This is a genomic window from Paenibacillus sp. HJGM_3, from assembly GCF_045062745.1.
Taxonomy (GTDB): domain Bacteria; phylum Bacillota; class Bacilli; order Paenibacillales; family NBRC-103111; genus Paenibacillus_AA.
This window is the reverse complement of sequence record NZ_JBJGED010000010.1, coordinates 1-115343: the sequence shown is the minus strand read 5'-3', so window position 1 is coordinate 115343 and position 115343 is coordinate 1. Positions and strand designations below refer to the sequence as shown.

94 protein-coding genes and 1 riboswitch are annotated in these 115343 nt (G+C 56.5%); of the genes, 28 read left to right on the top strand and 66 right to left on the bottom strand.

All coding sequences use genetic code 11. The annotated features are described in order from the left end of the window. The first annotated feature begins 238 nt into the window (after nt 1-238). From ACI5FR_RS13385 to ACI5FR_RS13375, 3 genes are all read left to right on the top strand, one after another. Nucleotides 239-826: a TetR/AcrR family transcriptional regulator gene (locus ACI5FR_RS13385; protein WP_405455024.1), complete on the top strand. Its 588-nt coding sequence runs from the start codon at nt 239-241 to the stop codon at nt 824-826. A 48-nt stretch (nt 827-874) separates the two neighbouring features. After that, complete coding sequence (locus tag ACI5FR_RS13380; RefSeq protein ID WP_405455023.1) at nt 875-2233, top strand: MATE family efflux transporter; 1359 nt, start codon at nt 875-877, stop codon at nt 2231-2233. 192 nt (nt 2234-2425) lie between these two features. Beyond that, nucleotides 2426-2592: riboswitch (cyclic di-AMP (ydaO/yuaA leader) on the top strand. A gap of 124 nt (nt 2593-2716) precedes the next feature. Further along, nucleotides 2717-3163 carry a hypothetical protein gene (locus ACI5FR_RS13375; protein ID WP_405455022.1) on the top strand — a complete coding sequence of 149 codons (447 nt, stop codon included), beginning with the start codon at nt 2717-2719 and terminating at the stop codon, nt 3161-3163. Here ACI5FR_RS13375 and ACI5FR_RS13370 read toward each other — a convergent pair. Next, nucleotides 3158-4015 carry an AraC family transcriptional regulator gene (locus tag ACI5FR_RS13370; protein ID WP_405455021.1) on the bottom strand — a complete coding sequence of 286 codons (858 nt, stop codon included), beginning with the start codon at nt 4013-4015 and terminating at the stop codon, nt 3158-3160. The two genes, ACI5FR_RS13375 and ACI5FR_RS13370, sit on opposite strands and share 6 nt — an antisense overlap. A 138-nt stretch (nt 4016-4153) precedes the next feature. On the opposite strand from ACI5FR_RS13370, the gene ACI5FR_RS13365 reads away from it, so the two are divergent. Then, on the top strand, nt 4154-7186 hold the full coding sequence (locus ACI5FR_RS13365) for a glycoside hydrolase family 2 TIM barrel-domain containing protein (protein ID WP_405455020.1): 3033 nt from the start codon (nt 4154-4156) through the stop codon (nt 7184-7186). A 78-nt stretch (nt 7187-7264) separates the two neighbouring features. Here the strand turns inward: ACI5FR_RS13365 and ACI5FR_RS13360 are convergent, their stop codons facing one another. The 3 genes from ACI5FR_RS13360 to ACI5FR_RS13350 all read right to left on the bottom strand — a co-directional run bounded on the left by ACI5FR_RS13360 (nt 7265) and on the right by ACI5FR_RS13350 (nt 13654). Continuing rightward, nucleotides 7265-8242, bottom strand: coding sequence for an ROK family protein (locus tag ACI5FR_RS13360; RefSeq protein WP_405455019.1), 978 nt, complete (start codon nt 8240-8242; stop codon nt 7265-7267). Nucleotides 8243-8284: 42 nt separating this feature from the next. Then, nucleotides 8285-10267, bottom strand: a complete 1983-nt coding sequence (locus tag ACI5FR_RS13355) for a heparin lyase I family protein (RefSeq protein WP_405455018.1) — start codon at nt 10265-10267, stop codon at nt 8285-8287. 300 nt (nt 10268-10567) lie between these two features. Beyond that, nucleotides 10568-13654 (bottom strand): phospholipid carrier-dependent glycosyltransferase, encoded by a 3087-nt coding sequence (locus ACI5FR_RS13350; protein WP_405455017.1) that lies wholly within the window; start codon nt 13652-13654, stop codon nt 10568-10570. A gap of 195 nt (nt 13655-13849) precedes the next feature. Between ACI5FR_RS13350 and ACI5FR_RS13345 the strand changes: the two genes are divergently transcribed. Both ACI5FR_RS13345 and ACI5FR_RS13340 read left to right on the top strand, forming a co-directional pair. Further along, nucleotides 13850-14767, top strand: coding sequence for a prenyltransferase (locus ACI5FR_RS13345; protein ID WP_405455016.1), 918 nt, complete (start codon nt 13850-13852; stop codon nt 14765-14767). Nucleotides 14768-14796: 29 nt separating this feature from the next. After that, nucleotides 14797-15546, top strand: a complete 750-nt coding sequence (locus ACI5FR_RS13340) for a DUF6081 family protein (RefSeq protein ID WP_405455015.1) — start codon at nt 14797-14799, stop codon at nt 15544-15546. 122 nt (nt 15547-15668) lie between these two features. Here the strand turns inward: ACI5FR_RS13340 and ACI5FR_RS13335 are convergent, their stop codons facing one another. Next, nucleotides 15669-16928: an S-layer homology domain-containing protein gene (locus ACI5FR_RS13335; protein ID WP_405455014.1), complete on the bottom strand. Its 1260-nt coding sequence runs from the start codon at nt 16926-16928 to the stop codon at nt 15669-15671. 194 nt (nt 16929-17122) lie between these two features. Here ACI5FR_RS13335 and ACI5FR_RS13330 point away from each other — a divergent pair, with 194 nt between their 5' ends. Further along, nucleotides 17123-18874 (top strand): FAD-dependent oxidoreductase, encoded by a 1752-nt coding sequence (locus ACI5FR_RS13330; RefSeq protein ID WP_405455013.1) that lies wholly within the window; start codon nt 17123-17125, stop codon nt 18872-18874. A 73-nt stretch (nt 18875-18947) separates the two neighbouring features. Here the strand turns inward: ACI5FR_RS13330 and ACI5FR_RS13325 are convergent, their stop codons facing one another. From ACI5FR_RS13325 to ACI5FR_RS13305, 5 genes are all read right to left on the bottom strand, one after another. Then, the gene (locus ACI5FR_RS13325) at nt 18948-23243 is read right to left on the bottom strand and encodes a cadherin domain-containing protein (protein WP_405455012.1); all 4296 of its coding nucleotides are present in this window, start codon (nt 23241-23243) and stop codon (nt 18948-18950) included. Nucleotides 23244-23421: 178 nt separating this feature from the next. Further along, nucleotides 23422-24906, bottom strand: a complete 1485-nt coding sequence (locus ACI5FR_RS13320; protein ID WP_405455011.1) for an extracellular solute-binding protein — start codon at nt 24904-24906, stop codon at nt 23422-23424. Between the two features lie 95 nt (nt 24907-25001). Continuing rightward, nucleotides 25002-26204, bottom strand: coding sequence for a DegT/DnrJ/EryC1/StrS family aminotransferase (locus ACI5FR_RS13315; RefSeq protein WP_405455010.1), 1203 nt, complete (start codon nt 26202-26204; stop codon nt 25002-25004). A gap of 677 nt (nt 26205-26881) precedes the next feature. After that, nucleotides 26882-27868, bottom strand: coding sequence for an ROK family protein (locus ACI5FR_RS13310; RefSeq protein WP_405455009.1), 987 nt, complete (start codon nt 27866-27868; stop codon nt 26882-26884). Nucleotides 27869-27913: 45 nt separating this feature from the next. After that, complete coding sequence (locus ACI5FR_RS13305) at nt 27914-28699, bottom strand: DeoR/GlpR family DNA-binding transcription regulator (protein ID WP_405455008.1); 786 nt, start codon at nt 28697-28699, stop codon at nt 27914-27916. A gap of 228 nt (nt 28700-28927) precedes the next feature. Between ACI5FR_RS13305 and acsA the strand changes: the two genes are divergently transcribed. Then, nucleotides 28928-30655: an acetate--CoA ligase gene (gene acsA / locus ACI5FR_RS13300; RefSeq protein ID WP_405455007.1), complete on the top strand. Its 1728-nt coding sequence runs from the start codon at nt 28928-28930 to the stop codon at nt 30653-30655. A gap of 244 nt (nt 30656-30899) precedes the next feature. Here acsA and ACI5FR_RS13295 read toward each other — a convergent pair whose 3' ends face one another. Together ACI5FR_RS13295 and ACI5FR_RS13290 are read right to left on the bottom strand one after the other, a co-directional pair. Further along, nucleotides 30900-31775: a radical SAM/SPASM domain-containing protein gene (locus tag ACI5FR_RS13295; RefSeq protein ID WP_405455006.1), complete on the bottom strand. Its 876-nt coding sequence runs from the start codon at nt 31773-31775 to the stop codon at nt 30900-30902. Between the two features lie 79 nt (nt 31776-31854). Beyond that, a complete protein-coding gene (locus ACI5FR_RS13290; protein ID WP_405455005.1) occupies nt 31855-32358 on the bottom strand; it encodes a DinB family protein in 504 nt (167 codons plus the stop codon). Between the two features lie 199 nt (nt 32359-32557). Between ACI5FR_RS13290 and ACI5FR_RS13285 the strand changes: the two genes are divergently transcribed. Beyond that, nucleotides 32558-33484, top strand: coding sequence for a CAP domain-containing protein (locus ACI5FR_RS13285; RefSeq protein WP_405455004.1), 927 nt, complete (start codon nt 32558-32560; stop codon nt 33482-33484). A 70-nt stretch (nt 33485-33554) separates the two neighbouring features. Here the strand turns inward: ACI5FR_RS13285 and ACI5FR_RS13280 are convergent, their stop codons facing one another. The 10 genes from ACI5FR_RS13280 to ACI5FR_RS13235 form a co-directional block, all read right to left on the bottom strand. Further along, complete coding sequence (locus ACI5FR_RS13280) at nt 33555-34097, bottom strand: GNAT family N-acetyltransferase (protein ID WP_405455003.1); 543 nt, start codon at nt 34095-34097, stop codon at nt 33555-33557. An 18-nt stretch (nt 34098-34115) separates the two neighbouring features. Then, on the bottom strand, nt 34116-35021 hold the full coding sequence (locus ACI5FR_RS13275) for a Gfo/Idh/MocA family protein (protein WP_405455002.1): 906 nt from the start codon (nt 35019-35021) through the stop codon (nt 34116-34118). A 31-nt stretch (nt 35022-35052) separates the two neighbouring features. Then, nucleotides 35053-36402, bottom strand: coding sequence for a helix-turn-helix domain-containing protein (locus tag ACI5FR_RS13270; RefSeq protein ID WP_405455001.1), 1350 nt, complete (start codon nt 36400-36402; stop codon nt 35053-35055). 85 nt (nt 36403-36487) lie between these two features. Then, nucleotides 36488-37696, bottom strand: a complete 1209-nt coding sequence (locus tag ACI5FR_RS13265; RefSeq protein WP_405455000.1) for a M20 metallopeptidase family protein — start codon at nt 37694-37696, stop codon at nt 36488-36490. Between the two features lie 38 nt (nt 37697-37734). Then, complete coding sequence (sdaAA, locus tag ACI5FR_RS13260; RefSeq protein ID WP_405454999.1) at nt 37735-38655, bottom strand: L-serine ammonia-lyase, iron-sulfur-dependent, subunit alpha; 921 nt, start codon at nt 38653-38655, stop codon at nt 37735-37737. Then, entirely contained in the window at nt 38652-39332 is a 681-nt protein-coding gene (sdaAB, locus tag ACI5FR_RS13255; RefSeq protein WP_405454998.1) for an L-serine ammonia-lyase, iron-sulfur-dependent subunit beta, read from the bottom strand. The genes sdaAA and sdaAB overlap by 4 nt, the downstream gene beginning before the upstream one ends. A 160-nt stretch (nt 39333-39492) precedes the next feature. After that, on the bottom strand, nt 39493-40557 hold the full coding sequence (locus tag ACI5FR_RS13250) for a dihydrodipicolinate synthase family protein (protein ID WP_405454997.1): 1065 nt from the start codon (nt 40555-40557) through the stop codon (nt 39493-39495). A gap of 3 nt (nt 40558-40560) precedes the next feature. Beyond that, nucleotides 40561-41577, bottom strand: a complete 1017-nt coding sequence (locus ACI5FR_RS13245; protein WP_405454996.1) for an NAD-dependent epimerase/dehydratase family protein — start codon at nt 41575-41577, stop codon at nt 40561-40563. A 156-nt stretch (nt 41578-41733) separates the two neighbouring features. Next, nucleotides 41734-42891 (bottom strand): serine hydrolase domain-containing protein, encoded by a 1158-nt coding sequence (locus ACI5FR_RS13240; protein WP_405454995.1) that lies wholly within the window; start codon nt 42889-42891, stop codon nt 41734-41736. A 658-nt stretch (nt 42892-43549) separates the two neighbouring features. Further along, complete coding sequence (locus ACI5FR_RS13235; RefSeq protein WP_405454994.1) at nt 43550-44404, bottom strand: helix-turn-helix domain-containing protein; 855 nt, start codon at nt 44402-44404, stop codon at nt 43550-43552. 156 nt (nt 44405-44560) lie between these two features. Here ACI5FR_RS13235 and ACI5FR_RS13230 point away from each other — a divergent pair, with 156 nt between their 5' ends. Further along, complete coding sequence (locus ACI5FR_RS13230; protein WP_405454993.1) at nt 44561-45865, top strand: Gfo/Idh/MocA family protein; 1305 nt, start codon at nt 44561-44563, stop codon at nt 45863-45865. A 75-nt stretch (nt 45866-45940) separates the two neighbouring features. On the opposite strand, the gene fosB is transcribed toward ACI5FR_RS13230, so the two are convergent. The 6 genes from fosB to ACI5FR_RS13200 form a co-directional block, all read right to left on the bottom strand. Continuing rightward, nucleotides 45941-46366, bottom strand: a complete 426-nt coding sequence (gene fosB / locus ACI5FR_RS13225) for a metallothiol transferase FosB (protein ID WP_405454992.1) — start codon at nt 46364-46366, stop codon at nt 45941-45943. A 2-nt stretch (nt 46367-46368) separates the two neighbouring features. Next, complete coding sequence (locus ACI5FR_RS13220; RefSeq protein WP_405454991.1) at nt 46369-47430, bottom strand: M20/M25/M40 family metallo-hydrolase; 1062 nt, start codon at nt 47428-47430, stop codon at nt 46369-46371. 26 nt (nt 47431-47456) lie between these two features. Then, nucleotides 47457-47777: a hypothetical protein gene (locus ACI5FR_RS13215; protein WP_405454990.1), complete on the bottom strand. Its 321-nt coding sequence runs from the start codon at nt 47775-47777 to the stop codon at nt 47457-47459. 132 nt (nt 47778-47909) lie between these two features. Beyond that, the gene (locus tag ACI5FR_RS13210) at nt 47910-48074 is read right to left on the bottom strand and encodes a GapA-binding peptide SR1P (protein WP_405454989.1); all 165 of its coding nucleotides are present in this window, start codon (nt 48072-48074) and stop codon (nt 47910-47912) included. A 328-nt stretch (nt 48075-48402) separates the two neighbouring features. Next, nucleotides 48403-49056 carry a response regulator transcription factor gene (locus ACI5FR_RS13205; protein ID WP_405454988.1) on the bottom strand — a complete coding sequence of 218 codons (654 nt, stop codon included), beginning with the start codon at nt 49054-49056 and terminating at the stop codon, nt 48403-48405. After that, nucleotides 49053-50174, bottom strand: coding sequence for a sensor histidine kinase (locus tag ACI5FR_RS13200; RefSeq protein ID WP_405454987.1), 1122 nt, complete (start codon nt 50172-50174; stop codon nt 49053-49055). Before ACI5FR_RS13200 ends, ACI5FR_RS13205 begins: the two co-directional genes overlap by 4 nt. 1285 nt (nt 50175-51459) lie before the next feature. Here ACI5FR_RS13200 and ACI5FR_RS13195 point away from each other — a divergent pair. Together ACI5FR_RS13195 and ACI5FR_RS13190 are read left to right on the top strand one after the other, a co-directional pair. After that, the gene (locus tag ACI5FR_RS13195; RefSeq protein ID WP_405454986.1) at nt 51460-51651 is read left to right on the top strand and encodes a hypothetical protein; all 192 of its coding nucleotides are present in this window, start codon (nt 51460-51462) and stop codon (nt 51649-51651) included. A gap of 242 nt (nt 51652-51893) precedes the next feature. After that, nucleotides 51894-52142: a hypothetical protein gene (locus tag ACI5FR_RS13190; RefSeq protein WP_405454985.1), complete on the top strand. Its 249-nt coding sequence runs from the start codon at nt 51894-51896 to the stop codon at nt 52140-52142. A gap of 508 nt (nt 52143-52650) precedes the next feature. On the opposite strand, the gene ACI5FR_RS13185 is transcribed toward ACI5FR_RS13190, so the two are convergent. The 8 genes from ACI5FR_RS13185 to ACI5FR_RS13150 all read right to left on the bottom strand — a co-directional run bounded on the left by ACI5FR_RS13185 (nt 52651) and on the right by ACI5FR_RS13150 (nt 65442). Further along, on the bottom strand, nt 52651-54624 hold the full coding sequence (locus ACI5FR_RS13185; RefSeq protein WP_405454984.1) for a heparinase II/III family protein: 1974 nt from the start codon (nt 54622-54624) through the stop codon (nt 52651-52653). A gap of 12 nt (nt 54625-54636) precedes the next feature. Next, entirely contained in the window at nt 54637-56655 is a 2019-nt protein-coding gene (locus ACI5FR_RS13180; RefSeq protein ID WP_405454983.1) for a beta-galactosidase, read from the bottom strand. Then, nucleotides 56652-58454 carry a glycoside hydrolase family 2 protein gene (locus tag ACI5FR_RS13175; RefSeq protein WP_405454982.1) on the bottom strand — a complete coding sequence of 601 codons (1803 nt, stop codon included), beginning with the start codon at nt 58452-58454 and terminating at the stop codon, nt 56652-56654. Before ACI5FR_RS13175 ends, ACI5FR_RS13180 begins: the two co-directional genes overlap by 4 nt. Before the next feature lie 114 nt (nt 58455-58568). Next, entirely contained in the window at nt 58569-60191 is a 1623-nt protein-coding gene (locus ACI5FR_RS13170; protein WP_405454981.1) for a response regulator transcription factor, read from the bottom strand. Next, nucleotides 60184-62001 carry a sensor histidine kinase gene (locus ACI5FR_RS13165; RefSeq protein ID WP_405454980.1) on the bottom strand — a complete coding sequence of 606 codons (1818 nt, stop codon included), beginning with the start codon at nt 61999-62001 and terminating at the stop codon, nt 60184-60186. The genes ACI5FR_RS13170 and ACI5FR_RS13165 overlap by 8 nt, the downstream gene beginning before the upstream one ends. 112 nt (nt 62002-62113) lie before the next feature. Further along, nucleotides 62114-63493 carry an ABC transporter substrate-binding protein gene (locus ACI5FR_RS13160; protein WP_405454979.1) on the bottom strand — a complete coding sequence of 460 codons (1380 nt, stop codon included), beginning with the start codon at nt 63491-63493 and terminating at the stop codon, nt 62114-62116. A gap of 169 nt (nt 63494-63662) precedes the next feature. Beyond that, nucleotides 63663-64496 carry a carbohydrate ABC transporter permease gene (locus ACI5FR_RS13155; protein ID WP_405454978.1) on the bottom strand — a complete coding sequence of 278 codons (834 nt, stop codon included), beginning with the start codon at nt 64494-64496 and terminating at the stop codon, nt 63663-63665. Nucleotides 64497-64509: 13 nt separating this feature from the next. Further along, nucleotides 64510-65442 (bottom strand): carbohydrate ABC transporter permease, encoded by a 933-nt coding sequence (locus ACI5FR_RS13150; RefSeq protein ID WP_405454977.1) that lies wholly within the window; start codon nt 65440-65442, stop codon nt 64510-64512. Nucleotides 65443-65708: 266 nt separating this feature from the next. On the opposite strand from ACI5FR_RS13150, the gene ACI5FR_RS13145 reads away from it, so the two are divergent. Beyond that, on the top strand, nt 65709-66359 hold the full coding sequence (locus ACI5FR_RS13145) for a hypothetical protein (protein WP_405454976.1): 651 nt from the start codon (nt 65709-65711) through the stop codon (nt 66357-66359). Here ACI5FR_RS13145 and ACI5FR_RS13140 read toward each other — a convergent pair. The 5 genes from ACI5FR_RS13140 to ACI5FR_RS13120 form a co-directional block, all read right to left on the bottom strand. Beyond that, the gene (locus ACI5FR_RS13140) at nt 66352-66681 is read right to left on the bottom strand and encodes a histidine phosphatase family protein (RefSeq protein WP_405454975.1); all 330 of its coding nucleotides are present in this window, start codon (nt 66679-66681) and stop codon (nt 66352-66354) included. The genes ACI5FR_RS13145 and ACI5FR_RS13140 overlap by 8 nt on opposite strands. A 2-nt stretch (nt 66682-66683) precedes the next feature. Next, nucleotides 66684-66938 carry a histidine phosphatase family protein gene (locus ACI5FR_RS13135; protein WP_405455109.1) on the bottom strand — a complete coding sequence of 85 codons (255 nt, stop codon included), beginning with the start codon at nt 66936-66938 and terminating at the stop codon, nt 66684-66686. Nucleotides 66939-67065: 127 nt separating this feature from the next. Beyond that, nucleotides 67066-67887 (bottom strand): class I SAM-dependent methyltransferase, encoded by an 822-nt coding sequence (locus tag ACI5FR_RS13130; RefSeq protein WP_405454974.1) that lies wholly within the window; start codon nt 67885-67887, stop codon nt 67066-67068. Between the two features lie 748 nt (nt 67888-68635). Beyond that, nucleotides 68636-68929, bottom strand: coding sequence for a Rieske (2Fe-2S) protein (locus ACI5FR_RS13125; RefSeq protein ID WP_405454973.1), 294 nt, complete (start codon nt 68927-68929; stop codon nt 68636-68638). Between the two features lie 75 nt (nt 68930-69004). Beyond that, nucleotides 69005-69841: an alpha/beta hydrolase family protein gene (locus tag ACI5FR_RS13120; protein ID WP_405454972.1), complete on the bottom strand. Its 837-nt coding sequence runs from the start codon at nt 69839-69841 to the stop codon at nt 69005-69007. 95 nt (nt 69842-69936) lie between these two features. Between ACI5FR_RS13120 and ACI5FR_RS13115 the strand changes: the two genes are divergently transcribed. From ACI5FR_RS13115 to rsgA, 3 genes are all read left to right on the top strand, one after another. Next, the gene (locus tag ACI5FR_RS13115) at nt 69937-70230 is read left to right on the top strand and encodes a YusU family protein (RefSeq protein WP_405454971.1); all 294 of its coding nucleotides are present in this window, start codon (nt 69937-69939) and stop codon (nt 70228-70230) included. A gap of 26 nt (nt 70231-70256) precedes the next feature. Next, nucleotides 70257-71513 carry an aminopeptidase gene (locus ACI5FR_RS13110; RefSeq protein WP_405454970.1) on the top strand — a complete coding sequence of 419 codons (1257 nt, stop codon included), beginning with the start codon at nt 70257-70259 and terminating at the stop codon, nt 71511-71513. Nucleotides 71514-71801: 288 nt separating this feature from the next. After that, complete coding sequence (rsgA, locus tag ACI5FR_RS13105; protein ID WP_405454969.1) at nt 71802-72872, top strand: ribosome small subunit-dependent GTPase A; 1071 nt, start codon at nt 71802-71804, stop codon at nt 72870-72872. Nucleotides 72873-72937: 65 nt separating this feature from the next. Here the strand turns inward: rsgA and ACI5FR_RS13100 are convergent, their stop codons facing one another. The 3 genes from ACI5FR_RS13100 to ACI5FR_RS13090 all read right to left on the bottom strand — a co-directional run bounded on the left by ACI5FR_RS13100 (nt 72938) and on the right by ACI5FR_RS13090 (nt 75197). Beyond that, on the bottom strand, nt 72938-73426 hold the full coding sequence (locus tag ACI5FR_RS13100) for a DUF1572 family protein (RefSeq protein ID WP_405454968.1): 489 nt from the start codon (nt 73424-73426) through the stop codon (nt 72938-72940). Nucleotides 73427-73456: 30 nt separating this feature from the next. Next, nucleotides 73457-74356, bottom strand: coding sequence for an ROK family protein (locus ACI5FR_RS13095; protein WP_405454967.1), 900 nt, complete (start codon nt 74354-74356; stop codon nt 73457-73459). A 64-nt stretch (nt 74357-74420) separates the two neighbouring features. Continuing rightward, the gene (locus ACI5FR_RS13090) at nt 74421-75197 is read right to left on the bottom strand and encodes an SDR family NAD(P)-dependent oxidoreductase (RefSeq protein ID WP_405454966.1); all 777 of its coding nucleotides are present in this window, start codon (nt 75195-75197) and stop codon (nt 74421-74423) included. Nucleotides 75198-75386: 189 nt separating this feature from the next. Here ACI5FR_RS13090 and ACI5FR_RS13085 point away from each other — a divergent pair, with 189 nt between their 5' ends. Together ACI5FR_RS13085 and ACI5FR_RS13080 are read left to right on the top strand one after the other, a co-directional pair. After that, the gene (locus ACI5FR_RS13085) at nt 75387-75998 is read left to right on the top strand and encodes a TetR/AcrR family transcriptional regulator (RefSeq protein WP_405454965.1); all 612 of its coding nucleotides are present in this window, start codon (nt 75387-75389) and stop codon (nt 75996-75998) included. Continuing rightward, nucleotides 75995-76456, top strand: coding sequence for a DUF2269 family protein (locus ACI5FR_RS13080; RefSeq protein ID WP_405454964.1), 462 nt, complete (start codon nt 75995-75997; stop codon nt 76454-76456). The genes ACI5FR_RS13085 and ACI5FR_RS13080 overlap by 4 nt, the downstream gene beginning before the upstream one ends. A 62-nt stretch (nt 76457-76518) precedes the next feature. Here ACI5FR_RS13080 and ACI5FR_RS13075 read toward each other — a convergent pair whose 3' ends face one another. Continuing rightward, nucleotides 76519-76977, bottom strand: coding sequence for a chemotaxis protein CheX (locus ACI5FR_RS13075; RefSeq protein WP_405454963.1), 459 nt, complete (start codon nt 76975-76977; stop codon nt 76519-76521). Nucleotides 76978-77251: 274 nt separating this feature from the next. Between ACI5FR_RS13075 and ACI5FR_RS13070 the strand changes: the two genes are divergently transcribed. Continuing rightward, nucleotides 77252-77947, top strand: coding sequence for a response regulator transcription factor (locus tag ACI5FR_RS13070; RefSeq protein ID WP_405454962.1), 696 nt, complete (start codon nt 77252-77254; stop codon nt 77945-77947). After that, nucleotides 77937-79511, top strand: coding sequence for a sensor histidine kinase (locus tag ACI5FR_RS13065; RefSeq protein ID WP_405454961.1), 1575 nt, complete (start codon nt 77937-77939; stop codon nt 79509-79511). The genes ACI5FR_RS13070 and ACI5FR_RS13065 overlap by 11 nt, the downstream gene beginning before the upstream one ends. An 82-nt stretch (nt 79512-79593) precedes the next feature. Here ACI5FR_RS13065 and ACI5FR_RS13060 read toward each other — a convergent pair whose 3' ends face one another. Further along, entirely contained in the window at nt 79594-80202 is a 609-nt protein-coding gene (locus tag ACI5FR_RS13060; RefSeq protein ID WP_405454960.1) for a Uma2 family endonuclease, read from the bottom strand. A gap of 169 nt (nt 80203-80371) precedes the next feature. On the opposite strand from ACI5FR_RS13060, the gene ACI5FR_RS13055 reads away from it, so the two are divergent. The 4 genes from ACI5FR_RS13055 (at nt 80372) to ACI5FR_RS13040 (ending at nt 83281) form a co-directional block, all read left to right on the top strand. Continuing rightward, the gene (locus tag ACI5FR_RS13055) at nt 80372-80758 is read left to right on the top strand and encodes a VOC family protein (protein ID WP_405454959.1); all 387 of its coding nucleotides are present in this window, start codon (nt 80372-80374) and stop codon (nt 80756-80758) included. A 115-nt stretch (nt 80759-80873) separates the two neighbouring features. After that, nucleotides 80874-81776 (top strand): LysR family transcriptional regulator, encoded by a 903-nt coding sequence (locus ACI5FR_RS13050; RefSeq protein ID WP_405454958.1) that lies wholly within the window; start codon nt 80874-80876, stop codon nt 81774-81776. Nucleotides 81777-81784: 8 nt separating this feature from the next. Further along, nucleotides 81785-82591 (top strand): histidinol-phosphatase, encoded by an 807-nt coding sequence (locus tag ACI5FR_RS13045; RefSeq protein WP_405455108.1) that lies wholly within the window; start codon nt 81785-81787, stop codon nt 82589-82591. A gap of 111 nt (nt 82592-82702) precedes the next feature. Continuing rightward, nucleotides 82703-83281, top strand: a complete 579-nt coding sequence (locus tag ACI5FR_RS13040) for a hypothetical protein (RefSeq protein WP_405454957.1) — start codon at nt 82703-82705, stop codon at nt 83279-83281. An 84-nt stretch (nt 83282-83365) separates the two neighbouring features. Here the strand turns inward: ACI5FR_RS13040 and ACI5FR_RS13035 are convergent, their stop codons facing one another. From ACI5FR_RS13035 to ACI5FR_RS13020, 4 genes are all read right to left on the bottom strand, one after another. After that, nucleotides 83366-84232: an ATP-dependent DNA ligase gene (locus tag ACI5FR_RS13035; protein WP_405454956.1), complete on the bottom strand. Its 867-nt coding sequence runs from the start codon at nt 84230-84232 to the stop codon at nt 83366-83368. Between the two features lie 71 nt (nt 84233-84303). Next, nucleotides 84304-84633, bottom strand: coding sequence for a DUF3024 domain-containing protein (locus tag ACI5FR_RS13030; RefSeq protein ID WP_405454955.1), 330 nt, complete (start codon nt 84631-84633; stop codon nt 84304-84306). A 189-nt stretch (nt 84634-84822) separates the two neighbouring features. Then, nucleotides 84823-87300: an NHL repeat-containing protein gene (locus ACI5FR_RS13025; RefSeq protein WP_405454954.1), complete on the bottom strand. Its 2478-nt coding sequence runs from the start codon at nt 87298-87300 to the stop codon at nt 84823-84825. 185 nt (nt 87301-87485) lie between these two features. Beyond that, nucleotides 87486-87716 (bottom strand): hypothetical protein, encoded by a 231-nt coding sequence (locus tag ACI5FR_RS13020; RefSeq protein ID WP_405454953.1) that lies wholly within the window; start codon nt 87714-87716, stop codon nt 87486-87488. Nucleotides 87717-88141: 425 nt separating this feature from the next. Here ACI5FR_RS13020 and ACI5FR_RS13015 point away from each other — a divergent pair, with 425 nt between their 5' ends. Continuing rightward, entirely contained in the window at nt 88142-89983 is a 1842-nt protein-coding gene (locus tag ACI5FR_RS13015) for an FAD-dependent oxidoreductase (RefSeq protein ID WP_405454952.1), read from the top strand. Between the two features lie 102 nt (nt 89984-90085). On the opposite strand, the gene ACI5FR_RS13010 is transcribed toward ACI5FR_RS13015, so the two are convergent. The 5 genes from ACI5FR_RS13010 to ACI5FR_RS12990 form a co-directional block, all read right to left on the bottom strand. Continuing rightward, a complete protein-coding gene (locus tag ACI5FR_RS13010; RefSeq protein WP_405454951.1) occupies nt 90086-92485 on the bottom strand; it encodes a DUF4838 domain-containing protein in 2400 nt (799 codons plus the stop codon). A gap of 79 nt (nt 92486-92564) precedes the next feature. Continuing rightward, nucleotides 92565-94106 (bottom strand): extracellular solute-binding protein, encoded by a 1542-nt coding sequence (locus ACI5FR_RS13005; RefSeq protein ID WP_405454950.1) that lies wholly within the window; start codon nt 94104-94106, stop codon nt 92565-92567. A 52-nt stretch (nt 94107-94158) separates the two neighbouring features. After that, nucleotides 94159-95034: a carbohydrate ABC transporter permease gene (locus ACI5FR_RS13000; protein WP_405454949.1), complete on the bottom strand. Its 876-nt coding sequence runs from the start codon at nt 95032-95034 to the stop codon at nt 94159-94161. Between the two features lie 15 nt (nt 95035-95049). Then, nucleotides 95050-95967 carry an ABC transporter permease gene (locus ACI5FR_RS12995; protein ID WP_405454948.1) on the bottom strand — a complete coding sequence of 306 codons (918 nt, stop codon included), beginning with the start codon at nt 95965-95967 and terminating at the stop codon, nt 95050-95052. Between the two features lie 35 nt (nt 95968-96002). Continuing rightward, the gene (locus tag ACI5FR_RS12990) at nt 96003-97817 is read right to left on the bottom strand and encodes an FAD-dependent oxidoreductase (RefSeq protein ID WP_405454947.1); all 1815 of its coding nucleotides are present in this window, start codon (nt 97815-97817) and stop codon (nt 96003-96005) included. Nucleotides 97818-97946: 129 nt separating this feature from the next. Here ACI5FR_RS12990 and ACI5FR_RS12985 point away from each other — a divergent pair, with 129 nt between their 5' ends. Together ACI5FR_RS12985 and ACI5FR_RS12980 are read left to right on the top strand one after the other, a co-directional pair. Beyond that, nucleotides 97947-98741: a helix-turn-helix domain-containing protein gene (locus tag ACI5FR_RS12985; RefSeq protein ID WP_405454946.1), complete on the top strand. Its 795-nt coding sequence runs from the start codon at nt 97947-97949 to the stop codon at nt 98739-98741. Nucleotides 98742-98972: 231 nt separating this feature from the next. Next, nucleotides 98973-99950 carry a cation diffusion facilitator family transporter gene (locus tag ACI5FR_RS12980; RefSeq protein ID WP_405454945.1) on the top strand — a complete coding sequence of 326 codons (978 nt, stop codon included), beginning with the start codon at nt 98973-98975 and terminating at the stop codon, nt 99948-99950. Nucleotides 99951-100195: 245 nt separating this feature from the next. Here ACI5FR_RS12980 and ACI5FR_RS12975 read toward each other — a convergent pair whose 3' ends face one another. The 11 genes from ACI5FR_RS12975 to ACI5FR_RS12925 form a co-directional block, all read right to left on the bottom strand. Further along, entirely contained in the window at nt 100196-100963 is a 768-nt protein-coding gene (locus tag ACI5FR_RS12975; protein WP_405454944.1) for a response regulator, read from the bottom strand. Between the two features lie 57 nt (nt 100964-101020). Then, nucleotides 101021-104131 (bottom strand): ATP-binding protein, encoded by a 3111-nt coding sequence (locus ACI5FR_RS12970; protein WP_405454943.1) that lies wholly within the window; start codon nt 104129-104131, stop codon nt 101021-101023. A gap of 178 nt (nt 104132-104309) precedes the next feature. Continuing rightward, a complete protein-coding gene (locus tag ACI5FR_RS12965; RefSeq protein WP_405454942.1) occupies nt 104310-104675 on the bottom strand; it encodes a DUF4180 domain-containing protein in 366 nt (121 codons plus the stop codon). A gap of 19 nt (nt 104676-104694) precedes the next feature. Beyond that, nucleotides 104695-105237, bottom strand: a complete 543-nt coding sequence (locus tag ACI5FR_RS12960) for a GNAT family N-acetyltransferase (protein ID WP_405454941.1) — start codon at nt 105235-105237, stop codon at nt 104695-104697. A gap of 150 nt (nt 105238-105387) precedes the next feature. Further along, a complete protein-coding gene (locus tag ACI5FR_RS12955; protein ID WP_405454940.1) occupies nt 105388-107175 on the bottom strand; it encodes an NHL repeat-containing protein in 1788 nt (595 codons plus the stop codon). Between the two features lie 83 nt (nt 107176-107258). Further along, on the bottom strand, nt 107259-108134 hold the full coding sequence (locus tag ACI5FR_RS12950; protein ID WP_405454939.1) for a carbohydrate ABC transporter permease: 876 nt from the start codon (nt 108132-108134) through the stop codon (nt 107259-107261). Between the two features lie 38 nt (nt 108135-108172). After that, the gene (locus tag ACI5FR_RS12945) at nt 108173-109063 is read right to left on the bottom strand and encodes an ABC transporter permease (protein WP_405454938.1); all 891 of its coding nucleotides are present in this window, start codon (nt 109061-109063) and stop codon (nt 108173-108175) included. A 90-nt stretch (nt 109064-109153) separates the two neighbouring features. Continuing rightward, nucleotides 109154-110794: a type 2 periplasmic-binding domain-containing protein gene (locus ACI5FR_RS12940; protein WP_405454937.1), complete on the bottom strand. Its 1641-nt coding sequence runs from the start codon at nt 110792-110794 to the stop codon at nt 109154-109156. A gap of 348 nt (nt 110795-111142) precedes the next feature. After that, nucleotides 111143-111895 (bottom strand): succinate dehydrogenase iron-sulfur subunit, encoded by a 753-nt coding sequence (sdhB, locus tag ACI5FR_RS12935; protein WP_405454936.1) that lies wholly within the window; start codon nt 111893-111895, stop codon nt 111143-111145. A gap of 2 nt (nt 111896-111897) precedes the next feature. Further along, the gene (sdhA, locus tag ACI5FR_RS12930) at nt 111898-113658 is read right to left on the bottom strand and encodes a succinate dehydrogenase flavoprotein subunit (protein ID WP_405454935.1); all 1761 of its coding nucleotides are present in this window, start codon (nt 113656-113658) and stop codon (nt 111898-111900) included. Nucleotides 113659-113675: 17 nt separating this feature from the next. Next, nucleotides 113676-114344, bottom strand: coding sequence for a succinate dehydrogenase cytochrome b558 subunit (locus ACI5FR_RS12925; RefSeq protein WP_405454934.1), 669 nt, complete (start codon nt 114342-114344; stop codon nt 113676-113678). A gap of 338 nt (nt 114345-114682) precedes the next feature. Here ACI5FR_RS12925 and ACI5FR_RS12920 point away from each other — a divergent pair. After that, a partial coding sequence (locus ACI5FR_RS12920; protein WP_405454933.1) for a LysR family transcriptional regulator occupies nt 114683-115343 on the top strand: 661 nt, incomplete at its 3' end.

Sequence of the window (115343 nt, the reverse complement as noted above, 5' to 3'; positions counted from 1 at the left end):
GTGGGAGCACGAGTTAAGGTGGGAGTACAGACAAGTAATCATATGCTAACGTGGGTGAGCAGACATTCGAGGGATGGGTCTCGCAGCTGACCTCATGGAATTCATACGCTTGCACTTAATTAACTGACGATAGTCAGTTTTTTTGTTGATTTCAGGCAAACATCCGTGTTATCATACCCTACATACTAACCTGACCGTAGTCAGGTAAAATAAAGACTTCCGAAGGGGGGCGCGCGGGATGAACCGAAGAGATGAGATCAAGAAAGTCGCGGTCAGCCATTTGCTGCAGTACGGATTCGAAGGGACGAAGCTGGCGGAAATCGCCGACGAGGTCGGCATCAAAAAGCAGTCGATGTACGCTCACTTCGCGAGCAAAAAAGAGCTCGTCATCGAGATTCACGAGGAAGCGACCAAGCAGGAAATCGCCTTCCTGACCCTGTTCTTCGACGAGCATAGGGGCGTGCCGCTACGGAAGCTGCTCGATCGATTCGTGATCGAGATGCGAGACCGCTATTCGGACAATCAGAACGTAAAGCTCATGTTCCTCATGGCCTTCATGCCGCCCGAGCAGCTGCAGGAGCTGTTCCTGACGATGTACGAGCTCTACTCCCACCATCTGCTCCATCTGCTGGAGCTCGCTTCACGGGGAGATTCGACCCTTCGCGTCGATCCCAAGGAATGCGCCTTGGCGGTGCACACCATTTATGAAGGGTTGTCCGCCAAGCTTATTTTCGGCAACGCCGATTATTTCATTCAAGCGTCGACTACGACCTTTACCTTGCTGTGGCAAGGGCTGCTTCATCCCGGCGAATCGGTGGTGAGCTGAACCCCCAGCCGTTATCGCGGTTAAGTCTATATCATCTAGAGGTGCACCATGCAAGCGACCAACAACAATATCAACGACAACAATAAACTACTATCCCTCGAAACCGATTCCGTGGGCAAAGTGTTCGTCCGCTACCTAATCCCGTCCTTGATCGGCATGTTCATGATGTCCGTGAACGTAGTGGTAGACGGAATCTTCGTCGGACAACGGCTGGGCGAGGTGGCGCTGGCCGGCGTCAACGTCGCGGTTCCGGTGTTCTCGATCTACATCGCCATCTCGCTTTGGATCGGCATAGGGGGCGCGGCCCTCTATTCCAGACACTTGGGCGCGAGGGAGATTCGAGAGGCACGGGCCGTCTTCACGCACTCCCTGACGCTCATCTTCAGCCTGACCTTGCTGCTAGCCGCGATCACCTATGCCTTCCGCCAGCCGGTGGCTGTCTTCCTCGGCGCCAACGACGACACCATGCCGTATGTCATGGAGTATATGCACGTGATGCTGATCGGCGGCTTCGCCATCACCGTACAGAATGCGTTCAGCATCTTCGTCCGCAACGACGGCAATCCGAACTTGTCCATGGCTTCATTGATCGTAACCGCCGGCATCAATATTGTCCTGAACTATATCTTCTTGTTCGTGCTCGATTTCGGCGTGGGCGGCTCGGCGCTCGCTCTCGTGATCGGGGCGGCTGTCGGGGCGGGCGTCCTGTTCCTTCATTTCGGGCGCGCGAACAGCACCTTGCGCTTCGCCCTCCCCCGCCCCTCGTGGAGGCTGGCGAAGCTGACGTTCACGATCGGCTTCCCCAGCTTTATCGCCGAGGTCGGGATCGCCGTCTTCACGGCGGGCTACAACATGGCGATGGTGCGCTGGGCGGGTACGGTCGGCGTCTCCGCCTTCTCGATTCTGAACTATGTCCACAGCGTGATGCTCATGCTGTTCATCGGGATGGGATCGGCCGTTCAGCCGCTCGTCAGCTATTATCGCGGGGCTCAGCTGGTGGACCGGCAGCGGTCGACGATCCGCATCGCCGTGCGGACCGCGTTCGGCACCGGACTCGCCGTGCTGCTCATCGGTCTTACGTTCGCGGGCGGCATCGTCTCCCTGTTCGGATCGTTCCCCGCGGAAGTACGGGATTTGGCGGTTACCGGCATCCGGCTCTTTTTCATCGGCTACTTGTTCATGGGCGTCAACTTCGTCATGATGACCTATTTCCAAGCGACCGATCAGGTGAAGATGGCTACATGGATTACGGTGGCCCGTGAAATGCTGCTGATGGTGGCGATTTTATTCACCCTGCCTTACTGGATCGGGACGACCGGGATTTGGCTCGCGATTCCGCTGTCGGAGCTGATCGTACTGCTGACGGTGTATGCCTATCTGCGCCGCCGTTACAGCCGCCCGACTTAACGTTATTCCACATTCTGTAAATCATGACACAGCAAGGTTACGATAATGGATGATAAACGTTGCAATGCCGCAATAAGAGACGAAACCTTCTGCTGTTTCCGTTACCCTCGTCAATAAAGTCCAAAACCCGCCTTAACTCTCTGCCACTCGGGTTTACTTTGTTAGCGGAACCACGTATGATGTGTTCAACAACTTCATATTCCGTTGAATTCCCGAACAGGGAAACGGGGGAACCAACCGAGATCATCCGTGAGGATGGTTTCATGGGGTGAATCCTTTCACAAGCTTCACTGTGAATGGTAGGACACTCTCAAGTCCGAATCCGTCAGCTAACCTCGTAAACGTGATTGAGAGAGAACCTTGATCGCGCCTTGCAGCAACCGACTCGAACGTTATGCAAGAAGCCCGAGAGTAGAGTTTCTCTGCTCCGGGCTTCTTTTTGCTGCGCGTGAATCGATCCAATCACGAAGGGGGTGGTCCATCATGGATGAGCGATGTCGTCCATTCGCGCAACCATATCGTATAAAAAGAAAGGAAATCGGCATGAATATCCTTTATCCGATTATCGTGTTAATTTTGTTCGTACAATGGCTCGTGTGGCTTTCAGGGAAGCACAAGGAGCTTTGGATCATAAGAGGGAACAAGCGGCGGGTTAAGCCGGTTTATGCGCTCATGCTCCTGGCGGCAGCGGTGCTCGGTGTCGCGGGAATAACGGTTGGACTCGCTAGGGTCGCCGCCTCGTCTACGCCTGAGATTTTATGGCCTGTTCTTATCACTCTGCTGTTGATCGGCCTGATCTTTTTGTTGTGCTTAAAAGTGTTCTTGATGGACAGCCGCCCCACCTTTAAAGCGGTCTTGTATCCGAGTTTAACCTTCTCGTGCTTTTTGCTCGGCATTCAGTTGGTTTGTTTATTCATTTTGCAGCTATAGGGAGCCTTTCATCGGCTCTCCCGCAAACTTGGAGGGAACGACTCCATACGCTCGGCGAAAAAGGCGCGCGAAATAGATCGGCTCCATCCCTACATACCCGGCCACTTGCGCCACGGTCAGCCCGCCCTGCTGCCTCAGCAATTCCGCAGCCGTCTGCAGCCGAATCCGCTGCAAATCCTGCAAGGGAGTCGTGCCATGCACCTCCTTGAACAGCCGGATGACCTGCTTGGGCGAATACCCGACGTAGGAGGCCAGCTCCTTCAGCGAAAATCGCAAATGCATGTGGTCGTACATAAATTGAGTCGCCCGGTCCACCACCTGGTCCCGATACCGTCTTGGCGTTACATCCCGGGTAGAATTTGCAGCGCGGTCCGGCTTGGCGGCTTGCTTGCGGATCTCGACCAGCAAGGCGAACAGCCTCTCGCTGCAGGCCCACACGTCGTAGTCCGGTCCGGAGTGCAGCCATAGCTCGCGCAACAGGTCGGCGATCCGATCCATCTCCTTCAGCATCACTTGGAAGGGCGCCCGGTCGTAGCCCATCATTGGACTGAAGCCGGGTTGCTTTTCGAGGAACGTGGCGTACCCGACATGCCAGGGCTGCCCCGGGTTCGGCCTGTACTCATGGGGGAAATGATCGGGAATGTACAGCATGGTCCCCGGTCGTAGAATGTCCCAATCGTCTTGGCCGATCGGACGGAATGTCCCGGTACCGGACAGGGTGAAGAACAGCTGTCGCGCGGAGAACCCGGCAAGCCGGGACATGGGCTGTTGATGCTCGGTTCCTACAGTATAAAGGCTGATCGGGATTCCGTTGTCCTCGGCGGTGATCAAATTCGTTCTTAGGGCAAGCACGCTCGTAGTCTCCTCTCTCCTTCAGGATGTCCTTTTTGTGCGGATGAATGTCTCTTTTGAGCCATAGGCGAGTCCAGTATACCACAACTATAATCAGAAGGGATTGGACCCAACTTCAAGTTGAAGGAGAGATTCGCATTGAACCCCATCGCCGCTTATTGGGAAAATCTTAACGTACTCGAGGTCAACCGGGAACCGGCACGCGCCCACTACATTCCATATGGCAGTATCGCGGAAGCCAAGAACGCCAAACGGGGTACATCGCCCTATTATCAAACATTGAATGGGGCCTGGAAATTCGCTTACCGCGAGAGCGTTCGCCAAGTGACCGAACCGTTCTACGACTCGGACTACGATCACGCGTCTTGGGAAGAGCTGCTCGTCCCGTCCTGCTGGCAGACGAACGGCTACGATCAGCTCCATTACACGAATATCAACTATCCGTTCCCCTGCGACCCTCCTTATGTCCCCGACCGGAATCCGGCCGGCTTGTACATTCGCGAGTTTCAAGTGAGGGCCGATTGGGCCGGCAAAACCAAATACGTCGTGTTCGAAGGGGTCAATGCCTGCTTCTATCTGTGGGTCAATGGAACGTTTGTGGGCTACAGTCAAGGCAGCCGCGTGCCGGCGGAGTTTGACTTGACTCCCTATCTGAGAGAGGGCCGCAACCGGATGGCCGTCATGGTGTTGAAATGGTGCGACGGCACTTACCTGGAGGACCAGGATTTATGGAGATACTCCGGCATTTTCCGCGACGTCTACATGCTGGCCCGCGATCCGGTGCATGTCCGCGACGTGGAAGTGAAGCAGCAGCTTACCTCCGATCTGTCGCAGGCGGAATTGACGATCGCCCTCCGGCTGAATGGCTCCCAGGAAGTCAGAACGGAGCTGTACGATGCCAAAGGAGCTAAGGTCGCAGCCGGAGTGATCCAAGCCGACGGGGACGGAGCCGTCCGTCTGACTGTCGATCGCCCGACGCTGTGGAATGCGGAGCAGCCCGTCTTGTACCGGCTGTACGTATGTTCGGGGACGGAAGTCCTCTCCTTCGCCGTCGGCTTCCGAATCGTGGAGATTACGGACGGCGTATTCCGCGTCAACGGCCGCGCCGTGAAGCTCAAGGGCGTGAACCGGCACGATTCTCATCCGTCGCTCGGCCAGACCATTCCAATCGCCCATATGGTCCAGGATCTGAAGCTGATGAAACGGCATAACATCAACACGATCCGGACCTCCCATTATCCGAACGATCCGCGCTTCCTCGAGCTGTGCGACGAGTACGGCTTCTATGTGATCGACGAAGCGGATCTGGAATGCCATGGCATCGGCAAGGCGGGCAATTGGGAAGGGGATGCTTTCCACCGGCTGTCTAACGATCCGGCGTGGCGGGAAGCTTTCGTGGAGCGAGCCGTGCGGATGGTGGAGCGGGACAAAAACCACCCTTGCGTGATCCTGTGGTCGATGGGCAATGAATCCGGGTACGGGGACAATCATATCGCTATGGCGGAGTGGACGCGCCGCCGCGATCCGTCTCGCCCCGTGCACTATGAGGGAGCCGCTCCGCGTTACCGCGGCAACCCGAACGTGGACTGCCTCGATGTGGAGAGCCGGATGTACGCCTCGGTCGGCGAGATCATCCAATACGCGGCGGACGACACACAGACGAAGCCATTGTTCCTGTGCGAATACAGCCATGCGATGGGCAACGGCCCCGGCGATCTGGCCGACTATTGGGATGCGATCTATCGGTATCCGAAGCTGATGGGAGGCTGCGTGTGGGAATGGTGCGACCACGGCATCGCCGCCCGAACGGCGGACGGCCGCGCGTACTATGCTTACGGAGGAGACTTCGGCGATTATCCGAACGACGGCAACTTCTGCATAGACGGGCTGGTGACACCCGACCGGAAGCCCCACACCGGCCTCTTGGAACTGAAGCAGATCATCGCTCCGGTGAGGATCGACGCGGCGGATGCGGCGTCAGGGCGATTCATAGTGCGGAATCTGTACGATTTCAGCGATTTGTCGCATCTCTCCTTGTACTGGAAGCTCGAGGAAGAGGGAGAGCTGATCGATCAAGGCTCGGTAGCGGCGCTGGATGCAGCTCCCCAGACCAAAGCCGAGTTGACCCTGAACGTCGATGCGTCCGGGACTTCAGCCGGTTCGCGCGAGCTCACGTTGTCGCTCCGGTTGAACCGTGAGACGAAATGGGCCGAGCCCGGCTATGAGCTGAGCTTCGCGCAGTTCGTCTTGCCAGCCGTGGCTGTAGAGGAGCCGCAATCTGACGCCGAGAATATCTCGCATCATGCAATACGCGTTCAAGCTCACGGGGGGTCGCTGCTCTTGGAAGGCTTTGACTTTGCCTATGCCTTCGACTTGCAGGCCGGGATGTTCACGCAGCTCGCCAAGCACGGGGTTCGGATGCTGGCTGCGCCGATGCAGCTGCAGATCTGGCGGGCGCCGACCGACAACGACATGTATGTGAAGCGCAAATGGATGGAAGCCGGGTACGATCGCGCCGAGATGAAGGTGTACGGCTGCGACTGGCGGCAAACGTCCCCTTCCCGAGTCGAAGTGACGATGTCCTACTCGATGTCCGGCTGCAGCCGCTACCCGCTGCTGCGCGGCACCGCCGTCTGGACCATCGACGGAAGCGGCGCGATCACCTTCGCGACGGACGTGCAGCCGCGCGAGGAACTGGTCTATTGGCCGCGCTTCGGCCTGCAGGTGACGATGCCGCCAGGCAACGAAGCCGTCGAGTATGCCGGGTACGGCCCGCACGAGAGCTACATCGACAAGCGGCACAGCGTAAGGCGAGGACGCTATTCGTCCACGGTGGACGCCTTGTTCGAGCCTTATATCCGGCCCCAGGAGAACGGCTCCCGCTACGGAACCGAGTGGGCCCTCGTCTCCAATGAGCAGGGCATGGGTCTTCGCTTCGCGTCGAACGCCCCGTTCTCGTTCAACGCCTCCCACTATACACCGGGTGACCTCACCAAGGCCGCCCACGACTTCGAGCTCGTCCGCCGCGAGGAGACGATCGTCATCCTCGATTACGCGATGAGCGGGGTGGGCTCGAATTCATGCGGGCCCGAGCTGATGGAGCCCTATCGGTTTCCGATGAAGCCGTTCCGTTACGAATTAAGCATCTTGCCCGTGTTCAAAGAAGATTAGACGGCGCACACGCGCACCCTAACCAAAACGCGCCTACCACGATCGTGGTAGGCGCGTTTTGTGCGTTGCCGCCGCCTCTCAGCCCCCGGCGCCCGCGGCATCCCGCCGCATCCGCGCCGCGTGCGCGGCGGCGCCGAGCACCCCGGCGCGGTCGCCGAGCTCGGTCGCCTTCAGCGCCAGCCCCTCCGTGTACATGCCCAGTGCACGGAGGGCCAGCTCCTCGCGGGCGGGTGCGAGCAGCCGCTCGCCCGCCTGCGCCACTCCGCCCCCGACGACGATGACGTCGGGGTTGTAGAGCGTGACGGCGTACGACAGCGCCCGCCCGAGCAAGCGCCCGGTGTGGCGCATGAGCTCCACCGCCACCGCGTCGCCCCGGTCGTACGCCTCCGTGATATGCGCCGCCGTGATCGCTTCCGGCGTCAGCGCGAGCGCCGCCAGCAGGCTCGGACGGCCAGCAGCGAGCTGCTCGCGCGCCTGCCGCGTCAGGCCGGTGGCCGACGCGACCGTCTCCAGGCAGCCGGTCCGGCCGCAGCCGCACACGCCGAGCTCGCCCTCCATGTAGATGTGGCCGAGCTCGCCGGCGATCATCCGGGCGCCGTAATACGGGCGCCCCTCCATAATAAGCGCCGAAGCGATCCCGGTGCCGAGCGTCACGCCGAGCACGACCCGGTGCCCGCGTCCGGCCCCGAACAGCGCCTCGCCCAGCACATAGGCGCGCACGTCGTTGTCGATGAACACCGGCAGCCCTAGCAGCTCCGACAAGCGGGCGGCGGCCGGGACATCACGCCATTGCAGGTTGGCAGCCCCGATGCAGACGCCCTCGAGCGGGTTCACCAGCCCCGGGATGCCGGCCCCCACCGCCTCGATCGCCGCCCGCGGGATGCGGTGCGTCTCGATCAGCCCTTCGACGAGCTCCGCCATTCGGCGTAGGACCGACTCGCTGCCCCGAGCTGCCTCCGTCGGCACCTTCTCAAGCCCTACGACCTCGTCGTGTTCATTCACCAGGCCGCCTACGATATTCGTGCCGCCCAGATCCAGCCCTACTCGATAGTGCATCGGCAACCCCAACCTTTCTCTCTAGGATATATTTTTCTTACCTTACGGATTCGTTACGGTATAATCGTCCCAGCGCACATCGCCGTATGTCTGAATGACCCCGGCCTTGCCGGTCGTAAGGGCACTGTCCGTGGCGGACAACTCTAGCGTCCCGTCTACGTACAACTGCAGGCTCGAGCCGTTCAGCTGCGCCTTGAACGTGTGCCAGACGCCGGTCGACAGCGTATAGCCGGTCTTCGTGGCGAGCCGCGTGAACGTACCGGCGACCTGCTTCGTAATGCGAAGCTCGCCGGCCGTGGCGTTGTAATTCAGGATGTAATAATTGCTCGTATTCTGATACCTCGCGAGCAAGCCGACCGACTTGTCCCCCGTTCCCCACGAGGCCACTTTGACTTTCGCCTCCGCCGAGTAATTGCTCCAAGAGCTGCTGCCGCCTACGGCACGGGCCATCGCATCCGTAGCGGGTGTCCGGTAGGCGATCGAGCCGTCGGTCACGAAGCTCCATGTCCCGTCAACGACGGTCCACCCGTTCGCGGTGCTGTCTTCGAACGTTTCACTGAGCAGCAGCGGTCTCGCGTCGAACGTATCGTAGCGGATATCCTCATACGTCTGAATCAAGCCGGATGCACCGTTGGTCAAGCTCGAATCCGTCGCCGTCAGTTGAAGCGTCCCGTCCACGTACAAATTCAAGGCGGAGCCGACCGCATCCGCCCGGAACGTATGCCACGATCCCGTCGAAAGCGTGACGCCCGTCTTGGTCGCCAGCCGTGTGAACGTCCCGTTCACTTGCTTCGTGATCCGATACTCGCCGGCCGTCGCATTGTAATTCAGAATGTAATAGTTGCTCGCATTCTGGTACCTGGCCAGCAAGCCTACGGAACGGTCGCCGGAAGACGCCCACGAGTTGATTTTCACCGTCGCCTCGGCCTTGTAGTCCGTCCAGCTGCTGCCGCCTACGATCGAGCGTGCGATCGCATCCGTCGACGGGGCGCGGTAAGCTTTGACCGAACCGTCCGTAACGATCGACCAGGTGCCGTCCACAGCAGCCCAATCCGTCGCCGTGCCGTCTTCGAACGTCTCATTGTAAGGCAGCGCCGCGCCCGAGGAAGCCACGCTCGCCGGCGGGGCAATCTCGTTCACGATCGTGGAGATCGTGGCGCCCGGCGTATTGCTGAACTTCACCTCGTCATGGTACACGACGCGATGGTTGACCGTGGACGCGCTCGGATTCGTCGCCCAGATCCATTTGTAGATGCCCATCTTGAACTGGGCCGTTTCATTTGAATAGTTGTTGGGCTGCGTATAAGTCATCACGTTCGTGTAGCTGACGCTCTCGGACGGAATTCGTTTGTATACTTCGAGCAGCGGGTTCCCGCCGGAAGAGGACGCCCAGCGCACGTGGAAAATCCAATCCGTCCACACGCCCTTATCGATCGTCCCTACATCCTGTATAAACCCGTTCGCCTGAGTGGCGTCATTGCGCACATCCACCTTCCACGTATTCCCTTCGGTCATGAGCGCGAGCGGAGGCGACCCGCCCCCCATATGGTGCCATTGGGCCAGAATCTCGCGCTGTGTGTCGGGGCAATAGTTCTCCCCGGCGTCCGAACAGGTGCCGCCCCCGTCCCCCGTCCCCGGAAGGAAAATACTGAACGCATACCACCGCTCCGTACCAAGCGGCTCTTCGGTCGCGTGTACCAGCTCGGTCCGCTTGCTGCCCACTACGTTCAGCGGATCCGTCTTGAACAGCTCGAACCGCATCGACTTGCTCCCCGCGCGAACAGGTGCGGTCGGATAAGCGGCCGAGGGGACCACGTTGCCCCAGTAATCCGGTCCGTCGCAATTCGTGCCGCCGCACGTGCCGGCCTGGTAGTCGACTTGACGGGTGATCCAGCCGCTCATGTCCCCGGATTCGAAATTGCCGGTGAAGTAGACGGCGGCCGAGGCAGTCGGGGCGAACCCGATCATAGCGAGCACGACGAGCATGACCGCTGCCATGAGTGGATAAGCTTGGCGTTTCATCATCATTCACTCCTCCTGATTACATGATTGGAAACCATCGTAAGCAGATCTGAGTTGTGAAAGCCCACGCAGCCCTCCTTTCTCCCAGCGTGCTTTTATATTACCGGACACCATCCCGTGCGCCTAGTGCCACTATTGCAGGTGTTTGCGCCTTTTTCCGGTTACTCGTAATATCAAGACAGTTTCGTAAAAGCGACATATAACAAGTGACGTAGGCCTTCGGAGTTTATTCCTATTACTTTGCGGGGACCCCGGATTAAAAAAAGGAGCTCTCCCGACAAAGGAAAGCCCCAATTCGACCAACTAGAAAATCCAGCTCGGGAACCAGCGAAGCACATGGTCCACGTACCATTTGTCCGCCACCATGCCCGACAGCACCGGATAGAACATTGCAAACAGCACGCCCGCCAGTACGAGGTAACCGATGCTCACCTGCCGCCCGAGCCGCGTACGTTCGGTCAACGACTTCATCGCATACACGACGAACAGGATGAGGAACGGCATCATCGGGAAAAAGTGGTACAGGAACGTGAGCCGAGGCACGAGCACCCACGGCAAGTAGAGGGACACGAACGCCACGACCGGGACAAGCATCACCATGGCCCGGTGGCGGAATAGCATGTAAACCGCATAAACGAAAGCGCCGATGCCGGCCCACCAGAGAGCCGGATTACCCATGGCGACGATGCTCGACACTTTGCCCTGCGCGAGCTGCGAGCCCGAGAAGTACCAGACCGGCTTCACCATCGGCATCCATGCCCACCAAGGGGATGAGAACGGATGCGTCGCCACCAGCTTGCTGTGGTAGTCGTACATGAATTTCTGGAACCGGACGACGTCCATCAACCCATGCCCGGGTCCCGGAATCATAAGGAACGGGATGTAAGACGCCACATAGACGATCAAGGGAACGACGGTGAAAAAGAGGCCGGCACACACGACGGTGACGATCGTATGGCGCGGATACAGCCGGACGACTCGTTCCCAGCGCCCGATCGATTCCGATTCGTCGGTTGCCTCCGGCTGCCCGAGTTGCTGCTTGGCATACCGGTATTCCATGAAACGGATATACAAGTAATAGGCGAGCAAAGCGGCGAGCCCAAGTCCGCCATAGACGGCGTTCCATTTGCACGCAATCCCGAACCCGAAGAACAAACCCGACAGGAACAAGGGGACGATCGCTTTCGACAGCTTGTTCTCCGCCATATCGACCTGGCTGAACCGGTGCATAAAGTAGTACATCAGGATGACGAACAATACGGTATACATGTCGACGGTTCCGATCCTAGTCTGCACGAAATGCATGAAGTCCAAGACGAGCAGCAGGGTCGCCCAAGTCGCATACATCGTACTCCGGAACAGCCGGAAAGCGAATATGTACATAAGCGGCACCATGAGCACCCCGACGAGCGTACCGACGACCCGCCACCCGAATGGGGTCATCCCGAAGCCCATGAGGCCGAACATCATGATGTCCTTGCCCATTGGGGGATGCGTCGTCTCGTAGGGCTCCATCAGATGCAGATGCTCGTAGGCGGTGCGGCCGTGATAAATCTCGTCGAAATACATGCTGTTCATATATGTAGGGCGGAACGGAACCAGGTGTTGTTCATCGATCAGCCGCTCCGGCCCTCCGGCGGCATCCATACGGGTGACGCTGCGGAACGAGCCGAAGTCCTCTCGCGACACCTCCGACGAAACGGGCAGCGTCGAGGAAACTGTCATTAGCTTCAACGAGGCAGGCTTTTCGCTGTCATTCGCGAACACCCCCAGCTCCAGCATCCGCACGTCCGAGCTCTCCGCCGTCACCCGCACATAACGTCCCGTATGCGGCTCGATAACCGAGTTCCAGGTGAACACACTCCCATACATCGTATCCGGGACGGTCACCGGTTCCCATTGCTGACCGTCACGCGACGTTTCCAGCTTGTATCGGCCGCCTCCGATGCCGGAATAGACGTTGATTTTCTGAATCGTCTCGGTCTGGCCCAGATCCAGGACCACACTATCGCCGGGCGTCGGCTTCCAATACGTTTCCGGGGCCGAGGTGTCCCCCAGCCGATAAAACGCGATAATCGCATACAACAGCGTTATCACGGCGATGAGGATCCAATCTTTGCGCTGCAACGGTTGTTTCTCTGCATACAGGCTAACCAAGCCATGCTGTTGAACGGGTTTCACTTCAGGTACCTTCCCTATTCCCCGGGCAATAAACACCAAATACCCGGCCAAAATCACATTCGCCGCCGATGTCAGCAGCAGCACCTTGTCGAACCGGTACAGGTGATATTGCTCCTGTACGTTGAACGAGAGCACGTAGGCGACGTTGACGAATTGCGTCAAGCTCAGCCCGATGTACGTGTAGAGCAGCCGTCGGTCCTTCGTATGAAGATACGCCAGTACCGCGAGCAGCAGCGCCGGATACATATAGCGTTCATGCATCTTCGCTGTGAGGACGAACACGAGCACGATGATGACCAGGCTGATGACGAGCAGAATCGCCGGCTGCTTCCGGCCGCGTATATAGATGTACACGCTGTACGCTACAGTGAGCACGATGAAGACGGTGCCCCAAGTCTCATAGCTGAGCAGGAACCGGTTCGTTACCGGCTGCCAGTTGCCTCCCAGCAGGGCGAACAGGTTGAACGCATTGAGCGAAGCGTATGGGTAGGAGCCGAGCGTGCTGGTATACAAGTGCACGATCCAGAACAGCCCCTTGCTCGTCCCGAAAGGCAGGATCATGACCAGGAAAGCGGCCAGCCCGTAGGTAACGCTCCAGGCCAAAGATCTCCAACTGAAGCTCCGATATAGGGCGAACAAGAGCACCGGCGTGAAAATAAGCCCTTGCGGCTTGATCAGCACCGCCATGACGAAGACGATCGACGCTAGAGGCAGCTTCCCCCGCATAGCCAGCAGCACGAACGCGACGATGAAGAGGGTGAAAATCGAGTCCACTTGCCCCCAAGCCGCTGAGTTGACGAGAATGGCCGGATTGAACGCATAAATCGTCGTCAGGGCGATCGCCGCCCCTGCGCCGACACGCTTGGCGGCCGTTATGTATATAAGCCAGGCTGCGATCAGGTCGGCGAGGAGCGCCGGCATTTTGACCAACAGCAGGAACGTTCGGCTATGGAAATCCAGTTCGAACAGATGCTTGATTTTCCCCAGTACATACAGCACATAGATGTAGCCGGGCGGATAATCGGCGAATATTTCCCCGGAATAAAACTTGGCCAGCCCGTTCGTGGCGGCATAGTCCGCCCAAGCCCGGAACGTCGTCATATCGGTCGGATGACCGACGATGAGTACGGCCACGAGCATTCTTACAAGTAATGCGCCCAGCAAAATCGCCCAGACGACTGCCGGAACGCGCCATAGCTGCTTCTTCATGCCTAACCCCCACAGAGTGATTCGCTTCCTTTCTACTAGTTCTGCAACAGGCGGGCACATTCCTCTACGGCAACCAATCCGAGGCTGGATTAGAATCATTTTTACATTTACAAGTATCCGGGACGGGCATATAATGGGCAGGAATAAACCGTGTCCTGAACACAAAGTAATGTCTATGAAAGGAAGTTCGATACGATGGGAAAACTAAGCGTGTTTAAACGGGCTTCCCGGTTTCAAGTCATTCCCGTAATGATCGTTCCCGTGATGATCGGTTCCGTAGGCGCCTATGCTTGGACGGGCGAGTTTCATTGGTCCCTCTTCCTCATCACGCTAATTGGCGCGGGGGCCGCTCATTTATTTTCCAATATGATCAACGATTTGTGGGATTACCGCAGCGGCGTGGACATCGCGGCCCGGGAAACGGCGGCGACGATCTCCACCAATTCCGGCTTTCTCGCCACCGGTACGATGTCGGTTCGGACTTTTGCATCGATCACATGGGGCTTGTTCGCCTTGGCGGCGGTGATGGGCGTGCTGCTCACGATCCTGAGCGGGCCCGAAGTGCTCGTGTTCGCCGGGCTCGGCGCGCTGATCGCTTACTTCTATGTAGCGCCTCCGATCCGGTTCGGCTACCGAGGCAAAGGCTACAGCGAGCTCGCCATCCTGATCGCCTTCGGCGTGCTGCCTGTGATGGGCAGCTTCTTCGTACAGACGTCCGAGCTGGACGTTCGATCGCTGCTAGCCTCGCTGCCGATCGGGCTCTTGACGACGCTCATTTTGTTCAATCATCATTTTCTGCATTGGCAGTCGGACAAGGCTTCCGGCAAGAAAACACTTGTCGTCGTCTGGGGCGAACGCCGGGCTCTTCAATTCTCCAAGCTCCTGCTGGCGCTCGCTTACTTGGCTCTGATCGCGGCCGTTGTGTTCCAAGCGCTTCCTTATTATGCGCTGATCGGCCTCGTTACAATCGTCCCGTTCGCCGGCGTCTATCGCTCGCTTCAGGCTACGAATCCGTCGCCGGCGTATTTGCCGCTGATGGGCGCTTCGCTGAAAGCGACGGTTCGGTGCGGCAGCATCATGATCCTTTCGTTGTTAATAGACGGTTTGATTTAAGAAAAAGTTCCTGAAGGAGGTAATTGAAGATGGCCCAACCAAAACAACCCGCCACCCATACCGTCACCTTGGGTGACTTTCATACCATTCTGGATGAAGGGGCCGTATGGAAAATCGGAGGCTTCCCGCTGCAAGACGGGTCGTTCTGGCAATACCGCGAACCGAACGCGGTCGTCATCGTCCGGAACGGCATTCTGTACGTACGGGCGCCGCTCAGCCGCAGTCACGATCAGGTGCAGATTCTCGATAATGCCAAGCACATGTACTATTCGGCCGAGCCCGTGAAGCTGCCGGAATCCGGGGAGATCAGCTTCGAGCTGAGCATTCGCGCCCGCAGTACAGGCACCGCGCCGAATGATCTGTATGACGGTTACGTATCGCTCAACCTACTCGATTTTACGACGGGAGCCGCGATTGACTTCTTCGTCGGCAACGATACGTACGCCACCGTGTACGCCGTGCTCCCGTTCCCGGGCGTTACCGTGCCGGATACGGAGAAGACGAAATATTTCTGTATTTTCCGGGAAAGCCAAGAGTTCGCCGCTCGCGAGTTCAACACGTACAAAATCAATTACAACCGTGGGCAGGACGAGCTCGTCTTCTATGTGAACGGGCAGGAAGTGCGGCGGGAACGCGGGATTCCTGTGAAGTTCAACCAATTCACGGTGGCGCTCGGCATTATGACGGAGAAGGATTTGACTCCGGAAGGCAGCGTCTCCGTACACGGGCAAACCGTTATCGGGGAATGGTCGCCGATTACGATTACCGTGAAGGAATGAATTTCGCGGGACGAACGCATCATATAATGAAGAAAGCCTCGAACCCGATGAGGGGACGAGGCTTTCTCTATGGATTGCTCTAACCTTCTTATGTCTCTTCTGGATGTCTAATGGTTTTGTTCTTATTTTACTTCAATATAGTTGACGATGCTGCCGACGCCTTTCAGCAACAGCGTTTGACCCTGAAGCAGTTGGGCTCCGGTCGGCTTCAACTCATACGTATCGGCAACCGCATACGTGCGCCGTTCGTATGTAGAGCCTGTCACGGTGCTAGGTACGTCAACCGTAAGCAAAGCAAGCTTGTAGTTGTTGTTGTTCGCCCAGGAGACGAGCGTCCCTTGTACGTTCAAATCCTGTACCGGCGTGCCGGACTTCGTGATATCCACGAAATAAGCGTAGGTTACGTTGTTCACGGTGAATACCTTTACGACCACTTCGTCACCAACCGTAATTTCCGAGAGCGGTACTCGTGCGCCACCCGCGAAGACGAATGCATTCGGATCCAGCGTGATCGATTGCGTCGATCCGTCTGCCTTCTGTACGGAGATGTTCGTGCCCACTACCGTAGTCACTTTACCTTTGATCGAATCCTTATCCGGCATTTGAGAGTCCGCACGGTCGACCAGGGCTGCCATTTGCGCACGGGTTACCGGCGTGTTCGGACGGAACGTGTTGTTCTCGAAGCCGTCGATCAAGCCTTTCTCCACGGCTACCGCTACATAACCTACGGAACCGGCCGGGATTTCCTTCGCGTCCTTGAACTGCAGCTGCGTGTTCATCTTTGCTTTCGCTTCAGCGTCCAGCTTCAGCGCTTTCACGAGCAGCGTAGTGGCCCACAGGCGATCGGCTGCCTTGTTCGGTTGGACCATGTTCTCGGTTTCGCCGAACAGGTCGTTCTCCAATGCCACCGCGACGTACCCTACTGCCCAAGATGGGATTTGGTCCGCATCCTTGAAGTTCAGCTTCGTGCTCATCTCGGCTTGCGATTTCGCTTGATCCTCCAAGCCCAGCAGGCGAACGGCCGCTGTGATCGCTTCTACGCGGGAGATCGTGTTTCTCGGCTTGAAGGAACCGTCTTCATACCCTTCGAAAACCTTTTTGAACGAAAGGCTTGTAATGTTCTTGATGGCCCACTCTACGTCGGCGCCTTGGATGTCGTTGAAGTTCACCACGATGTTGACCGTACCGTTGTTGACGAATTTGACGCCCTCGTTGTCTTTCCAGCTGTTTTTCCAAGTGTTGTCTTTTTGTTCGACGCGGCCGCGATCGTCTTTATCGTTGCCTTTGCCTTTGTTGTTGTCCGCGAATGCTGCCGTCGAACCGCCTACTACCATTGCCAAAGTCAATCCGGTTACTGTCAATTGCTTGAATACTTTTTTCATAAACCTCTCCCTCTCTTTGTTTGAGAAATTTGTAAAATGATCAAGCCTGCTCTTCCTTGTCCAGATGACCTTCGCGAAGTGTTCCCTGGTAACGCTAAATGGTTTCGGCCCTTCAAAAACAATTGAGGGGGTGGACGCAACATGATAGACTAGAATAGCACATACGAACTAGAATACGAAGGAGCGACCCGGTTATGCGAACTAGACGACCCAAAGCCCCCAAACCGGTGGTTTGGCTGATTATATTCGCGGTTGTCGCGGCTGTTGGCGGAACCGTTTTCTTCTGGACATCGAAGGCGGAGGAAGATGCCGACTCGCGGTCCCATACACAATTGGGTCCTAATACCCACGCAACCGTGAGCCCGAATGCGACACCGGCGGCAACCGATTCCCCTCAGCTGAACCCGTCGGCGACCGTTACACCCTCGCACACGTCAGACCCGAACGGGACCGTATCGACACCGCCCCCAACCTCAGCGACACCTGGGAACACCCCGAACGTCGCTCCGACCCCCTCGACCGACCGGGCGGATGTCGTCATAGTAGGGACGGAGATGGAAGGCATGTATTTGGCGAGGGCTGCGGCGGATGAAGGCTTGAAAGTCGTCGTGCTCGATCCGCGCGAGGCGGTCGGTGGCCAGCTGCTCGAGGCGGAGATGCTGTTCCTGGACGAGACGAAGGACGATCAAGGCAAATCGCTGGTGCAAGGCCGGATCAAGCAGCTATTCGATGGCTTCAAGAGCGCGAAGATTCGCAAAAAATCGGAATACGTCCGCTACTTCGACACCCTCGTGCATGGCATCCCGGTCGAGTCGGGCGTCACGCTGACGAAGGTGAACGCCGGCATCGGCAAGTTGACGTCGCAAGCCGTGCAGTCCGTGTCCTATCAGACGAAGGACAAGACGACGAAAACGATCGAAGCGCAATATTGGGTGGAGAATACGGACAACGGCACGCTGGCGGGGAAGCTCAATGTGACCCGGATGCCCGGCCTCGAGGCGTTCTACGGCCAGCACAACATCGAATTTATGAGCGCCGGCATCATGATGAAGTTCAAGGGCGTCGATTGGGCCCGGTTCTCGAGCAGCTTCAACGCCTTGACGGCGGAGGAGCGGAGCAAGAAGTACGGCGGCGGGTATGTGAACGACAGCTTCGCCATCGGCCTGGTCGGCATGACGAACGCTTATAAGGCTACGAATCCGCGTCTCTTCCTGCGCGGCCTGAATGCAGTGAACCAGCGAGATGGCGAGGTGCTGATCAACGCCCTGCTCGTCTACACGATTGACCCGGCCGATCCAAAATCGGTGGCCGAAGGGCTGGAGCTCGGGAAGAAGGAGCTTCCGCTCATTCGCGATCATTTCCGCAAGAGCATCGTCGGCTGGGAGCATGCGGAGCTGAACGGGTTCCCGGACTACCTGTACATACGCGAGTACAACCATTATGAGACCGACTATGTGCTGAAGCCGTCCGACATGCTCGGGGCCAGCATGTTCTGGGACAATGTCAGCATCGCCGGCTATCCGCTTGACTTGCAGGGTACGAGCGCCAACAAGTGGGGCATCGAGATGGGCCGCCCGGACAAGTACGGCATGCCGCTGCGCAGCTTCCTGCTGCGGAATTACGACAACGTGATCCTGGCCGGCAAGAACGTCGGCTCGTCCGCCATCGCCTACGGCAGCGCGCGCATCCAGCCGAACACGGGCCTCGCGGCGGAGTCGATCGGCGTCATCCTCGGGCAAATTCAGGGCAAGAAGAAGCTGCGCGAGCTGAAGGAAGACGATATGAAGCCGCTGCATGCGTACCTGGAGAGCAAGTATCAGATCCGGCTTACCGGCATCAAGGGCAACAACAAAATCGCCGGCTGGACGCCGGACGAGATTCACAAGCTGGATACCGGGGAGATCGTGTATCCGCAGTATATCAAAGTGCGCAAGCCGCCTAAGTAAGCCGCGGGTTGCGGTAAGGCAAAAAGCGCCCCGCAGATCACAGATCTGGGGGCGCTTTTGGTGATGGCTCGATTTATCTAAGTTCGTTAATTAACTTTGCCTTTACTAACAGCTGGTACACGAGCATTGCCGTCTCCGCACGGGTAATCGTCTCCTTCGGAGCGAGCCCCGACGTCCGTCCGCTCACTAATCCGGCCTGAACCGCGGCGGCGACACTTGGCTTTGCCCATGCGGATACTTGATCGCGATCCGCGAATGCCTGCAGGCTGCGGTCCGGATCGGCGACATCAGCCGTGAGCCCGGCGAGACTCATTGCCTTGTTCAGCATCGTCATCGCCTGCTCGCGGGTCACCATCTGCTCCGGACGGAAAGTTCCGTCCTCGTAGCCTTGCACGATGCCGTATTCGCGAGCTTGGGCTACCGCTCCGTAATACCAGTCGGTCTTCTTCACATCCGAGAAGGATGCGGTTCCCCCGTTCTCGGCCAGCCCGAGAGCCCGAACGAGAATCGAAGCCAATTCGGCCCGCGTAATGGAGCGATCCGGATCAAAGTGAACCGCGTCGGTTCCATTGACGATTTTCCGCGAGGCCATATTGTTGATTTGTGCTTGTGCCCAGTGACCTGCCGCATCAGGGAACGATTGCGGATTCCAGATGACCGAGTAAGCGCTGTTCGTCAAGCTGTTGATTCTCGCATAATAACGTCCGTCTCTGGCGGAGATGAAGGTAGGCACATGTGTGACCGTACCGTCCGGTTGCAGGATAATGCCGGTCGTGATTTTGTTCGGGTCCACCCCTTCAGGAAGCGCGATTTCCCTCTCGACATAAGATTGGAACTTGTCGATGTCCACCGTCTGTCCGTTATACGACGCCTGAATGGTGAAATTCAGCGGATCTGTAACCGCGACGAACGATTGCTGGTTTGCAGTCAACTGCAGTTGTTCCGTCTGGGCCTGGCCCCCCGTTGCGATTTGTACCTGGACCGTGATATCGGACAGCGACACTTCCCGACCCAGCTTCGCGGATACGGTATCGATGCTGATCTGCGCAGCCGGCAGCACGTAGCTGGCTGCTCCAGTCTCAATGACGAGTGTGGCTTGCTTGCCCTCCATCAGTTTGACCGTCTGGCCGTTCAGCTCGCCTACGACCTTATCGGCACCTGTCGTAACCGGGATCGTGATCACCGAGCGTTCTCCCTCTTGAGCTAAGCGATCCGCGAGCTTATCCGGGAGGAGCGACACCGTAATCGTCGTTTGACCATCCTTGCTGTCCACGGCTGCCTGAGCCAATTGGTTCTCCCGGTCGCCGTTCACGATCACCTCTACTTCCGGCTTCTGTGCAGGCGGAGCTGTCGGCGGACTTTGTGGGGTTGCCGGATCCGGGGTGTTGTCAGGTTCAACCTGCTCGTTCACGTCGGATACACGGATTACAAACGACTTCTCGTAACGGTTGGCCTCATACACCGCATCCGTAACGGCGATTCGAATTCGGTATTCACCCTTAGCTTCGAAGTCGAATGCGCCACCGGTACGTAGAACTGCCCCGTCAATTGTGAAGCTGCCATTGTCCTCGCTGCCGTCTCCGGCGACGAGCTGATATTGATACGTCTCACCCTGATCTGGATCTACCGCGCTCAGCGTGCCTACCGCGGTGCCGGCTGGAAGGTTCTCAGCGATAGTGTCCTTAGAAAGCAAGAGATTGGTTGTCGGTTCGTTTAAATTCAGGACCGTGATCGTGAACGATTTTGAATACGAATATACCGCTCTGTAGACGGAATCCGCGACGGTCACCCGGATGCTGTATACGTCTTTGCTCTCGTAATCGAATGGCCAATTCGTTAACAGCTGATTGCCGCTGATTGTGAAGCTGCCGTTATCGGCATCTCCCACGCCCGGATCTAGTGTGTAGATGTTCGTGCTGTTCGCATTCGGGACGGACGAGTCGAATGTGCCCACGATCGTGCCGTTTGGCGAATTCTCCGGCACTTTGGACTGGGACAGCATCAGTTCGTTCGGCGACTCCAGCAAATCCCTAACAAAGATGGTGAACGTTTGTTCTTTGGCATACACCGAATCGCTTACGCTCGCGCGGATGTTGTACTCGTTTTTCACTTCATAGTTGAATATTCCGTTGGTGACAAGGGCGTTGCCGTTCAACGAGAAGCTGGCGTTATGAGTATCTCCCGTACCGGGCACCAGCTGGTAAGTCAGCATCGCGCCCGCATCCGGATCCGTCCCGGAAAGCGTTCCTACTACCGTACCGACCGCCGCGTTCTCACTCACCGTGTCTCCAGTCAAAATCAAGGCGGTTGGGGCTTCATTCACATCCGTTACCGTTATTGTTAACGCTTGAGCCGCCGTGGCTCCCTTTGAATCGGCTACTTGGATCCGAACGGAGTATGATGCCTTCGTCTCGAAATCAAAAGCTTCGGCCGTCTTCAGCAGCGCCCCGTCGATGGTGAACTTCCCATTGTCTTCGTCCCCAGAACCGCTCACCAAGGTATAGGTGAACGTTTCATTGTCGTCCGGATCGACCGCGTTTAATGTGCCTACCTTAGTACCTGTCGGCTGATTTTCCACCACTGTGCTGCCGAGGAGTGAAGGGTTCGAAGGCGGTGTGTTCGGAATCGCCCAGCGTAGCTTTGGATAGCTGTTCGGGTGCATCACCCATACCGTGGTGAAGTCCCAATCTGTGTAGGTGACTTGCTCCTTCATCTTAGCAGTCTTAAAGCCGAAATAAATTCCACCTATTCCTGTGCTATCATTCTGACCAGTCGTCTCAGTATCCCAATAGGAGTTTATCCACTCCGCGAACAATGCACTTCCGCTTAAACCGCCATTTGAAGTTCCGGACACGGCACCGGCAGCAAAAGTATTTCTTATGATCACAGGAGGACTACTGGAAGGAACCTGCCCGATCAGTCCGCCGATAGTGGTCGAGGCGAAACCAGTCACACTCCCCGTCGAGTAGCTGTCGGTTAGAGAACCGGAGACCAAATACCCTAACAAGCCTCCCACTTGGCTGATTCCGTTCACGGAACCGGTCGAATAGGCTTCTGAGATCGTGGCCGAATTGACGTAACCCGCCAGTCCTCCGACTGCAGTAGTCGGACTTGATGTGTAGGTAACCGATCCTGTCGCGCACACTTTGGACAAGTTATTGCTATTATTCACATGACCTATCAATCCACCTATATTGATCGATCCAGTCACATTGACCGCAGCGCAAACATTCATAACCGTTCCGGAGTTCAGCACGCCAATCGCTCCACCTACGTCGTTAGTCCCGGCTACGTTACCTTCCGCATTACTATTTGTCAGCGATTCACTAGACATCGTAAGACTTCCGATTAATCCTCCTGTGTTCTGCTTCCCTTGCACGTTCCCAATAAAAGTTAATTTGTTTAAAGCAGTTCCATTGCTGACGCCAATGACTCCTCCAACCTGTGGAGTAGACGAATTTGATGCATCCAGATACACATTGCCTGTTACGGAGATATTGGTGATCGTACCACCGTCGGTCGATCCCGCCAGCCCCCCGACATACGAAATGCCTGTGATCCCTCTCGGCGCCAGCTCAATATTCAGATTCTTGATCGTGGCGCCACCCACTATACCGAACAATCCGTTGTAAGTGTTATCTGACGGTCTGCTTGGGACTAAGGAACGATTGATCCACAGTCCCCGTATCGTCTTATTGTTCCCGTCAAATTTCCCGTAAAAATTGAACGGCTTCCAACCTTGATTATTGTCGTTTCCGATGGAAGAGTTCAAATACCCCGTCATATCGATGTCGTTCATGAGCTTGAACCAAGCGAAACCATTGTATTGGAAAACCCCGACATCCGTTGTCCCGTTTATGCGCGATAGTTGATCCGCCGTCACGATTTGGTAAGGATTTGCTTCCGTTCCCGCCCCCCTCATCGAGAGCCAGAGCTTAATGCTGTATGTATTGAGTACCGTGTTAGAGCTGTTCAATACTTCAACTTTGATGAGCTTATGGTGACTGTAGGGCGGAATATCCACCCTTACATTATCCGCCGCGGATGTCGCCGTTGCCACCACTTGGTCATCGAATTTGACTCTCACCGAATACGACGCATACGTCGCAGCTGCATTCAGCCGTATAAACGGCGTGTCATCGTAATACAGTAGATCATAACTGATAACGCCGGGATAAAAGGTTTGGCTGTTCGCTAGATCTAGGTTGCCTCCATTCGCATCCTTAAACGAGAGCGAAGCCAAAGTAGCATCTGGGGCCGCCTGCACGAGCCCCGGGCTCAACCCAATCACGCCCCCCATTCCTACGGCCGCCAACAAGAAAAGCAAGGCCACCTTTTTGAAAAAAACGTAATAATTCCTACGCAACACTCATCATCCTCCACTAGAAGCAGTAATAAAGACCTAATCTCCTATGAGTATAACAAGCGAAACTGAAAAATTTCTTACAAACCTGACAAATATCGACACGTATCGACACCGATACCAAAAAGGCTGTGCCACGGTTTTGCACCGTAACACAGCCTAGAAGCGAACACTGTCTATTTGATTATCCATTCACCGACGTCTGTTGCCCGGTCGGTTTCGCGGCTGCCTTCGATTGCACATATGCCTGCTCGAGCAGCACGTTCACCCGCTTGCACGCCGACTCCGGCGTCTCCATGTTCGCCCAGAGCTCATGCAGCTCCGTATTCAGCACGTACAGCTGCTCAGCGGTTATCCCGAGCCCTTGGAGCGACTGCGTGAACGGGATCATCGCCTTGAACGCATTGTAGTTCGCCGGATGAATCACCGGATCGAGCAGCCCGTCATTCTCCGCGATCGTACGCCGGACGGGGATCGTACAGCCATGCCGCTTCAGCAGCGACTGCGCCTCGGAGCCGATCATGAACTCCACGAAGCTCTCCGCGACTTTCGTCTTGTCCCCATGTTTGTTGATCGCAAGCGCGCCGCAGACGAGCAGCGTTCCCTGCTCGGTACGACCCGGCAGCGGGGCAACGTCCCAGAGCACATGCGAATCCGAGCCCCGGAATTCGTTCATGAAATAATACGTGGACATAATCATCGCCACGCGGCCTTTCTTGAACAACGTCTCGGCCAGGAAGCTGCTGCCATGGGAATAGATCGGAGACACATGATGCTTGTACATCAAGTCGAGGCAGAACTGCAGCGTCTCCCAATTGCGGGGATCGGCGAACTCGCCCTTCCTGCCCCCCTCCGATACGAAGCGTCCGCCATTCTGCATAATAAACGCCGGCCACCGGTTCGTCGAGGAAGAGAAGCAAAAGCCATACTGCTCCATCACGCCGTCTTCCCGTGCTTCCTCCGTACATTGCTTGGCAATCCGCAGCAGATCGTCCCAAGAGCCCATCGTATTCACGTCTTGTTCCGATACCCCGGCTCGTTCTAGCGCTTCCTTGTTGTAGCATATAACCACGGGCGAGAAATGAACGGGAACCGCCAACAACTGGTCCTCCGGCGTGAACGTGTCGAACAGGATCGGATAACTGTCTTGGAGCGGGTCGAGCGTCTTAGGCGTGTACGGCTCGATCAGATGCAGCTTGTCCAGATAGACGAAGTCGCGCATATGTGCGTCGGACACAAACAACAGATCGGGCCCTTTGCCCTCCTCCATCATTTGCGTCACGTGGTGCACATACTGCTCCGCAGGCAGGATCACGAGCTCCACTCTCACATACGGGTGAGCCTTCTCATATCGATCTATAATCATCCGCACGATGTCGGTCTCGTACGAGCCCGAGAACCAAGTGAGCGTGATCGTCTGCCGGGGAATCTCTTCCTCAGGAGGCTTGACCCGGTTGCCTTTGCCGGCGATTTTCTCGATCAGCCCTTCCTCCACCAGCTGCGCGAGCACCTTCCGCACGGACACGCGACTGATCTTGTACTTCTCGCTAAGCGTATTCTCCGGCAAGATGAACTCGCCCGGTTTCAGGCTGCCGCTCAAGATCTCGTTCTTAAGCTCCTTCAAAAAGCTGTCGTACCGCTCCTGGAACAAATTCCTTCTTTTTAACAAAATAGTCCGCTCCAATACATGTTTATTACCCTCTATCTTACCTTACACAGAGCGGTTTTGTAAAATAGATAGCCTCCAGAATATTACAAATGCGGTTAGCGATAGGAACGCATCACTTTGCTGACGGCTTCCGCAATATCGTCGATGTCAGTTGCATCCCCCAGCAGCATGTTCTGATGGAGCCACAGCACCTCCTTCTCGCACGCCCGTTCGCTGATCGGGCAGCTATAGAAGCGATCTTCGCCGGTCCATTTCTTCGTTTCGCTCAGCACCGCTTTGTTCGTATTGAGAGAGACGTAGCCGGGCGCCGCCGGAATGCCTTCTGCCACCAGCCTTTGAATAACCTCATTCTTATCGATACGGTCCGCCCAGACGGGATCCAATTTGAACATGTACAAATGATACGCATGACGGGTAATGCCGGGATCTCGGCGCAGCACCTGAATGCCCTCGATCTGGCTGAGCAGCTCGGTCAACCGTTTGCCGTTCCTTTCACGCGCCGCCATCTGCTCTACCAGCCGCGTCATCTGGCCGATGAGAATCGCCGCCTGGAACTCGGTCATGCGCAGATTCCAGCCGATGTGCTCGTGCTGATACCAGCCGCCATTGCGGATCCGACCTACGTTCGTGAGCGACCAAGCCATATCGGCCAACCGCTCGTCGTTCGTGAGGATCATCCCGCCCTCGCCGGAGTTGATATTTTTGCTTGATTGGAAGCTGAATGTGCCGAAATCGCCTTGCGCGCCTACGCCCGTCCCGTTCCATTGGGCGCCGACTGCTTGAGCGGAATCCTCGATGAGGCGCAGGTTATGCTTAGCCGCTATCGCTTTCAAGCGGGTCAAGTTCGCCGGGGCTCCGCCGATATGGACGGCAATAATCGCTTTGGTCTTCGGCGTGATCGCCGCTTCGACTTTGTCGGGATCGAGGAGCAGCGTATCGGCCTCGACGTCGACGAACACGGGAATGGCACCGAAGAGCAGCGCCGAGCTTGCGGTCGCGATGAACGTATAGGGCGGCATGATCACTTCGTCGCCGGGTTGGACCCCAGCCGCTTGAAGGGCAATTGTAATCGCAACGGTCCCGTTGACGATGGATACGGCGTACTTGGCGTCATGGGCCGCCGCGAACTGCTCTTCGATCCGAGGCAGCATAATCCGGCCGGTGCCGCCCCATTTGCCCGAACGTACGACCTCCAGAATCAACTGCTCCTCCACTTCATTATGAATCGGCCACTCCGGGAATGGTTTCGTCCGTACGGGAGTCCCGCCGTCAATCGCAAGTTTTTGTAAGGTGGTCATAGCTGCACGCTCCTATTAAAAAGTATAATGGTATCATACTTGTATTATAATTGGTGTGCGTGGGATTTGGCTACCCCTAGTTGCTGCAGCGGGCGTTGGCATCCTGATGAGTCCGAACAGCGGATTGCCTTCTTGCCTCCCATCTTGTAAGGCAAAACTTACAAATAAGCCTAGTCGCCTACCAAGTTTTGACCTGTTTGTGCCGAAATGAGTTGTATTGTTAACCTAACCTTCGTTAATAGTTAAGTGCACTGTTTCTATTAACGTAGGTTTGCCTTACAAACGGGCGAAATCCGTTAAATATCGAGTTACGGGTCGGGAAGAAGGGCCAATAGAGTCAATCGGCAGAGCTCTAGAGTAAAAAAGTTACTTTGGAGCGCGGCAAAAGTCAAGCGGCAGAGTTGTAGAGTAAAAAAGTTACTTTGGAGTGCGGCAAAGTCGTGAGGCAGAGCTGTAGTTTAAAAAAGTTACTTTGGGAGCTCCAATAAGCGGGAATAAGTCGGAAATGTTACGGGCCGGAAAGCGGGGCCGATAGCGGGATAAGTCGGAAATATCGTGTTATAGGTCGCGAAAGCGAGGCTGAAATGCAGTCGGCAGCAAAGCAAAAGCGGAGCGGAGCAGAACTGTTCTACTCTACTCCGCCACCCAATACCCCATCGAGCCCCGGCACAAGCGCCTTACGCCAGCACGAGCTGGCCGTTCGCCCGCGCCTGTGCGAATGCCGCACTGCCGATGACGCCGGCGTCGTCGTTCATCTCCGCCAGACGGATGTCCATCCGATCCAGATACATCGGATGGACGATCCCGTGCAGCCCGCGGCGCAGCGGCGCGAGCAAGCGCTCGCCGGCATTGGCGGCCCCTCCGCCAATAACGATCACATCGGGGCTCCACAGCGGAATCGCGTAGCTGAGCCCCTTCGCCAGCATGTAGCCGACGAAGTTCATCACTTCGACGGCCAACTCGTCCCCCGCGTCATACGCGCGGGAGATATCGGCGGCCGTGAGGGCCGCCCGCTGCTCGGCGTCGGGGAACCACTCGCCGAGCAGGCTGGCCCGGTCGGCCTCGAGATGTTCGCGGGCGATCCGTGCCATGCCCGTCGCCGACGCGATCGTCTCCAGGCAGCCGTGCAGCCCGCAGCCGCAAGGGGCGCTCTCGCCCTCCATCACGATATGGCCGATCTCGCCGGCCTGGAAGCCGCCTCCATAATATTGGCGGCCATTGTTGATCATCGCCGCCGCGATGCCGGTGCCGAGCGTGATGCCCATGACGTGGGCATAGCCTCGCCCCGCACCGCGTACCGCTTCGCCGTAGATGTACATCTTCACATCGTTGTCGATGTATACCGGAATGCCGCCCAGAAGCCCGCTTAGGTGTTCGGTGACCGGCACGTTATGCCACTTCAAGTTCCCCGCGAAGATCGCCACGCCCCGCACCGGATCCACGATACCGGGATTGCCCATTCCGACGGCGGTCAATTGCTCGCGACCTGCGCCCTCCGCCTGGAGCAGCTCATCGATCATCGCGGTAATATGCGATAACACGTAATCGGAGCCATTCGCGGCTCCCGTAGGCTTCTTGACCTTGCGAAGCAGCTCCAGCTCTTCATTCAGCAGCCCGCATACAATATTCGTCCCGCCGATATCGACCCCGACGACATAACTCATTTTCCGGCCCCTCTCCATGACAATGGTTGTATAAGTAATGAAGCTTCAGTCCGCTACATGGACGCGAATGTGGAGACGATCCAGCTCTTGTTGAAATTCCGCATGGAGCGGCGCATCCGTGATACAGGCGTGAGCGGCTGACAGAGGCGCAATCGAGAAGAGCGAAACCCGGCCGACCTTCGTCCGATCGAATACCGCGAATGTCTGGTCCGCGCGCTTGATCAGCATTTTAGCGATTTGAGCTTCCGACTCGGAATACGTGGTCATCCCTTTCCCGGCCGCGACTCCGTCAATGCCAAGGAACATTTTGCCGATATTCAAGCTCGAGATCACTTGCTCGGCAAGAGGCCCGCACAGCTCGAAGCTCTTATGGCGCAGCACGCCGCCCGCCACCACCACCTGGATATCGTCGCTGTCCGCCAGCTCCATCGCGATGTTGATCGCGTTCGTCACGACCGTTATCCCTTTGCGGTTCTTGATCGCCCGCGCAATATGGTACGTCGTCGTTCCGCCGGAGAGACCGATCACATCGCCTTCCACGATGAGCGAAGCCGCCTTCAGGGCGATACGTTCCTTTTCGAGCCACGAGATCGTCGTCTTCTCCTGGAACGACACCTCCCGAGCCGGATGGTGCCCGTCGTAGATCGCTCCGCCGATCGTGCGAATGATCGATTCCGTCTTCTCCAGCACGTCCAGATCGCGCCGCGCCGTCGCTTCCGAGCAATGCAGCTTGTCCACCAGCTCCTGGACCGTCACTCTCCCGTTCTGCTTCAGCATCGCCACGATTTGCTCCCGGCGTTGATCGCCTTTGGACGGCAATTGTGCGCCCATCTTCCGTTCCTCCATCCTGCGCTTGCAATCCTGCTCTCTTCAGTATATGAAAAAGGATTGATCCTTTCAATCACAATTGTGATCGTATCGCTCAAATAGAATAATGGACATGTTATAGAAATTCAAAACGCTATCATCCTATGTTACAATAATGGGGTTGCTTAATAACAGGATAAAGACAAGTGGAGACAAACCGGAGTATAGACTAATGTAGGGAGGGCTTTATTCATGTTGGAACAACAAAACGATATCATCCCGGCAAGCGCTGCCAATCCGAATTTAAAAAACTACGAGGACGCGCGCGCTTCCTTTGATTGGACCGAAGTGGAAAAGCAGTTCAGCTGGTACACGACGGGCAAGGTGAACATGGCTTATGAGGCGATCGACCGTCACGCCGAATCGAGCCGGGCGAACAAGGTGGCGCTCTACTACAGCGACGCGTCCCGCGACGAGAAGTATACGTTCGCCGATATGAAAGCGAATTCGAACAAGTTCGGCAACGTGCTGCGCAAGATCGGCGTAGGCAAGGGCGACCGGATATTCATCTTCATGCCGCGTACGCCGGAGCTGTACTTCGCTCTGCTCGGCTCGCTCAAGGTAGGCGCGATCGTAGGCCCCTTGTTCGAAGCGTTCATGGAAACCGCCGTCCGCGACCGTCTGGAGGACAGCGAAGCGGTCGCGATCATCACGACGCCTTCGCAATTGTCGCGCGTCCCGGTGAGCCAGCTCCCGCACTTGAAGCATGTGATCCTCGTCGGCTCGGATATCGACACGTCCGTCGCGGGCCAAGTGGACTACCATAAAGAGATGGCCGGCGCTTCCGACCAGCTCGACATCGAGTGGCTGGACCGCGAGGACGGCCTCATCCTGCATTACACCTCCGGTTCCACCGGCAAGCCGAAGGGCGTGTTCCACGCCCAGAACGCCATGATCCAGCACTATTACACCGGCCGTATCGTCCTGGACCTGCAGGAGGACGACGTGTACTGGTGTACGGCCGACCCGGGCTGGGTCACGGGGACGTCGTACGGAATCTTCGCCCCATGGCTGAACGGTGCGACGAACGTCATCCGCGGCGGACGCTTCAGCCCGCAGGACTGGTACAACACGCTGCAGCGTTATGGCGTCACGGTCTGGTACAGCGCGCCGACCGCATTCCGCATGCTGATGGGCGCGGGCGACGACGTCGTGAAGCAGTATGACTTGTCCAAGGTGCGCCACGTGCTCAGCGTCGGCGAGCCGCTCAATCCGGAAGTCGTCCGCTGGGGGATGAAGGTGTACAACCAACGTATCCACGATACATGGTGGATGACCGAGACCGGCGGCCAGCTCATCTGCAACTACCCGGCGATGGCGATCAAGCCGGGCTCCATGGGCCGTCCGATCCCGGGCGTGGAAGCCGCCATCGTCGACGACGAAGGCAACGTGCTGCCGCCGTACCGGATGGGCAACCTGGCGATCAAGACGCCATGGCCGTCGATGATGCGCAAGATCTGGAACAACCCTTCGAAGTACGCGGAGTACTTCCGCTTGACCGGCTGGTACGTGTCCGGCGACTCGGCCTACATGGACGAGGACGGCTACTTCTGGTTCCAGGGCCGCGTCGACGACGTAATCAACACGTCCGGCGAGCGCGTAGGGCCGTTCGAGGTCGAGAGCAAGCTCGTCGAGCATCCGGCCGTCGCCGAAGCCGGCGTCATCGGCAAGCCGGACCCGCTGCGCGGAGAAGTGATCAAGGCGTTCATCTCGCTGCGCGAAGGGTTCCAGCCGTCCGACGAGTTGAAGGCCGACATCGCGAAGTTCGTCAAGGAAGGGCTGTCCGCCCATGCCTCGCCGCGCGAGATCGAGTTCAAGGATAAGCTGCCGAAGACGCGCAGCGGCAAGATCATGCGCCGCGTGCTGAAGGCCTGGGAGCTCGGCCTGCCGACCGGCGACCTGTCGACGATTGAAGATTAATTCCATATTCGCACAAAAAAAAGGCGTATTCCCATTAAATGGATTTACGCCTTTTTTTTATGAAGGTCCTAAGTGATTCAGGATTCGCTCCTTTATTCCATTATCCCTTTCGCTCAGAACGACGTTACTGCCTAAACGATTGCCACTCGGCAGGCGCTCAGACGATCCTGAGCAGAAGGGATAGTGGCTATAAGAGTGAAACTACAAGCAACTCCGGGTCTTTTGGCGGGAAGCGAGGTAACGCTCAAGCCCCGAACCGCTGGCGGTACCCGCACCGCCGGCACATCTCCTCCACCGCCTCGCGCCGCGAGAAGCCTTCGACGAGCCGGGTCGCACGTTCGCCCTCTACGATGACCGAGAACGGGGTCTCGTGCACGTTGCCGAGCTTGATGACACCTTCCCCATCGAGGCAGCAGGGAACGACGGTTCCGTCCGAGAGAACGGCCGCATGGCTGCGCAGAGCGTGACAGAAGCCCTTGCCGTCGTCCTCCGGCGCCTGCAGGCTGGGCCATTGGAACTCGATGTCTTGGTTCAAGTACACATGTTCCGCGATTTTAACCCCATGACCCGGCAGCACCTTCTCCTCGATCCGATAATCGAGACCGAATTCCTTCTCCAGCAGCGCGAGCGTCTCCCGATTGCGCTGTTTTTCGGCGTTCGTGGCATTATTCGGAGCCAAGTTCCACAACCGGAAGGAGAAAAGCACGTTATACACCGAAGCCTCCCGAACGAAAGCGAAAATATTCGCCAGGTACCCTTCCCGATTTTCCGAACCGATATGGCCGTCGAAGCTGTGCAGCGAGAAATTCATTTGCCGCAAAGCGGGCTTGCCGAGAATTTTGGGCCCGGCTTTGTGGATAAGGGTTCCGTTCGTCGTGATGTTGACTTTGAACCCTTTGTCGTGGCTGATGTCGAGCAGCTCGTCAATCCGCGGATGAAGCAGCGGCTCCCCTTTCACATGCAAATAAATATGGTTCGTATGCGGCTTGATCTCATCCAGGACATGCGCGAAATCGTCCGGCTTGATGAAGGTGGCCTTCCGCTCCGTAGGCGGACAGAAGGTGCAAGCCAAGTTGCATACGCTTGTAATTTCGATGTAGACTTTTTTGAACGTTCTCAAGTGCGGTTCAATCCTTCCTGCCAGGCTCCCTGGGGAGCTTACCTCCTCGTATTATACCAGACTGGCGCCGGGACGGCCATTAAGCCGAGTACCAATAGAGCGCATATTCCGTCATGACGGAAGGCAGCTCCATCTGGCGCAGCATGGCGGTAATATTCCCGCGATGATACGTCGAATGATTGACCACCTGCAGCACCATCTCCGCGAGCTTCGTTTCACGTATTCTGGTATACGGATTATCCAGGGTGACAGTCGCCTCCAGATCAGGCAGCTCCTCAAGCCGCGCTTTGAAGACTTGGAACAGGCGGTGGAACTTCTCCTCCAGCTCTTCCAATGACATAGACTCCAATTCCGCCTGCATAGCTCTTGCCGCAGCCATCGCTTCTTGCATCGTTTGTCCCTCAATAATCCGGAACCAGGTCCATTCCACCATATAAATGTGGGCAAGCGCATGGGATACGGATGGGAATACGCTGGTAAGCGGCTGCCGGTACACGGAGTCCGAAAGCTCCTTCAAGCGGTTGATCAACGTCTGAGTGGCCCAGCAATTGAAATCGTACATTTGGATCGCGTAATGGGACATAGGTTCATTCCTCCGATACAGTTTGGTTCCCTACGCGGGGATACAATCAGCATAGCAGAGGTCCCATGACAACGGCTGTCAGTCAAGTTCAAACTTGTCATTTGCGACCACTCATGGGGGCAGAGCTGGATGGGAAAGCTACTTCTTGTGCACCTTATGCTTTCGATTCCCATTCCACATGAACCCAGAGGGGGAGAACATGAAAAGATTTTTCGCAATCGCAGCCGCCTTCGTTATCGGTACGATGGTGATGCTCAATTACAACAAGCCCGCAAAACGGGCGGTCCCCGGTCCGAGCCCAAGTCCGCACGTCATGTCGAGTCCGGGCCCGCACATCCTGTCGACTCCGGCTCCGCATATCGATGACAAGCCTCGGGCATCCTCGATCGCTCTTTCGGATACCGGAACCATCAAGAAGCTGGACACGACGGGCGCCATGCCTTGGATGCCGGGCACAGGGAATCCATTGCAGGGCTTGATCCCCGGAGGTGGGGCATCGCCGAACATGCCGACGGCTCCAGGGACACCTGGCACGACGCCAATAGCTCCGGCTCCGGGCACGAACGTGCCGACCGCTCCGGGGGTACCGGGCTACCCGGCGATCCCGGGCGTTCCGTATCCAGGATTCACCACCCCGATCGGCGGGAATTATCCAGGCGGGACGGCGCCCACTACACCAGCGAGACCGACTACGCCGACTACACCGGTTGCGACGCCGGCTCCTACGGCCAGTCCGCCTGCGTCCGATCGAACCTCGACGGGTGACTTTGAGCAGCAGGTGCTGCAATTGGTCAACTCCGAGCGTGCGAAGGCCGGCATGGGCGCACTCGCCATGGACGCCGCCCTCAGCCGTGTAGCCAAGGCGAAGGCCGAAGACATGTACAACAACAATTATTTCGACCACAATTCCCCGACGTACGGGTCGCCGTTTGATATGATGAAGAAGTTCGGAATATCGTTCCGTTCCGCTGGGGAGAATATCGCCAAAGGGCAGACAAGCCCTCAGCAAGTCATGAATGATTGGATGAACAGCCCCGGGCACCGGGCCAACATTCTCAATACCAGCTACACGAAGATCGGCATTGCCTTTTACAACGGGGAATGGGTCCAGGAATTTACGGGGTAAGCCGCACGAACAAAAAGAAAGACCTCTGAAGGGCGATCCCCTCAGAGGTCCTTGGTGCGTTGACCGAGTTTTAGTCGTTTCGGCCTAGCTGCTGCTCGATGAGCGTCCAGCCTTCGTCACAGGAAGGACTGTTCCGATGCGGCACGAAGCCGTAGTTCAAATACAGATTCACTGCCCGCCAGCTCGTCGTCTGGGTCGTCAGGTAGGCGCTCGTGTGCCCCAGCTCCGCCAGCACGCGCAAGGCGGCCGAGAGAAGCGGCTTCGCGAGCTTCCTGCCCTGCGCCTCGGGTACGATGCCGACCCAGTGAATACGGCCCTGGGGCTCGCCGAACGTATCGCCGCGCCACGCCGTAGCAGTCCCTATGGCGTTGCCCTCGGGGTCGAACAGGAACAGACAGCGCTGCTTCACTTCGTCTATGTGCGGGCCATACTCGCGCTGGAAATGCTCCAGGGCGGCTTCCCGTTCACGGAACTCGCCCGCCCGCGTCTCGATATCGGCCCAGAAGTGCTCGTCGCCAGGCTGGTACAGACTTATCCGGTAGCCTTCCGGCAAAGCCGCTTCAGGAATATCGTGCAAATGCTCGCGCTGCATGGCTAGCGAGATGTGTTTCATCAGGGTCCCCTACGCTCCCTACAGCTTCACGGTAGCGCCGGTCTCCCGGCTCTCGTTCGCCGCTTCGATGAAGCGCACGAGCTCCAGCGTCTCGGAGAAGTCGATCGCCGCCTTCCGCTCGCCGAACAGCACCATGATGCGCTCGAGCAAGCTCGCGTAGTACGGCTTCGGATTGGAGTATACGTCGACGTATTGCGTGGCCTTCTCGCGGTGCACCATCGCTCCGAACTTGTTGTTGCCTCTGCGGTTGCCGCGAACCGTCCCGAGCCGTCCGTCCGCCCAGCGGCCGACGATAATATCGTGGTCGTCGTTCGTGGTCACCGTGACGCTCTCGCAGCCTTTGCCGAAGGCCGCATACAGCATCTCCACGGAATGGATACCGTACCAGAAAAAGCCGCGCTGCGTAGGCTGGATCGCCATCGGCCCGAACGTATCCACGCCGAGGATGCCGCCATTCTCCGTATCCGCGAGCACCTCCAGCAGCCCTTCCGCATAGCGGAGCGCCGACGTGCTCATGACCGGGACGTTGTGCTTAGCGGCGAGTGCCGCGATCTGACGCGCGTCTTCGGACGTAATCGCGAGCGGCTTGTCGATGTACACCGGCTTGCCGAACGGAGCGATCTTGGCGAACTGCTCCAGATGCACGCGACCGTCTACGGATTCCAGCAAAATAGCGTCGGACAATTCCGCAACCGCTTCCACAGAATCGACGATTTGCGCGCCGTAAGTGTCGCGCAGCGTGTTCGTGAATCCTTCCACCCGCGAGATGCTCAGTTCGAAGTCCGGCGAGCCTCCGGGATAAGCGACGACCACTTTCCCTCCAGGCACATGGTACTGATGACTGGCATCGTTCAGCAGCTGGGTAAACGCCGTGACATGGGAAGTATCCAGCCCGATAATCCCGATTTTGATCGTGTTCGACATTTTAAACTCCTCCTCCGCGTTTCGAAACGTTTTATCGTACCAGTTCGTTCAGGAATGACAGGCGGTAAATTTGCTTCGGCCTGCCCTTGGACTTGCCCTTCTCTTCCCCGATAATCTCGATCAGCCCGCTGTCGAGCCAGGCGAGCAGGAACCGGTGCGTGCTCCGCACCGTCACGCCCAGTACGGACGCCAAGTCCTGCGCCGTATAGTCGATCTTGCCGAAGCGCGTAACATGGGCGACGAGCTTGCTCATGTAGCCGGACGTAAGCCCCGCCTCCTCGGCCCGCTTCAGCAGCGTCGCGTCGATGAGCGACAGGTCGTACTCGTGCGGATGGGTCATCTCCAGCGGCCCGATCACACTCTTGTCCTCGCGGACGATGAAGCAGATGTCGCCGCCCGTCTCCTTCGAATTGCGCAGCGCGAGCCGCGCATGCGTCCCCGCCTCGTTGGCCGACCGGCCGAAGCCGATGCCGATGCTGAGGCTCAGGCCGTAATACTTCTCGACGATACGGGCGAGCGGGATCGACTTGTAGCCGTACGTCTCACGCTCGAAGATGCCGCGCGTCGTAATGAACAAATACTCGTTCCCGCCCAGGTGGGTGAGATGCCCGTCCAGCGACTCCACATAACCGAGCAGCATCCGATGAATGTCCAGCTTCAGCCGCTGCACCTCGTGCTCGGAAGAGCGCTTGTTCGCGACGCGCTCGAAATCGTCCACATGGATGAAGCCGACGACGATCTGCGATTCCTTGCTGCGGCGTGTCTCGGTCGACAGAAGCGAGCGCTCCAGCGAGACGATGATGTCCTGCTCGGTCGGCTGCATCCACTCGTTCGGGATACCCAGCTCCGTCAAGGCGGCGGCGATTGAGCCTACACCGGTCAGCACCGCTTGGGTCTTGCCGCTGCGAAACAGCTCCTCGTGGAAGGCGAGCAGACTTTGCCAGCTCACGAATTCCGCCCCGTTCGAATATTCCAGCATGCCCGGGGTCTCTCCCAGTTCCCGATAAGCGCGCTCTACGACTTGCCGGGAGATCGTGTCGACCGACATGTTCTGTAGACCATGCCGCTTCTCCATGCGGAACAACGCCCGATAGAGCCCTGAGCCGGTGAGCGGCACGTAGTGAGCCGGGATGCGGAAATTGACCTTCTCCACGGCCAGCCGGTACGGCACCGGGCCGGAGAAGAGCAGCACCTCGACTTGCTCCTGATCCATCAGCTCGCGAGCCAGCTCGGGCGCTTCCTCCTCCTGCCGGTACACCCTGGAGACCGGATCGAACGAAGGGAATCCCTTGAGACAATGATTCATTTTTTCCACAAGCTCTTCGGGACCGATAATGCCTATCGCGATCCCTTTCGTTTCTGAGTTGTTCGAATCCGGCATGGTCCGCCTCCAAGAGTGAGTGTGATCGCCATCTCGCCGCCCGTACGCAGGCTTGCTCGGCGCAAGCTCGCTGAGCGTCCCTCGCTTAACCGGCGCTCAACCGCTTCAGCGCCACGGCAGCGAGCAGGGAGGCGCCGAGCGGCAAGCATTCCTCATGCAGCGTGAACTTCGGATGGTGCAGCCCGAACGCTTGCTCCGCGCCCTCCTGCGGACCCGAGCCGAGCCAGAAGAAGCAGCCCGGCACTTGCTGCAGGTAGATTGCGAAGTCTTCGCCGGCGAGCGTCGGAGCCGCCTCCACCCGGTTGTCCCGGCCGATCAGGGCATCCGTCACCTGCTCCACATGCGCGACGCACGCATCGGTGCTGACCAGCACCGGAGACATCTCGGTATACGTGACCTTCGCCTTGCAACGGTACGCCTCAGCGATGGAACCGGCCAGCCGCTCGATTCGCTCTTGCATCGTGCGTTGGACATCCGGGTGGAACGTCCGGATCGTGCCCGTCAGCTCCGCCCGATGCGGGATGACGTTGTACGCATCCCCGGCGTGCAGCTTGCCGATCGTGACGACGACCGGCGAGAACGGGGAGATCTCCCGGCTCACCGCCGTCTGCAGGCCCATGACGATCGCGGAGCCCGCGACGACCGGGTCGATCGTCTGGTCCGGGATGGCGCCGTGACCGCCCTTGCCTTCCAGCGCGATGTCGATCCGATCGACCGAGCCCATCAGCGAGCCGAAGCGGGTGGCGACCTTGCCGGCGGCGAGCGTAGGGAGGTTATGCAGGCCGTAGATCTCGTCCACGCCGTCCAGCACGCCGGCCTCCACCATCAGCCGTGCGCCGGCATTGATCTCCTCGGCAGACTGAAAGATGAAACGCACGCGGCCGCGGAGCTTGTCCTTCTGCTCCGCGAGCAGACGCGCCGCACCGAGCAGCATCGTCGTGTGCGCGTCATGCCCGCAGGCGTGCATCACGCCGGCCTTCTCCGAGGCGAACGGCAAGCCCGTCTCCTCTTGGATCGGCAGCGCATCCATATCGGCCCTCAGCGCGACGGTAGGTCCGGCGACAGGGCCGATCAGGTCGGCGATCATCCCATGCGCGCCCATGCCGGTGCGCACCTCGTAGCCGAGCGCCCGGAGCTCCGCCGCCACCTTGGCTGCGGTCTCGGATTCCTGAAGGCTAAGCTCCGGATTACGGTGCAGATCGCGGCGAAAGGCGACCAATTCTGACTCCAATTGCCGGCCCGCGTCCAACAAGCCTTCGAATACGGCGGAAGAACTGGAACTTGCTGCAGACATACGTCTCACCTACCTTCGTGTTCTTGCTAATTATCATTCTAAGCCGATGGCGTCGGTTCCTGCCCGCTCGCCGATTTACTTTTGCCTTTGCGATACAGCTGATTCATAATTTCCTTGCCGGTCGGAGTTTGCGCCAAGCCGCCCTTCGCCGTCTCCCGGTGGGATTCCGGCATCGCGCTGCCGACCTCGAGCATCACCTGGATCACCTCGTCGGAAGGGATCACGCTGCGGACGCCTGCGAGCGCCATATCCGCCGCCGCCAGGGCGTTCACCGCGCCGAAGCCGTTGCGGACGATGCAAGGAATCTCGACGAGCCCGCCGACCGGGTCGCAAATGAGGCCGAGCGTGTTCTTCAGCGCCAGGCCGACGGCATGCGCCGCCTGTCCCGGCGTTCCGCCGCGCAGCTCGACCATCGCGCCGGCCGCCATGCCGATCGCCGAACCGACCTCCGCCTGGCAGCCGCCTTCCGCGCCGGACACGAACGAATTGTTGGCAATGACATAGCCGATCGCGCCGGCCGCGAACAGCCCCATCACGAGCTTGTCGTCGTCCCAGCCGAACCGCTTCTGGCTGCTGACGAACACGCCGGGGATGATGCCGCATGAGCCGGCGGTCGGGGTGGCGATGACGCGGCCCATCGAGGCGTTGACCTCCGACACCGCCAGCGCGTTCGCCATCGCTTCACACGCCACTTCGCCTACAGCGGCCTCATTCGCTTCCATGTAGCTCATAACCCGCTGAGCGTCCCGGCCGGTCAGCCCGCTGCGCGAGGTCGTATCCTCAGTCAGCCCTTTGCGGACCGCTTCCTTCATAATCTGGTAATAATCCGCCATCTTGGCGAATTCCTGCGCCTCCGACCGGCCCGACTCCCGGGCTTGTTCCGCCAGCATCATCTGGCCAATCGACTTGCCTTCCTGCTCGCATAGCTGCACCAGCTGCTTCAGTGTACGAAACCTCATGGCGTGCTCCCTTCCGTGAGATCGACTTTCCTCACTTCGCGGACGGTCGGCAGCTGCTCGATCTCGGCGATCAGCTGGCCGGTGATCGTCCCGTCCACATCGATTACCGTAACCGCTTCACCGCTGCGGCCTTTGCGGTCGACGGACATATGTCCGATATTGACGCTGTCCCGGCTCAGCAGCCTCGTAAATTCTGCGATCATGCCCGGACGGTCCTCGTGGAAGATCACGAGCGTCGGGTACATCGCGGTGAATTTCACGTCAAAATCGTTGACGCCCAGCACCTCGATATTGCCTCCTCCGATCGAGGCGCCGACGACGGCGGCTTCCCGCTCTCCGGCCCGTACGATAAGCTTCGCCGTATTCGGGTGGGGAAACTGGCCTTTGCCTGGACGGAACTCGATGGAGACGCCGAGCGACTCGGCAATGCCGATCGAGTTCGGAATACGCGGATCGTCTGTGTCGAAATCGAGCAGCCCGCCTACGATCGCCAGGTCCGTCCCATGGCCTTGATACGTATCGGCGAACGAACCGTACAACAGGATTTGCGCTTCCTCCGGCAGCTCGCCCAGTACGTGCCGGGCCACCCGGCCGATGCGGACGGCGCCCGCCGTATGCGAGCTGGAAGGACCGACCATAGCCGGGCCGATAATCGAAAACACATCTTTGAAACGCATCCGTGATCCCCTCGTCTTCTCTTGCTCTCACATTGTATAGTATGCCAATCATTCCCGATTGGATTAATCTAGCGGCAGCTAGTGCGGCTGGAGCCCGGCACTGGACGCGATAAACGGACAGCATGAATCGTTCACTGTCCGTCTGCTACCGCTCAGGCCTCTACTTCAGCCATTCGCTCAAGTTCGCTTTTACGAAATCGTCGTCGTTCAGGTGAGGATAATCGGCGTACATCCGGTCGATCTCCTCGGATTGTCCCGGCGACAGCACCTCGTGCGGATTGAGGCACCAAGTGCCCAGCATGAGCCCTTGACGGCGCAGCACCTCGTGAATGCCCGGGATGCAGCCCGCGAAATTATGGGCCGGATCGAAGAACGCCGCATTCGTCTCGGTCACTTCGATGTTGCGGGTCAGCCACTCGGCAGACAGCGTAGCGTCATTCCGGACTTGCTTCACTTCTTCCAGCAGCTCGACCGCCTTCTTCGTCCAGACGCACCAGTGGCCGAGCAGACCGCCTACGATCTTCTTCTCCACGGTCTTGCCGTCCACTTGGAACCGGTAAGTCGTGAGCAGGTCATTGACGATATTGTCGTCATTGCCCGTATACAAAGCGATCTCTTCGCGACGGCTCGAGTAGCATACCGCACGGACGACGTCGATCGTCTGGTAGCGGTTGAACGGCGCGATCTTGATCGCGACCACGCCCTCGATCTCGGCGAGCTGGCGCCAGAAGTTGAAGCTGAAGATCCGGCCGCCTACCGAAGGCTGCAGGTAGAAGCCGACGACGTTGATCACTTCGGCAACGGCGCGGATGCGCTCCAGGTGCTGCTCTTCCGTCCATTCCTTCAGCCCGCCCATGCTGACGAGACCGGCATCATAGCCGAGGCGCACGGCGGTGGCCGCTTCCTTGAGCGCTTGCTCGGTCGGCCCGCAAATCCCGGCGATTTTCAGAAAAGGACGATCCAGGTTCGCCCGATCCACCTCTTCGGCGGCGAGCTTCAGCACCGGCTCATACAGATTGAATTGAGGCTCGCGGATCTCGAACTGCGTCGAGTGCACCCCTACTGCGACACCGCCGGCGCCGGCGGCGATATAGTAGCGGGTCAGCGCCCGTTGGTGACGCTCATCCAGCTTGCGGTCTTCGGTCAGGGCGAGCGGCTGGGCCGGAATGACGAGCCCGTCGTGCAGCGCCTTCACTTGCTCGGAGCTCAAAGGTTTGCGTGCCATGGCTTAATATTTCCCCTCTCTTTCCTGGAAGTGAGTCGGCTTGTTCCAAGTCTTGCCGTCGATGAGCACCCACTCGGCGATCCAGTCGATCATCTGAAGCAGGCTGACGCGAGGATAACCGAACGTTTTGTGTGCCTTCGAGCAGTTGCTGAGCAGCGCGGTGTCGGCTTCCTGGCCGACGATATTCGCTTCCACGCCGAAACGCTTCGCGAACTCTTGGGCCACCCAACGAAGCGAGACCGTCTCCGGACCGGACATATTGAATACCGCCGGAGGCGTGCTGCACACATTCAAGCAGCGGATCGCCCACTCGTTGGCGTCGCCTTGCCACACGACATTCGCATGCCCCATCGTGACGTCGATCGGCTGGCCGCTCTTGACGGATCTCGCCATCTCGAGCAAGACCCCGTACCGCAGGTCAATCGCATAATTCAACCGATAGATGGCCATCGGGATTTGATATTTGTGGGAAAAGCTTTCGAACACGCGCTCCCGGCCGAGGCAAGACATGCCGTACTCGCCGTTCGCCCCCGGAGGCGTGCTCTCCGTCGCCCCGCCCGAATAAACCGGGGTCAGCGGGTAAACATTACCAGTAGAGAAAACGACGATGCGCGAATTGCGATATTTCTCGGCTACGCGGCCGGGCAGGTACGAATTCATCGCCCATGTGAAATGCTCGTTGCCCGTCGTGCCGAACTTGTTGCCGGCCATATAAATCACGTTCTTCACGTCAGGGAGCTGCTGGAGCTGGTTGTCGTTCAGCAGGTCCACTGCGATCGTCTCGATCCCGTCCGCTTCCAATTCGGCTTTCAGCTCTTTGTCGGAGAAGCGGGACGCGCCGTAAATCTTCTTGCTAACGCCGGCTTGCTTCAGCGCGTTCTGAGCGAGACGAGCAAGGCTCGGGCCCATCTTTCCGCCGATGCCCAGCAGCATGATATCCCCATCAATTGCGGCAATGTCCCGGACGAGCGCCTCTGAGGGCTCCGCCAATTTGGCTTCCAGTTCACTAATCGTTTTCATAAGTGCTCCCTTCAAAACGTGAAATTTTCGTGTTCCTGTCTCTATCTTAAAGGATGGGTGAAATTAGAGACAAGTCTATAAAGGGTCCATAAATCCGGGCGTAAAATGTCTCAAAATGGTCTGTAAATCCGGCGGAAATTCCGCCATAATTCCAGTCTAGATCAAGCTTCCCGCGACCGCGTTGTGGAAGCGGGCGCGCAGACTCGCGACGGATTTCTCGCGTCCATAATGGACCCGGTTCGTCAGCAGCACGATGGTGAGCTCGAGCTCCGGATCAACATACAGGCTCGTGCCGGTGAAGCCGGTGTGTCCGTAGGCGGCACGGGAGAGCAGGTCGCCGGAGGCGTCGAACGGATCGCCCGCCAGCACCCAGCCGAGGCCGCGATGGCCGGGGCTGAGCGCGCCCGTGTGGCTGCGCACGGCGGCCCGCACTGTGGCGGGCGCCAGCACGCGCGTGCCGTCCGGCGCGGCGCCCGCGCCCAGCCACATCGCGGCGTAGCGCGATAGGTCGTCCGCCGTGGCGAACAGCCCCGCATGGCCGCTTACACCGCCCATGGCGTAGGCGTTCTCATCGTGCACCGCGCCGATGCGGAACGCTTGCGCCGCCGCGTCCCACTCGGTGGGCGCGATCAGGCTTGGCGCAGCCGCCGGCGCTGGGGCGCCTGCAGGCGGCAGCGGGCGGTAGCCGCTCGCGCGCATGCCGAGCGGCTGCAGGATGTGCCGCTGGGCGGCTTCCGCCAGCGGCAGGCCGTGCGCGCGCGCGGCCAGCTCGCCGAGCACGATGTAGCCCAAGTCGCTGTAGACGACTTGGGCGCCGGGCTCGTGCTGGAGCGGCTCGGCGAGGACGCGCGCGACGATCTCGTCGCGCGTCCAGCCGTGCGCGTGCAGGTTCATATACGGCCGCAGTCCGGCCGTATGGGTGAGCAGGTGGCGGATCGTCACCGCCGCCTTCTGCGGCTCCGCCTCGGCGAAGGCGGGGAAGGTCGCCGCCACCGGATCGTCCAGCCGCAGCCGGCCTTGCTCGAGCAGCTGCAGGACGAGCGGCAGCGTGACGACGACCTTCGTCAGCGAAGCGCAATCGTACAGCGTGTCCGGCTGTACGGGCACCGGCGGCCGGTCGCTCGTCCCCGCGCTCCCGGCCATGTACGTGATCGTGCGGCCACGGCGCCCGATCACGGCGATCCCGCCAGGCGTGATGCCGGCCTCGATGTCGCGGTCCAGGCAGGCGAACGCCCGATGCAGCCGGTGTGGGTCGAGGCCCATCGCCTCGGCGTGTTCGAGTCCCTCCGAGCGGGTGTATTCAGGCTTGGTCATAAGTTCGTTCTCCTCTACTTTTATACTTGCTTTAGTCTAGTACCTTAAGTCTAGTATAACCGCAAACTGGCAGGCATCGCGCCACAACATTTTCTACCTTTTCTAAGTCCATTCCACTGCCACGGCAAACAAAAAAGTCACCTACAAAGTGACCTGTGGTAAAATATGACTTGTACAACTGAGCTTGGGTGGGATAGGCTGCCTCCGGAAGGAGGTGAGGCCTATGTCGTTTTCGACATCGGAAGTAATCATGCTAGGAATGTTTCTCCTCGCTTTGCTTACTTACCTGAAACGAAAATAACCCGCCTAGGTTAGCGCCAGGGACACGGGTTATTTTCATGAGGCATTATTTTGGAGGTTGCCCATCCAAGTGTTGTGCGGGAACCGAGTGGCGACTCGGTTCTTACTCTCTATTCTTATGTTACCTCATCCGCTTTATACATAGCAAGGTTCAACCAAGGAACTTTGCTAGAATTTTGATGACGGAGGTTCAATTCTGCATGAACCCCATGACTTTGATCCAATATATGTATTTCCTGGGCTTAGGGGCTATCGCCTCAGGCCTCTATCTTATGGTCGTCTACGCCATTCTGGGCGATGCCGTCGAGATAATCCCCATAAACCTCCGCTCGCACCAGCCTCCACCATTTATCTAGCTTCAATCCACCAAGGCGGCCGGCCGCTTCACCATCTTCCGGTATTCCAACGGGGACATGCCGGTTACCTCTTTGAATTTCCGGTTGAAGTGAGACACGTTCGCGAAGCCGACGAGCCCGGCGACCTGAATGATTTTGTGACGCGTCTCCCGAATGAGCCGCTGCGCCTCCCGAATCCGGACCGTATTCAAGTATTCCGTGAAGGTGAAGCCGGTCTTCTTCTTGAACAAACGCGCGAAATGATAGGGGCTGATATAAAAACGGCTCGCGATCGTGTCCAACCGCAAAGGTTTGTCGTATTGCTCATTGCAATAGGCGATAATCTCGGCGAATTTGGCGTCTCCCGCCCCGCCCGGGCTCGGCCTCGCCGGCTGCTCCGCCATTCTCCGCGCGGCGAAGACCAGCAGCTGCACCAGCAACGCCCCGATGCTCGCATCTCGACCGGGCCGGTCCGCTTCGGCGTACTCCTGCTCCAGCTGGAACAGCAGCTGCTCCACATAGCTCTGCTCCGCCATCGGAAGCTCCAGCATTTTGGTCGTTCCGTGAAACGGCGTCATAAGAAACGCATACTGATCCGCCCCGCCGCATGCTTCCACGTAGCTGTCCTTTACGTACACCAGCATCCGCTCATGCTCCGGTCCAGCTCTGTCTACGGTTTTGTGGATGTCGTTTTTGCTGATGAACAGCAGACAGCCCTTCTTCAAATCATAGCTTCGATTTTCGATATAATACGTACGTTCTCCACCGAGCAAATAGTAGATTTCATAGTCCTCATGATAGTGATACTTCGCCATCGTGGAGGGCTTCGTTCGCTTGACGCGCTCGATGATAAAATCCTCCTCCGTCACCCGCTTCATCCGTTCCCGCCCCCTATTTACTATCCCCTTCACCACATCTTAGAGGATTCAGAGCAAGATATGCAAACTTTTTCGGAAAGTAGCAAGAATGCAGTAGAATCCTGACACTTTTATGGAATACGATAGAGGCAAATCTTCCAATTGCGAGGTGCCCCGATGAGAAAACGATACGCCGTGTGCGGAGTGAGCAACCGGGCGATCCACATGTTCCTGAAGCCGATGCTGACGACCTTCTCCGAGCAGGCCGAGCTGGTCGCGCTGCTGGACGTCGATCCCGCCCGGTTCGAGGTGTTCCGTCAGAAACACCCGGATCATGGACACATCCCAGGCTACGCCCCGGACGACTTCGACCGCATGGTCGCCGAGACACGCCCGGACGTCATTCTGGTTGCGAGCCGCGACGATACGCACGCTCGCTATATTATTCAGGCTCTGGAGCACGACCTGGACGCCGTCTGCGAGAAGCCGATGGCCACGACTGGCGCGGATTGCCGGGCGATCCTCGACGCGGAAGCGAACAGCAAAGGCAAAGTGACGGTCACATTCAACTACCGGTACACGCCTGTCCATACCCGAATCAAGGAATTGATCCTGGAAGGACGGATCGGCCGCATCACGTCCATCGACTTGAATTGGTACATCGACACATTCCATGGATCGAGCTATTTCCAGCGATGGAACCGCATGCGCCAGTATTCCGGCGGGCTGTCGATTCACAAGAGCTCGCACCATTTCGACCTGGTCAACTGGTGGACCGGTCAGAAGCCGGTCGAAGCTTTCGCCTATGGCGCGTTGAATTATTACGGGGCGGAGGGCGAGCTGAATCCGAAGAAGGAAGACGGCCGGCACTGCCAAACATGCGATGTGAAGCGAGACTGTACGTACTATTCCCGCTGGCATAGCCGCAGCCGGGACCTGCAGGTGAAGGACGACCATATCGGCATCATGGACAACGTCAGCAAGGTGAAGCCGTACACGAACTACAGTCCAGATATGTGTATCTACGATTCGAAGATCGACATCGAGGATACGTATACGGCCACCGTGCGGTACGATCAGGGCGCGCTGCTCAGCTATTCGGTCAATTTCTCCCTGCCGTACGAGGGCTACCGGTTGGCAATCAACGGCACGAAGGGGCGGATCGAAACACAAGAATACCATGCCCCGGAACGGATTCCGTTCCCGACGCCGATCCAGACTATCGACTACATCCCGTTGTTCGGCTCCAAGGAAACGATTCACGTCGTGCAGCGTGAAGGCGGCCATGGCGGCGGCGACCCGGTACTGCTAGAAGACGTGTTCCTCGGACCGGATCCATACCGGACATATCCGATTTTGTCCGGCTCTTCGGACGGCGCGTACTCGATCTCGACGGGCGAAGCGGTATGGCGGTCGGTGAAGGAGAATCGGCCGATCCGGATCGACGAGGTGCTGGGGGCTCCGACCTTGGTGCGCGGTTAAGGCGTTAGAAAGAAGAAGCGGCGATATTGGAGTTGGGGCTCAAAACCCATATCCATACCGCCGCTTGTTTATTATTTAATCGTCGTAAAACACCATGTGCGTCTTCTCCGACTTGTAGTACTCGAGCCGATCCCTCAGGGTGCCCGTATGGAGCTCGAATTTGTGGCCGTCCGGATCCGTGAAGTAGACGGATCGCCGGTCGCGCTCCTCTCTCGCTCGGCCTTCGAGGATCGCGGCGCCGCACTCTTCCAGCCTCTGCACCCATCGGTAGAACTCCTCATCTAGGACAGAGAACGCGATATGCGTATAGGACCGGTGAATTTCCGTTCGCGGAATGTCCTTCTCCGTGTTCAAGGCCAGCCAGATTCCGTTCAAATCGAAGTAGGCCAAGCTCCTCCCCTTCACCAAAAGCTTCGCTCCCAGCACCGTTTCATAGAACTGTATGGAAGCCTCGAGATCCGATACGGAGAACAGCAAATGATTGAGGCCTTGGATTTGCATGCTTACAGCTCGTCGTCCAGCGGACTCAAGTTCTCGTTCCCCGTCAGATGCACGAGGAAGTCGACGAGCAGCTCGATCTCGAGCTCGATGTCCCGCAGGCTCACGGTCTCCACCGGTGCATGCATGTAGCGCAGCGGCAGCGAGACGAGCGAGATCGGCACCCCGGCGCCCGTATAGCGCATCTTGTCCGCATCCGTGCCCGTGTTGCGCGGGGTCAGCTCGTACTGCAGCGGGATGCTCCGACGCGCCGCGGCCTGCTCCAGCAGCCGATTCAGCTTGCGGTTGATCGGCGCGCCCTTGGCGAGCACCGGTCCTCCGTCCAGGCGGACGACCTCGTGCTTCGTCGTCGCGCCCGGATAATCGGTCGCGAACGTCACGTCCATCGCCAGCGCGATCGTCGGCGCGAGGCCGGCCGCGGCGAAATAAGCGCCGCCCATGTTCGTCTCCTCGTTGACGGTGCTGGCAGCATAGACGCCCACCGTCACGCCCCGCTCGGCGGCGCGCCGCAGCGTCTCCGCCACGATGAACGCGCCGGTGCGGTTATCGAGCCCCCGACCGCTTAGCCGGTCGTTCCGCAGCAGTTCGGGCTCGCGCTTGTACACGGCGAGATCGCCGACCTGGATGAGATCAGCCAGCTCCTCCTTGCTCGTAGCCCCGCAGTCAATGCAGATGTCGGAGAACTCGAAATTCTCCTTCAGCCCGCCATGGTGCTGCGCATTCGCGCCGATGACGCCGGTGACGGTGCCGCCGTAGCCCAGAATCGTCACCTTCATGCCGACGGCCAGCTTCGGGCTGATCCCGCCCAGCGCATCGATGTAGACGAAGCCTTGGTCGTCGATCCGGCTGACGATCAAGCCGATCTCGTCGCAGTGGCCGGCGAGAAGCACCTTGAAGGGCGCATCCGGATTCAGGATCCCGATGACGTTGCCCGCCAGATCGGTCCGCACTTCATGAGCATAGGGGGTTATGTAGTCCTTCCACTTGCGCTGCAGCATCCATTCCTGCCCCGAGGGCGAAGGGGTGCTCAACAGGTCGAGCAGCCATTGTTTGGGTTTAGGGTCCATGGGTTTGCCTTCCTTTCGCTGACCGTTCATTCCCCTCCATCATAGCGGTTTTGCGGCTGCTTTTCCAACCCGTCCTTCATCATTACGCGGTGGTCGAGCCTCAGGGATCGCCCGCAGCAGCCGCACCGGAGATGTGCGGCAATCTCCTCGCGCCAGCTGTCGGGAATATAAAACTGCTCCAGCACATTGTATACGCGCGGCAGAGCAAAATCATGACCGGTCACCGCCAGGAACGTGAATTCCCGCTCGTTGCACTTCTCGCACTCCGCGATTTGCTTGGAAATGTAGGCGGCCAACCGGTGCAGAATCGTCTCCTTCCCGCTGACGGTTTCATCCGCAATCACCATGTACATCACCTCGATAATAGGAACATTTGTTCCTATTATAACAGTATGGCATGCCGAAGTAAACCGGCTGCATAAATAGAAAAAGCCGCACAGCATCCGCTATGCAGCAACCATTCTATAGAGGCTTCACCGTCAATCCCAATCCGGCTGCTCCTTCTTGGTAGCCTCGGTGCAAGACGGATCTTGACAGACCGAGTAGTAGGTAACGACGTTATCCGAATCAACCGTATCGATGATTGCCGAACAATGCTTGCATAAGATGACACCTAAATTCAATTTCATCGTCGTCTTCTCCATGCTGGATCCCACCTCAATCGAATGATTTGAATCGCGACCTCACATATAGTGTACATTATTCAGTATATATTACGCAATATTTATTTTTCTAGAACGTCATAAATGGCCCGACATCTACTTCATTTTATTCGTCTCCCGCCCAATAAAGTATAACTAAATGATGAAAACACCCGACGAGATCAGCTCACCGGTGAATCCCAGCACTCGATTGCAAGCAAAAAGGAGACTAAAACGATTCAAATCGGCTTCGAACCGCTAAAGTCTCCTGAATTGTATGTTTTCCTTTGTCGTGGAAATGGTTGCAGTAGAATATGCCCTGATGCGCTATCTATCTTTCCCCCGCCCCGGCCTCCACGTAATAAGGGCTTTTGATAAATTTCTCGATCGCTTCCAGCCGTGTCTCCACGCCCAGCTTCTCATAGATGCGGCGCTGATAGTTGTCGACGGACCGCTTGCTCATATGGATACGCTCACCGATCTGCTCCAGCGTCGCGCCCTTGATGATCATCGTCATGATCAGCACCTCGTCTTCGGTCAGCATCGGATCGTCGTACATCGGAGGCGGTGTCAGCCTCAGCTTGTTCAGCGCCGCCCGGGGCAGGACGATATGGTTCTCGAGGATGCAGCCAATCATGTTCTTGATCGCTGCGCGCGTCGTGCCTTTGGAGATGATCGCACTGACCTGCAGCTCGATGAGATGGTTCAACATCTCCGTCACGTCCACGCCGGTGAAGATAACGATATGGATGGACGGGAACTTTTGCTTGATTAGGCGCGTGATGTCAGAGCCGACGAGATCGGGGAGCTGATAGTCCAAGAACACCATGTCCGGCTTGTGCTTCTCCACGGCCTTCATGCAGCCGGCTCCGTCATGGACCAGCCCGATCACCTTGACGCCTTCAATTTGTTCGAGCACCGACCTCGTAGCCTCGGCCATTAGGGGGTGGTCGTCTACCACTAGGATTCGGATGTCCTTGCTCATGCGGATCGCCCTTCTTTCAATGGAAAGATCGCTTGAAACTTATAGCCGTTCCCCTTGCCAGACGTCATCTCGAATCGGCCGTTCAGGAAAAGCACTCTGCTCTTCATCTGGGCGATCCCGATCCCGGAGGAACCGACCTCGGGCAAGCTGATTTGGCGCTCATCAAAGCCTACACCATCATCCTCGTAGTCCAGGTGAAGCTCTCCTTTCGTAGTACGCATCACCATTCGGATATGACTCGCTTGGGAATGCTTCTTGGCGTTGTTGATCAGCTCCTGGACGATTCGGAACAGATGGCGCTTCGTCTCCAAATCCGTATCCTCGATCTGCGCGACTTGGGTAGTAAAGAAATCCAACTTGAACGGACTCACAGCGCGCTCGAAGCGGACGAGCTTCTCGATCGTCGGGATGAGCCCGATCTCCTTCAGCAAGTAAGGGTGCAACTCGAAGCAGCTCTGGCGCAGGTTGGAATTGATGACGTCGATGTAATCGGTCAAGCTGCGGATATGCGCCTTATCCTCCTCGCGGAAGGTGTATTTGTCGATCAGCGTCAGCAGCCGGTCTTTCAGGAAGAACAAGTCTTGCATCGTCGTATCGTGCAGATCGGTCGCGATCCGGACACGTTCCTTCTCCTGCAGCTCGAACATCAGCTTGCGGAACCAGACGAAGTCCTGCGCCGAGTGCTCGTCCGGCAGTTGCGCCGCCCATTGCTGCAGCTGCTGCGTGAGCTTGCGCACGAGATGGATGTTCTCCAGGCCGACTGAAAGGTATGTAACGATGAGATTGAGCCACTGAATTTCTTCTAGACCGAGACGCGTATTTGTCTTCTTCTGCGTCATGATCAAGTAAGAGGTGAATTCCTCGTGATGGTTGATCTTGAAGATGGAGTACATCTCGTTTTCCAGCTCATACTCGTTTGCTTCGATCAATCGCCTAACGACATCTTCCTCGATCGTACCCTCACTGATGATTTCCAAGGAATCATTGTACTTGAGCACAATAGCACCGCCGTACACTTGGATTGAGGTAACAATGTCCACAAGGAAAATGTCTTTCAACTGGCGGAAACTGGAGATCGAGCCCAGATCGCCCGAGATTTTGCGTAGCGCCTTCTGCAATTGATGCTTACGCGGGAAGATGACCGGTTCAAGCTTGACTGTTAAGTATTCCAGAAGATAGAGCGTGGAAGAAATGATTAATACAAAAAGGATAAACTCAATTATTAGCTTTATAGGCGTTAATTCATTAGGGGCTAGCATACTCGTCATAAACACGATAAGTGCGCCAGGTACGATTGCAATTAATGTCGTAAATAAGACTCTGCGCAAAATTATGTCGATGTCATAGATTTGGCGAGTCATAATCAAATATGCGAATGACATTGGAAAAAACAAGACAAACCAGCACATATAGAACGGATCCACAATGGTCTTATTGACTATTAGCATAGGAAGAAACGAAAAACAAACAAGCGGTGAAAATGAAATAATTAGTGAGATCCAAATGGTCTTAATTATGCTTGATGTGAAGGATTTTTCTTTCCGATACCTGAGATACAATCCAAATAATAGCACCAAATTCACAAAAAGTCCGATCACAAAAACCAATAAGGCAAACATACTATTGAATCTATAGATTAGAATTACGATATTTGATTTGCTATAAGTGATAAACTGAATTAAGAAGACACTTAAAATAATATAGTACAAATATTTAATGATCGTTCTAGGAAGGTTAATGCTTCCTTTCTCCTCTAAGAACACTACTAGGAAGTGTAGAAAGATGATAGGCAACAACATAAGAAGTGTTGTAACTAAATGCTTTCCAAGTGTATCTCCTCGGATTGATGCAACCAAACTCATTAAGATTCCACCGATTGTCGCGAACACAAGCGCTAAGTATACGGCTGATTTCGAATAATGTAGTTTCTTGTATAAGATTGCAGCAAGAACAAAAGAAACGATCTCCCCTGTCAAAGCAAGAATATCATACGGTGAAGACGGCTTTAGCTCATCAGTGGACACCGTAAATTGCGACCCTTCCCTAGAAAGTACCATAGTATTGAATTGTTCAATCATGCGCCATTTAATAACAGAAAAATATTCGCCTGGACTTGTATCATCAATCTCAATAACCTGATCCCCTTCTTTTAGTCCAAGTTCCGTCGAAAGACTTCTGGATTCGAAAAAGCTGATTACCCAACGATCTCCATCCTGTTTTTCGACATTTATCCCGCTTACCGGGAAATTAAAAATAATATAAACGAACCATAATTGAGTCAATGCAAAGGCTACTAGGCCTAATCTGATAATTTTTTTTCTAAACAACAGCTTCCCCTCTTTTCTCCTATTATTTAATGATATAAAATGTAATTATTATCTTATGCGGAAGAGAGGTGATATAATGCAAGCAACAGTTAGTTGGTCAACGAACTTGCAATCAGTCGTTCGTGAGATGATGAAGTCCAAAAATGCAAATGAAAGCGATCTCAATGAAAAGCTATTCTCTCTCTCGAATGCTGAGCAAAAGGCAGTCATTAAAAGAATCAACGAGCCTTCCAGAGCAGGAGCAGTGGTTATGGGCTACTGGTACTAATTTCTCACCAATATTCTACCAACAAAAAAAGAGATTGTATATCAGGTGACGGTCGAGACTTGATATATGCTCTCTTTTTTTGTGCCTATAGAGTTACTCGCGATTGCATCATGTTGCAAAAAAAGTTTGCTTCCCGTTGAAGCAATAATGTGCTGTAGCCCGAGCGCTTTCGTATTATCATGGAAGAGTAACCTGGTAGCGCATGATGATAGGGAAGTTACTTGAGAAGGCGAGGAACAGACATGGAGGCTGCAACGAACAGCAAGATACTGGAATTGTCGAAGCTGGAGGACAAGAACTTTCTCGCGATTGCCATCAAGACGGAGCTACATCTCAACAAACATCGCATGCACCTGCTGATGGATTACCGCAACAATCAGGAGTTTATTAAGGAGTTCGCCGACAATATCTCCCGCCGGATGCAGAACTACAAGGAAATTACCGAGTTCGTTTTGCAATCGGAAGCCGAACAGCACCAGCACTATATTTAAACGATCATTTTGCTCTCGTTAATAGATCACAAAGGGACCTTCTCTCCGCTCTCGGAAGGGAGGTCCTTTTACTTGTTGCGGAACCACTTGTTTTACCTCGTCTCGAAAGAGGAGAGGGAAAAGCTCCCTCTCTTAGCACCATTTTACGTCAAAACGCGATTATGTAGGGGAAAACCTCCCTCTCTTTCTGTCTAAAAACGGCTCAGTGGGGCTATATGCGGGGAAAAAGAGGGAGGTTTTCCCTCTGATGGAGGCTATACCGATCCAATGTGTGATAAGAGAGGGAGAAATTCCCTCTTCGTGTCGGGGTTCGCGTGAGGGGGCCAGGGATCCCAGGGTCGCGTGGGAGCCCCAAGGTTCGCGGGGTGATCTACCTATGCGCACCTTAATCAAACTTGCAGCCTCGATGCATTCTCCATGCATCTTTCCACAGTTACTAGGCGCCTAAATGGCACAATCCTCAGCTTCCCGTATCGTTACGCACCCAGCAAGCATCCTCAGACACCCATCAAGAATCCGCAAAACGGAACGCAAACCTCACACTCCACTCCGACCCTAGGGCTAATGCGGAGAAGTCCAGCGCATACACCGGCACCTCGGCGCCGTGATGGTCTACATGGACAAGCTCCGTCACCACCGGCCGAACGGCAGCAGGGTCGAAGTGAATGCGCAACTGCGGGTGGTCGGAACTGTGCAAGTTGACGTCTTCCTGACCGCCAGCCCCCTGCAACGTCACAACTCCCTGCCCCACTTCATCCACTAGCGGCGCGTCGTAAGTGATGAACCGCTCGACGATCGACTCAGGCGGCACCGAGAAGCGGTACGCGTCCTCGAGCACCAGCTCCGGCCTTTCGGACTTGCGCCAGGTGAACGTCCGCTCGAGCCGCTGCAAGGATGGGCAAGCGTACGCGCCGGCCAAGTCCAGGGTGAAGCGGTCGGCTTCGTCCGTCAGCGACGCCTCCAGCACCACAGCGCGATAGTCGGCACCGGGCTCTTGGAAGCAGCCGTTCACGATCGGCACGGAGTGGCCTTGCGAGCCGTTGCATAGGATACCGTAGCGCGTCTCGGGGCGGAAGTACTCCCGCGTGTAGCGGCCGCTGCCGAGGTCGGCCAGGAACGTATGCCCGGCCCCGTACAGGATGAATTGGCCGAGGTCGTTCTGGTTGTGCGGCTCATCGTTGTGGCCGCCCTTCGCGGCGAACGCGAAGCGCTGCGGCTGCGGCCGCCGCCGCTCCACTGCCGACGCCTCGACTCGCGAAACGAGCCACTGGGCGTCGGGCAAATATGTCGAGCCGGCCGGCCACGGCTCGCCCACCGCCCGCTCCGGCCGGAACCAGATCAGGTTCCGCGCCGCGGGCGCCCAGCGGCCGCAATGATCGGCCGCATGAGCAGCACGCAGTTCGGCGGCCGGCGCCGCGAACCGGCCCGGATACTCGCCCAGCAGACAGTGGGCGAGGCCCATATAGACGCCATACTCCGGATGGGCGTCCGAGAAGTTCGCCACGAGCCGGCCGTCCAGGAAGGACGCCTGCGAGAACCGGGCGATCGCCTCGATCCCGTCGAGCGCGAACAGATCCAGCGCTCCACCCGTGCGCTGGCGCAGCATATCGGCGAAGTAGACGTAGTAGCCGAAGCCGTACTGCCAATAGCCGTAGCCTTCCTTGCACGCCCCGTCAGGTTCGTAGCCGAGCAGGAACGACCGCAGCACCGGCAGGACATGGACGAGCACGTCGGCGAGCTCGTCCGACTGCTCGGCGCGATCCAGCATATAGATCGCCGCCGCTCCGAGTGAGCCGGCGCAGACCGACGCCCAATTCATCCGCGACCTCTCCCAGTGGAACGGCTGAGCCCGCTGGCTCACGAACGGGCGCAGCGCACGCCCGAACACTTCCTGCACGATCCGCTTGTGCAGGAGCGGGGGCAAGAGCGGCCCGAGAAGCGCGGCCGCCTCGCTCAGCGCGAACGCCGTCTCCGCGGCGAACAGGTCCACTTGCACACGCGGATCCTCCGCGTAAAGCGAGCGTACCCGGCGATCGTCGGCGTTCGTCTCCTCCGAGCCGGTCAGGTGCGCCGGCAGGCACCACGTGTACTCGTCGCAGATCGCCCAGATGATCTCGGCCGCCGCCTCGCGTAAGACGCGGTTGTCCGGCTCCAGCCAGCTGAGCAGTACGGTCGCGGTCAGCCGCTTTCGGCGCTCGAAATACGGCCGCTCGTATTCCACCCGCGTCCCAACCGTCTCATAAATACGAAACAGTCCGTAGCTCAGCTCGCTGATCGGCTCCCGGAGCAGCCGGTCACCCTCTGCCTGAATCTCCCCCAACAAATCCACATAAGCCGGATCGCCGTTAATCGCCTGACGTACGTCCACACCAGAACGCCCCTGGAACAAGTACGTTCCAGGGGTGCGCTCCCCAGCTTCTAGTGCCGCCCGGCGCAGCAGCGCCGCCAGCTCGTCCCTTCCGATCTCCCATGGCATATTCATCGTCATTCCCCTTCATGTAGCTAGAATTAAGACTCCATGCCCTTCTACTTCAACAGAACCTTTCAAAACCCTGCCGCTCAGCAAATCGGTACGCGTCTCCCCGGAAGGCAATCGGACCGACGCTCGCCCTGCATTATGGTTCAAAACAAACGTGAACGTCCGCCCTGCCTTGTGCCGCTCGGCCAGCTCGATGCCCCGATCGGCGTCGAGCGGAGCGCGCAAGCCCACCTCGGCGCACAAACTCTCGCACAGCGCATCCAAGAACGCTTCGTCCGGGGCGGTCGCCACATAATACGCCCGGCCCTGGCCGAAGCGGTTCACGATCAGCGCAGGCATGCCGGCATAGAAATCGTCGCCGTAGACGGCCAGCGCTTCCGCCCCTTCCAGATGCAGCAGGTCGCACAGCAGGCTGCATTCATATTCTCCCTGAAGCGCGCCATGCCCCGACTCGCGCATGACGATCCGATTTTTCATCTCCGGCGTCAGGGCGTCGATCTCCTCGACCCAGATACCGAGCAGCCGGCGCAACAGGCCCGGATAGCCGCCCAGCGTAACGAGGTCATTTTCGTCCACGAGCCCGCTGAAGAAAGTCGTTACGAACGTGCCACCCGCGGCGACGAATGCCTCGACCCGCTCCGCTACGCCAGGCTTCAGCATGTAGAAAACAGGAGCGACGACCAGCCGATAGCCGGAAAAATCACTCAGCGGACTGATCACATCCATGGCGATATTCCGGTCATAGAACGCCCGGTAATACGACTGCGCCTGCTTCAGGTAGTCCAAGTCGACACTCGGCCCACTCGACATGTTCACGACGATCCACGTGTCGATGTCGAACAAAAGCGCCGCTTCGGCGTGCGTCTCGCTGTCCAGCAGCGTGTCGCCTAGCGCCTGCAGCTCCTGCCCAAGCGCGGCGCATTCGCGGAACACGCGCGTCTCCCCGTGGCCCGCGTGCTCGATCACCGCGCCGTGATACTTCTCGCAGGCGCCGAACGACCGGCGCAGCTGGAAGAACAGGACTGTGTCGGCGCCCCGCGCCACCGCCTGGTAGCTCCACAGCCGCATGACGCCCGGACGCTTTAGGCTGTTGTACGGCTGCCAGTTTTGCTGGCTCGGCGTCTGCTCCATGAGCATGAACGGCCGGCCGCCGGCCAGTCCGCGCATGTAGTCGTGCCGCATCGCCACATGGCCCATCGGCTCGTTCATATGCGGGTAGCTGTCCCAGGAGATAACGTCCATCCGCTCCGCCCACTTGGCCAGATCAAGTCCGTTAAACAACCCCCAGAAATTCGTCGTGATCGGCACATCCGGCGTAACGGCCTTAATCTCGTCGTACTCGCCCTGGTAGCAAGCAAGGATCGAGTCGGACATAAACCGCTTGTAGTCGAGCGCCATGCTTTGGAAGCAGCGGTTGTCCCCATTCAGATTGGTCGGAGGCACGATCTCCTCCCAGTCGTACACCGTGTGGCCCCAGAAGCTCATGTTCCAGCGCGCGTTCAGCGTCTCGATCATCCCGTAACGCTCCCGCAGCCAGACGCGGAATGACGCCGCGCACGTGTCGCAATAGCAGTGCGGACCGTACTCGTTGCCCACATGCCAGATGAGCAGCGCAGGATGGTCCTTGTACCGCTCCGCCAGCCGCCGTGCCAGCCCGCGCGAGAGCCTGCGGTAGTCGGGGCTGTTGGGGCAGAAGTTCACCCGCGAGCCGTGCGTCCGCTTCCGTCCGTCCTCGTCTACGGGCAGCACGCCCGGATACTTCCGCGAGAGCCACGCCGGCTGAGCCGCGGTGGACGTGGCGAGGCAGACGTAGATCCCGTTAGCGTGAACGAGATCAAGCAGCCGATCGAGCCACTCCATCGTGTACACGTCTTCGGAAGGCTGCAGCTTGGCCCAGCTGAACACCGGCAGCGTCACGACATTGATGCCCGCCTGCCGGAACAGCCGCATGTCCTCGTGCCAGATCTCCTCCGGCCACTGGTCCGGGTTGTAGTCGCCCCCGTACCAGATCGTCGGCAGCTTGGCATTGATCATGGGCGCACCTCGGCGTAGAACTGCTGCATCACATAGAACGCCGGTTTTTTATACGTTTTGTCCGCATTCAGCAAGCCCTTCGTGTTGTAATACTCCTGCGAGAAATGCAGGCGCCGCGGACAGCGGAAGTCGTACAAAATCCAGGGGCTCGTCCCTTTCACGTAAGGGATGCGGGCGATAACGTTCACTTGCTTGCGATAGATGTCCAGCTGGCAATCCTCCGTGCCCTTCTCGTCCACCGTGCCGCGATACCCGGCCTTGGCGTCTGCGCCGAACTCGGTGATGATGACCGGCTTCGTCGGCCGGCTATTCTCGAACAACCGAATCAGGTTGTTGAAGTCCGTCTGATACCAGCCGTAATATTGGTTCGCCCCGATGACGTCGAGGTATTCCGCCAACCGGTCGTCCATGATGTGGTTCACATGGTCTAGCATGCAGGCGGCTGAGACGAGGCGGGTCGGGTCGAGCGACTTCGCCCGCTTCGCCAGCGAGCTCATGAACCGCAGCCGGGACGACGTATCCGCATTCTCGTTGCCGACCGACCAGATGATGACGCTAGCGCGGTTGATATCGCGCCGAATCAGCTCGGTCAGCTGATTCTCGGCGTCGGCGTACGTGTCCGGGTTATCGAATTCGATCGCCCAGTAGACGGGAATTTCTTCCCACAGCATGATCCCGAGCTCGTCGGCCAGCTGCGCGGCGCGCTCCGTATGCGGATAATGCGCGAGCCGCATATAATTGCAGTTCATTTCCTTGGCCAGGCGGAAATTGTCCAGAATTTCGTCGTCAGTCATCGCCTTGCCATTCAAGACGCTTTCTTCATGCGTGCTGATCCCCTTCAGGTAGATCGGGGTCCCGTTCAAATAAATGTCCGTGCCCACCACGCGAATCTCCCGGAAACCGATCCGCTCCTGTATACGGTCTGCGCCATATTGAGCTTCTACCTTGTACAGCTTCGGACTGTCCGGGCTCCACAGCTCAGGCTGAGCCTCCAAGATCGCCTCCCCATATCCGTCAAGAATCTCAATCTTCGCGTCGATCCCCAGTTCTTCAATCCGCAGAGAAAAGGTTTCACGCGCACCCGCAACAGCCCCATTCCCGTTAATCCGGGCTTTCACCTGCAACCGGCTGAAGCCGCTTCCCGGTACGAGCGCGACCGAGAAATGCTGGATGAACGTTGCCGGCAGCCGGATTAACTCCACGTCCCGGTAGATGCCGCCGTAATTGAACCAGTCCGTGTTGTCACATGGCACCTGCGTCCGCTTGCGAGTGTTGTTCGCCACGACGAGAAGGCGGTTCGATTCCTGCAGCTTGCCGGTCACCTCGATAAAGAACGGCGTTGAGCCGCCCTTATGGCAGCCGAGGTACTCCTTGTTCAGGAACACCTTGGCATCGTAATTGACCGCGCCGAACTTGATGAACACCCGTTCCTCGCCCTTGTTCATGTACAGGAACCGGCGGGTGTAGACGACGCTGCCCTCGTACAGCAAGTACTTCTCGTCCTGCGTGTTCCAGACGCTCGGCACCTTCATCGTCGGCCATTGATCGAAGCTGAAGTCGATCGGGTTGTAAAAGCCCTCATCGTCCTTGATTGCCTCCTCGAACCATTTGGCCCGCAGGCATGTATCATATTGGTCGATGCCGTAGTTCCACTGGCCGTTCAGCAGCTCCTTCGGCCGCCCTCTGTCGTACACCATCGTCTCGTTCGTAATCCTCTTAGCGAGATACGGCGTCTCATATGACGCATTATGAATGCTGTCGACGAAATTGTCCGCTTGCTTCTCGATTTCCATTGTCATGCTCGGAACACCCTTTCCAGGCTTTACGCCGCGTTGTTGTCCCTATCATAAATCGATTCGGGCCGGGCCGGATGCCGCTATCTTGACTACTTTGCGAGCTCGATTGACTGATTTTTACGCATTGGAAGGGCTCTTGTGCCCCCGATACTCGACCGGCGTGACCCCGGTATGGGACTTGAACAGTTTGATGAAATAGCTCTGGTTGTCATAGCCCAACATCTCCGAGATTTTGCCCACCGAATGCGGCGTCTGATCGAGCAGCTCTTTCGCCCGGTTCAGCTTCATCTGCGTGACGTAGTCGATGAACGTACGCCCCGTCTCCTTCTTGAACAGCCGGCTGAAGTAGCTCGTGTTCAGATGCAGATGCTCAGCCATCTCCTCAAGCCCGATCCGCTTGTCCAGGTGCCGAGAGACGTACTCCATCGCGTCGACCACCTCGCTGCGTCGCGCATGGCCCTTCCACTCCTCCGAAGACGTCATCGCCGTCCGGAAGTAGTCGAGCAGCCAGGCCTGCAGCTCATCCAGCGTATCCATCTCGAGAATCTCGCCATGAAGCGTATCGACCGAGTGCGCGGGGCGAAAATATTGCAGCGATTGCAGCTTGATCCGCAGATCGAGCAGCAGCTTAAGCATCCAGTCGCGCACTTGCTCGGGCGGGTACCGCTTCTCGCTCAGCATGGCGGTCAGGCCGCGCACGGCCGGCTCCAGCTCGTCCGCTTGCTTGCCTAGCAGGACGCTGCGGAACTGTTCGCTGACCTCGTCGTACCGCGCGAACAGATCCTCGTCGCCGAACGGGGCGTGGTCTTGCTTGGCGATCGTGCCGAGCGGCCAATAAAACCGCTGCCGCTTCGACTCGAGCAGCCGGTTCAGCTCGGTCTTGATCTCCTCGGGCGTCTCTCCGACCCGCCCGAGCACGATCGTGACGCCGATGCCGAGCGTGCGGCGCAGCGCAGATTGGACCGTCCGGGCGAGCTCTGCCGCTTCCTGGAACGGGTTCACCTTCAACCCCGCCTTATGGGGCAGAAGCAGGAACGATTGCTTCGCGCTGTAGACGAAGTGAACGGCATCCGGGGAGTGTCCGGCCGCCGACTCCCCGATAACGTTGGAGAGCGCGAACCGCAGTGTCTCGTCCGAAACGAACAGCTTCTTCACCGTCCGATACTGCTCGATATACGCCATCAGCGTCATGCACGACTTTTCGCGAAGCCGCAAGCCTACGGACGCCGCTTCCTCCAGCCACCGGTCCGGACCCAAGATCGGCTGGTGGATCGTGCTGCGGATGAACTTCTCCTTCTCCGCCTCCAGACTGCGGCTGACGCGCTGCTCCAGCCGCGCCTGCTGCTGATGCTGCCGCCGCTCCTCCTCGAGGCTTCCGGCGAATTGGCCGAGCAGTACGGTGAGCTCCTCAGGGTCGAGCGTCTCCTTCACGAGGTAGTCCTGTACGTTCAGCTTGAGCGCCTGCTGGGCATAGTGGAATTCGCTGTGGCACGACAGAATGACCACCTTCAGCTCCGGCTTCTGCGCCTTCAACCGCCGGATCAGCTCCAGGCCGTCCATCTTCGGCATCCCGATGTCGGTAATCAGAATATCCGGCATCGCCTCCTGCGCACCGTCGAGTGCGCTGGCGCCGTTCTCGTACACACCGCTCAGCCGAAGCCCTAGCCGATCCCAAGGGATCGCCTCGGACAGCAGCTCGAGCACCGGATAGTCGTCGTCGACCATCATCACGTCATACATCGTCCTTCGCCTCCTCGCTCATCGGAATATACAGCGTTACGCAAGTCCCTTCCCCCGGCCGGCTTTCGATCTCCATCTCGAACTCAGGTCCGAACTGCATCTTCATCCGCTCATAGACGTTCGTGATGCCAATGCCGCTGAAGCCTTGACGCTTCTGGCTGCCGGTCGGCTCGCCCGACACCAGCTTCGCCTTCAGGGCGGCCAGCTCCTCCGGCTCCATCCCGACCCCGTCGTCAGCGACGCGCACGACATAGTACGGGCCTTCCTGCTCCGCGGTCAGCCGGATCGTGCCGGCTCGCTGGCTCAGCCCATGGATCATCGCATTCTCGATGATCGGCTGCAGGAAGAACCGCGGCACCCGCTCCGTGAAGCCCGGTCCTCTCATATCGACGACGAGCTCGGCGCGCTCCTTCTGCCGCATGTTCATGAGCTGCACGTAGTCCATGACGATCTCGACCTCGTCTGCGAGCAGGATGTTCTCCTTCTGCGGATCGATCGTCATCCGCAGCAGCCGAGACAGGGAGCTCAGCATTTCCGCACTCGACTTGTCGCCATTACGGAGAATTTTCATCCGGATCGAATTCAGCACGTTAAACAGGAAGTGCGGGTTGATCTGCGCCTGCAGCATGGCGATCTCCGCCTCCCGCTTGCGGGCCTGGTTGACCGAGATCTCGCGGATCATCTCCTTGATCCGTTCCAGCATCTGGTCGAACGACCGGCTCAGATGGCCGACCTCGTCCGAGCTGCGGATGTTGGACCGCACCTCGAGGTTGCCGAGCTCCACCTTCTTCGCCACCTGCCCGAGCCGTACGAGCGGGGTCGTGATCGTCCGGATGAGTGAGACGAGCAGCAGCAGGAAGACGAGCCCGAACAGCAGCTGGAACACGAACACTCGGCTGAAGATCGAATTGATTTTGTGCGCTGCCTCCGCGTATGGGCGCAGCGAGACGAGATTCCAGCTCGTAACTGGCAGATCGAGCTTCGTCACGAGGTAGTCGCGGTTGTCGATATTGAGGATGGCCGACGCGAGTGGCGCCCCGTTCGCGGCCTTCGCGTATTCGAATCGCTGCCCGACCCGGCCGCTGTCCGCATGCGAGACGATTGTCCCCTCGGGATCGACCACCATGATCTCCTGCCCGGCGGCCATCTTCTCGAACAGCTGGTTGATCTCGCTCTCGAGAATCGTGACGATCGTATAGCCGTACACGCGCCCTGACGCATCCCGCAGCGTGCGGGCGAGCGAGATTTGATGAGCGCTCACTGCCTTCTCCGTCCGGAACACGGTCGGTACCGAGTTGAGCCAGTACGACTGATACCCCGTCTGCTCGTTCCAGGTGCTCGACCAAGACTCCTGCACGAGCTGCTTCGGGTCGTATTCATACCAAGGGTAGCTGGCGATCGCCACATCGTTGGCCAGTTGAATCGTGATGAACAGCTTTTCCCCATTCACCGCGGACTGGCTTTCCAGCCGGGTCAGCACTGTGTTGTACAGATCGAAGTCTTCGATATTTTCCTTCTCGTTGAACGCAGGGTCGTTCGCAATCTCCTTCAGCAGCAGGATCATCTCCGGGTCGAGCTGGACGAAATTCGCCGCGTCGAGCATCGATTGGAACGACCGCGTCACATAGCCCTCCACGAGCCGCAGCGATTCCTGGGCGTTCGACATCGCCTGCTCCTTCACCGCTTCGCGCGTAAGCGTATTGTACACGATCATGGAGATGGAGACGGGCAGCAGGATGCATACGATAGAGGCGAGCATAATTTTGGAACGGAACGAGGAGAACGAGAATAACGAGGATAGACGCTTCATCCGGCTTCACTCCCCCAATCAAATCACGGCGTAATCGATGCATAAACGGCAAAAAAGCAGGGCGCAGCTCTATCCTGCACCCTACTAGATTCTCCCAACGGCGGGGAAACGATTATTTCTTGTTGCTGTCGATAATTTTTTGCGTCCGTTCCTGCATCTTCTTGATCGACGTGTCGATGTCTTGCTTGCCCAGAATGAGCAGCTCATACTCTTCATTGACGACCTTGAACACTTCCGCTTGGTAAGAGGCCGGAGGAATGATCTTCGACGCTTTGGACATAGCCAGCACGGAATTGAGCGAAGCCTTGTCCACCTTCTCCGGATTTTTCGTCTTCGAGAGAATATTGTCGATCATCGAGCTCATGTCTTCGGCTTTCACTTTGCTCCAGGACGGAATGTTCTTGCCTTGGACGATTTGGCCTTCCGTCGTGTACCAGCGTACGAACTTGTAAGCTTCGTCCTTATGCTTGGAGCTGGCCGCTACCGAGACGTAGTCCGTCGTTACCGGCGTCAAGCCGCTCGGATCGCTAGGCGCGTTCTTCGGATACGGGGCTACCGCTACGTTGAAGTTCAACGGGAATTGGTCCGTACCGCCGAGCTCCGTATTCATCCAGCTGCCGATCAGGAGCATGCTGGCGTTTTGGTTGAAGAACTGTGCACGGTATGCGAGCTTCTGGGAGATAATATCCGTATACGGAGTAGAGGACTTGTCTTCCTTCTCCATCTTCACGCGCATTTCGAGCGTTTTCTTGAACAGCGGGCTGTCCAGGTTGGACGTGCCGTCCGCCTTCAGGAACTCGGTGTTGTCCGGCTGGTTGCCCATCGCGAGCTTCATGAACTCCATCCAGCCGCCGCCTTGCGGACCGTGGAAGTAAGTGCCGTACCGCTTCGTGGCGCCTTCGCCTTTGGTCAGCTTTTTGGCGTAGGTCATGAACTCGTCCCAAGTCCAGTCCTTCGGAACGGTCAAGCCGGCTTCGTCGAGCTGATTTTTGTTGAGCAGCACATACCATGGATTGAATTTGCCCGGAAGTGCGTACACTTTGCCGTTCAGGGTCGTGTCGACCTTGTATTCGTCGGTGACCTTGAAGCCTTCCTGCTTAATGTAATCGTCGAGCGGAGCCGCCATGCCGAGCGAGACGCGTTGCGCGTAGGAAGCCGGGTCGCTGAACATCAGCACGTCCATCGCGTCGCCGGAAGCCGCCGCCAAGTCGAGTTTTTTCAGCGATTCTTGTGTATCGCCCTTTTCACTCAAGACGACTACGTCTACCTTGATGCCCGGATTCGCTTTCTCGAACGCCGGAATCGTGTTCGTCCAGTTGTAGCCCACTTCATTGCCGAACGTGTACAGCTTCAGGGTAACCGGTTCTTTTGAACCTCCTGCCGGATTATTCGTATCGCTTGCCGTATCGCTTCCGCTGCTGCCGCAAGCCGCGGTCAGCATGCTCACGGCGACAGCCGTGCTGGCTACTGCCATCCATTTCCCTTTTAACACCCGATACCCCTCCCTAAATTGGACCCTGCTGGTTTGTTTGTAATGATCGGTGGTATTGAAAAACGCTTTCAAATATGGAACATCCTCATTGTATCAACCCGATAAGCGGGTGCCATGCTGCAATCTTGACTAGTTTTGTTCCTTTTTTGACCGCAGTGCGTTAAAATCGTCATCCCTTGACTCCACCCGTCGCGATCCCTTCAATGACACTCTTCTGGCCGATGATAAATACGATGAGAAGCGGAATAATGGCCGACACCGCCGCCGTCATGATCAAGGAGTAGAACGAACCGTTAATAGACGTGAACTTCTGCATAGCGAGCGGAATCGTGTACAGCTTGTCCGTTCTCAGGAAAATCAGCGGGTTCTGGTAGTCGTTCCACGTCCAGATGAATCTCAGGATCGCATAGGTCGCGATCGCCGGCCGAGTCAGCGGCAACGCAATCCGGGTGAAAATCGTCCAGTGGTTCGCCCCGTCGATTTTGGCCGATTCTATGAATTCATTATGAATGCCCATGAAAAATTGCCGGAGCATAAACGTCCCGAGAACGCTGAAGCTGCTGAGCAAAATGAGGCCGATATGGTTGTCGAACAAGCCGATGTAGCGGTACAGGATGAATTGCGGGATCAGGATCGCTTGGCTCGGAATCATATAAGTGGCTAGCACGATCAGGAACAGGAACGATCCGGCCTTGAAGTTCACCTTGGAAAATCCGTAAGCCGCCATCGCGCTGACGAGCGCTGAAATAAACGTCGTGATCACGCTGACCTTGATCGAGTTCCAGTAGTATTTGTAGAACGGGAACTGGCCGGTCCACACTTCCTTGTAGTTCTCTACGATGTTCCAATGCTTCGGAATCCACTGGATCGGGTAGGTGAATACCTCGCCCTCTAGCTTGAACGATGCCGAGAGCATCCAGAAGAAGGGCAGCAGGAACACGATGCTGCCGGCGAACATGATGACGGTGACGATCACTTTGCGAATGTCGAGGCTTATCTTCATGACGCTGCCCTCCTTAGTAATTTACCCATTTTTTCTGGCCGATCCATTGCAGAATCGTGATGACGAAGATACAGAGGAATAGAATGATCGCCATCGAAGAAGCATAGCCGATCTTCAGGTTGATGAACGCCGTTTCGTACATGTACCAGACGATCATCGACGTAGAGCCGGCCGGACCGCCTTGAGTCAAAACTGCGATGAGGTCGAACACTTTGAACGTCGAGATAATGCCGGTAATGAGCAGGAAGAACGACGTCGACGACAGCATCGGGAACGTGATGCGGCGGAATTGCACCCACTTGCTGGCGCCGTCGATCTCGGCCGCTTCATACAAGTCTTTCGGAATGGACTGCAGACCGGCGATGTAAACGATCATGTTGAAGCCGATGGAAGTCCAGACCGAGATCATCATGACCGAGGGCAGCGCCCAGGCCGTGTCCGCGATCCATTTCGGCGGGTTGTCTATGCCGATGGCCTGCAAGAATTCATTGATCGGCCCGAACGAGGGGTGGAACAGCACCTGCCAGACGACGGCGACGGCGACCACGCTCGAGATATACGGCATGAAATAGGCGACCTTGAAGAAACCCTTGAAATACACGAACCGATCGATCAAGATGGCGAGAAGCATTGAAATAATCATATAAATCGGCACGACGAGCAGGAAGATCGCATTGTTGCGCATCGACTTCCAGAACGTGGCGTCTTCGAACAGGCGGGAAAAGTTTTTGTCCCCGACCCACTTGAAGCCGTCGAAGCCTTGCACGAAATTCCAGTCGCCGAACGACAGAATGATGGTTGCCACAATCGGCAATATGGTCAGAATCGTAACCCCGATCAGCATCGGGCTTACGAACAGGAATCCCGCGATCGTCTCCTTCATCTGCGTCGCATTCTTCCGCTTCCGGCGCGACACGGTTGACGCTTGGCTAAGAGTGTTGTCCATGTTGCCACCTCTTCACAATGGTTGTAGTCTATCAGTCTGCTACTCATTATAGGAGATCAAGGCGGCATGGATTTAACGGTATATTGCCCAAAAACGCAACAATTTTGACTTCTTGGCGGGAGATCCTAGGTCGAGAGGGAATGTCAGGGATCGTGCACGGGGCAGCCTGTCGAGTTGGCGGATGAGCGCCATTGTGTGTGGCGGAACACCGGTCGAATCCGGTACAATGGACGTTATAGTGGAATGGGGATGGGAGCGGACGGTTCATGAGGGATTGGAGAAAATGGGTCACGGCGTTGGCGGTTTTAGCCGGGATCGTATCGATTTTGGGGTTCGGCGGGAAGCCGGCTTTGGCTTGTTCGCCGAAGCCGTGGTCGTTCGCCGAGGTATCGCAGGGGGCGGTCGCCGCTGTGCAGGGCGTCGCGGACAAGGTGTCGCCGGACGGGCGCCAGGCGACGCTTGAGGTATCCGCCTACGCCGGTCCCGACAAGGCGCCGAAGACCGTGATGCTGCCGGCGACGGTCGATAGTCGCGAAGGCGGTGGCAGCGGCGCCGGCGACTGCCCGGATTTCTCGGTCCAATTCCAGCCAGGACAAGCGTACGTCGTGCTGCTGGCCGAGCTGCCGCCGGCGATGCGGCTGGCGTACCCGCAGTGGGTCACCGCGTTCCCCGTCCTGGACGGTCAGCTCGTGACCGGCATGCGGGAGACGGACCGGGCACCGGTCGCGGAGCAGCTCTCGCAGTTCGCGCAGGCGAAAGGCACGGCGGTGCAGTACCCGACGCAGCTGTCGCCCGTCTGGTACCCGCCCGGCGGGCGCAGTGGCTTCGCGGTGGTGTGGGTGGGCCTCGCCGTGGTGATCGCCGGCGGCGGGATTGCGCTGTGGCTTCGCGCGCAGCGACGGCGCGAAGTCACTTAAGCTTTAAATGTTCTACTGATGCAAAGACGTCTAATTGATAATCTCCATTTGCATACATTAATTTTGTAATCGAGCACTCAGGAATCAGGTCGGTTTGTGCGGCCACAAAATTAGAGTGCCAACTATTCAGCTCATTCTCGGAAAATGCATGGACCAGAAAATCTGTGATTAATCCTCCATGAGTAACAATTACAACGTTACTTCCAGCCGGATGTTCCTTAGCCAATACTAACAGTAAGGAGTTCAAGCGCTCGCCTGCCTGCTTAGCAGAATCACCTACGGGTGGAATATAGCTAGGTTCCCTTGTGCATCGCTCCCACATCGCTACAAAATCGTCGAATGTTTGTCCCGGCAAATCCCCCCAGTTAGCCCGTCCCGTAATCGGCTGTCCTCTGAGAAAGATAAGTTAGCTTCTAATGCAATATAATTTGCGGTTTCTCTTGCCCTTCTAAGTGGACTTGAAAGTATAGCCTTTATTGGCAGGTTGCGAAAATATTGAGCGGTCGCTTGCGCTTGCCATATACCCTGAGGGGAAATTGGGACATCTCCAATTGACTTTTCTTTGATCGCATGCCTCACGAGGTAGAAATTTATACTCACATAACGAACTCCTTTACTCAAGGGATATGGAGAAGTTAATTTGATACATATCTAATTATATGATCGTCTAATTTAAGTATAGAACCCAAGAAGGGTATAGGTCAACTTACTTCTGATTAGCCTTACACGTGACTAAATAGTAATAATTTGTTATTTTTAATCCTTTTGGAGTAGCATGTTTATAGAAGATTTGTTCAACCCCCTTTAAGCATGTACTCCACACATACTCTTTTAATTTTTTACTTTGGCCGAAGCATTTTTTCCTTAAGACGTCTTCCGGGGTCAATAGATATTCCGTTTCTTCGATGAATTCAATATTAATTTCGTCTAATCCGCTATCGGTTAATTGGAGATTTCGTTGGAGTGATCGACTTGCCTGATCAAAATCAATCCTTTCCATTGGAGAATACAATCCTGGGAAGAGACTCCTGAGTCCGCCGTCCGTTCCCCTATGATAAAGTCCGCATACTAGACCCCCAGGTTTTACAACCCTGTTTGCTTCCCGATACCAGCTTGTGGGACCTTTTTTCGTATAGGCAGCATCAAAGTAGTCGTCTGGAAAAGGCAATTTATTGTCAGCATGAACGACTAAAAAACGACTGTTTGTTTTCCTATTTTTGTTTGCCGTCGCAATAAAGCCTTCTATTAGATCAATTCCGATAACTTCCCTTGCTCTTGCGGCAAACTGATTGGCAAATTCACCGTGACCACACCCGACATCAAGTACCCGAGACTGGTTCGATATGTACGCACATATGTGCTGCGCCAAAATCATTTCAGCGGTCGGTTCATCAAATTGCGATTGCCAGGGGTATATGTACCCCCCGGTTTCTTCCATTAGCCGTGAGTAAAACGGTTGGCTCTGCGGATTAGTCCATTCAGGATGTTCCGCCGGGTTTGGGAATAGAATTGGCTTCTCCTCGAACATTCGATTCGCACTCCCTTTCGATTAGAATCAATCCATTACCTGTAGTCCTATCGCCCGAGCTGTAGTGGAATTCGCCCATTCTGGGTCATATTAAGAAAAACCTCTGGAACAAATCCCTCCAGAGGTCCTTGGTGCTAGTGTACATTGTGAAATCGGCGCAACCGGCAAAATGGATCGTACGCGCCATCCATCTAGTTAATCAATGTTTACAATTAAGCACAGTCCCTTAACAGGTTTGGGCTTGTTTGGAACGCTTCCAGCCGAATTGTAAACCTACATTACGTTAATAGTAGCGTGCGCTTTACAAATAACAGAAGTTAACCTTACAAAATGGCGAAAACCGCCAAAATGGCGTGAAAATAGTTAGGATACTCCTCTTAATTGTAAACTTCGGCGTACTACTTAGGTATAAACCGTCTGTGCTCTACCTGACATCCCAATCCGTGAGAACCAGGTTGTGTGAACCTAATAAAGTGATGGGGCAACGCTATTCGTCCTGATACGACATCATCTGGAAAAATAACGGTTTGCGACAGCGTTATTCATCCGCGTGTGCCCAAAAAGAGTCGGTCAAGGGGCATTAGGGTGATGCCGTAACGTTATTTTCCCACGATGGGGCTGATATCGAGGAATAGCATTATGCGGCGCCGTTATTTGTATAATTGCAGCACAAGCGGTCCGGGTAAAACGCTGTTTTACTAAAGTAGTAAGGAAAAGGGCTCCTGAGCTGTAACACTTCGGCTTACAGTTAAGCCATCCGGGCGAACAACGCCCCGTCCCGCAAAATGACTTCATAGGTGGCGAGTCCTGCGCTCGGTACATTGTGGCAACGGCCGGTGTGCGTCTCGAAGGTCCATCCGTGCAGCGGGCAGACGAGCTCGCCGTCCTCCAAGTCCACAGTGTAGCCGGCATGGGGGCACTCGCGAGACATTAAAGTATAAGTGCCTGCGTCCTCGAGAAGAAAGTAAAAATCGCGCTCCAGTCTGACTTCGGCTGGAAATTTGGTGAACGACGAGGCGGGGCCAATCAAGACTTCTCTCATGAAGAGTCTCCTTATCTGGTGTAGTTACCCTAACATTAACCCGCCTCGTTCCGGGATTCAATGCTTATTTTTCTATTACCGCGCCGACTCGATCCACGCGAGCAAGTAGTCCAGCACCCGCTCGTCCTCCTCGCGGGGAAACACATGGCCGCGGCCCTCGTACACGCTAAGCGTGAAAGGCCGGCCCGCGGCCTGCAGCGCCTCCGCCAAGCGGTAGGCGTGCGTGACGCTCACGTGCTCGTCCACCGAGCCGTGCACGATGAGCACGGGCGTGCGAATGTCCGCCGCCCAGCACACCGGCGAGCGCCGCTCGTAGGCGCTCGAGTCCTTGCGCGGGTGGCCGACCACCCGCTTCAGCATGCGGCGGAGGTCGACGCGCTCGTCGTACGTCAGGCGGAGGTCGCTGACCCCGCCCCACACGACGACCGGGCCGACGCCCTCACACTCCCGCGCCGCGGCGAGCGCCATGAGCGCGCCGCGCGAGAAGCCGATCAGCGCCGGCGCGAGCGGCGCGGCTTCCGGCAGCCCGCGCACGACGCGCAGCGCGTGGAACAGATCGTGGCGGTCTTCGCCGCCGAAATCCTCGCGCCCCTCCCCGCCCTCGTTGCCTCGGTAGAACGGGGCGAACACCGTATAGCCGCGCCGCGCGAGCGTCACGAGGCGCGCCACGCGCACCATGCCCACGCCCCGGATGCCTCCGCGGCAGTAGACGAGCGGCGGGCGCGGCTCGCCACCCGCGCCGGTGACGAGATAGCCTTTGACCCGCAGCCCCTCGCTCGTATAGGTCACGCGCTCCAGCCGGAGGCCCGGCTCGGGATCGGGAAGCCGCTCGCGCTCGACATCCAGAGCGGGGGACGATTCCGGCAGACGCTGTCGCTCAGCCTGGGCCCCTGGACTTGCTTCTCGTTTCACAACAGTAGACCACCTTTGACACCAAGCAATACCATCCGCTAGACTTGGGTGAGAGTTTGTCATTAGTTTATCACGCGAAAGGCGGTTGATGCACCGTGAATCCGGTGTTTGACGAGGAATTCGACGCTCTGGTGGAGAAATTCGCCGAGCTGATGACGGGCCGGTCGTCCACGGAGACGGTCGAGAAGGTGAGGAAGTGGGCGATCTACAATCATATTCACAAAAGCATGCCCGCCCTCACGGCGCATTGGGGCCAGTCCCACCCCGAAGCGAAGCGGGAGGTCCGCCTCCTGTTCGAGGAAATCCGCGACTTGAACCAAGCCCTTCGCGCGCATGCGCAGACGTCCGGTGCGACGGGCGGCACGACGAACGAGCCGGACAATCAATAAGACAACCTAGAGGAGCATAAAACCGAATGAAACCTAACGACCTGCAAGGGGAACAAAATCTGGAGAAATACGCCGAGCTGATCCTGCGCGTAGGCGTCAATCTGCAGCCGGGCCAAATCTTGATGATCGAATCCCAGCTGGAGACGGCCGAGCTGACCCGCATCGTCGTCAAACGCGCCTATATGGCCGGCGCCAAGTACGTCCAAGTGAACTGGACGGACGAGCAAACGACGCGCATCCGCTATGAACACGCGCCAGACGATTCCTTCGACTTCTATCCGGAGTGGAATGCGCGCATGATGGAACAGCTGGCGGAAGGCGGCGGGGCGCTGTTGAATATCAAAGTACCCGATCCGGCGCTACTGAACGGCATCGAAGGCTGGAAGGTATCCGCCTCGAACAAAGCGGCGGCCGTAGCCCGGCAGACATTCCAGCGCTACATCCGCAACAGCACGATCAGCTGGTGTCTCGTCAAGGCGCCGACTCCTGCATGGGCCGCCGCCGTCTATCCGGAGCTGCCGGAAGAAGAGCGGATGGCCGTCATGTGGGAGGCGATCTTCAAGATGAACCGCGTCGACCATGACGATCCGGTCCAAGGCTGGCGCGAGCACTTAGGCGTGTTGCTGGAGAAGCGCCAGGCGCTCCACGCGAAGGGCTATCGCCGACTGCATTACCGCGCGCCCGGCACGGACTTGAGCGTAGAGCTGCCGGAAGGCTACATCTGGCTCGGCGGCGGCAAGGAGAACGGCAGCGGCGTCTATTTCGTGGCGAACATGCCGACCGAAGAAGTGTACACGATGCCGAAGCGCGACGGGGTGAACGGCACTGTCACGAGCACGATGCCGCTCAATCTGAACGGGCGGCTAGTCGAAGGCTTGACGCTCACCTTCGAGAACGGCAAGGTGACGCAATTCAAGGCCGATAAGGGCGAGGAATATATCGCTGCCCTGCTCGACACCGACGAGGGCGCCCGATATCTCGGCGAGCTGGCCCTCGTCCCGCACGACTCTCCGATCTCGAACATGAACCGGACGTTCTACAATACCGGGATCGACGAGAACGCCTCCTGCCACCTGGCGCTGGGCAGCGCCTACCCGACCAACCTCGAGGGCGGGACGAAGATGAGCAAGGAAGAGCTGCTCGCGCACGGCGCGAACGTCAGCCTCGTGCACACCGACTTCATGATCGGCTCCGCCGAGCTGGACATCGACGGCGAGCTGCCGGATGGCACCATGGAGCCGGTGTTCCGCCGCGGCAATTGGGCGATCCGGCTCCAAGCCTAGTCCTCCCCCCTGCATCCCGCATACGGGCCAATCGCCCGGATGCGGGATTTTTCGTCTGTAACGATTCTCTCCCGTGTCACTTCGCCGGGTAATGTCTATACTAGAATGGAATTCAAATGCATCCGAAAGGAATTGATGTTTTATGCACATGACCATTGCCGCCGAACTTCCATCTCTCTCTACAGCAGGCGACCTCGGATGACGAATTGAACATGAGGATCCCTGCCCTGTAGAGAGATTCGGGTATACCCCTGCATCTACAATCTACTTTACAGGAGGATCATCGAATTGAATTTACAACATTTAGGCTGGACCCCGAGCTGGGAAACCGCCTTTCAACCTTATCGCACGAAAAATCTCGTCCCGGGCCGGATCGCGCTCGAGCACAAGCACATGTATCGCGTCTACACCGAGCAAGGGGACTTCCTCGCGGAGGTGTCCGGCAAGCTGCGGCACGAAGCGCTCGAACGCGCCGACTATCCGGCGGTCGGCGACTGGGTCGCCCTGACCGAACGAATCGAGGACGGCCGTGCCACGATCCACGCCGTGCTGCCCCGGACGAGCAAGTTCTCCCGGCGCGCGGCCGGCAGCGTCCCGGAAGAGCAGATCGTCGCCTCCAATGTCGACACGGTCTTCCTCGTGAACGCGCTCAATCAGGATTACAACCTGCGGCGTATCGAGCGGTACCTTACGCTCGCTTGGGAGAGCGGGGCGAATCCGGTGCTTGTCCTGACGAAAGCCGACCTGTGCGACGATGTCGAAGCCGCCGTCCGCGAGGCGGAAGCCGTCGCGATGGGCGTCCCGATCCACGCGGTTCACGCCCTGGCCGATGCCGGGCTGGAGGCGCTCGCGCCCTACATCGGCGAAGGCAAGACCGTCGCCCTGCTCGGCTCCTCGGGGGCGGGCAAGTCGACGCTCATCAACCGGCTGTACGGCCGGGACGTGCAAGCGACCGGCGGCATCCGGGAGGATGACGACCGGGGCAAGCATACGACGACCCATCGCGAGCTCGTCGTACTGCCGACCGGCGGCCTCCTGATCGACACGCCGGGAATGCGGGAGCTGCAGCTCTGGGATGCGGACGAAGGCATCAGCGCCTCGTTCCACGACATCGAGGAGCTGGCGGAGCAATGCCGGTTCCCGGACTGCAAGCATCAGAAGGAGCCGGGCTGCGCCGTGAAGGCAGGTCTCGCCGACGGGTCGCTCGAGCGCAGCCGGTACGACAACTACGTGAAACTCCAGAAGGAGCTCGCCTACTTGGCCCGTAAGGAAAATCGCACCCTGCAGGCCGCCGAGAAAGCGAAGTGGAAGAAGATCCACAAGATGCAGAAGGAGCATTACAATGGCAATCGCCATTAGCTTATACGAGAAAGGCATCCAATAACGGCTTAGCCGCTCCTGGATGCCTTTTTTCTGCTCGCCTCTTACTTCTTCCTCAGCGGGATGCTCGTCGTCTCATACGCCTCATCCAGCTGCTGCTTGGCAATGTACAGTACTTGTCCGAGATGCTCGGAGTAATGTGTGGCGCAGGCCGACAGCACATCGAAGTTCGTCCGCAGCTTGCCGCGGATGATCTGTCCGGCGGCGAACTTCTCCTCCGTCATCTCTTCTACGGCTTGGACCGCGAGGCGAATCGTCTCCTGCACGAGCCGGATCAGCTCCTCCTTCGAGAGCGACACCTCTTCGAATTCCGCGTCCCGGTCCCGCCGTCCCGGCTCACCGTAGATGCCTTGACTGATCCGCTCCGCAGCGTTCCCCCTGATGTGTACGACGAGATTGGCGATGCTGTTGCTCTGCGCATTCGGCCGCCAGTGCAGCTGCTCTTCGTTCAGCTGCTCCATCGCCGCAAGCCAACGTTTCTCGATCTCCCTGAACTTCCCGACCAGCCAGTCTTGTACAAGCACAATGTCCATCGTAGTTCCTCCTTCTCGATACGTACACGTTCACACACGCTGCACTTGCGCCTGGGCACGCTCCCAGGCCGCCTGCGCCAGCGCCAAGCCGCCGCACAGGCCGGCGTTGTCCCCAAGCCCCGGCGGCACGATGTACGCGTCGATCCGCTCCGTGATCCACTCGCTCTGCACGTATCCGTTCAGCATCGCTTTCACTTGCGCGTGAATTAACGGGAACAGCTGCCGCTGCTTCATGACGCCGCCGCCTAATACGATCCGCTGCGGCGACAGGAAGAGAATGCCGTGTACGACGGCCTGCGCGAGATAGTACGCCTCCAGCTCCCACACGCGATCGTCCGTCGCCAGCTCATGGCCCTTCCGGCCCCAGCGCTTCTCGATCGCCGGGCCGGCGGACATGCCCTCCAGGCAGTCCGAATGATACGGACAGCTGCCGGCGAATGGATCGCTCGGGTGCCGTTTCACGGGAATGTGCCCCATCTCCGGGTGCACCAACCCGTGCACCAGCTTGCCCTCGACGAGGACGCCGCCGCCGATGCCGGTGCCGATCGTCACATACAGACAGCTGCTCAAGCCTTGGGCCGCGCCCCAAGTCGCTTCCCCGAGCGCCGCCGCGTTCACGTCCGTATCCCAGCCGATGGGACAGACGAACGCCTCCTTCAGCCGGCCGAGCACGTCGTACTGCGCCCATCCCGGCTTCGGCGTCGTCGTGACGTAGCCGTATGTCGGGCTCGCCGGGTTCGGGTCGATCGGCCCGAACGAGCCGATGCCGATCGCGTCGAGCTGCTCTCCGTCGAAGAACTCAATGACGCGCGCGAGCGTCTCCTCCGGCTGAGTAGTAGGAAATTCCGTTCGGGACAGTACTTGCCCCCGTTCATTGCCAATCCCGCAAACGAATTTCGTGCCCCCGGCTTCTACCGATCCGAATCGCATTACCAATCCCTCTCCCTTTTGTATGAATCTTTCATCATAACCGATGTATCCTGTCCATACGCCCTTACTTCTTGTTCAACAGCCCGCCGGCTATACGTTCGAACAGCCCCGGGAACAGGGCGAACAGCTTGGCGCCGAAGCCCATGATCCACGGCAAGTCCACATGGGAGCGGCGCCGCTCGATCGCCCCGGCAACCGCGCGTGCAACCTGCTGCGGCTTAAGCAAGTAAGTGGCGATGTTCCGGACGTAATGGCCCGACGGATCGGCCTTCGCTAAGAACGGCGTATCGATCGGACCTGGGTTCACGGCCGTAATCATGACCCCCGTTCCCGCCAGCTCCTGCCGCAGGCTGTTCGTGAAGCCGAGCACCGCATGCTTCGACGCCGCGTATGCCGTCGCCTTCGACGAACCGATCTTGCCGGCGATCGAAGCGACATTCACGATTTGCCCGCTGCGGGCCAGGAGCATATGCGGCAGCACGGCTTTCGTGCAGCGCACGACACCCATGTAGTTCGCGTTCATCATACTCGCGAAGTCTTCGATCGGCGTATCCAGCATCCGAGCGAATCGGCCGAAGCCGGCGTTATTGATCCAGACGTCGATCCGGCCGAAGTCGGCAACGACCTGCTCCACCGCCTGCCGCACCTGCTCGTCCGACGTGACGTCCAGCACGTACTGCCGATGCGTAGCACTTCCCAGTCTCGCCGCGGTCGTCCTCAATCCGTCGGGGTTGCGCCCGAACAACGCGAGCACGGCCCCGCGGTGCGCCAGCTCGACCGCGATCTCCGCTCCGATTCCGCTCGAGGCGCCCGTAATCGCGATTACTTTTCCTTCGATCATGCTTCGTTCTACCTCCAAGTGAATCGGAACCGGTCTAATCCGAAATTCCTGCTTGGTACCAGCATATCACAAACGCTCCGATGCGCCCACGAGCATCCCCCAAAATAAAAACAAACAGATGGTTGGTTTTTAACAAACGATATGCTACAATAAACCCAATCAACAAATCTTGAAAGCCGGTGAAGAAGGATGAAAAACGAAGAACGCCGCGAACAAACGACCCGCCAGCTGCTGAACGCGACCAAATCTCTGATACGGGAGAAAGGCTGCCATGCGATTACGATGCAGGATATTATGAACGAATCCGGCTTGTCCAAGGGAGCCATCTTCCATTATGTGAAGAACAAAGACGAGATTTTCGCCTGGGTGCTGCAGGAGAGTCTGGAGGAGACGAATGAGCTCTTCAACGATCAGGTGAAGCGGGAGCCCAAGACGTTCGACGGTCCGATGCAGGCGATCGCGCGGAGCTTGACTGCCCTGGAGAATCCGCAGGACGTCACGAACAAGGTATTCGTCTACCTGATCGGGAAGGAAGACAACCCTGCCGTTGCGGAGGTGCTTCACCGGTTCTATGACCGTGCGGTGACGCTGTCCCGCAATTGGATCGCGGCCGGTCAGCGGCATGGCGTCATCCCGGAATCGGTCGATACGGCGAAGACGTCCGAACTGTTCGTCCTGCTGTCGCTCGGACTCCGAGTCCGTTCCACCGTTTCCGAACCGGGCGATACGTTCACGGCACGGGACTTGTCCGCCTTCATGACCGCCATTTTACAGCATTCTTCCAAGGGGGAGATCCAATGAGCTTATTGCTGCTGCTTCATTTGATCGGTGCCGTTCTGTTCCTCGGCAATATTGTCACCGCGGCGTTCTGGAAGGTTCGGGCGGATCTGCAATCCGACGTCGGCATCATCCATAGCACGAACAAAAATCTTATGTTGGCCGACGTGGTGTTCACGCTGCCCGGACTAATCCTGATCATCGTGTCGGGCATTCTGATGGCGGCTCGCGAGGGCGCTCTGTCCGAAGGGTTCAACTGGCTCACGTTGTCGCTGATCCTGTTCGCCGTGACGGGGGTCGTGTGGCTCGCGATTCTCATTCCGCTGCAGCGCGCCATGATCCGCCACAGCTCCCCCGCCGCCGCGAGCGGGGGATTGCCGGAAGCCTACCGCAAGGCTACTCGGTTGTGGAATGGGTTCGGCATCGCCGCCACTTTACTGCCGCTAGCCATCCTGTATTTGATGGTCACCAAAGGCTTCTGAGCGGGAAACACAAAGAACCCCCTCCTAGCGAAAGGAGCGGGGTTCTAGCGTTCATCCGTACCCTATGTAATCAGCACTTGAATGTTCAACTCGCCGATCTGTTCCATAATAAGCGGGATCGTGAGCGCCTTCTTCGGCGTGAAACCGGCAGCGTGGATCGATTCGACGAGCTTCGGCGGCGTGATGTCGACGCGTACGCCCTGGTTGTACAAAATCGTGCTCGCATTGCCGCTGATCATATTGCCGAGCTCGGAGATCGCGCTCTTCGTCAATTCGTCCATCTCGGTGATCGTATAGCCGCCCATCATCGCCGAGACGAGCTTCAGGGCCACCTCTTCATGAAGCCCGAATACGATATCCCCCTGCATCTGTCCGGTCATCCCGATCTGGATCCAGATGTACTTCTCCACGAACTTGACGTCCTTGATCCCCAGCTGTCCCGTAGTCGGCCGAACCTGGATGAGCTGCTCCAATACGATTCTGGCGGATTCCAAAAAAGGATTGATGTATTCGGCTTTCACGCGACTTCCCCTTTTCGACAAGTTTCCCTATGTTACTCGTGCCATTTGCCATTTTATTCATTATACTCGAGTTTGAAAGTCATGTATACGGGTTCCTTCGCGCATTGCCTGTCAGGGATATAGGCCCAAAGGCTTATTTTCGTCCTATTTCGTCTGACATGGGCCGTGGGCCGCTCCATGCTATTAAGATATTTTTAAGATCGCCGTTCAAGCATTATTAAGATTTTCCGCCTATACTAGGCAATAGAGATTACGAACCAGGAAAGGAGCCACCATGGCCGGCGAGACGATACTCCTCGTGGACGACGAGAAAGAGATTTTGGAACTGCTGGAGATTTATTTGAAAAACGAAGGCTACTCCCTCCTGTTGGCCTCGAACGGCCTGGAAGCGCTGGAGGTGCTGAGGCATAAGACCGTGGACCTCATCATCCTCGACATCATGATGCCCCGCATGGACGGCATTCAAGCTTGCCTCAAAATTCGCGAGGAGCAGCACATGCCGATCATTATGCTGTCCGCCAAGTCCCAGGACATGGACAAAATTTTCGGCCTGAGCTCCGGGGCGGACGATTATGTGACGAAGCCGTTCAATCCGCTCGAGCTCATCGCCCGGGTCAAATCGCAGCTAAGACGCTACAAACGCTTGAACGTAGCCGCCGCTCCGCCCGAGGACGTAATCGAGATCGACGATCTGACGATCAACACTTCGACGCACGAGGTGCATGTCGACGGACGGGAAGTGAAGCTCACTCCGCGCGAATTCGCCATCCTCGAGCTGCTCGCCCGCAATCGCGGCCTCGTCTTCAGCATTCAGCGGATCTATGAATCGGTCTGGAACGAAGCGTTTTACGAATCGGACAATACCGTCATGGTTCACATCCGCAAAATCCGGGAAAAGCTGGAGGACACGCCCAGACAGCCGAAATACATTAAAACCGTATGGGGAGTAGGGTATAAAATTGAAAAATAGGTCGATCTTCAATCCCTTTTATTGGCCGGCGCTCGTATTCGGCTTCGTGAGGGACGTCATTGCGATGGTCCGCCGCCACTTGGAGACGAGCATCCGGCTTCAGCTCATTCTGGCCTTCGGCATCTGTCTCGGAGTGGCCAGTATCGCCAGCGCCGTCACCGCCCCGTTCTTCGCGAATGTGAACAAATCGTCCTCCATCGAGTACGACGGAGGGATCGCTCAGATCGATCGGCAGACGCGGTCGCTCTTGTATCAGCTCGAGAACGAAACGGCCGTGGCGAAGCGGAACGGAAATGCAACAAGCGTTCCGAACGTACCAAACGTTCCGAACCCTCCGAATGCCCCGAATGCGCCGGAGTCGTATGAGCAGACGATCGCCCGGATCATCGAGCAGGACCGTTGGAACGGCATGAAGACGCTGATCGTGGACTTGGACGGCAAGGTGCTGTTCAAGACGTCGAACGCCTCGGAGAGTCAGGTCGATCTGCACGGCATTATCCGCAACGCCATGGGCAACCGGCTGAACGACACCCGGTACCGCAATCAGGAATATGTATCCTTTTATCCGCTTACTCTCAAAAACAATACCCGGGCCTACTTGATCGTATCCGGGATGCCGGAGCCGGAGATCCGCTACTACAAGCAGGATGGCCCGATGCCCATCTTCGTCGGGCTCGTTGTCTTTATCGTCATGTTCTTCCTCCTCACCAAGCGCAAAATGAAGTATATCGAGGAGCTCGCCGGCGGCATTATGGAAATCTCGCGGGGCAATCTTGCCTTCCGCTTCTCCAAGAAAGGCCAAGACGAGCTGGGCACGCTCGCGGAGCGCATCAACGACATGACGTCGGAGCTGCAGCGCACGATCGAGGAAGAGCGGCTCGCCGAGAAGACGAAGACCGAGCTGATCACGAACGTGTCGCATGATTTGCGTACGCCGCTCACGCTCATCATGGGCTACCTCCGGCTGATCAAGGACCGGAACTACGAGAACGAGCAGCAGGCCGATTCGTATGTAAGCATCGCTTTCTCCAAGGCGGAGAAGCTGAAAGGGCTTATCGACGACCTGTTCGAGTACACGAAGCTGTCGAACCGCGGCGATTACTTGAACCCGGAGAAGGTGTGCCTGAACGAGCTGCTCGGCCAGCTGGTCGAGGAACATGTGACACGCGCCGAGGCGAGCGGACTAACCTTATCGTGCATTCTGCCTGCCGATCGGATCTGGGTCGAGCTGGACCCGGACAAGATGATCCGGGTGTTCGACAACTTGCTGACCAATGCCGTCAATTACAGCTACAAGCCGGGGCAGATCAAGGTCGTCCTGTTCCGCGACAAAGGCTATACGTTCGTCTGCATCAGCAACCGGGGGACGCCGATCCCTCAATCCGAGCTTGCACGGTTGTTCGAGCGGTTCTACCGCCTCGACACCTCGCGCACATCGGAAACCGGAGGCTCGGGGCTGGGGCTTGCGATCGCGAAGAGCATCATCGACTTGCACGGCGGCTCCATCTGGGCCGAGTGCGAAGGCGAGGACATTCGATTCTGGGTGAAGCTGAAGGCCATTTAGAGCGGCGACCGCTTCCCAGAGCGCCAATAACCCCCTCAAACCGTTGTTGGCATTGCGCCTATGACGGTCGAGGGGGCTTTATTTATATATATTCACTGTCTTCCGGAGGGAAGACATCCTTCAGCGCGATGGACATGCATGGATATAGCTGCGAGTGCAGCACATCGTCTTCGGTTTTCACCGTCAATTTCCCGTATTGTCCCTCCACGAGCACCAGCTGATCCACCGTCCGGTAGACCGGATCGACGATCCAATACTCCGGCACGCCGAAGCGGGCGTACATATCGAGCTTGACCGTCTTGTCCTTGCGCGCTGTGCTGCCAGAGAGCACTTCCACTAACAGATCCGGGGTCCCGAACACGTAGCCGTCGCGGATGATGGCCCGATTCGCATTGGTAATGTAGATCAAGTCAGGTTGGGCGATATTGTCCCCCGTCTCGTCGAAGTGCACGTCCATAGGCGCTAGCAAGATTACGCCCTCCGCCCGGCACGAAAAGTGAAACGAGGCATACATGTTTCCGACGATCATCTGGTGTACCACCTTCGGCGAGGACAGAAAATCGTACCGTACCCCGTTAATGATCTCATACCGTTCCGGAATCAAATAGGACTCCGACTGCTCCTTCACCATACCAGGCTTCTTCGAAATTTTCTTCTCGCTGCCGCTCACCGGTTCGCCTCCCTTTCTCATCCATTGTACGTCCTTCTTCCAGTATAGCATGGTCAACCAAGCCGACAAGCCCCGCTTTAATGGAACTAACGCTTCCCCCTGACACCACTTAGCGATACAATATGGGAGAGAAAATTTCGTTAGCCCCGCAATACAAACCATTTTAATGTAAAGAAAAGGATGAGATCCCATGGCAGTGAGAAAGCTAGAGCATGTAGGCGTAATGGTGACGAATATGGAGCGGTCCATCGCCTTTTATGAAACCGTAGTAGGTCTGGAACTGCTGGGGAAGCTGACCCACACGAACGGCGTCATCGAACTGGCGTTCCTCGGCGCGCCGGGCGCCCAAGAGACGCAGCTGGAGCTGATCGCGAATTACCCGAATCCGCTCGCGGACGAAGCCCGTGTGCACCACATCGCGTTCACGGTAGACGATCTCGATGCGGAGACCGCACGTATAGCCGCACTTGACGTGCAGTTCCTGGAAGACGAGCCGACGACTCTGCCGAACGGTGCCCGCTACCGTTTCTTCTACGGGCCGGACGGCGAGCGGATCGAGCTTTTCCAGCCAGCATGATCATTCGGAAGCGAAACGTCACTTTTTGGGGCGAAAATCCCGGGGTCCCCGAAAAGTACTCGGAATTCACATCGAAGAGATACGTCACTTTTTGGGGTAAAGAGGTGGGTTCGGGGTGAATATGAATCAGTTGGAGACCCTCGTAACGATATCCAAAACGATGAGCTTCCGCAAAGCCGGCGAGCTCTTGAACTTGACTCAGCCCGCCGTATCCGCCCAAATCAAAAGCCTGGAAGACGAGTTCAAGACGGTGCTGATCGACCGCAACCAGCCCGTCACCTTGACCGACAGCGGCATCGTCTTCCTCGAGCATGCCGAGAAAATGCTGCGGATCGTCGAAGACCTGAAGCAGCGGTTGTCGGACTTGAATCAGACGCCGCAGGGCCATATTCATCTGGGGACGACCACCTCGATCGCGATGCAGATCTTGCCGCGCGTGCTGTCGTACTTCCAGAATCAGTTCCCGCTAATCAAGACGTCGATCCATTCCATGACTTCGACGCAGATTATGGCGAGCGTGGAGAACGGCACGATCGATATCGGCATCGGCTATTTATTCGAGCGCAATCCGCATCTCGAGACGTCGATTCTGTATTATGACTCGTTCGAGCTGGTCGTGTCGCCTCATCATCCGCTCGCCAAACGGCCCCACACAACGGTGCAATCGCTTCGCGACATTCCGTTCATCATGCTGTCGCCGGATACGGCGGGCCGCCGGTTCGTCGATCAGGTGTTCCGCAAGTTCAACATCGAACCGAATATCGTGATGGAGCTGCAGAGCAGCGAAGAGGTCAAGCGGATGGTGGAGCTGAACCTTGGCGCGGCGATTATCTCCAAGCTGTCTATCGCGAGCGAGCTGCGTCTCGGCACGCTGAAGATGATTCCGGTGGACGAACTCGATCTAAGCCATCCCGTGGGCGTCATCTACAAGTCCGGCCGTTATCTCAGCTCGGCGTTGCAGCAGTTTCTTAGCGATCTGAAGGGCATGCCGGAGATTAATTTCATAGGATCGGAGTAAGGGCAATGCTGAAATTCGATTTGCATACTCATCATGAACGATGCGGTCACGCTCTCGGCGGGATCCGCGATTACATCGAAGCGGCGGTATCGGAAGGGCTGCAGGTGATCGGCATCTCCGACCATTCTCCTTACTTCGGCCACCCGGACGAACAGCCGTGGCCGCAGGTGGCGATGGCCAAGCGGGACTTCGCCGTCTATGTAGCGGAAGTGCTGCGGCTGAAAGAATTGTACAAAGGGCAGATCGAGGTGCTGCTCGGGGTCGAGTCGGATTTCTTCCCCGAGCATGCCGAAGCGTACCGCCGCGTCTATGAACAGTATCCGTTCGACTACATCATCGGATCGGTTCATCAGTCCGGCGGAGTGAGCATTTTCAACAAGAAGCGCTGGAAGGGCTTGACCGAAGCGCAGCAAATCGAGCAGAAGGAACTGTATTACGACCTCATCCAACAATCCGCACGCAGCGGCATGTTCCAGATTCTCGGCCATATCGATGCGATGAAAGGATTCTACCCCGCCTTCTCCGCCATTCAGACGCAAGCTGTGGAATATACGCTGAAGATCATCGGCGAGACCGGAATGGCGATCGAGATCAATACGTCCGGCAAAACGAAGGACGTAGGCGGCTGGTACCCGGCCGACGACATCCTCGAGATGGCGCTGCATTATGGCGTCGATGTGACGTTCGGGTCCGACGCGCACAAGCCGAGCCGGGTTGGCGACGAATGGGACCAAGTCGCCGCACGGCTGAAGGAGATCGGCTTCAAGGACTGGGTGTTCTTCCGGCAGAAGGAACGGGTGCGGGTTTCGTTGTAAACCTATATTCTGGAAACTTCCGCAAGAGAGTCGCTTGTCCCCGCATAGTTACTCCCGATTGTGAATACGTATCCCATGAGGAATAAATACGTTAAGGGAGGTTCCTATCGAATGAGCGACAATATTCCACAAGATGTGTTCGAACAAGCTTGCCGGCTGCAAGAGACGATCGCAGCAAAGACGGCCGAAGCCGACCAATTGAGGCAAGAAGCTGCGGAAGCGGTCTATCAGCTGGTGGCTTTGGTATCGCCGCAACAAACCCGGACGTTCAATCCGTTCGGCGGCGGGGGCGGCGGGTTCCCGGGGATCCCGGGACCGGGCGGGATACCTGGCGGAGGGGGGGTTCCCGGCGGAGGTGGATTTCCCGGTGGAGGCGGTTTTCCCGGCGGAGGCGGGGTCCCGGGCGCGGGCGGGCAAGGGCAAGCGCCGACTTCTCCTCCTCCCAACTTCATTCCACATAAACCTTTCTCCGCGGCAGGCGCGCCCGGTGTATTCGCCGTCGATCCGGGCGGCATTCGCCGCTGCCTGTTCAACTTCACCTATGTCTGGCTAACCAACGGAGACCAGTTCTGGTTTTACCCCATTTTCGTGGGCCGTACCTCGATCGCCGGATTCCGCTGGGTCCCACAGCTCTTTAGCTGGCGCTATTTCGGCATCGACTTGAACCGGATCGATTCGTTCACCTGCTAGTTCGACTGCCACGACGCAAACCCGAACAGGCCGCTCCATCAACACGGAGTCGGCCTGTTGGGCTCTTATAATGGGGCACTCCTGTCAAGCATCAACCAAAAACTTAATAAACACAGGGCTTCGAAGCAGTCCCTTCCGAGTCCAATTTCTCATCTTGACTTTGGCACGGATCCGCGGCTCAACGTAAACGTGATCTCGGTCCTCCCCCGTGATAAACGGCTCGATGACGGAATAAAACGCCTGCTTCTGAGCCGGGGCGACGCCGAGCTCAATGATCCCTGCGTGGCGATCCTGGCCACCAGGTTCTTGGACCGACGCCAACCACCCAAACTCCGCCTTCTTCCACCCGGATATAGCCACTTCCGCGTAGGACCAGTTAATGATTTTCTGCCAGCTCGCGCTTCGCCGGCCGGCGGAGTATACCGACTCCTTACGCTTCGCTACCATGCCCTCAAGCTGATGCGCCACAATCTCCGTGAACAACTGCTCGCCTTCTCGCTCTATGTAGGGGACGACGTTCATCCGTGGATTCCCGAAGTCGATACTGGTAAGCAATTCCTTGCGCTTCAGGAGCGGCCAGCCGCGGAGGTCCTGGCCTCTGTAACGGAGGATGTCGAACACGACGTAATGGGCCGGTTGAGTGGCCGATAGCCGGAGCACCTTGTCCGCTCTGCGTGCCTGGAATCGGTCCATGACACATTCGAAGTCGATCCGCCCTGTTGTACGATCCACACAGGCGACCTCGCCGTCGAGCAGAATGTCGTCCACGGCCAGATCGTAGAGCTCGGGGTACTGCAGCGTGCAGTTGTTCCGATGGCGGGTGTACAATTGCGTGACGCCGTCCCGACGGTCTAGCAGCAGCCGGTGTCCGTCGATCTTGGGCTCAAATATATAATCCGGATGCGTGAATGGATACTGTGAAGTTTCTAGCAGCATAGGAGGAACCAACATAATCATCACCAACTTTAATCGTACCATTGGTGATGCGGGTAGGGCATTGGAAGTTTATGGAATCCGTCGTGTCAATGCCAGAGAACTGGATTCCGATCCACGAGCTGCAGCTGCTTTTCGAAATCGGCATTCGGCTCAATGTCGTCGATGAGATGCCACTTGTTCTTGCTGTCCCGCCAATAGACGGTCCACTCTTTCGTCTCTTTGTCCAACCGAAATTGAGCGACGTCATATTCGACCCACCGGTCCATATACCCCAGCCGTTCTTCCCCTAACGTCACGGTTTGCCCGCGGAATTTGTAGACGAGCTTCACCTGATGGCGCACTTCTTTGGGGACCTTTTGCTCAATAAAGGCATTCAATATGCGTTCGACTCGTTTTTTCGTAAATTCATCCAACATCGTATAATCACCTGTATGTAAAAATTGCGGCTCGTTCAACCGACCAGTTCCCATTGTAACAAACTTTGAGAAATTGTGGAAAGGGAAATCGACGAGCTCAACGTCGACTCGAATTAATCCGCTGCACTAACAGTTGGGCCCGTGACTCCGCGTCACGGGCCCTTCCGTTATATGCCCTGCCCCACTACGCTAATACGCCCAGCGGAACAAGCTGTTGCCGCTGCTGAAGTAGATGTTGCCGTAGCCGTCCGCCGACGCGCTGTTGACGGCGGAAGCGCCGTTGTAGTGCGTCGTAACCGTCTTCGTCGAGGTATCGATGCTGAAGAAATGATTTTTGATCGTACCGAACATCTTGTTGCTGCCCGCGCGCCCCATCACTAAGGAGCCGTCCCGTGTGATCTGGCTGCTCGTAGTGTAGCTGACGTCGGTGAACTTCTGTACGTGGTATTCCACTGTATTCGTAGCCGGATTGAACACGAACAAGTAGCCTTCGGACAAGCCCCAAATTTTGTTGTCCGGCCCGACGGCAAGGGCGGTAATGCCCTGGGAGGACACCGGCATCGTATACGTCGTATACGCCCCAGTCGCCACGTTCAGCTTCACCAGCTTCGCTTCCGTCGCCGTCGGTGTCGTGTTCTTCCCTCCGCCGATCGTGGAACCGGCGTACACGTAGCCGTCCAGATAGGCCACCGACACAATGCTCTGGTTCGGTACGATGTTGTAGTAGACCTGCGCCGTCTGCGAGGCGGTATCGTACACGGTCAGCGCTCCCTCCAGTTGTCCGGAGCCGGCGACCGTGCCGATGAAAATTTTGCCGTCTCCCTCCGCCATGCCGTACGGGCGTTCCTGCAGATCCGATGCGCCCAAGCTGAGGAGGTGAGTCAAGCTGCCCCATCCCGCGCTCGGTTCAAACTTGTAAATGTTGGCGTTCGGGTACCCGCCTAGGTACAAGCTGTCGTCCTGGGCGACCATGCCTTCCAATTGGCTGATGCCGTACAGCATCGTGTTCTGGTCGCTGCGCATCGGGGTATAGACGCCCATATTGCCCGAGAGGAAGCCGCCGGCGTAGATCTTCCCGTCCGGCCCCGACCCGATCGTGCTGATATCCGTCGGCACGCCGGCGATTCCGGTAAGCAGCGTAGTGCTGCTCTTGCGAGTAGTCGGGTTGTACTTGAACAGGAGGATGGTGCCGGACGAATGGCCGACCCCGACGATCGACTGGCCCGGGAAGTTCACCGTATCGTCCAGAGTGGCGACACCCCACCCGTAGCCGTTCGCGGGCAGTACGACCGGCGTATTGTCCGGGTTCAGCGCAGGCGCCGTCGTTTTGGTCGCAATGTCGTACGTCTTCAGTCCGTTCTCGGAGTAGTATACCTTCCCGCCCAGTTCCGGCGATACGCCGTAGGACGTGATCGGGAATACGGCGTCGACGACAGTCGTCACTGTACCGTTCGGATTGTCCGTCACATCCAGCACGACCTCGCGATTCGACGGAATGAGTCGCCCGAACACTTTGCCCCCGGAGTAGCTGAGCTTGTCGACGGCTGTGTCGGTGCCCACGATCGAGGTCGGAATCAGATTGTCATTCCGCTGCCCGCCCGAGTTCTCCAGCCGGGTGATTTGTGCGGTCACGCCGCCGGTACCCGCATAAAGCACGTTGTTCGGACTGTCGTAGGCGATGGAGTACGTATATTCCGAGCCGGCGAAGAACGGGTAGGGGGAGAACGTGTAGAATCCCGGGCTGACCTCGTATTTGAACACGCCGGAATTCGGATACGTGCCGCCGTACACCTTTCCTGCCGCGCTTCCCGGTGCCAAGGCCAGGATGTAAGTTGCGTCGGAGATGGCTCTGCCCAGATTGACCGGACTCGCTGCACCGGGCGTATACGAGAACAAGTAGCCGTTCGGGTATGTGCCCATGTAGATTTTGTTGTCGATCGTGGTCGTTGCGGAATGCGCATATGTAGCCCCCGGCAACGGCATCTGCTTCTGGATGGCGCCCGTGTTGACGTTCACCTCCACCATCTTGGCGTCAATGCCGCTCGCTCCGTTCAGCCCGATATAGAACGCCGGCTTCCCGCTCGCATCGGTGCCGAGCGTGGCGCTGCGCATGGCGGCGGCGTTCAGAACCGGCCCGATGGTCGTCAGATCGGCAGTCACCATTACATCGTCCCAGTAGGCCGTCCCGACGTTCGCAGAGTTCGAATAGAGAAGAACGGCCACGTACGCCGTCCCGGCAGGGGCGACGCCTCCCGTCCGGATAGAACTCCATTGATTGGTCGGCGAGCTCTTCGACAGGAAAGAACTGGAGAGCAGCGTATAGGAGCTGTTATAGAAGCGCAGGTACAGGTCGGCGCTCCCGCTTATGATGTACTGCCAGGCATAGGCGTAATAGCTCTTCCCGGCGGTGGCGGGCATATAAGGGCCCTGGATGCCGAATTGGCTGTTGTTGACCGTATCGACGATCTTGATGCTTTTGCTGCCGGTGTGGGCCTGAACGGTTTCGACCGTAATGCCCCCCGTGCCGAAGTTTTGGGTCCAGGAAGTCAAGCCGGATTCGAAGCTGTAGTTCGGAATGAGCAGGTCTGCAGCCCCGGCGGTTGCCGGCAGCAGCGGAACGAGTATGACGAGCGCAATCAGGATGCCGAGCCATCGTTTCAACTTCATGCCATTTTCCTCCCTCACATGGATTGGGTATGTGCCTGATGCTGACACTTGCCGCCTACTTCGAGATCCTCCTTTCCCCGAAACGTTATGTACCTCGCTGACACTCATTGTACCGGGCGATGTCCCCAGCGGTAGGTCATTTCCTAAAAAACGGCAGACAGTTCCTCCATCCACCGGATGCCCCTCTAGGCGCACAAAAAAAACGACTTGCCCTCAACGCATGAGGACAAGTCGTCTTCCCGAATCCAATCCAATTTGCCCGGCACATCGGCGTCCTGCCAGACGACTTCAAAGCCCGTCGGACCGGCGGCCGCGGCTGTCGGCGCACCTACTGCCGCGAAAGCATTGCCCGCTAAGAGCAATAAGGCCATCCATCCGCCCAGCTTTCGCTTGAAGGCGTTATACGTGTCATGCATCAGCTACATCCCTCCCACTTGTGTTCACAGTTCAGTCAATCCGCCTTCAGAAAGGCTACCTCTTCATCACGAAACATTATTTCATCAAATTCATAAAAATATAGTATAATATTTCCTGTATCTTGTATATAGCGAACGTTGTCACTATTTGTTGGATCAACTATCGTTTTTGGTCATGCACAAAAAAAGGAGGACCATCCCGACGGGGGAGGTCCTCAAGCTATATATGAAAAAGGGGGTCTTGGCTATTATATTACTCTATGCACATTAGACTCCGGTAACAGCCGTATTTCAATTGTGTAACATTTTTGACGAAATGCGTCGAACAGCTTGGGACCTGCATTTTTTTCTTTCTATTTCCGGGTAAACTACGTAGAATATAGAAGGGACAACCACAAAATGAACCGAGGGGAAGACTTATTCGGGTGAAACGACCGATCCTCCGATATACACTCAGCATTGTAGTCGTGGTGGCGGTGCTCACGGGGTATATGCTCCAGAGGCAAGGAGTCGTCTCCTTCCTCCCCGGAACGCGCAGTTACGACGTTGTCATAATAGGAACGGAGCTCGAGGGCATGTACTTGGCGCGTCGCGCGAACGATGCCGGCCTCCGGGTCAAGATCCTGGAGCCTTCCTCAGAAATCGGCGGGCAGCTGCTGCAAGGCGAGATGCTGTATCTGGACGAAACGTTCGACGATCAAGGCAAATCGCTGCTGCAGGGCTCGATCAAGCAGCTGTTCGAACGGTACTACAGCGGTGAAATTCGCAAGCTGTCCGAGTTCAAATCCTACTTCAATCAATTGATTCGGGGCATCCCTCTAGAGAAAAACGCCAAGCTGACCGCCATCGACAAGCCCGACCGTCTCATCCGCTCCTTGACGTATGAGACGAAGAACGGCAAGACCCAGACAATCGAGTCGCGATACTTCGTCGACAACACCGACAGCGCGGAGCTCATACGCCAGCTCGGCATCCAGCCCTTGCCCGGGCTCGAATCTCTCTACCAGGTGCCACAGAAGGAATACATGAGCGCCACCTATATGATGAAGTTCAAGAACGTGGACTGGGAGAAATTCTACGGCTCGTTCTGGCAGCTGAGCAAGCCGGAGCGCACGACGCTCTACGGACCCGAGACCTATGTCGACGCGAATATCGCCTATGGCTTCCCGCCTATTGTAGCCCGGTACGAGCTGAACAATCCGGATAAAGCGAATCTTCGCGGCCTGAACATTCTCAATCAGAAAGACGGCGAAGTGATCATCAACGCGCTGCAAGTGTACGACGTCGATCCGAGCCGGCCGGAGACGATTGCCTCCGCGATGGCGGTCGCCAAGGAAGAGATGCCGCGCATCCGCGACTTGCTGCGCCAGCATATCATCGGGTTCGAGAACGTCGAGCTGAACGGCGAACCGAAATCGCTCTACGTTCGGGAGTATAACCATTACCCGATGGAATATATGCTGCAAGCTTCCGATCTCCTCGGGGGCGTCATGCATCCGGACAACGTGAGCGTGGGCGGCTATTTTATCGACATCCAGGGCTCCCGCTCCAACCGGGAAGGCTTCGCGATCGGCAAGCCGGACAAGTACGGCATTCCGCTTCGCAGCTACTTGCTCAAGGACGCGGACAACGTAATCGTCACTGGCAAGCTCGTCGGCTCCTCCTATGTGGCGTACGGCAGCGCGCGCATCCAGCCGAACGGCGCCTTGGCGGCCGAGAGCATCGGGCTGCTGCTCGCCAAGTATAAGGGAAAAGACCTGAAGCAGCTCACTGCCGAGCAAATGTCTGAGTTTCACGCCATCATGCGCAATACGCATGGAATTGAATTGACGCCTTCACCCGGTGCGAGCAAAATTACGGGCATGACGCCGGAGGACATCCAGGATCTGAACGAAGGGCACATTACGCTGCTCTCCAACGCTTCGCAAGCCCGGACGCTGCCGTTCATCCGCGTGTTCTTCAACGACCAGGAAGTGAAGTTCACCGCCCACCGGCCGGTCATTATCGACGGCAAGACGTGGTCTCCGGCGGAAGAGCTGCTGAAGTCGTTCGGAGCGTCCTTCGTTCGGATCGACCTGGACCACAAGGAAATTCGGTACACGATGTCCGGCTCCACGGAGATGAAATCGATCGCGACCCCGCTCAATATCCTGAACAACCGGGTGCTCGTCAATCTGAGGGACATCAGCGATTATTTCGGCTACAAGACATTCTGGGACAATCCGAAACGGATGATCAATATTTACAGCAACTTGGAGTCAAACTAAATAGGAAGCCGCGGAACCCCGTCTCTGGCGGGGTTTTTCGTCCCGCACGAATTGACCTTGACACGCTTTTCATAGTTGGGTTTAATTGCTGCTGAAGACAGATTAGTTGGATACAACCTCCCAAAGCATCGCCGGCCCCGTAATACCGCCTGTACCCAATTCATCCAAGATGGCATTGCCTACATCGACAACGATTAAATTAGACTGTCCGAAGTGGATGGCGTTCGTTGCGTCAAACTCCCATGGCGACGTTAACCCGCTGCCCTTTTTCACCAACGGCAGTTCTTGTCCGTTCATCCAAACCCTGGCCGTCTCATCCATACTGCTGAACCAAAGGCGAATCGGATTGCCGTTGTCGAACTTCTTGTCTACCGGTACTTCCGTACGATACCATGCGTGTCCTTTGTAATAGCGAAGTCCTTGGCTCGACCATGTCTCGGAATAAGTCTTCAGCTTCATCCACGACTTCGTTCCCAAACCTGGTTTCCACAACCCTAACAGATCGCCGTTCTCGTGCGGGAACAGCATGACATTCCACTCGTCGGGCATTTGGGCGACAACTCGGTTTCCTCCAGTAACGCGCTGTTCGCCTTCCGTCACCATCTTTTTCCAAAATATATCGGTGTACAGAAACGATGCCCACGGATTTAAAACGACAGGAGAATGGAGAACGGCTTCATTCCGAATAGCATAGATCCGGTCAAACTGCTCTTTGGCCTTGACAAAATCCAAACCATTGATGGAATCGATCATTCCGAGAAAATTGTCGCCGAAGCTATACGCCAGCCGCACCATTGCAACGCGTTTGCCGTAATCGGGGTCGTTTGATTGATTCGCCTCCTTCTCAGCTTTGCTGAGCGTTTTCTCCAATTGTTTCCTGATCTTGTCCGTCAAAATATGAGGGAAATCATAGATGTTACCGACAAAGTAATCGGCGTTTGCAAAAGCATGCTCCAGCGTTTCAAAATGCTCACGCATGGACTCGGCCGCGGGACCGTAAAAGTTCGTATAGTAATCGTCCAGCAAAGCCTCGACATCCAGATCCGGGTTCCACATCATCTTCGCCGCCAGGTAAAGCCCCGGACCATGATAGGCCCAAGCCGGCAAGTTTTCGGCGCGAATGCCGGTGATCCCGTTCTGCTTGTAGTACTTAAACTCGCTGGCCACCTGATCGACCAATGAAAAGGGAAGGCCCGGGTCGGCAAGGTTGTAAAGATACTGGTAAATCTGAGGTTTGACTCCTAATTTCCGCCACCCGTCGATCATATCTTTCAGGTGACCGCGTTCCCAAGAAAGAGGATTATCTATGGCATGGTAGCGGTCTACCGTAATCGAAGCGATGATCGGGATGAGTCTGGGATGCGGTTTCCACCGTACCGGCGGTTGGTAGTACGTGTCATAAGCGTAAAAGGCGATGCTGACATCCGGATATCCCGCCTGCTCAAGCCGCTCCAAAACAAGATTGATAAATTTCACGTACCGATCCGTTAACGACAAGGTGTCGTGCGTTGCATCCAAGTCATTCCCATCCCAATCTGGGTTAGGCTGAAGTACCTTTACAAGACCGTCATTCGGTCCCATACTAAGTACTTTAAGATTCGGATCTTGCTGCAATTTCTTTAGCGAGCTCTGTACGACACAGGTCAAAACGTCAGGCTTTGAGACGTCAAATTGAGTCGTCGGTTGTCCGTTCTCGTTCGGCAGATACAAATCGGGCCGATCCTTTGAACTGATGGTGCACGGAAGGCCATGCGTTCCATAAAACTTTTGATTGAGTCTCATATGCTCGACCCAAGGCTTCCCTTCATTCAAATTGACGCCATTCGGAAGTCCGGAAGGTTTCTGATAGGCTTCGGTTGCTTGCATCGCCCTGGCCGAAAAGCCCGGGTGCTGAATCGTATCTTGTATTGGAAGCGCTATCGTTTTCTTCGACGGGATTACCGTACCGATGTCGCCGGGCATGAACCAGCGTACGCCTAGCTGCTCAAGCAGCTCGAAAGCCGCGAATAACGTGCCTTGATCCGAGAGGCCATACAACCGGATGGAGTCAGCCGCTGCTAATAGCCGGAAAGACGCGGGATCTTCTCCGCCTTGACTGATGGCGTTCAAGTCGATATCGGGAGTTGCCCCTCCGATATAGATCTTCGTTCCGGTTGCCCCCTCTTCTCTCGTCACAATGGAAAGCTCAGCCCCGGATATGCTTTTTATGTAATTCACTAGCTCTGCAGCCGCCTTTTGCTCCAATGCCGATGCATATACCGCCGTCACAACGGTTGCGGCAGGCTCGCCGTCGCGCACAAGCATAACGCCTTGTTCCGCGCCGTCCTGCCCATGCTTCTTCCCTGCCTCATTCGCCGAGCCCTGATCATTGGTGCTCGCCTGCCCAGCGGCCATAAGCAGCGGAGATACGGCCAAAACGAAAATCAACAACAAAATGAACCTCTTCCCTTTCCTCATGCTCAAATTGAATCCTCCTTTTTTGAAGCCTTCCGGAATACTCATTCCGGAAGGCTCCGGCCTGACTGCCAAGTTTTTATTGTTTCACCCCCGAAACGGGAGTGCGAACAACCTTTCCTCCTTATTACTTGCTTTCGAATTGACCGATATAGTCGTTCATTTCCTTCAGATACGTTTTGCCGAATTTCGTATGCCAATCCTGCAGCACCTTCTTGTACTCGGATGGATCCGCATCGCCGATAATGATTTTCGTCGTCACCTCGCTGAACTTTTTGTTGAAATCCAGGTAAGGCGGCGTCTTCGCAATCGGCGGTGTGAAGTCGCGGTCCTTGGAAATCACGATTCTTTTTACGGCCTTCTCGATATTCGGCACGAGCTTCTGCTTCAGCTCCTCCGACATAGACGGATTAATGAAGAACATGTAGTCGTTGGCGCGGCGAACCATATTTTTGCGGACGAATGTTTCCAGCGGCGGCTCCACATAGGTGCGCTTGTTGTTTTCCACCTTGTAATCATGCCCTTCCACGCCGGTGTAGATGGAATCCCAGCCTTTGTCCGATAGCATGTAGTCGAATACGTCGATAACTCTTTGCGGATCCTTTGCATTGCGCGTTACCGCCCAGAAGCCCCACAACCCCGTTCCAAGCCCCAGTCCCTTCATCTCGCCTTGCTCGTTCTTAACGAATACATAGGCAAGCTCGAATTTCGGATTGATCTTTTTACCGGCGTTCAGGAAGGTTTCGTAATGACCTGCAAACCCCTCGATTACACCCGTTTTGCCGCTTTGAAACCGTTCCAGCGTTTTAGTGGCGTCGATCGAAGGCGAATCCGGATCGATCAGCCCTTCCTTGAACAGCTTGGCCGTCAATTCCAGAGCTTTCGTATATTTATTGGAGTTCAAATCATATTGGGGATTCATGTATTTGTATTCGCCCCCGCTGGCCTCCTGCCAGCCATAAAGCCCGAGCTCGTTTTGGAAAATCGGCTTGAGCGATTTATCGCCGCCTGCAGCCGTTCCATATCCGTAAGTATCGTGCTTCCCGTTGCCGTCCGGATCTTCCTTCGAAAATTTGCGCATAATCTCGATCATTTGATCCAGTGTAATTTCGTTATTATCCGGGAGCTTGATATTCAATTTATCGAGCCAGTCTTTTCGGAGCCAGTACCCGTCGGAACGGATCACCGTCGTCCGCGGAATGCCGTAAATTTTGCCGTCGTTGTTTACCCGCAAGGCGTCCCAGGATATGTCATACGAATATTTTTTAACGTTGTCGGCGCTCTTCAGATAACTATCAATCGGGAGGATAACGCCGTCTTTAACCGCTTTCAAGAACGAGGCATCACTGGGACTCGGGAAAAAGACGACGTCGGGATAATCGCCGGTCGTCAGCGATAATTGAAGCCGCTCATTGTAGCCGGTCGACGGCGGGATGTCGAATTTGATCTCCGTATTCGTTGCCTTCTCGATGGATTGAAAAAGCAGTTTGTCCGTTTCCGATAAATTGGATGATGCAAAATTGCCCATGATCTTGATGCTTGCTTTGGCTGTTCCTGTCGCAGACGGCTTCTGTTGACCGGTTTCTTCCGGTTTGTCTTTGCTTCCGCAGGCGACAGCTCCGGCGAGCAGCACCCCAGCGCCCACTCCAGCCAATATTTTTTTGAACATGTCTTCAGCCTCCCTTTGAAAGTTGCTTATCTATGACAAGGGTTTCCCCAAATCAACCTTTTATGGACCCCAGCATGATTCCTTTGACGAAAAAACGTTGAAGAAACGGGTACACCAACAAAATCGGAAGCATGACGATCATGATCGTCGCGTATTTCAGCTTCTCCGGCATGACGTTCATGTTGCCGATCTCGGCGCTGTTACCGCCCGCAGATATTTGCAGCATTTTGGCGCCCTCTATGACCTCCCGCAAAAACAGCATCAACGGCCAGTTTTCCACGCTTCGGATATAGATGATGGCCGAGAAAAAGCTGTTCCAATAGCCTACCGCCGCGAACAGCGTCAAGGTAGCGATAATCGGCATCGAGAGCGGAACGACGATTTTGAACAAAATGTAAGGCTCGGAGGCTCCGTCCATTTTGGCGGCTTCCTCCAGCTCCTCCGGAATGTTCTGCATAAAATTGACCATCAGGATTAAGCTGAACGCGGAGAACAGCCCGGGAAACACGAGAGCGGCCAGCGTGTCCAGCATGCCGAGCGAACGAATCAAATAAAAGTTCGGAATGAGTCCGCCATTGAACAGCATCGTGAAGATCACCAAATTGATCAGGATCGCTCTGCCTTTCAGATGCGTTTTGGAGAGCGGATATCCCGTAATGATGTACAAGAAGATGCCCAATGCAACGCCGCTGACGGTAACGATCAGCGTATTGAGATAGCTTCTGGCGAGAACCGGATGCGAAAGAATATCCTTATAGGCGTCGAACGAGATTTGGCTCGGCCATATGCGCATCGGGTTTTCCAAATAAGCGCTGTGGGAGCTGATCGAAACCGCCGCGACGTTCAGCAGAGGATACAGCATGACCACACAAACCAGAGACACGAATGTATAGATTGCGATGTCAAAAAGCTCGATTCTCTTGTGCATGTTCACCTTTACCTCCTACCACAATGATTTACCGAATAGGCGCGCAATCCGGTTGGCCAGCACGATCATGACCAATCCGACTATCGATTTGAACAATCCGACCGCAGCCGTGAAGGAGAGCCGCCCTTCCAATAAACCGACCCGGTACGTATAGGTTTCAAAGACATCGGCCACTTTGTACGTAGCCGGATTGTATAACAAGAAAATTTGCTCGAAACCGATATCCAAAACACTTCCGACCCGCAAGACCAAAATAATGACAATCGTGGTCGCTATGCTGGGAAGCGAAATGTACCCTATTTTTTGCAGCCGGTTGGCCCCGTCGATCGTTGCCGATTCATACAGAGACGGGTCCACGGACGTAAGCGCGGCCAGGTAAATAATCGTTCCCCATCCGAGCTCCTTCCATATTTCCGCGGATATCAGAATCGTCCGGAAATATTCGGGCTTAAGCAGAAAATGGATCGGCTCTCCGCCGAAATCGACGATTAGCCGGTTGACCCAGCCTGACGACGGGGACAACATGTTGATTATGATGCCGGATATGACTACCCACGAGATGAAGTGAGGCAAGTACAGCACCGTTTGGGCGACTCTTTTGAAAAGCAGATTTCTAATTTCGTTCAGCATAATAGCCAAAACGATCGGCGCCGGAAACCCGAATAGGACTTGATAGAAGCTGATGACTAACGAGTTCCTTAAAATCGTAAAAAAATCGTCCGACTGGAACAGGTATCGGAAATTTTCGAAACCGACCCATTCGCTTCCCAAAATACCTTTCATCAAATTGAAATCCTGGAACGCAATGACGATGCCGAACATCGGAATGTACTTGAAAATAAACAAATATACAAACCCGGGTATCAGCAAAACATACAGCCATTTGTTTTTTCTTGCGTACAGCCAGAAGGGACTGGCTTTGCCGTTATTCATCTCATTCTCCTTCCGAGACGCTGCCGATAGCGGAGTTACTCGCAAACGATTTCAACCACTCGCGCGTGGTCCAAGCCGTTCGTAGAAATAACCTCCAGACGGAGCGTCTTCAGATTTTTCAGCGTTACCGGCAAGTGGATCATGCGTTGAAAATTGTCCTTGATATGCGCGATCTCCGTCCCCCCTTGTTCGTCACGTGCAATCAGCTTAAACTCCTTCAGCGTCTCGGCCTGAGGCCGCCCCCACTGCATATGCTTCTGAAGCGCGTCCAAATGGCATAACATGAGCAATCGGTGAAGCCCGGTGTCCAGCACGACCGTAATCCGGGAAACCGTAACCGGCTCCTCCCACTGAAGCTCCAGCCAAGGATTGCGGTCTCCCGGTTCCGACATCCAACGATGCGTGCCGGCTGTCGTCAAGTCGGGACGCACCCCTTTTTCTCCATGAACGGCGCGAGTATGCCCGTCCACAACATTCCTGCATTTTCCTTGCTTTTGCTCGGACGAGGCGGTAATCCGGGCGAGCTTTGCGAGATTTCCTTCCAGCATGAGGCCGGGCAAAAAAGCTCCCTGCCGAAGCAATTGCTGCTGCGCCCCTTTCACGACACCGCTTTCGCGCCACGCTTGTTCCAGCGGAAGCTTGCGCTTCACCGTCGTTGCCGCAAACGTGCCAAGCCCTTCTCCCATTACCGCGCAGGTCGCCATGACTCTGGTGCTGGAGAAAGCGATATGAGTAGCCGATAAATTGCGGCCGGCGAACATCAGATTCGAAATGTTCCTGCTGATCATCGAGCGCAGCGGAATGCCGTAAAGATACGGTGTAAACGGCTGATTGCACGGCTTCTCGTCTTTGGCATCGATGCCTTGGGGCGGATGCGTATCCATCGACCAGCCGCCGTAAGCGATTACATCATCGAAGTCGACAGCCTGCTGAATATCGTTTTGCGTCAACACATGCTGGCCGATAAATCTTCTGGACTCTCTTTTGCCCGGAAGAAAGCCGAACCAATCCAGCGCCCAATTTTCGGAATCGGGGTGATTGCCGCTATTTTTGATGTGATCCCACACCCCAAGCATGATCGCAAGCAGCTCGTCGCGGATATGCTCGTTATCTTTGATCGTATCCAGAGTGCCGCCGAACTCCACCCACCAATATCCGAAATCCCAAGTGTCATGGTCTCTAAACTTCAAATCTTCCTCCGTAAACTTGCGGGCCCATACCGGCGGGGTAAAAGGCATCGGACGTCCCATATCCTTCGATGTGAACAAAAGGGAGGAGCCGAGACGATAAGCGTCCCTGTTCAGGCTTGCGCCGGACTCGTTATATTCCTCCATCGCTTCCCGGCCGGTCGTAAAAGCGGCCCCCGCAACAAACCCCAGCCTGCCGTCGCCCGTACAATCCACGAATATGTCAGCTCGAATCGTAAAGCTTTCTTCCGTGCTTTCTCTCACCGCATAGGCGGAACGAATTCGGGAGCCCTCGACATCGGCATCGACAACCGTCGTGTTCAGCAGCAGCGTCAAATTCGGTTCGGCGCGGCATTTCTCATATAAGATCAAGTCCAGCATACTCGCGCTCCGCTGCGGATTTCGGACCGAGCATTCAAGCACGATTTCTTCGATAATGCCGCTCTCTCTGCGCTCCGTCTCCAATTCCTTCCCGATTGTGGAGGCGCCGGATATATTCATGCGAATCTCCGACGATGCATTTCCGCCAAGTACGGAACGGTCCTGGCATAAAATCACCCGGGCTCCGTTGCGGGCCGCAGCCAATGCAGCCGCCACCCCCGTCATCCCTCCGCCGGCGATCAAAATGTCCGTGTCCAAAATTTTCGTATCGTTCTTCCTCATCCGCCATTGACTCCTTTGCATGCTATGATATCTTTAATTACATATTACGACCTCCATTTGATACATTTGAATTCATAGAATTTATTTTTCATATCTAAAATTTCACGAACCTGAAGGAGTAGAAGCGAAATGTCCGCAGGCTTGCCCGAAATCGTCTGGCACGTGTACTGGAGCAAAAAAGAAAAATTTTTGCTGGAGACGGATACATATGTGACTTGGGTCCTTTTTGCGGTTGAAGAAGGGAAATTCGAATACCAGATAGGAGAGGATTACGGAGTGGCCGAGTTCGGGGACGTGGTTGTGTGCCCGCCCCAGGTTGCTTTTTATCGAAACGTGCTGGCGCCCTTAAGCTTCCACTCCATTACATTCACCTTCTCCGACGATGCCCCGCAGCAGCTTCAGCCCTTTCTGGCGCATCGGAAAATACGGCTGTCGCAAATCCGGCGCTTGGCCGAAAACTACAGCTGCTTAAGGCAGGCAGATCAACAGCAGCCCTTCAGCTCGGATAATCAAAAGCTCAAGCAGCATTATTTGGTGGACTTATGGCTAATGATCGCACAGCAGGCGTTCGACTCTCCCGATGCCGGTCCTTTATTGGTAGATGATGAATTTATTCGTGATGTCGCGATCTACTTCAATAATCACGCGCATGAAGCAATCGAAATTCGGGATGTCGCGCATAGGTTCGGAATGACGCCCGTGCAGCTGATCCGCAGGTTCAAAAACGCCTATAGCGTCAACCCTCTGCAATATTTAACGTCGATTCGGGTAAAGCAAGCATGCAGGCTGCTGCTGATAACGGAGTGGACGCTCGATGTCATAGCGGGAAAATGCGGCTACGAGAACGGCTTCTATCTTAGCCGGGTCTTTCGCAAGGCGATGGGCGTAAGCCCGTCCGAATTCCGCAAGCAATACCGGTATTAGCGGCGAAGGCGGCAACCGAAATAATCCCGGCTGATCCGGGCAATATAGTTTGGACGGAATGACTGGAAAATTCCTGTTGGCAAAAGTCGAAGAATAGCGTATGATAAGAATCATCCTCTTATTTAGAATTATTCTAAATAAGAATGGTTCTCGTTCTCACCCGCTGGGCCGCCTAGGGCGAAGCCCGTGTAAGCGTGGGAGAATCTGCAAGCTACTAGGAGGGCGACTGCTATGTACGACTACCATCATTTGCGACACGAAAAACACCAAACCCGCTCGAAACGAGCGCTATGGACGACTTTGATCCTGACGGCCTTCTTCACCATCGTCGAAGTGGTTGGCGGCCTTGTCTCCAATTCGCTCGCGCTATTGTCCGACTCCGCCCACATGGTTTCGGACGTCATCGCGCTGGGCCTCAGCATGACGGCCATCTATATGGCGACCCGTCAACCGAATGCCCGGTTCACGTTCGGGTACCTGCGGTTCGAGATCATCGCCTCGTTCTTGAACGGACTGGCTTTGTGCGTCATTGCGCTGGGGATTTTCTATGAAGGGATCATCCGTTTTATTCACCCGCAGGACATCAATCTGGGGCTCATGCTCACGATTGCATCGATCGGGTTCCTCGTCAATTTGACGCTGACCATCGTGCTCAGCCGCAGCATGAAGGAAGAAGAGAATTTGAACGTGCAAAGCGCTTTGTGGCACTTTTTCGGGGATTTGCTCAGCTCCGTCGGGGTTATCGTATCCGCCATCATCATCTATTTCTCCGGGCTGCTGTTCTTCGATCCATTGATCAGTCTCGTCATCGGCGGGATTATCTTCACCGGAGGCGCGAAGATCGTGAAGGAATCGACCCTCATCCTGATGGAGTCGGTGCCGGAGAAGTACAACCTGGATGAGATCCGGGCGTCGATCGCCGCCGTCGAGGGCGTGGAGGACGTACATGAGATGCATCTGTGGGCGATCTCGACGGACCACTACTCGCTCACGGCGCACGTGTTCATCGACGACAAAATTCAACCGTTCTGCATCATTCTCGCCATCAACGAGACGTTGAAGGAAAAGTACGGCATCGAGCACTCCACGATTCAGATGGAGGAAGCGCACATCCACCCGCACGGGGAGTATGGCAAGGAGTTTCTGCGGCACAAGGAAGAAGAAGAGCTGCAGGAGCATCTCGGGCAGATGGAATTGCGGCAAGTGTAATGCAGCTCGGCTTTGGGCTGTGAGGGAAAAGCTCCCTCTTTTTTGCCCCAAGTAGCTGAGTTTGCCCCATGTAGAAGGAAAACCTCCCTCTCTTTCAGCCGAATCCGCTCGAAATGAGCCTTTTGGCCAAAAAGAGAGGGAGGTTTTCCCCATCATCCCCCCGTTAATCCTTGAATGCTCGGAAAAAGAGGGAGGTTTTCCCCTTGTTACATGCGCGAAAACCTTACTAAGACCGATTCCCGGACTTACAAAATAATTTGCGTCATATCGGTATAAATCGTATGGAACAGCTGCTCGTCCTTCACTTTCAGCACTTGAATGAGAGCTTTATTATACGCGACGACTTTCACGATGCCGCCCGCGGCTTGAATTTTTTGGATGCTCTCGATCAGCGCATTCAGGTACGGCTCGCCCAGCGATTCCACATGGCCGAAGTTCACGACGACCTTGAGCGGCTTGATGAACAGAAAGCCCTGAACGGCCGTGCCGATTGCGGCCAAGCTGGGCTCATCGAGATGCGGGCGGATCGTGAGGATGAAGATGCCGTTCTTGTTGTCGATCGAGAACGGAGGGGCGTTAAGGTCGGCGGCGCCTGCCTTCGCTTCCAGATCGCTCAGCGGATGCGCTTCCGCATCTCCCGCTTCCGTCGGCGGCAGCATCAGCACTTCTTCGACCGTATGGAGTATTTTCTCCACGGTGATCGGCTTCAGGATGTAATGCTTCGCTCCGTTCTGGATCGCTTCGAACACCATGCTTTTCTGATCGAGGGCGCTGATCATAATAATGTTCGCTTGCGGATAGGTCGCAATAATTTTTTTGACCGCGTCCAATCCGCTCATCACCGGCATCGTAATGTCCATCGTCACCAGATCGGGCTGGGTTTTCACATATTCTTTGTACGCTTCGAAGCCGTTCGACGCCTCGCCTACAACTTCGTGCCCCGCTTCCGTAAGCAACATGCGCAAATTACGCCGCATCAAGATAGAATCGTCAACAATTAATATACTCGCCATGCAAGATGAGCCTCCTTGGTTCCGATTTCGGTTCCATATGCTTGCCATTCATTTCGATTATGAGTTCGTTTTTTTCATGTTCACAAAGCTAATATCCATCGTCCCGTTCCCGGAATTCATCCGGCACGTCCATACTTCCGAGTTGGCGTATTTGACCGACGCCCCTTCGGTGTTGATCGTAATCGGCGGCTCCATTAACATGAATTCGGAGAACGACTGGAACATCTTGATGGAATTGCCCAATATGATATTCGCCGTCTCCGCCAAGCTGTCCTCCAGCAGCTCCTCCTCTTCCGCCGGATCGAGCGGTTCGAACACGACGCCGCGGACGAGCGACCGCGAGAGCGAATCGTCGAGCGTCATGACGAACATGCCTTCGAGCGCGCCCTTGACCGTCACGAAAGCGGTCACCCGCTTGAGCGCCAGCTTATCCGTGGAATACATCCGGAAGCCGTCCTCCGCTTCAAGTGCAGTGCGCGTGGCGGCGGCGAAGTACGATTTCGTATGGTCGATCAGCGGCTGGATCATAACCGGGAAATCGACTTCCGGCATGCCGGTCATATCTTCGTACGGCAGGACGAACAGGAACGTCGTGCCGGCGCCGACAGTCGATTCGACCTTCACCGTTCCGCCCAGCTTCTCCGCTTCCGCGCGCACGGACGACAGCCCGATACCGCGGCCCGAAACGTCGGACACTTGCTCTTTGGTGGAAAATTCATCGTGGAACACGAGCTGGATCGTCTCGTTCTCGCTCATCTGTTTGAGCTGCTCGGCTGAAGCGATCTCCCTCTCCAGTGCCTTGGCGCGGATCACAGCCGGATCGATGCCTCTGCCGTCGTCGCGGATCGTGAGGACCAAGTCGCGGCCTTCCAGCCGGAACTCGCAGTCGATTCGCCCATACTCGTCTTTGCCCGTCGCTTCCCTCTCGTCCGCAGGTTCGAGGGCGTGATCGACGATATTGCGGAACACATGGATGAGCGAGCGGGTGAAATCGTAGTACCTCTCCGTGTCCGCCGCCACTTCCTCGCCGCGTATTTCGAATGGGGCCACGAGCTTCTCCATCCGTTCGGCCAAGCTGTCCACATAGTCCGGATACGTCTTGAGCAACTCTTTGAACGGCTTGCACCGCAGCTTGCGCAGATCGGGCAGCAGCAGCTTGCACTCGCCCGGAGACAAGATCGTCAACATCTTTTTCTCGATCTCGATAATTTTCGATTTGTCGATCAGGAGCACGTCCTGCTGAACGAGGAACGACTCCCCGAGCACCGACTTCAGCACCTCTACGTCCTGCTGCAGCCAATCTCGGAAATTCCACTGCTTGGCGGCCGCCGTCACCTGCTCGACAGTCCGTTGCTCGGACGTCCTCAGCAGCTCGCTGAGCTCGTTTTCCAGCTCATGCAGCCGGTCCGCCGTCTGAGTCAATCCGAATTGGGCGAAATTCCCTTTGTATGTATGGATATCGCGGTAAATGTTCAGCAGCTTCGTCCGCAGCGGGTCCGTTCCGTTCAGCAGCTCGGGCAGCTCGATTTCGTAGAACGTCTTGAAATCGCGGACGCATTCCGTATAGTCGCCGTAGTCGACGATCACTTTTACGACCATTTTCAAAATGTTCCGCTCAGCCTCCACCTGGCTTTGCAGCTCGCGCTTCTCCGTCACGTCGGTGAAGATGACCATAAACGATTCGGAGGCGGCGTCGTTCGGGTTCGGAATGATTTTATAGCCGATGTGGATATGCCGGCCGTTCACTTCGAGTTCTTCGGGAAGCAGCGGCATATAGATCGACCGTTTGTAAGCGTCGCGTTCCTGGAACATTTTCGCCAGCAAGTTCTCGATAAACCGCTGCTGCTCCGGGTCGCCCCAGGCAATCAATTCGGGAAACGAATAATATTCAAGCGACTTGTTGAAAATGTTCGAGCATTCCAAGCTATATTCCGGGTCGATCCGCAGATCGGGACCGAACGTCATAAACCCTTGGCCGGCGTTGTCGAGCACGTTTCTGATCGCCCGTTCGCTCCGGGCTATGCTGTCTTGCGCTTCCTGCAGAAGCTGCTTCGAGCGGACCAGTTCGTCGTTTTGCGCTTCCAGCTCCTCGTATTGGTCTTCGAGCGTCTGCTTATGCTCTTCCAATTCTTGCGTCTGCTCCTCGAGCGTCATCTTCTGATAGCGGAGCAGCTCGTTGTAGCCTTGCATTTTTTGCATGATTTGGTTCGTACCCGAGACGAGCTCCTCGATTTCCCGGAAGGGGCGCTGCAGCACGATCTGCGTATTCATCGTCTCCGCGTAGTCTTCGTCCGCCATTGCCCGAATTTTCGCGTTCAGCTGCTCGAGCGGCGTCAAGACCGGAATCGACAATAACCGGCTGATGAGCTTCGTGATCCACGTCGCGATCAGGACGAGCAAGCAGAACAACAACGCGGCCGCCAAGAACAAAAACGCGGTCACCTCCGGAGCGACAATGGCCGTCACGCTGCCGATGGGGGTCCCGTTCCCGTCGATCAGCGGGTGAGCTACTTCGATGTTATAAAACCGGGCCAGCAAGTCAAACAGGAAGCCGTTCAGCATCACGAGCCGGTCCTGATTCGTGAACACGACCTTGTCCCCGATGGCGATCGTAAGCTCGACCACGTTCATGTCCAAATTCCAATGTAGGGCGAACTCGGGATCCGTCTGCTCCTGCCGGTGCTTGTCCAGCTCTTGCTGCCACGCTTCCTGCGCCCCGAGCGGCAGGTACGTCTGAATCTTGCCCGCCCTCTCCATCTCCGCGCGCCAATTCGCCGCCTGCGGCGAATCCGGATCGAACTGGGCGAGGCTGCCAATGCCCTGCTCCTGCAGGAACGTTGCGTCGTTCATCGAATCGGCCACCGTATGGCTGACCATGTTGGCGGTGAAGGCGGACATCGGCTTGAACAGGAAACTCAACATGACGAGCATGATGACGCTGAATAGGACGATATTGATAAAGGAGGCGAGATTGATCGTCCGGCGGATGCGCTTTTTCAGCGTTCGACGGTTGTACTGCGGCTTGCTAAAGCCGGAAGGGCGGTCTGGCGAGGACATCGCCGATCGGGCGGAGCGGTTGGTGTCCGGGTGCGGGCCGAGCTTCGGACTCGGTGCCCGGGTTGGGGGTGGATCGGGGGTTCGAGATGGGGTCGGGGTCGTCTGGCTCAAGGATCATCCTCTTCTTTCGTTTGTTCGTAAAATTAAAAGACCCACCTCTGGGATTCAGTTGAAGGTGGGTTTTTGTCCGTTTATGAGCTTTGACAAAGGCCAAATTTTACCACACTCACGCATTGTACCACATCACGACAAAGTTCAACAATAAGCAACAAAAAGCGGAAAAGCCTTCTTACACCCCATGCAAAGCATCCAGCGCTTCCTGTTCCGTCTTCAGGAACAGAATATGCTTGCCTTTGTTCGACTCGTAGATCAAATCCCGCAGGGCTTTGCTCGTGTAGCTGTCGAAGTCCCCTACGATCGCGAAACGGAAGTGATAATTCGTGAACTTCTGCATCACCTCGCCGGCGAGGCCCGTCTTCAAATCGAAGAAGCGCTCCTCCACATTCGCCTTCTTCACAATCACTTTGTCGCACCCTTGGTTGTATCGGATCGTGGCCATGAGATCCAGCGCGCTTTGACTATCCGAGATGAGGATGTCGGGGCTGACTACGACGGCAACTTTGGATGCTCCTCTTTCATTTACAGTAACGTTCATTTCCTTACTCTCCCTTCTATCATACTCCTGACAATAGGTCGTCCAACCTCGACCATCCGTAGGCGACTTCAATCGGCGTATCCGAGCCGATGGTGATTTCCTTGCGGGCGATCGGCTTGCCGCCTAGCCTAGCATAGAACCCCGCCGAAGGGTTCGCCTCCAGCACCCACACCAACAGCGAGCGGTAGCCGAGACGCTGTAACGATCCCGCTATTTCCCTCACGAGCCGCAGGCCGATGCCCATCCCTTTATACTCCGGCAGCAAGTAAACCGTATACAGTTCGCCGTCGAAGCCGTATTCGCCGGTACGTTCACGGCCGCCGTTTGCGAAGCCGACGATGCCGGCCCGTTCATCCACCGCCACGTAGACATGTTCATCCGGATTCGGGTTCCGGAAGCCCCATTCCCACGATTTCCGCCGATTCTCCACGCTAAGCCGGGTCAAAAACTGTTCCGCGAGGATCCCTTTGTACGTACTCCGCCAACTCGCCACATGCACCTGCGCGATCGCCTCGGCATCGTCGAATGCCGCCGGCCGGATCGTAACCCCCATGACGCTCATTCCGGTCACCCGCCTATCAGAAGTTAACACTCAGTATAGCACACCGGCTTGCCTGCCTGCAGTACTGGAATCTGCACACATCGACCTCCAACAGGGCGGACCTGCAAAAGAAAAAGACAGGGATCGCATCCCTGTCCGATAACGATTCAGTTATAGCCCGAGCTGTGTGAGCGACAAGGCATACAATGTCGTACCTACGCCGAAATAGAGCGTGCGGTCCGGCGTAATCGCCGCCTTGTCGACGATGCCGGGCAGCGAGGCTCGCGCTTCGAAGCTGCCGCTCGCGGTATCGAGCACGAGAAGCTCGCCTTCGGTGAACACGAGCAGCTCGCGGCCGGCGGTCGCGCGGAAGCCGGTGGCCCGCCGTCCGAGCGCGATCGTGTCGACGAAGCTCAGCGCCTCCGGCGAGAAGACGCGCAGCGTGTCGTCCTGCGCGAGCCACACGCGGCCGCCCGCGGCGACAAGCTTGCCGGGCTTCGCCTCGGCGGGGAGCGTCTCGCGGTAGACGACCGCTCCGTCCGGCGTCAGCACGCCGAAGTGGCACGGCTCCTCCTGCGGAGGCAGGCCGTTGCCCCCTCGGCTCGTGACGAAGTAGACGTAGCGGTCATCGGCCGCGAGGCTCGATACCTGCTGGTCGGCGAGCGGATTCGGCCAGCGCGTCAGCTCCAGCGTCCCGGTGTCGAGCCGCGTGATCCCGCCGCCGTAGACGCCGTATTTCGCCGACCAGCCGGTGTAGATGGCGCGTTCGGGTCCGACGATGCTGTGGCCGAGCGGCCGGATCCACACGTCGCCTACCGACTCCAGCGTGCGCGGATTGACGTTGCCGAGCTGGTCCCACGGCGCGGCCGGGTCGTACACCATATGATCGCCGCCGGCGTAGGCGGTCAGGAACAAGCGGTCGTCTACGAACTGCAGGCCGTACACTTCCCCGCCGGCGTTGCAGACGACCGACGAGTTCCAGTAGCTGCCGTCGCGCGGATCGTAGAGGAAGATCGTCTGCCCGAATCCGCTCGAGCCCCAGATGCGGCCAACGCTATCCGCCGTCAAGCCATAGATGTGCGTCGCCGGCGCTTCCGTCGGGATGCGCCGCAGCGCCGGCCGATCGTCCGGGCCGTTCGCGATGAAATAATCTTGCCCGCGCACGCCCGCATACTGCCCGTTCGCGAGCGGAATCGCGCCGGCTGTCAGTCCCTCCGCGAGCTGCACCTCGATCGCCTGCTTCTTCGGTACGATCGAGGCGGCGTCTAGCGGCTGGAACGTAATCGCGTCGTAGTACGCCGTCTCCTCGCCCAGCCGGACGCCGATATACTGCTCGTTCGTCTCCGTCAAGTGGGCGAACCCGCCCGGCTTGGCGAATTCGGTCCGCTCGCCGGTCGCGATGTTCCACGCCGTAACGAACGAGTCCTCGAGGCCGCCGGATACGATAATGTGCCCCGGGACCGAGCCTACGTAGCGACTATACATGTTCTTCGGATTGTCCGACATGCGGCCGACATTCTCAAGCGTATGGTCCGCCGGGTTGTACCTCAACAGCACGCAGCCCGGATAGGTGCCGCCGTACAGCATGCCGTCCGAGCCCAAGGCGAAATTCCAGATGTACGTCTCCTTCTCGTCGCGCAGCGGCTCCGCCCACGTCCGCGTGCGCAGATCGAGGCTGTGGATGTAGCCGAAGCCCGGGCACGTCCCGACGATGAGCTTCTCGTCGTTCCAGTTGTACAGCGCCCAGGCGCCGCTATCCCCAGGCATGAGGATCGACTCCCCGGCGCCCGTCTCGACGTCGATCAGAATGATGTCGCCGGTCGAGTGCGCGGCGAAATTCGCCAGCACTAGCTTCTCCCGCCCGTCGAGCGGATCGCGAAGCGTCGTCTTCCCCAGGATGCAAAAATTGCGGCAAGGCTGAGCCACCGCCTCGGGCTGCAATAAAGCGTTAACGTTCATGCTTGGAACACCTCCGAAGAACTTTTTTCCGTAAAAAAGGGACCTCCTCGGTCCCCTTCTTTTCGCTTGCTTCCTTTGCCCGGTTACCCTTTCACCGCTCCTACGAATTGGCCGTGAATGAAATATTTTTGCAGGAACGGATAAATGCAGATGATCGGCAGCGTCGTCAACATGAGCGCAGCCATCTTCAGATTATCGGGATGGATAATCTGCTCGCCCGGCGGATTGACGGTCGTGTCCTCCAAGCGGGCAAAAGACAGGATGCCTCTCAACTGGTACTGCAGCGTCCACATGGATTTGTCCTTGATATAGAGGAGCACGCTGAACCATTCGTTCCAATAGGCCACCGCACTGAAGATAACGAACGCCATGGTCATCGGGAGCACGAGTGGCAAGACAATCCGGAAGAGCAAAGAGAACTCTCCGGCTCCGTCCATCTCGGCGGATTCCAGGATTTCCTTGTGCATTTGGTCGATCACGTTCTTATACACAATGATGTAGAAGGGGCTGACCAGCCCGGGCAAAATAATCGCCCAATACGTGTTGTTGAGCCCCAGATTATTCACGAGCAAGTACGAAGGAATCAAGCCGCCGCTGAAAAACATCGTGATCAAGATATACGTCATCGCGATTTTTTTGCCTCTGAAATACTTGTGAGAGATCGCATATGCGGCGCTTAACGATAGGATTACGCTGAGCGCGGTTTGCACGATTGTGAGCCCTATCGTATTCGCCGCGGATCGCAGGAACGTATAGTTGCCCGCCAGCTTAATGTAGGAATCCAGTTGGAACTCTACCGGCCATAAACTCACTCTTTTTTCCGTCAACGCGGCAAAGCTGCTGAACGAGATGGCCAGTGCGTTGATGAATGGTACCAGAATCGAGATCGAGAATATGATAAAAAACGCATAGTTAAAGGTCTGAAATACATATCGTCCTGGACTTCTGTAATTCAACATGGGTTCTCGCCACCTCCTTGTGTCTATCGCCGTCTATTCTAGTACATACCCATGCCCATCCACTTTTTGGACACCCAGTTGGATGTTACGAGAAGGATAAAGCCGAGTACGCTCTGTGCGAAGCTGATGGCCGTGGTAAAGCTGTACTGCGATAACTCGACCCCGGTACGGTATACGTACGTACTGATTACGTCCGACACTTCATAGACGAGCGGGTTCTGCATCAGGAACACGCGTTCGAAGCCGATTCCGAAGATGTGCGCAATCTTCAGCAGGAAGAGCAGCACGATCATCGGCATCAGATGCGGTATTGTGATATACAGGGTCTGTTTCCAGCGGCTGGCGCCATCGATCCAGGCTGCTTCGTACAAGGAACTGTCAATGCCTGCAATCACGGCGAAATATAGAATGGCCGACCATCCTACACCTTTCCAAATGTCCGCGAATACCAGAATCCCCCGGAATATGCTAGGGTCGGTCATAAAATAATGGGGCTCGAATCCGAACCACCCGATGAAGGTGTTGAAAAGACCGGTTGTCGGAGACAGTACTTGGTTGAAAATACCGGCAACGACGATCCAAGATAAAAAGTGGGGTAAATAGGAGACGGTCTGCATGACGCGCTTGAACGTTTTTTGATACAATTCATTGGCGAGCAAGGCAAAAATAATCGGAGACGTAAACCCGAAAATAATGTCATAACAGTTGATGATCAGCGTGTTCTTCATGATGGACCAAAACTTGTCGTCCTTCAGGAAGTACTCGTAGTGCTTGAACCCTACCCAATCGCTATTCATGATGCCCTTGAACACCGAATAGTCCTGGAAGGAGATGACGATGCCATACATCGGCATGTAGTTGAATACGAACAGCAGGATAGCTGTTGGCGCGAATAAGAGGTAAAGCGACAGGAGCGACCGAGGTCGCATCCTGCCTCTCTTAGGCTTTACCGTACCCGCCTGAACCGCGACAGTTTCTCGCAAGTGTGGGCACCTCCCGGAACTCTGATGTTTTGCCGATTACCAGCCTGCTTTTTTGTAGCCCTTCTTAATCAAATCGGCTTTGTTGGCATCCAGGAATTTTTGCATCGGATCGTATTTCAACGCGCGGTATTTTTTCTCCCAATCGGCGATCGCGGCATTGAATTCTTGCTCCGAAATCCGGCTCATGATATATTCCGTCGTGAATTTGTTGATCGCTTGCATAATTTCGGCGTTCTTCTTCAGGACTTCATCCGGCTCGGCGTAGCCTACCATGCCATCCAGCCCGATGTTCTCGGCTTCTTTTTGAATGACTTTCATCCCGTTCTGGATGTTGGTGAAAATATCTTTGCCCAGCTTCGCTTCGAAGTTGGCGTTTTGCGCGTCTTGACCGTCCGTATAGCCGAACAAGAAGGCATATTGCCGTTTCCAAGCGTGTTCTTCGGCGCTCATCTTATCCGGATTCGCTACACGCTTGCCGTCTTTCATCGTGTACGTATCGCCTTCATCGCCCCAGAAGATTTTATCCCGCAGTTGATCTTGCGCGAAGCCCTCGATGACCTTGAATGCGCGATCCGGATTTTTGTTGCTGGCCGGAATATAGAGGCCATGGCCCGAGATCGGCAATGCCACGCCGTAGGTAGCATACTTTTTGTCCTTCACGACAGCCGGATAAGTGGTGAGCGGAGGAGCAACCGACCAAACCTGCTTTTTCTGATTGGCTGTAGCGGTAGGCAGTGTCAGGGATACTTGAGCAGGAAGAATTTGGTCCATTCCGTTCCATTCCCAGAGGACGTTGTTCTCTGCCTTTTTCGCGAAATATTTGGTGCCGTCGGATGTAGCGAACTCTTTGTCGAGGAGGCCTTCCGTGTACAGGTCGCGCATCACTTTGGACGCTTCCTTGAACTCCGCGGTCAATACGTTCGGGATTACCTTGCCGCCTTCGATCCGGTAGCTATAAGGAGCCGCGCCATACATATAGTAGATCGGGCCGCCGCCGTAGTTGAACATGTTGTCCCCGATAACCCGGAACGCCATTGGAACGGAATCCGGCTCGGCCTTCTTGATTTTCCTCATCAGGTCGATCCATTCAGGGATGGTGCCCGGCCATTTGCCGTCGTTGTACTTCTGAACAAGGTCGTAACGGGCCAGTACGCCTGAGCCTTGCGGCCCTTTGTCATAGGCCATTGGAATTCGGAAATATTTGCCGCTGACCGGATCCTTGCCGAGTTCCATCATGGCAGGAGTCACGACCTTTTGCAGCATCGGAGAATTGTCGTAATATTTTTTCAAATCGATGAAAGCGCCATCACGAGCGGCTTTAAAAGTCTCATCGGGAATTGTCGAATGGAAAATGTCCGGAAGCTTACCGGAGGAGAGCACCAGATTATGCTTAGTGGTATACTCCGCATAAGGCGGAATGTCGAACTCTAGATCGACGTTCGCATAATCCTCCACGATCTTAATGAGCGGATTGTTGCTGCGATCCAGACTTTGAGGCGTCTTGATACCGGCTTCGTTATAGAACATCGTCATTTTGATGCGTTCTTCGCTGGCTTTGTTTGTACCGCCGCTTGGGCTCGGAGAATCGGAGCCTTTAGAGCAGCCGGAGATGACAATACCCGCAACCAGAACAGAGGCAGTTAATGCAGGGACCCACTTTGATCTTGTTTTTACCATCCTGAGTTGACCTCCTAATGTGTTTGTAGGACATTGGATGACTGTACCTGCTGCTTGCCTTGAAGCGCTTACAATTGAATCAGGGAGCGCAAACAATAAATATGCCGGAAGATGTGGGAATATTCCTCCTTTTTCGACAAATACCTGTACCTAAGCGGTATCTTACATGTTCATATTACCATATCCGTGTAGTTTGTAAAGGACAAAAACGAAGTTTGATCAGCCAAAATTTGATTGTAAAACGTTTACATTCTGCTTTGACGTCATATAATCTAACACAAAAACGCCTTGCTCCACAATTACGAGGGAACAAGGCGATTTTTATGTTACATTACTTCACATTAATATTTACACACTCAACCATTTTTTGAACAAATGCTTCGTCGTGTCTTTGTTGATCGCCGCAATCGAAGTCGTGAGCGGGATCCCCTTCGGACAGGAGCGGACACAGTTCTGCGAGTTGCCGCACCCTTCGATGCCGCCATCTTCCATCAGCGCGTCCAGCCGCTCTTCCCTGTTCATCTCGCCCGTCGGATGCGCGTTGAACAGACGGACTTGCGAGATCGGCGCCGCGCCGATGAAGCTGTTGCGGTCGTTCACGTTCGGGCAGACCTCGAGGCAGACTCCGCACGTCATGCACTTGGACAGCTCGTACGCCCATTGCCGCTTCGTCTCGGCCATCCGAGGACCTGGTCCCAGATCGTACGTACCGTCGATCGGAATCCAGGCTTTGACGCGCTTCAGTGAATCGAACATCCGCTGACGGTTGATCACGAGGTCGCGCACGATCTTGAACGTGCCCATCGGCTTGATCCGAATCGGCTGCTCCAGCTTGTCGACGAGCGCGGAGCAAGCCTGGCGTGCCTTGCCGTTGATGACCATCGAGCAGGCGCCGCACACTTCCTCCAGGCAGTTCGACTCCCAACAGACCGGGGTCGTCGTCTTGCCTTGCGCGTTGACCGGATTGCGCTGAATCTCCATCAGCGCGCTGATCACGTTCATGTTCGGGCGATAAGGGATCTCAAAGTCTTCCGTATACGGTTGGGAATCGGGGCTGTCCTGCCGTGTAACCGACAGTTTAATTGTCTTGGTCTCGGCCATGATCAGTTCCCTCCTTTCTTCTTGTCCGTCGAGTAGTCGCGCTTGCGAGGCTTGATGAGCGACACGTCTACATCTTCATACGAAATTTCGGGTCCTTCCGGCGTCCACTTGGCCAAGGACGTCTTCATGAACCGCTCGTCGTCCCGTTCCGGGAACTCCGGCTTGTAGTGCGCGCCGCGGCTCTCGTCGCGCTTCAGGGCGCTGACGGTCATCGCTTCGGACAGCTCCAGCATGTTCCACAGCTGGCGCGTGAACGCCACGCCTTGGTTGTTCCAGCGGGCCGTATCCGTCATGTTGATTTTCTTGTAGCGGGCCTTCAGTTCCTTGATCTTGTTGATCGTCTCTTCGAGCTTCTTGTTGGTTCGCACGACGGTCATGTTGTTCGTCATCCACTCGCCGAGCTCTTTATGCAGGACGTAGGCGTTCTCGGTGCCGTCCAGCTTGAGCAGCGACTCGTATTGGTCCGTCCGCTTCTTTTGCTCCCGATCGAATATCGAGCTCGCCACGTCTTCCGACGATTTTTTCAAGCCCTTCATGTATTCGACGGCCTTCGGCCCCGACACCATCCCGCCGAAGATCGCAGAGAGGAGCGAGTTCGCGCCGAGACGGTTCGCGCCGTGGTATTGGTATTCGCATTCGCCGGCTGCGAACAGCCCCGGAATGTTCGTCATTTGGTTGTAGTCGACCCACATGCCGCCCATCGAATAGTGAACGGCCGGGAAAATCTTCATCGGGATTTTGCGCGGATCGTCGCCCATGAACTTCTCGTAGATCTCGATGATGCCGCCGAGCTTTACGTCCAGCTCCTTCGGATCCTTGTGAGACAAGTCCAGGTATACCATGTTCTCGCCGTTGATGCCGAGCTTTTGCTCTACGCACACGTCGAAAATCTCGCGAGTCGCGATGTCCCGCGGCACGAGGTTCCCGTATGCCGGGTATTTCTCCTCGAGGAAGTACCACGGCTTGCCGTCCTTGTACGTCCAGATCCGGCCGCCTTCGCCACGCGCGGATTCGGACATGAGGCGCAGCTTGTCGTCACCCGGGATCGCGGTCGGGTGAATCTGGATGAATTCGCCGTTCGCGTACGTGACGCCTTGCTGGTACACTGCACTTGCCGCTGTCCCGGTATTGATGACCGAGTTCGTCGTTTTGCCGAAAATAATGCCAGGTCCGCCGGTCGCCAGAATTGTAGCGTCGGAGCGGAACGTCTTCACTTCCATCGTACGCAGATCCTGAGCGGAAATGCCGCGGCATACGCCCTCGTCGTCCACCACGACGGACGTGAACTCCCAGTGCTCGTATTTCGTCACGATGCCGGCCGCTTCCCAGCGGCGCACTTGCTCGTCCAGCGCGTACAGCAGCTGTTGGCCGGTCGTCGCGCCCGCGAACGCGGTGCGGTGATATTGCGTACCGCCGAAACGGCGGAAGTCGAGCAAGCCCTCGGACGTCCGGCTGAACATGACGCCCATCCGGTCCATCAAGTGGATGATGCCCGGCGCGGCTTCGCACATTGCCTTAACGGGCGGTTGGTTCGCCAGGAAGTCGCCGCCGTAGATCGTATCGTCGAAATGCTCCCACGGCGAGTCGCCTTCGCCCTTCGTGTTCACGGCGCCGTTAATGCCGCCTTGCGCGCACACGGAGTGGGAGCGTTTTACCGGCACAAGAGAAAAGAGGTCGACGTGAACCCCGGCTTCGGCAGCCTTGATCGTCGCCATGAGCCCGGCCAAGCCTCCGCCTACTACAATCAATTTCGATTTAGCCATTGCAAGTTCACTCTCCTTTATTTAGTCAAATCCAGCACGCTGGTGTCTTGGAATTGCGGATCGATGAAGGCGATCATCGTCAGGATGAACATCACGGACATCACGACAAAGACGCCCAACCAAACGTATGTGGAAATACGTTGGGCCCGCGGTCCGACCGTAATGCCCCAGCTGACCAGAAACGACCACATGCCGTTGCTGAAGTGGAACACGGCGCAGATTATCCCGATTAAGTACAAGGTGAACCATAGCGGGTTCGTGAAAATATCGTGCATCAGCACGCCCAGCTCTTCATGCGTCGTATTGCCCAGGAAAATTTGGATCCGCGTCTCGAATACGTGCCAGACGATGAAGATCAACGTAATTACGCCGGTAATCCGCTGCAGGGTGAAGAGCAGATTGCGGAAGTAGCCGTAGCGGTTCACGTTGTTGTTCGATTGGAACGCTACGTAGAGTCCGTAAACGCCATGGTATAGAATTGGCAAATAAATTCCGACGATCTCCAAGAGCAGCACAAGCGGCAGGCTATTCAGCCAGTGAACCCGGTCGATGAACGCTTGATGCCCTTCGGCTCCGCCGCGGAATGCCTCATAGTTCGACAGCATGTGCTGAAGCAAGAAGAGGCCGACCGGTATGACGCCCAGTAAGGAATGGAGCTTGCGGTACAAATACGAATTTCCGGACATGGTTAAAGAGTTCCCCCCTCAAAAATGAATAACGCTTTCCTAATGAAGAAACCGTTACTGGCCGCGATCATGGACGGCCGGTCCAAACAAACATCTTCCATTTTACTCTCGCGTGCGACAAGCGTCAACAAAATGTCACGTTTTCGACAAGTCCTGAAAATACAGATCATACACCTCACTATTTTCCCAAGATCATGCAAGCTTTAACCAATAGTTGTGAACTTTATTTGACAACTCCATGTTACTCTTATTACCCTTATAAGGGAAATGCTATTATCGGATAATTTTTTATAACCTAAATGCATAAGAGCCGTTTGAAAAGGAGGGTTCGCCCGATGCTGTCCAACATGGACGTTTTCGCCAAAGTTGTGGAGCACAAAAGCTTGAACAAGGCCGCGCAGCTGTTGAATATTTCGCAGCCCGCCCTGTCGCGTAAAATTGGGCAGTTGGAGGCGGAGCTCGGGGTGTTGCTGTTCGAGCGCAAAGGCAAAAAGCTCGAGCTGACGCGTATCGGGCACATTTGCTACGAGACCGCGCTCGAGATGCGCCGGTCAGAGGAGAAGCTGCTGCGGACGATCGCCGAGTACCATACGCCCGGCAAGAGCAGCATTAAGATCGGAGCCAGCCTCACGACGCTTCAGTCGACGCTTCCGGATCTGATCGCCCTCTATATGAAGGATCACCCGGAGACCGACATCAAGGCGTTGACCGGCAAGACGCACGAGATCGTGTCGATGGTGAAGGACAAGCAGGTCGATTTCGGTCTCGTCGCCTCGCGTATCGACCATAGCGAATTGAACTGCGTGCCGCTGTTCGACGACCACCTCTGTCTCGTGCTGCCCGCCGGGCACACCTGGAGCCAGCGGGAGTCGATCGAAATTGCCGATCTGCAGCAGCTGCCGATGATCTACTTTTCCAAGGGGACCTGGTACCGGATCATGATGGACGAGCTGTTCCTGCGCTACTCCGTCTCTCCGGACGTGCTGATGGAGATCGACT

What these genes read in the sequence shown, in the direction of transcription:
- ACI5FR_RS13385 (WP_405455024.1), top strand. Translation starts at nt 239, where the DNA reads ATGAACCGAAGAGATGAGATCAAGAAAGTCGCGGTCAGCCATTTGCTG.
- ACI5FR_RS13380 (WP_405455023.1), top strand. Translation starts at nt 875, where the DNA reads ATGCAAGCGACCAACAACAATATCAACGACAACAATAAACTACTATCC.
- ACI5FR_RS13375 (WP_405455022.1), top strand. Translation starts at nt 2,717, where the DNA reads ATGGATGAGCGATGTCGTCCATTCGCGCAACCATATCGTATAAAAAGA.
- ACI5FR_RS13360 (WP_405455019.1), bottom strand. Translation starts at nt 8,242, where the DNA reads ATGCACTATCGAGTAGGGCTGGATCTGGGCGGCACGAATATCGTAGGC.
- ACI5FR_RS13355 (WP_405455018.1), bottom strand. Translation starts at nt 10,267, where the DNA reads ATGATGAAACGCCAAGCTTATCCACTCATGGCAGCGGTCATGCTCGTC.
- ACI5FR_RS13350 (WP_405455017.1), bottom strand. Translation starts at nt 13,654, where the DNA reads ATGAAGAAGCAGCTATGGCGCGTTCCGGCAGTCGTCTGGGCGATTTTG.
- ACI5FR_RS13345 (WP_405455016.1), top strand. Translation starts at nt 13,850, where the DNA reads ATGGGAAAACTAAGCGTGTTTAAACGGGCTTCCCGGTTTCAAGTCATT.
- ACI5FR_RS13340 (WP_405455015.1), top strand. Translation starts at nt 14,797, where the DNA reads ATGGCCCAACCAAAACAACCCGCCACCCATACCGTCACCTTGGGTGAC.
- ACI5FR_RS13335 (WP_405455014.1), bottom strand. Translation starts at nt 16,928, where the DNA reads ATGAAAAAAGTATTCAAGCAATTGACAGTAACCGGATTGACTTTGGCA.
- ACI5FR_RS13330 (WP_405455013.1), top strand. Translation starts at nt 17,123, where the DNA reads ATGCGAACTAGACGACCCAAAGCCCCCAAACCGGTGGTTTGGCTGATT.
- ACI5FR_RS13315 (WP_405455010.1), bottom strand. Translation starts at nt 26,204, where the DNA reads ATGACCACCTTACAAAAACTTGCGATTGACGGCGGGACTCCCGTACGG.
- ACI5FR_RS13310 (WP_405455009.1), bottom strand. Translation starts at nt 27,868, where the DNA reads ATGAGTTATGTCGTCGGGGTCGATATCGGCGGGACGAATATTGTATGC.
- ACI5FR_RS13305 (WP_405455008.1), bottom strand. Translation starts at nt 28,699, where the DNA reads ATGGGCGCACAATTGCCGTCCAAAGGCGATCAACGCCGGGAGCAAATC.
- acsA (WP_405455007.1), top strand. Translation starts at nt 28,928, where the DNA reads ATGTTGGAACAACAAAACGATATCATCCCGGCAAGCGCTGCCAATCCG.
- ACI5FR_RS13290 (WP_405455005.1), bottom strand. Translation starts at nt 32,358, where the DNA reads ATGTCCCATTACGCGATCCAAATGTACGATTTCAATTGCTGGGCCACT.
- ACI5FR_RS13285 (WP_405455004.1), top strand. Translation starts at nt 32,558, where the DNA reads ATGAAAAGATTTTTCGCAATCGCAGCCGCCTTCGTTATCGGTACGATG.
- ACI5FR_RS13280 (WP_405455003.1), bottom strand. Translation starts at nt 34,097, where the DNA reads ATGAAACACATCTCGCTAGCCATGCAGCGCGAGCATTTGCACGATATT.
- ACI5FR_RS13275 (WP_405455002.1), bottom strand. Translation starts at nt 35,021, where the DNA reads ATGTCGAACACGATCAAAATCGGGATTATCGGGCTGGATACTTCCCAT.
- ACI5FR_RS13270 (WP_405455001.1), bottom strand. Translation starts at nt 36,402, where the DNA reads ATGCCGGATTCGAACAACTCAGAAACGAAAGGGATCGCGATAGGCATT.
- ACI5FR_RS13265 (WP_405455000.1), bottom strand. Translation starts at nt 37,696, where the DNA reads ATGTCTGCAGCAAGTTCCAGTTCTTCCGCCGTATTCGAAGGCTTGTTG.
- sdaAA (WP_405454999.1), bottom strand. Translation starts at nt 38,655, where the DNA reads ATGAGGTTTCGTACACTGAAGCAGCTGGTGCAGCTATGCGAGCAGGAA.
- sdaAB (WP_405454998.1), bottom strand. Translation starts at nt 39,332, where the DNA reads ATGCGTTTCAAAGATGTGTTTTCGATTATCGGCCCGGCTATGGTCGGT.
- ACI5FR_RS13250 (WP_405454997.1), bottom strand. Translation starts at nt 40,557, where the DNA reads ATGGCACGCAAACCTTTGAGCTCCGAGCAAGTGAAGGCGCTGCACGAC.
- ACI5FR_RS13245 (WP_405454996.1), bottom strand. Translation starts at nt 41,577, where the DNA reads ATGAAAACGATTAGTGAACTGGAAGCCAAATTGGCGGAGCCCTCAGAG.
- ACI5FR_RS13240 (WP_405454995.1), bottom strand. Translation starts at nt 42,891, where the DNA reads ATGACCAAGCCTGAATACACCCGCTCGGAGGGACTCGAACACGCCGAG.
- ACI5FR_RS13235 (WP_405454994.1), bottom strand. Translation starts at nt 44,404, where the DNA reads ATGAAGCGGGTGACGGAGGAGGATTTTATCATCGAGCGCGTCAAGCGA.
- ACI5FR_RS13230 (WP_405454993.1), top strand. Translation starts at nt 44,561, where the DNA reads ATGAGAAAACGATACGCCGTGTGCGGAGTGAGCAACCGGGCGATCCAC.
- fosB (WP_405454992.1), bottom strand. Translation starts at nt 46,366, where the DNA reads ATGCAAATCCAAGGCCTCAATCATTTGCTGTTCTCCGTATCGGATCTC.
- ACI5FR_RS13220 (WP_405454991.1), bottom strand. Translation starts at nt 47,430, where the DNA reads ATGGACCCTAAACCCAAACAATGGCTGCTCGACCTGTTGAGCACCCCT.
- ACI5FR_RS13215 (WP_405454990.1), bottom strand. Translation starts at nt 47,777, where the DNA reads ATGGTGATTGCGGATGAAACCGTCAGCGGGAAGGAGACGATTCTGCAC.
- ACI5FR_RS13210 (WP_405454989.1), bottom strand. Translation starts at nt 48,074, where the DNA reads ATGGAGAAGACGACGATGAAATTGAATTTAGGTGTCATCTTATGCAAG.
- ACI5FR_RS13205 (WP_405454988.1), bottom strand. Translation starts at nt 49,056, where the DNA reads ATGAGCAAGGACATCCGAATCCTAGTGGTAGACGACCACCCCCTAATG.
- ACI5FR_RS13195 (WP_405454986.1), top strand. Translation starts at nt 51,460, where the DNA reads ATGCAAGCAACAGTTAGTTGGTCAACGAACTTGCAATCAGTCGTTCGT.
- ACI5FR_RS13190 (WP_405454985.1), top strand. Translation starts at nt 51,894, where the DNA reads ATGGAGGCTGCAACGAACAGCAAGATACTGGAATTGTCGAAGCTGGAG.
- ACI5FR_RS13185 (WP_405454984.1), bottom strand. Translation starts at nt 54,624, where the DNA reads ATGAATATGCCATGGGAGATCGGAAGGGACGAGCTGGCGGCGCTGCTG.
- ACI5FR_RS13180 (WP_405454983.1), bottom strand. Translation starts at nt 56,655, where the DNA reads ATGATCAATGCCAAGCTGCCGACGATCTGGTACGGGGGCGACTACAAC.
- ACI5FR_RS13175 (WP_405454982.1), bottom strand. Translation starts at nt 58,454, where the DNA reads ATGACAATGGAAATCGAGAAGCAAGCGGACAATTTCGTCGACAGCATT.
- ACI5FR_RS13170 (WP_405454981.1), bottom strand. Translation starts at nt 60,191, where the DNA reads ATGTATGACGTGATGATGGTCGACGACGACTATCCGGTGCTCGAGCTG.
- ACI5FR_RS13165 (WP_405454980.1), bottom strand. Translation starts at nt 62,001, where the DNA reads ATGAAGCGTCTATCCTCGTTATTCTCGTTCTCCTCGTTCCGTTCCAAA.
- ACI5FR_RS13155 (WP_405454978.1), bottom strand. Translation starts at nt 64,496, where the DNA reads ATGAAGATAAGCCTCGACATTCGCAAAGTGATCGTCACCGTCATCATG.
- ACI5FR_RS13150 (WP_405454977.1), bottom strand. Translation starts at nt 65,442, where the DNA reads ATGGACAACACTCTTAGCCAAGCGTCAACCGTGTCGCGCCGGAAGCGG.
- ACI5FR_RS13145 (WP_405454976.1), top strand. Translation starts at nt 65,709, where the DNA reads ATGAGGGATTGGAGAAAATGGGTCACGGCGTTGGCGGTTTTAGCCGGG.
- ACI5FR_RS13140 (WP_405454975.1), bottom strand. Translation starts at nt 66,681, where the DNA reads ATGTGGGAGCGATGCACAAGGGAACCTAGCTATATTCCACCCGTAGGT.
- ACI5FR_RS13130 (WP_405454974.1), bottom strand. Translation starts at nt 67,887, where the DNA reads ATGTTCGAGGAGAAGCCAATTCTATTCCCAAACCCGGCGGAACATCCT.
- ACI5FR_RS13125 (WP_405454973.1), bottom strand. Translation starts at nt 68,929, where the DNA reads ATGAGAGAAGTCTTGATTGGCCCCGCCTCGTCGTTCACCAAATTTCCA.
- ACI5FR_RS13110 (WP_405454970.1), top strand. Translation starts at nt 70,257, where the DNA reads ATGAAACCTAACGACCTGCAAGGGGAACAAAATCTGGAGAAATACGCC.
- ACI5FR_RS13100 (WP_405454968.1), bottom strand. Translation starts at nt 73,426, where the DNA reads ATGGACATTGTGCTTGTACAAGACTGGCTGGTCGGGAAGTTCAGGGAG.
- ACI5FR_RS13095 (WP_405454967.1), bottom strand. Translation starts at nt 74,356, where the DNA reads ATGCGATTCGGATCGGTAGAAGCCGGGGGCACGAAATTCGTTTGCGGG.
- ACI5FR_RS13090 (WP_405454966.1), bottom strand. Translation starts at nt 75,197, where the DNA reads ATGATCGAAGGAAAAGTAATCGCGATTACGGGCGCCTCGAGCGGAATC.
- ACI5FR_RS13085 (WP_405454965.1), top strand. Translation starts at nt 75,387, where the DNA reads ATGAAAAACGAAGAACGCCGCGAACAAACGACCCGCCAGCTGCTGAAC.
- ACI5FR_RS13080 (WP_405454964.1), top strand. Translation starts at nt 75,995, where the DNA reads ATGAGCTTATTGCTGCTGCTTCATTTGATCGGTGCCGTTCTGTTCCTC.
- ACI5FR_RS13070 (WP_405454962.1), top strand. Translation starts at nt 77,252, where the DNA reads ATGGCCGGCGAGACGATACTCCTCGTGGACGACGAGAAAGAGATTTTG.
- ACI5FR_RS13060 (WP_405454960.1), bottom strand. Translation starts at nt 80,202, where the DNA reads ATGAGAAAGGGAGGCGAACCGGTGAGCGGCAGCGAGAAGAAAATTTCG.
- ACI5FR_RS13055 (WP_405454959.1), top strand. Translation starts at nt 80,372, where the DNA reads ATGGCAGTGAGAAAGCTAGAGCATGTAGGCGTAATGGTGACGAATATG.
- ACI5FR_RS13040 (WP_405454957.1), top strand. Translation starts at nt 82,703, where the DNA reads ATGAGCGACAATATTCCACAAGATGTGTTCGAACAAGCTTGCCGGCTG.
- ACI5FR_RS13035 (WP_405454956.1), bottom strand. Translation starts at nt 84,232, where the DNA reads ATGTTGGTTCCTCCTATGCTGCTAGAAACTTCACAGTATCCATTCACG.
- ACI5FR_RS13030 (WP_405454955.1), bottom strand. Translation starts at nt 84,633, where the DNA reads ATGTTGGATGAATTTACGAAAAAACGAGTCGAACGCATATTGAATGCC.
- ACI5FR_RS13025 (WP_405454954.1), bottom strand. Translation starts at nt 87,300, where the DNA reads ATGAAGTTGAAACGATGGCTCGGCATCCTGATTGCGCTCGTCATACTC.
- ACI5FR_RS13020 (WP_405454953.1), bottom strand. Translation starts at nt 87,716, where the DNA reads ATGCATGACACGTATAACGCCTTCAAGCGAAAGCTGGGCGGATGGATG.
- ACI5FR_RS13010 (WP_405454951.1), bottom strand. Translation starts at nt 92,485, where the DNA reads ATGAGTATTCCGGAAGGCTTCAAAAAAGGAGGATTCAATTTGAGCATG.
- ACI5FR_RS13005 (WP_405454950.1), bottom strand. Translation starts at nt 94,106, where the DNA reads ATGTTCAAAAAAATATTGGCTGGAGTGGGCGCTGGGGTGCTGCTCGCC.
- ACI5FR_RS13000 (WP_405454949.1), bottom strand. Translation starts at nt 95,034, where the DNA reads ATGCACAAGAGAATCGAGCTTTTTGACATCGCAATCTATACATTCGTG.
- ACI5FR_RS12995 (WP_405454948.1), bottom strand. Translation starts at nt 95,967, where the DNA reads ATGAATAACGGCAAAGCCAGTCCCTTCTGGCTGTACGCAAGAAAAAAC.
- ACI5FR_RS12990 (WP_405454947.1), bottom strand. Translation starts at nt 97,817, where the DNA reads ATGAGGAAGAACGATACGAAAATTTTGGACACGGACATTTTGATCGCC.
- ACI5FR_RS12985 (WP_405454946.1), top strand. Translation starts at nt 97,947, where the DNA reads ATGTCCGCAGGCTTGCCCGAAATCGTCTGGCACGTGTACTGGAGCAAA.
- ACI5FR_RS12980 (WP_405454945.1), top strand. Translation starts at nt 98,973, where the DNA reads ATGTACGACTACCATCATTTGCGACACGAAAAACACCAAACCCGCTCG.
- ACI5FR_RS12975 (WP_405454944.1), bottom strand. Translation starts at nt 100,963, where the DNA reads ATGGCGAGTATATTAATTGTTGACGATTCTATCTTGATGCGGCGTAAT.
- ACI5FR_RS12965 (WP_405454942.1), bottom strand. Translation starts at nt 104,675, where the DNA reads ATGAACGTTACTGTAAATGAAAGAGGAGCATCCAAAGTTGCCGTCGTA.
- ACI5FR_RS12960 (WP_405454941.1), bottom strand. Translation starts at nt 105,237, where the DNA reads ATGAGCGTCATGGGGGTTACGATCCGGCCGGCGGCATTCGACGATGCC.
- ACI5FR_RS12955 (WP_405454940.1), bottom strand. Translation starts at nt 107,175, where the DNA reads ATGAACGTTAACGCTTTATTGCAGCCCGAGGCGGTGGCTCAGCCTTGC.
- ACI5FR_RS12950 (WP_405454939.1), bottom strand. Translation starts at nt 108,134, where the DNA reads ATGTTGAATTACAGAAGTCCAGGACGATATGTATTTCAGACCTTTAAC.
- ACI5FR_RS12945 (WP_405454938.1), bottom strand. Translation starts at nt 109,063, where the DNA reads ATGCGACCTCGGTCGCTCCTGTCGCTTTACCTCTTATTCGCGCCAACA.
- ACI5FR_RS12940 (WP_405454937.1), bottom strand. Translation starts at nt 110,794, where the DNA reads ATGGTAAAAACAAGATCAAAGTGGGTCCCTGCATTAACTGCCTCTGTT.
- sdhB (WP_405454936.1), bottom strand. Translation starts at nt 111,895, where the DNA reads ATGGCCGAGACCAAGACAATTAAACTGTCGGTTACACGGCAGGACAGC.
- sdhA (WP_405454935.1), bottom strand. Translation starts at nt 113,658, where the DNA reads ATGGCTAAATCGAAATTGATTGTAGTAGGCGGAGGCTTGGCCGGGCTC.
- ACI5FR_RS12925 (WP_405454934.1), bottom strand. Translation starts at nt 114,344, where the DNA reads ATGTCCGGAAATTCGTATTTGTACCGCAAGCTCCATTCCTTACTGGGC.